Origin of the sequence: Streptomyces sp. NPDC050636 (assembly GCF_040654775.1) — a bacterium.
In the GTDB taxonomy this organism is placed as follows: Bacteria; Actinomycetota; Actinomycetes; order Streptomycetales; family Streptomycetaceae; genus Streptomyces.
Genome location: NZ_JBFAIP010000001.1, coordinates 224,795 through 338,107 on the forward strand (window position 1 = coordinate 224,795; position 113,313 = coordinate 338,107).

The 113,313-nt window shown below is 70.5% G+C and carries 104 protein-coding genes and 3 pseudogenes (2 of these 107 only partly in view); 36 read left to right on the top strand and 71 right to left on the bottom strand.

Annotated elements, in window-relative coordinates:
- A protein-coding gene (locus AB0I10_RS01095; protein ID WP_363150161.1) for a TIGR03619 family F420-dependent LLM class oxidoreductase crosses the window boundary here: on the bottom strand, positions 1–541 show its 5' portion. 284 nt of this gene lie to the left of the window's left edge; only the first 541 of its 825 coding nucleotides appear in the window; it begins with the start codon at positions 539–541; the stop codon falls past the left edge of the window.
- Positions 542–815: 274 nt separating this feature from the next.
- On the opposite strand from AB0I10_RS01095, the gene AB0I10_RS01100 reads away from it, so the two are divergent.
- Entirely contained in the window at positions 816–2,378 is a 1,563-nt protein-coding gene (locus AB0I10_RS01100) for a CehA/McbA family metallohydrolase (RefSeq protein WP_363150162.1), read from the top strand.
- 72 nt (positions 2,379–2,450) lie between these two features.
- On the opposite strand, the gene AB0I10_RS01105 is transcribed toward AB0I10_RS01100, so the two are convergent.
- Positions 2,451–2,588, bottom strand: a complete 138-nt coding sequence (locus AB0I10_RS01105) for a hypothetical protein (RefSeq protein ID WP_363150163.1) — start codon at positions 2,586–2,588, stop codon at positions 2,451–2,453.
- A 211-nt stretch (positions 2,589–2,799) separates the two neighbouring features.
- Here AB0I10_RS01105 and AB0I10_RS01110 point away from each other — a divergent pair, with 211 nt between their 5' ends.
- A complete protein-coding gene (locus AB0I10_RS01110) occupies positions 2,800–3,705 on the top strand; it encodes a zinc-binding dehydrogenase (RefSeq protein ID WP_363150164.1) in 906 nt (301 codons plus the stop codon).
- A 274-nt stretch (positions 3,706–3,979) separates the two neighbouring features.
- Here the strand turns inward: AB0I10_RS01110 and AB0I10_RS01115 are convergent, their stop codons facing one another.
- The 6 genes from AB0I10_RS01115 to AB0I10_RS01140 form a co-directional block, all read right to left on the bottom strand.
- Complete coding sequence (locus AB0I10_RS01115) at positions 3,980–5,452, bottom strand: aldehyde dehydrogenase family protein (RefSeq protein WP_363150165.1); 1,473 nt, start codon at positions 5,450–5,452, stop codon at positions 3,980–3,982.
- Positions 5,453–5,614: 162 nt separating this feature from the next.
- On the bottom strand, positions 5,615–7,354 hold the full coding sequence (locus AB0I10_RS01120; RefSeq protein ID WP_363150166.1) for a D-aminoacylase: 1,740 nt from the start codon (positions 7,352–7,354) through the stop codon (positions 5,615–5,617).
- A gap of 131 nt (positions 7,355–7,485) precedes the next feature.
- Positions 7,486–8,643, bottom strand: a complete 1,158-nt coding sequence (locus AB0I10_RS01125) for an LLM class flavin-dependent oxidoreductase (RefSeq protein WP_363150167.1) — start codon at positions 8,641–8,643, stop codon at positions 7,486–7,488.
- A gap of 173 nt (positions 8,644–8,816) precedes the next feature.
- Complete coding sequence (locus AB0I10_RS01130) at positions 8,817–9,614, bottom strand: glucose 1-dehydrogenase (protein ID WP_363150168.1); 798 nt, start codon at positions 9,612–9,614, stop codon at positions 8,817–8,819.
- A gap of 48 nt (positions 9,615–9,662) precedes the next feature.
- Positions 9,663–10,571, bottom strand: a complete 909-nt coding sequence (locus AB0I10_RS01135) for an LLM class F420-dependent oxidoreductase (RefSeq protein ID WP_363150409.1) — start codon at positions 10,569–10,571, stop codon at positions 9,663–9,665.
- 176 nt (positions 10,572–10,747) lie between these two features.
- Positions 10,748–11,986: an amidohydrolase family protein gene (locus AB0I10_RS01140; protein ID WP_363150169.1), complete on the bottom strand. Its 1,239-nt coding sequence runs from the start codon at positions 11,984–11,986 to the stop codon at positions 10,748–10,750.
- A 339-nt stretch (positions 11,987–12,325) separates the two neighbouring features.
- Here AB0I10_RS01140 and AB0I10_RS01145 point away from each other — a divergent pair, with 339 nt between their 5' ends.
- The 5 genes from AB0I10_RS01145 to AB0I10_RS01165 all read left to right on the top strand — a co-directional run bounded on the left by AB0I10_RS01145 (position 12,326) and on the right by AB0I10_RS01165 (position 19,100).
- Positions 12,326–15,271 (top strand): BTAD domain-containing putative transcriptional regulator, encoded by a 2,946-nt coding sequence (locus AB0I10_RS01145; RefSeq protein ID WP_363150170.1) that lies wholly within the window; start codon positions 12,326–12,328, stop codon positions 15,269–15,271.
- Between the two features lie 369 nt (positions 15,272–15,640).
- On the top strand, positions 15,641–15,952 hold the full coding sequence (locus AB0I10_RS01150; RefSeq protein ID WP_363150171.1) for a laminin G: 312 nt from the start codon (positions 15,641–15,643) through the stop codon (positions 15,950–15,952).
- 420 nt (positions 15,953–16,372) lie between these two features.
- On the top strand, positions 16,373–16,579 hold the full coding sequence (locus tag AB0I10_RS01155; protein ID WP_363150172.1) for a hypothetical protein: 207 nt from the start codon (positions 16,373–16,375) through the stop codon (positions 16,577–16,579).
- 170 nt (positions 16,580–16,749) lie between these two features.
- A complete protein-coding gene (locus tag AB0I10_RS01160) occupies positions 16,750–18,327 on the top strand; it encodes an AMP-binding protein (protein ID WP_363150173.1) in 1,578 nt (525 codons plus the stop codon).
- Between the two features lie 176 nt (positions 18,328–18,503).
- The gene (locus tag AB0I10_RS01165; protein ID WP_363150174.1) at positions 18,504–19,100 is read left to right on the top strand and encodes a TIGR03086 family metal-binding protein; all 597 of its coding nucleotides are present in this window, start codon (positions 18,504–18,506) and stop codon (positions 19,098–19,100) included.
- Positions 19,101–19,577: 477 nt separating this feature from the next.
- Here AB0I10_RS01165 and AB0I10_RS01170 read toward each other — a convergent pair whose 3' ends face one another.
- Positions 19,578–21,215, bottom strand: coding sequence for a FadD3 family acyl-CoA ligase (locus AB0I10_RS01170; protein WP_363150175.1), 1,638 nt, complete (start codon positions 21,213–21,215; stop codon positions 19,578–19,580).
- Between the two features lie 105 nt (positions 21,216–21,320).
- Here AB0I10_RS01170 and AB0I10_RS01175 point away from each other — a divergent pair, with 105 nt between their 5' ends.
- The 3 genes from AB0I10_RS01175 to AB0I10_RS01185 are packed head-to-tail and all read left to right on the top strand — an operon-like array spanning position 21,321 to position 23,773.
- Positions 21,321–22,472 carry a lipid-transfer protein gene (locus AB0I10_RS01175; RefSeq protein WP_363150176.1) on the top strand — a complete coding sequence of 384 codons (1,152 nt, stop codon included), beginning with the start codon at positions 21,321–21,323 and terminating at the stop codon, positions 22,470–22,472.
- Between the two features lie 36 nt (positions 22,473–22,508).
- The gene (locus AB0I10_RS01180) at positions 22,509–22,991 is read left to right on the top strand and encodes an OB-fold domain-containing protein (protein ID WP_363150410.1); all 483 of its coding nucleotides are present in this window, start codon (positions 22,509–22,511) and stop codon (positions 22,989–22,991) included.
- Positions 22,988–23,773, top strand: a complete 786-nt coding sequence (locus AB0I10_RS01185; protein ID WP_363150177.1) for an enoyl-CoA hydratase/isomerase family protein — start codon at positions 22,988–22,990, stop codon at positions 23,771–23,773. Before AB0I10_RS01180 ends, AB0I10_RS01185 begins: the two co-directional genes overlap by 4 nt.
- Positions 23,774–23,844: 71 nt before the next feature.
- Here AB0I10_RS01185 and AB0I10_RS01190 read toward each other — a convergent pair whose 3' ends face one another.
- Positions 23,845–24,387 (bottom strand): hypothetical protein, encoded by a 543-nt coding sequence (locus tag AB0I10_RS01190; protein ID WP_363150178.1) that lies wholly within the window; start codon positions 24,385–24,387, stop codon positions 23,845–23,847.
- A 198-nt stretch (positions 24,388–24,585) separates the two neighbouring features.
- On the opposite strand from AB0I10_RS01190, the gene AB0I10_RS01195 reads away from it, so the two are divergent.
- A complete protein-coding gene (locus AB0I10_RS01195; protein WP_363150179.1) occupies positions 24,586–25,275 on the top strand; it encodes a hypothetical protein in 690 nt (229 codons plus the stop codon).
- A 34-nt stretch (positions 25,276–25,309) separates the two neighbouring features.
- Here the strand turns inward: AB0I10_RS01195 and AB0I10_RS01200 are convergent, their stop codons facing one another.
- Entirely contained in the window at positions 25,310–28,012 is a 2,703-nt protein-coding gene (locus tag AB0I10_RS01200) for a PQQ-binding-like beta-propeller repeat protein (RefSeq protein WP_363150180.1), read from the bottom strand.
- Between the two features lie 906 nt (positions 28,013–28,918).
- Between AB0I10_RS01200 and AB0I10_RS01205 the strand changes: the two genes are divergently transcribed.
- Positions 28,919–29,566: a TetR family transcriptional regulator gene (locus AB0I10_RS01205; protein WP_363150181.1), complete on the top strand. Its 648-nt coding sequence runs from the start codon at positions 28,919–28,921 to the stop codon at positions 29,564–29,566.
- Positions 29,567–29,603: 37 nt separating this feature from the next.
- Here the strand turns inward: AB0I10_RS01205 and AB0I10_RS01210 are convergent, their stop codons facing one another.
- The 3 genes from AB0I10_RS01210 to AB0I10_RS01220 all read right to left on the bottom strand — a co-directional run bounded on the left by AB0I10_RS01210 (position 29,604) and on the right by AB0I10_RS01220 (position 32,724).
- Positions 29,604–30,887 carry a transposase gene (locus AB0I10_RS01210; protein WP_363150182.1) on the bottom strand — a complete coding sequence of 428 codons (1,284 nt, stop codon included), beginning with the start codon at positions 30,885–30,887 and terminating at the stop codon, positions 29,604–29,606.
- Between the two features lie 119 nt (positions 30,888–31,006).
- Positions 31,007–31,483 carry a nitroreductase family deazaflavin-dependent oxidoreductase gene (locus AB0I10_RS01215; protein WP_363150183.1) on the bottom strand — a complete coding sequence of 159 codons (477 nt, stop codon included), beginning with the start codon at positions 31,481–31,483 and terminating at the stop codon, positions 31,007–31,009.
- Positions 31,483–32,724 carry an acyl-CoA dehydrogenase family protein gene (locus AB0I10_RS01220; protein WP_363150184.1) on the bottom strand — a complete coding sequence of 414 codons (1,242 nt, stop codon included), beginning with the start codon at positions 32,722–32,724 and terminating at the stop codon, positions 31,483–31,485. The genes AB0I10_RS01215 and AB0I10_RS01220 overlap by 1 nt, the downstream gene beginning before the upstream one ends.
- A 217-nt stretch (positions 32,725–32,941) precedes the next feature.
- On the opposite strand from AB0I10_RS01220, the gene AB0I10_RS01225 reads away from it, so the two are divergent.
- From AB0I10_RS01225 to AB0I10_RS01235, 3 genes and pseudogenes are all read left to right on the top strand, one after another.
- Positions 32,942–34,126, top strand: a complete 1,185-nt coding sequence (locus AB0I10_RS01225; protein WP_363150185.1) for an acetyl-CoA acetyltransferase — start codon at positions 32,942–32,944, stop codon at positions 34,124–34,126.
- A gap of 159 nt (positions 34,127–34,285) precedes the next feature.
- Positions 34,286–34,912 (top strand): NAD(P)-binding domain-containing protein, encoded by a 627-nt coding sequence (locus AB0I10_RS01230; RefSeq protein WP_363150186.1) that lies wholly within the window; start codon positions 34,286–34,288, stop codon positions 34,910–34,912.
- An 8-nt stretch (positions 34,913–34,920) separates the two neighbouring features.
- Positions 34,921–35,265 (top strand): annotated as a pseudogene (locus tag AB0I10_RS01235) (transposase); the annotation flags it as partial.
- A 53-nt stretch (positions 35,266–35,318) separates the two neighbouring features.
- Here the strand turns inward: AB0I10_RS01235 and AB0I10_RS01240 are convergent.
- Positions 35,319–36,104: a VOC family protein gene (locus AB0I10_RS01240; protein ID WP_363150187.1), complete on the bottom strand. Its 786-nt coding sequence runs from the start codon at positions 36,102–36,104 to the stop codon at positions 35,319–35,321.
- Between the two features lie 360 nt (positions 36,105–36,464).
- Here AB0I10_RS01240 and AB0I10_RS01245 point away from each other — a divergent pair, with 360 nt between their 5' ends.
- Both AB0I10_RS01245 and AB0I10_RS01250 read left to right on the top strand, forming a co-directional pair.
- Positions 36,465–37,817, top strand: a complete 1,353-nt coding sequence (locus AB0I10_RS01245) for an FAD-dependent monooxygenase (protein WP_363150188.1) — start codon at positions 36,465–36,467, stop codon at positions 37,815–37,817.
- A gap of 1 nt (position 37,818) precedes the next feature.
- Positions 37,819–38,655: a pyridoxal 5'-phosphate synthase gene (locus AB0I10_RS01250; protein WP_363150189.1), complete on the top strand. Its 837-nt coding sequence runs from the start codon at positions 37,819–37,821 to the stop codon at positions 38,653–38,655.
- Between the two features lie 34 nt (positions 38,656–38,689).
- Here AB0I10_RS01250 and AB0I10_RS01255 read toward each other — a convergent pair whose 3' ends face one another.
- From AB0I10_RS01255 to AB0I10_RS01265, 3 genes are read right to left on the bottom strand one after another with little or no spacing between them, the layout of a single operon-like run.
- Positions 38,690–39,178: a GNAT family N-acetyltransferase gene (locus AB0I10_RS01255; protein ID WP_363150190.1), complete on the bottom strand. Its 489-nt coding sequence runs from the start codon at positions 39,176–39,178 to the stop codon at positions 38,690–38,692.
- A gap of 41 nt (positions 39,179–39,219) precedes the next feature.
- Entirely contained in the window at positions 39,220–39,735 is a 516-nt protein-coding gene (locus tag AB0I10_RS01260; RefSeq protein WP_363150191.1) for an OB-fold domain-containing protein, read from the bottom strand.
- A complete protein-coding gene (locus tag AB0I10_RS01265; protein WP_363150426.1) occupies positions 39,735–39,899 on the bottom strand; it encodes a hypothetical protein in 165 nt (54 codons plus the stop codon). Before AB0I10_RS01265 ends, AB0I10_RS01260 begins: the two co-directional genes overlap by 1 nt.
- 289 nt (positions 39,900–40,188) lie before the next feature.
- Between AB0I10_RS01265 and AB0I10_RS01270 the strand changes: the two genes are divergently transcribed.
- Both AB0I10_RS01270 and AB0I10_RS01275 read left to right on the top strand, forming a co-directional pair.
- Positions 40,189–42,423, top strand: coding sequence for an acetate--CoA ligase family protein (locus AB0I10_RS01270; RefSeq protein ID WP_363150192.1), 2,235 nt, complete (start codon positions 40,189–40,191; stop codon positions 42,421–42,423).
- A 145-nt stretch (positions 42,424–42,568) separates the two neighbouring features.
- Positions 42,569–43,462, top strand: coding sequence for an enoyl-CoA hydratase-related protein (locus AB0I10_RS01275; protein WP_363150193.1), 894 nt, complete (start codon positions 42,569–42,571; stop codon positions 43,460–43,462).
- Here AB0I10_RS01275 and AB0I10_RS01280 read toward each other — a convergent pair.
- The 3 genes from AB0I10_RS01280 to AB0I10_RS01290 form a co-directional block, all read right to left on the bottom strand.
- Positions 43,447–43,776 (bottom strand): hypothetical protein, encoded by a 330-nt coding sequence (locus tag AB0I10_RS01280; RefSeq protein ID WP_363150194.1) that lies wholly within the window; start codon positions 43,774–43,776, stop codon positions 43,447–43,449. The genes AB0I10_RS01275 and AB0I10_RS01280 overlap by 16 nt on opposite strands.
- Positions 43,777–43,906: 130 nt before the next feature.
- A complete protein-coding gene (locus tag AB0I10_RS01285) occupies positions 43,907–44,575 on the bottom strand; it encodes a hypothetical protein (protein ID WP_363150195.1) in 669 nt (222 codons plus the stop codon).
- A complete protein-coding gene (locus AB0I10_RS01290) occupies positions 44,572–45,162 on the bottom strand; it encodes an RNA polymerase sigma factor (protein WP_363150196.1) in 591 nt (196 codons plus the stop codon). The genes AB0I10_RS01285 and AB0I10_RS01290 overlap by 4 nt, the downstream gene beginning before the upstream one ends.
- Before the next feature lie 233 nt (positions 45,163–45,395).
- Here AB0I10_RS01290 and AB0I10_RS01295 point away from each other — a divergent pair, with 233 nt between their 5' ends.
- Complete coding sequence (locus AB0I10_RS01295; protein WP_363150411.1) at positions 45,396–46,043, top strand: flavin reductase family protein; 648 nt, start codon at positions 45,396–45,398, stop codon at positions 46,041–46,043.
- A gap of 41 nt (positions 46,044–46,084) precedes the next feature.
- On the opposite strand, the gene AB0I10_RS01300 is transcribed toward AB0I10_RS01295, so the two are convergent.
- The 4 genes from AB0I10_RS01300 to AB0I10_RS01315 all read right to left on the bottom strand — a co-directional run bounded on the left by AB0I10_RS01300 (position 46,085) and on the right by AB0I10_RS01315 (position 50,941).
- Positions 46,085–47,380, bottom strand: a complete 1,296-nt coding sequence (locus tag AB0I10_RS01300) for an MFS transporter (protein WP_363150412.1) — start codon at positions 47,378–47,380, stop codon at positions 46,085–46,087.
- Positions 47,381–47,615: 235 nt separating this feature from the next.
- A complete protein-coding gene (locus AB0I10_RS01305; protein WP_363150197.1) occupies positions 47,616–48,704 on the bottom strand; it encodes a Zn-dependent alcohol dehydrogenase in 1,089 nt (362 codons plus the stop codon).
- Between the two features lie 20 nt (positions 48,705–48,724).
- Positions 48,725–49,915 (bottom strand): acyl-CoA dehydrogenase family protein, encoded by a 1,191-nt coding sequence (locus AB0I10_RS01310; protein WP_363150198.1) that lies wholly within the window; start codon positions 49,913–49,915, stop codon positions 48,725–48,727.
- Between the two features lie 105 nt (positions 49,916–50,020).
- Positions 50,021–50,941 carry an SDR family oxidoreductase gene (locus tag AB0I10_RS01315; protein ID WP_363150199.1) on the bottom strand — a complete coding sequence of 307 codons (921 nt, stop codon included), beginning with the start codon at positions 50,939–50,941 and terminating at the stop codon, positions 50,021–50,023.
- 82 nt (positions 50,942–51,023) lie between these two features.
- Here AB0I10_RS01315 and AB0I10_RS01320 point away from each other — a divergent pair, with 82 nt between their 5' ends.
- A complete protein-coding gene (locus AB0I10_RS01320; protein WP_363150200.1) occupies positions 51,024–51,950 on the top strand; it encodes a cyclase family protein in 927 nt (308 codons plus the stop codon).
- A 211-nt stretch (positions 51,951–52,161) separates the two neighbouring features.
- Here the strand turns inward: AB0I10_RS01320 and AB0I10_RS01325 are convergent, their stop codons facing one another.
- The 3 genes from AB0I10_RS01325 to AB0I10_RS01335 form a co-directional block, all read right to left on the bottom strand.
- Positions 52,162–52,635, bottom strand: coding sequence for an ATP-binding protein (locus AB0I10_RS01325; protein ID WP_363150201.1), 474 nt, complete (start codon positions 52,633–52,635; stop codon positions 52,162–52,164).
- Between the two features lie 455 nt (positions 52,636–53,090).
- Entirely contained in the window at positions 53,091–54,050 is a 960-nt protein-coding gene (locus AB0I10_RS01330) for an acyl-CoA dehydrogenase family protein (protein WP_363150202.1), read from the bottom strand.
- Between the two features lie 7 nt (positions 54,051–54,057).
- On the bottom strand, positions 54,058–55,221 hold the full coding sequence (locus AB0I10_RS01335; protein WP_363150203.1) for an acyl-CoA dehydrogenase: 1,164 nt from the start codon (positions 55,219–55,221) through the stop codon (positions 54,058–54,060).
- A 292-nt stretch (positions 55,222–55,513) separates the two neighbouring features.
- Between AB0I10_RS01335 and AB0I10_RS01340 the strand changes: the two genes are divergently transcribed.
- The gene (locus AB0I10_RS01340) at positions 55,514–56,701 is read left to right on the top strand and encodes a winged helix DNA-binding domain-containing protein (RefSeq protein ID WP_363150204.1); all 1,188 of its coding nucleotides are present in this window, start codon (positions 55,514–55,516) and stop codon (positions 56,699–56,701) included.
- Between the two features lie 36 nt (positions 56,702–56,737).
- Here the strand turns inward: AB0I10_RS01340 and AB0I10_RS01345 are convergent, their stop codons facing one another.
- The 3 genes from AB0I10_RS01345 to AB0I10_RS01355 form a co-directional block, all read right to left on the bottom strand.
- On the bottom strand, positions 56,738–58,969 hold the full coding sequence (locus AB0I10_RS01345; RefSeq protein WP_363150205.1) for a hypothetical protein: 2,232 nt from the start codon (positions 58,967–58,969) through the stop codon (positions 56,738–56,740).
- Between the two features lie 213 nt (positions 58,970–59,182).
- Positions 59,183–61,246, bottom strand: a complete 2,064-nt coding sequence (locus tag AB0I10_RS01350; protein WP_363150206.1) for a serine/threonine-protein kinase — start codon at positions 61,244–61,246, stop codon at positions 59,183–59,185.
- A 285-nt stretch (positions 61,247–61,531) separates the two neighbouring features.
- The gene (locus tag AB0I10_RS01355; protein ID WP_363150207.1) at positions 61,532–63,238 is read right to left on the bottom strand and encodes a glycerol-3-phosphate dehydrogenase/oxidase; all 1,707 of its coding nucleotides are present in this window, start codon (positions 63,236–63,238) and stop codon (positions 61,532–61,534) included.
- 192 nt (positions 63,239–63,430) lie between these two features.
- Here AB0I10_RS01355 and AB0I10_RS01360 point away from each other — a divergent pair, with 192 nt between their 5' ends.
- Positions 63,431–64,678, top strand: coding sequence for a nucleotide sugar dehydrogenase (locus AB0I10_RS01360; RefSeq protein WP_363150208.1), 1,248 nt, complete (start codon positions 63,431–63,433; stop codon positions 64,676–64,678).
- 84 nt (positions 64,679–64,762) lie between these two features.
- On the opposite strand, the gene AB0I10_RS01365 is transcribed toward AB0I10_RS01360, so the two are convergent.
- From AB0I10_RS01365 to AB0I10_RS01380, 4 genes are all read right to left on the bottom strand, one after another.
- Entirely contained in the window at positions 64,763–65,878 is a 1,116-nt protein-coding gene (locus AB0I10_RS01365) for a GuaB3 family IMP dehydrogenase-related protein (protein WP_363150209.1), read from the bottom strand.
- Between the two features lie 113 nt (positions 65,879–65,991).
- The gene (gene guaB / locus AB0I10_RS01370) at positions 65,992–67,494 is read right to left on the bottom strand and encodes an IMP dehydrogenase (protein ID WP_363150210.1); all 1,503 of its coding nucleotides are present in this window, start codon (positions 67,492–67,494) and stop codon (positions 65,992–65,994) included.
- A 158-nt stretch (positions 67,495–67,652) separates the two neighbouring features.
- Positions 67,653–68,228, bottom strand: coding sequence for a sigma-70 family RNA polymerase sigma factor (locus tag AB0I10_RS01375; RefSeq protein ID WP_363150211.1), 576 nt, complete (start codon positions 68,226–68,228; stop codon positions 67,653–67,655).
- 359 nt (positions 68,229–68,587) lie between these two features.
- The gene (locus AB0I10_RS01380; protein ID WP_003948568.1) at positions 68,588–69,199 is read right to left on the bottom strand and encodes a response regulator transcription factor; all 612 of its coding nucleotides are present in this window, start codon (positions 69,197–69,199) and stop codon (positions 68,588–68,590) included.
- A 381-nt stretch (positions 69,200–69,580) separates the two neighbouring features.
- Here AB0I10_RS01380 and AB0I10_RS01385 point away from each other — a divergent pair, with 381 nt between their 5' ends.
- Positions 69,581–69,913, top strand: a complete 333-nt coding sequence (locus AB0I10_RS01385; protein ID WP_363150212.1) for a WhiB family transcriptional regulator — start codon at positions 69,581–69,583, stop codon at positions 69,911–69,913.
- Between the two features lie 138 nt (positions 69,914–70,051).
- Here AB0I10_RS01385 and AB0I10_RS01390 read toward each other — a convergent pair whose 3' ends face one another.
- Positions 70,052–70,987 (bottom strand): LysR family transcriptional regulator, encoded by a 936-nt coding sequence (locus tag AB0I10_RS01390; protein ID WP_363150213.1) that lies wholly within the window; start codon positions 70,985–70,987, stop codon positions 70,052–70,054.
- Positions 70,988–71,145: 158 nt separating this feature from the next.
- Between AB0I10_RS01390 and AB0I10_RS01395 the strand changes: the two genes are divergently transcribed.
- Positions 71,146–71,811 carry an MOSC domain-containing protein gene (locus AB0I10_RS01395; protein WP_363150214.1) on the top strand — a complete coding sequence of 222 codons (666 nt, stop codon included), beginning with the start codon at positions 71,146–71,148 and terminating at the stop codon, positions 71,809–71,811.
- A gap of 11 nt (positions 71,812–71,822) precedes the next feature.
- Positions 71,823–72,596, top strand: a complete 774-nt coding sequence (locus AB0I10_RS01400; protein ID WP_363150215.1) for an SDR family NAD(P)-dependent oxidoreductase — start codon at positions 71,823–71,825, stop codon at positions 72,594–72,596.
- Positions 72,597–72,667: 71 nt separating this feature from the next.
- Here AB0I10_RS01400 and AB0I10_RS01405 read toward each other — a convergent pair whose 3' ends face one another.
- Positions 72,668–74,632 (bottom strand): DUF2264 domain-containing protein, encoded by a 1,965-nt coding sequence (locus AB0I10_RS01405; protein WP_363150216.1) that lies wholly within the window; start codon positions 74,630–74,632, stop codon positions 72,668–72,670.
- A gap of 219 nt (positions 74,633–74,851) precedes the next feature.
- On the opposite strand from AB0I10_RS01405, the pseudogene AB0I10_RS01410 reads away from it, so the two are divergent.
- From AB0I10_RS01410 to AB0I10_RS01425, 4 genes and pseudogenes are all read left to right on the top strand, one after another.
- Positions 74,852–75,104: pseudogene (locus tag AB0I10_RS01410) on the top strand (hypothetical protein); the annotation flags it as partial.
- Between the two features lie 71 nt (positions 75,105–75,175).
- Positions 75,176–75,382, top strand: a pseudogene (locus AB0I10_RS01415) (carbohydrate ABC transporter permease); the annotation flags it as partial.
- Between the two features lie 73 nt (positions 75,383–75,455).
- Positions 75,456–76,514 (top strand): hydroxyacid dehydrogenase, encoded by a 1,059-nt coding sequence (locus tag AB0I10_RS01420; protein WP_363150217.1) that lies wholly within the window; start codon positions 75,456–75,458, stop codon positions 76,512–76,514.
- 62 nt (positions 76,515–76,576) lie between these two features.
- Entirely contained in the window at positions 76,577–77,269 is a 693-nt protein-coding gene (locus AB0I10_RS01425) for an ester cyclase (protein ID WP_363150218.1), read from the top strand.
- A 161-nt stretch (positions 77,270–77,430) separates the two neighbouring features.
- On the opposite strand, the gene groL is transcribed toward AB0I10_RS01425, so the two are convergent.
- Both groL and groES read right to left on the bottom strand, forming a co-directional pair.
- Positions 77,431–79,053 carry a chaperonin GroEL gene (groL, locus tag AB0I10_RS01430; RefSeq protein ID WP_363150413.1) on the bottom strand — a complete coding sequence of 541 codons (1,623 nt, stop codon included), beginning with the start codon at positions 79,051–79,053 and terminating at the stop codon, positions 77,431–77,433.
- Between the two features lie 170 nt (positions 79,054–79,223).
- Complete coding sequence (groES, locus tag AB0I10_RS01435) at positions 79,224–79,532, bottom strand: co-chaperone GroES (protein WP_010986397.1); 309 nt, start codon at positions 79,530–79,532, stop codon at positions 79,224–79,226.
- Between the two features lie 416 nt (positions 79,533–79,948).
- Here groES and AB0I10_RS01440 point away from each other — a divergent pair, with 416 nt between their 5' ends.
- Positions 79,949–81,310 (top strand): FtsW/RodA/SpoVE family cell cycle protein, encoded by a 1,362-nt coding sequence (locus AB0I10_RS01440; RefSeq protein ID WP_363150414.1) that lies wholly within the window; start codon positions 79,949–79,951, stop codon positions 81,308–81,310.
- Between the two features lie 495 nt (positions 81,311–81,805).
- Positions 81,806–83,023 (top strand): class I SAM-dependent methyltransferase, encoded by a 1,218-nt coding sequence (locus tag AB0I10_RS01445; protein WP_363150219.1) that lies wholly within the window; start codon positions 81,806–81,808, stop codon positions 83,021–83,023.
- A 9-nt stretch (positions 83,024–83,032) separates the two neighbouring features.
- On the opposite strand, the gene AB0I10_RS01450 is transcribed toward AB0I10_RS01445, so the two are convergent.
- From AB0I10_RS01450 to tsaB, 4 genes are all read right to left on the bottom strand, one after another.
- Positions 83,033–83,398, bottom strand: coding sequence for a hypothetical protein (locus AB0I10_RS01450; protein WP_363150220.1), 366 nt, complete (start codon positions 83,396–83,398; stop codon positions 83,033–83,035).
- Between the two features lie 83 nt (positions 83,399–83,481).
- Positions 83,482–84,612: a tRNA (adenosine(37)-N6)-threonylcarbamoyltransferase complex transferase subunit TsaD gene (gene tsaD / locus AB0I10_RS01455; protein WP_363150221.1), complete on the bottom strand. Its 1,131-nt coding sequence runs from the start codon at positions 84,610–84,612 to the stop codon at positions 83,482–83,484.
- Positions 84,613–84,617: 5 nt separating this feature from the next.
- Positions 84,618–85,091, bottom strand: a complete 474-nt coding sequence (gene rimI / locus AB0I10_RS01460; RefSeq protein ID WP_363150415.1) for a ribosomal protein S18-alanine N-acetyltransferase — start codon at positions 85,089–85,091, stop codon at positions 84,618–84,620.
- An 80-nt stretch (positions 85,092–85,171) separates the two neighbouring features.
- Positions 85,172–85,831, bottom strand: coding sequence for a tRNA (adenosine(37)-N6)-threonylcarbamoyltransferase complex dimerization subunit type 1 TsaB (tsaB, locus tag AB0I10_RS01465; protein WP_363150222.1), 660 nt, complete (start codon positions 85,829–85,831; stop codon positions 85,172–85,174).
- Between the two features lie 139 nt (positions 85,832–85,970).
- Between tsaB and AB0I10_RS01470 the strand changes: the two genes are divergently transcribed.
- On the top strand, positions 85,971–86,540 hold the full coding sequence (locus tag AB0I10_RS01470; RefSeq protein ID WP_363150223.1) for a hypothetical protein: 570 nt from the start codon (positions 85,971–85,973) through the stop codon (positions 86,538–86,540).
- Between the two features lie 45 nt (positions 86,541–86,585).
- Here AB0I10_RS01470 and AB0I10_RS01475 read toward each other — a convergent pair whose 3' ends face one another.
- The 9 genes from AB0I10_RS01475 to AB0I10_RS01515 all read right to left on the bottom strand — a co-directional run bounded on the left by AB0I10_RS01475 (position 86,586) and on the right by AB0I10_RS01515 (position 95,614).
- On the bottom strand, positions 86,586–86,828 hold the full coding sequence (locus tag AB0I10_RS01475; RefSeq protein ID WP_363150224.1) for a hypothetical protein: 243 nt from the start codon (positions 86,826–86,828) through the stop codon (positions 86,586–86,588).
- A 238-nt stretch (positions 86,829–87,066) separates the two neighbouring features.
- Complete coding sequence (gene tsaE, locus AB0I10_RS01480; protein WP_363150225.1) at positions 87,067–87,627, bottom strand: tRNA (adenosine(37)-N6)-threonylcarbamoyltransferase complex ATPase subunit type 1 TsaE; 561 nt, start codon at positions 87,625–87,627, stop codon at positions 87,067–87,069.
- Between the two features lie 144 nt (positions 87,628–87,771).
- The gene (locus tag AB0I10_RS01485; protein ID WP_363150226.1) at positions 87,772–89,082 is read right to left on the bottom strand and encodes an alpha/beta hydrolase; all 1,311 of its coding nucleotides are present in this window, start codon (positions 89,080–89,082) and stop codon (positions 87,772–87,774) included.
- The gene (gene alr, locus AB0I10_RS01490; protein ID WP_363150227.1) at positions 89,079–90,284 is read right to left on the bottom strand and encodes an alanine racemase; all 1,206 of its coding nucleotides are present in this window, start codon (positions 90,282–90,284) and stop codon (positions 89,079–89,081) included. Before alr ends, AB0I10_RS01485 begins: the two co-directional genes overlap by 4 nt.
- Before the next feature lie 80 nt (positions 90,285–90,364).
- Positions 90,365–91,261: a L,D-transpeptidase gene (locus AB0I10_RS01495; RefSeq protein ID WP_363150228.1), complete on the bottom strand. Its 897-nt coding sequence runs from the start codon at positions 91,259–91,261 to the stop codon at positions 90,365–90,367.
- A gap of 166 nt (positions 91,262–91,427) precedes the next feature.
- Entirely contained in the window at positions 91,428–92,864 is a 1,437-nt protein-coding gene (locus AB0I10_RS01500; protein ID WP_363150229.1) for an NAD(P)H-hydrate dehydratase, read from the bottom strand.
- 255 nt (positions 92,865–93,119) lie between these two features.
- The gene (locus tag AB0I10_RS01505; protein ID WP_363150230.1) at positions 93,120–93,488 is read right to left on the bottom strand and encodes a holo-ACP synthase; all 369 of its coding nucleotides are present in this window, start codon (positions 93,486–93,488) and stop codon (positions 93,120–93,122) included.
- Between the two features lie 4 nt (positions 93,489–93,492).
- Positions 93,493–95,340, bottom strand: a complete 1,848-nt coding sequence (glmS, locus tag AB0I10_RS01510; RefSeq protein ID WP_363150231.1) for a glutamine--fructose-6-phosphate transaminase (isomerizing) — start codon at positions 95,338–95,340, stop codon at positions 93,493–93,495.
- A gap of 37 nt (positions 95,341–95,377) precedes the next feature.
- On the bottom strand, positions 95,378–95,614 hold the full coding sequence (locus AB0I10_RS01515; RefSeq protein WP_363150232.1) for a hypothetical protein: 237 nt from the start codon (positions 95,612–95,614) through the stop codon (positions 95,378–95,380).
- 220 nt (positions 95,615–95,834) lie between these two features.
- Here AB0I10_RS01515 and coaA point away from each other — a divergent pair, with 220 nt between their 5' ends.
- Positions 95,835–96,824, top strand: coding sequence for a type I pantothenate kinase (gene coaA, locus AB0I10_RS01520; protein ID WP_363150233.1), 990 nt, complete (start codon positions 95,835–95,837; stop codon positions 96,822–96,824).
- A 13-nt stretch (positions 96,825–96,837) separates the two neighbouring features.
- Complete coding sequence (locus AB0I10_RS01525; protein WP_363150234.1) at positions 96,838–97,773, top strand: DUF389 domain-containing protein; 936 nt, start codon at positions 96,838–96,840, stop codon at positions 97,771–97,773.
- A 69-nt stretch (positions 97,774–97,842) separates the two neighbouring features.
- On the opposite strand, the gene glmM is transcribed toward AB0I10_RS01525, so the two are convergent.
- The 4 genes from glmM to AB0I10_RS01545 all read right to left on the bottom strand — a co-directional run bounded on the left by glmM (position 97,843) and on the right by AB0I10_RS01545 (position 102,374).
- Positions 97,843–99,201, bottom strand: coding sequence for a phosphoglucosamine mutase (gene glmM / locus AB0I10_RS01530; RefSeq protein ID WP_363150235.1), 1,359 nt, complete (start codon positions 99,199–99,201; stop codon positions 97,843–97,845).
- Positions 99,202–99,342: 141 nt separating this feature from the next.
- Entirely contained in the window at positions 99,343–99,861 is a 519-nt protein-coding gene (rpsI, locus tag AB0I10_RS01535; protein ID WP_363150236.1) for a 30S ribosomal protein S9, read from the bottom strand.
- Between the two features lie 43 nt (positions 99,862–99,904).
- The gene (rplM, locus tag AB0I10_RS01540) at positions 99,905–100,348 is read right to left on the bottom strand and encodes a 50S ribosomal protein L13 (protein WP_361318349.1); all 444 of its coding nucleotides are present in this window, start codon (positions 100,346–100,348) and stop codon (positions 99,905–99,907) included.
- A gap of 391 nt (positions 100,349–100,739) precedes the next feature.
- A complete protein-coding gene (locus AB0I10_RS01545) occupies positions 100,740–102,374 on the bottom strand; it encodes an ATP-binding cassette domain-containing protein (RefSeq protein WP_363150237.1) in 1,635 nt (544 codons plus the stop codon).
- A gap of 103 nt (positions 102,375–102,477) precedes the next feature.
- Here AB0I10_RS01545 and AB0I10_RS01550 point away from each other — a divergent pair, with 103 nt between their 5' ends.
- Positions 102,478–103,329, top strand: a complete 852-nt coding sequence (locus AB0I10_RS01550) for a hypothetical protein (protein ID WP_363150238.1) — start codon at positions 102,478–102,480, stop codon at positions 103,327–103,329.
- Positions 103,330–103,404: 75 nt separating this feature from the next.
- Here the strand turns inward: AB0I10_RS01550 and truA are convergent, their stop codons facing one another.
- The 15 genes from truA to rplR all read right to left on the bottom strand — a co-directional run.
- On the bottom strand, positions 103,405–104,271 hold the full coding sequence (gene truA, locus AB0I10_RS01555) for a tRNA pseudouridine(38-40) synthase TruA (protein WP_363150239.1): 867 nt from the start codon (positions 104,269–104,271) through the stop codon (positions 103,405–103,407).
- A 95-nt stretch (positions 104,272–104,366) separates the two neighbouring features.
- A complete protein-coding gene (gene rplQ / locus AB0I10_RS01560) occupies positions 104,367–104,858 on the bottom strand; it encodes a 50S ribosomal protein L17 (RefSeq protein WP_363150240.1) in 492 nt (163 codons plus the stop codon).
- A 263-nt stretch (positions 104,859–105,121) separates the two neighbouring features.
- Entirely contained in the window at positions 105,122–106,144 is a 1,023-nt protein-coding gene (locus AB0I10_RS01565) for a DNA-directed RNA polymerase subunit alpha (protein WP_003956430.1), read from the bottom strand.
- A 120-nt stretch (positions 106,145–106,264) separates the two neighbouring features.
- On the bottom strand, positions 106,265–106,891 hold the full coding sequence (rpsD, locus tag AB0I10_RS01570) for a 30S ribosomal protein S4 (protein WP_363150241.1): 627 nt from the start codon (positions 106,889–106,891) through the stop codon (positions 106,265–106,267).
- Between the two features lie 29 nt (positions 106,892–106,920).
- Complete coding sequence (gene rpsK, locus AB0I10_RS01575) at positions 106,921–107,325, bottom strand: 30S ribosomal protein S11 (protein ID WP_004571845.1); 405 nt, start codon at positions 107,323–107,325, stop codon at positions 106,921–106,923.
- Positions 107,326–107,389: 64 nt separating this feature from the next.
- A complete protein-coding gene (rpsM, locus tag AB0I10_RS01580) occupies positions 107,390–107,770 on the bottom strand; it encodes a 30S ribosomal protein S13 (RefSeq protein ID WP_006604894.1) in 381 nt (126 codons plus the stop codon).
- A gap of 197 nt (positions 107,771–107,967) precedes the next feature.
- Positions 107,968–108,081: a 50S ribosomal protein L36 gene (rpmJ, locus tag AB0I10_RS01585; protein ID WP_003956441.1), complete on the bottom strand. Its 114-nt coding sequence runs from the start codon at positions 108,079–108,081 to the stop codon at positions 107,968–107,970.
- A 60-nt stretch (positions 108,082–108,141) separates the two neighbouring features.
- The gene (gene infA, locus AB0I10_RS01590) at positions 108,142–108,363 is read right to left on the bottom strand and encodes a translation initiation factor IF-1 (protein ID WP_003956442.1); all 222 of its coding nucleotides are present in this window, start codon (positions 108,361–108,363) and stop codon (positions 108,142–108,144) included.
- 164 nt (positions 108,364–108,527) lie between these two features.
- Positions 108,528–109,364 carry a type I methionyl aminopeptidase gene (gene map / locus AB0I10_RS01595; RefSeq protein WP_363150242.1) on the bottom strand — a complete coding sequence of 279 codons (837 nt, stop codon included), beginning with the start codon at positions 109,362–109,364 and terminating at the stop codon, positions 108,528–108,530.
- Between the two features lie 105 nt (positions 109,365–109,469).
- Positions 109,470–110,126, bottom strand: a complete 657-nt coding sequence (locus AB0I10_RS01600) for an adenylate kinase (RefSeq protein ID WP_363150243.1) — start codon at positions 110,124–110,126, stop codon at positions 109,470–109,472.
- Positions 110,126–111,439 carry a preprotein translocase subunit SecY gene (gene secY / locus AB0I10_RS01605; protein ID WP_363150244.1) on the bottom strand — a complete coding sequence of 438 codons (1,314 nt, stop codon included), beginning with the start codon at positions 111,437–111,439 and terminating at the stop codon, positions 110,126–110,128. The genes AB0I10_RS01600 and secY overlap by 1 nt, the downstream gene beginning before the upstream one ends.
- A 225-nt stretch (positions 111,440–111,664) precedes the next feature.
- The gene (gene rplO, locus AB0I10_RS01610) at positions 111,665–112,120 is read right to left on the bottom strand and encodes a 50S ribosomal protein L15 (RefSeq protein WP_006604890.1); all 456 of its coding nucleotides are present in this window, start codon (positions 112,118–112,120) and stop codon (positions 111,665–111,667) included.
- Position 112,121: 1 nt separating this feature from the next.
- Complete coding sequence (rpmD, locus tag AB0I10_RS01615; protein WP_006604889.1) at positions 112,122–112,304, bottom strand: 50S ribosomal protein L30; 183 nt, start codon at positions 112,302–112,304, stop codon at positions 112,122–112,124.
- Complete coding sequence (gene rpsE / locus AB0I10_RS01620; RefSeq protein WP_006604888.1) at positions 112,304–112,906, bottom strand: 30S ribosomal protein S5; 603 nt, start codon at positions 112,904–112,906, stop codon at positions 112,304–112,306. The genes rpmD and rpsE overlap by 1 nt, the downstream gene beginning before the upstream one ends.
- 46 nt (positions 112,907–112,952) lie before the next feature.
- Positions 112,953–113,313: the 3' portion of a 50S ribosomal protein L18 gene (gene rplR / locus AB0I10_RS01625; protein WP_363150245.1), read on the bottom strand. 23 nt of this gene lie beyond the right edge of the window; only the last 361 of its 384 coding nucleotides appear in the window; its start codon lies off the right edge, out of view — the gene reads right to left on this strand; it ends in the stop codon at positions 112,953–112,955.

A 113,313-nucleotide genomic window follows, 5' to 3' on the forward strand; every position in this document is an offset into this window, starting at 1 on the left:
CGCCGATCAGGGTGCGCGGCGCGCCGTGCGCCGGCTTGGGGTACGCGAGGGACGCCCGTACCGACCCGAACTCGCCCTTGTACGCGGTCGGTTCCTCGGCCCACAGGGCCCGCATCAACGCGACCCGGTCACGCGTCAGCTCGCGCCGCGTCGACCATTCCACCCCGTGATCGGCGGCCTCTTCGACGTTCCAGCCGAAGCCGACGCCGAAGGTGAAGCGGCCGCCGGAGAGGTGGTCGAGCGTCGCGATCTGCTTGGCGAGGCCGACCGGGTCGTGCTGGGTGACAAGCGTGATGCCGGTGCCCAGGCCGAGCCGCTCAGTGACGGCGGCGGCCTGGCCGAGCGCCACGAACGGATCGAGGGTGCGGCCGTACTCGCGAGGCAGCGGCTCACCCATAGGGGCCGGGGTGTCACGGCTCGCCGGAATGTGCGTGTGCTCCGGGAGATAGAGCCCGTCGAATCCGCGTTGTTCCAGCTCACGCGCGAGCCGGACCGGCCGGATCGTCTCGTCTGTCAGGAAGATCGTGGTCGCGATCCGCATGCTGGAGCACCTCCGCGTCAGGCGTGTGGGTGACCGCATGTTGCCCTACCGCCCGACGGTTATCCACAGGCCTTTCCCTCCGTGTCACACCCGCGTACAACAGTTTTCACACGACGACATGCGGCGGCATGCGGCGACATCGAGGTGATGACGCGCCGATACACGCCGTTACGCGGAGACGCTCAGCGACACTCGACGACACGGCCATCCGACGCTGACGGCCAGGCTGACGGTGACGCTGACGGCACATCCATCCGACGCTTGGGGGGCAGGAATGGACCGACGCGACGTTCTGAGACTTTCGGCGGTTGCGGGCGCATCAGGCGCGCTTACGCTCAGAGCTGTGAGCTTCGCCGACGCGGCACCGGCAGCCGGAGGCTCCGGTCGGGACTCCGGTGGGGGCTCCGGCGGACGTTTCGCCGGAGACTCCGACGGACGAGAGCAGACCCGCAAGGTCACCGGCCATCTCCCCACGGGCGCACCGGACTTCGTCTACCTGCCGGTCGAAGTACCGCACGGCGTCCGGGAGATCGCCGTCTCCTACAGCTACGACAAACCTGCCGTCCCCCAGGGCGCCACCGGCAACGCCTGCGACATCGGCATCTTCGACGAGCGCGGCACGGAGCTCGGCGGCTCCGGTTTCCGCGGCTGGTCGGGCGGAGCGCGTACGGAGTTCTTCCTGCGCGCCGACGACGCCACCCCCGGCTACCTCCCGGGCCCCGTCAACGCCGGCACCTGGCACATCGCCCTCGGCCCGTACACCGTCGCACCACAGGGGCTGACCTACGAGGTCACCGTCACCCTCCGCTACGGCCCTCCGGGACACACCCCCGCACCCGTCCATCCTCCCGAGCGCGCCCGGGGCCGCGGCCGCGCCTGGTACCGCGGCGACAACCATCTGCACTCCATCTACTCCGACGGCAAGCGCACCCCCGCCGAAATCGCGGCGCTGGCCCGCGCCGCCGGGCTGGACTTCATCACCACCTCCGAGCACAACACCACTTCCGCGCACCGCGCCTGGGCGGGCCTGTGGGGCGATGACCTGCTCATTCTCACCGGCGAGGAGGTCACCACGCGCAATGGCCACGTGGTGGCGATGGGCACCGACCCCGGCGTCTTCATCGACTGGCGCTACCGTGCCCGCGACAACGCCTTCGGCAAGTACGCCCGTGCCATCCGGCGGGCCGGCGGCCTGGTCATCCCGGCCCATCCGCACGCCACCTGCATCGGCTGCAACTGGAAGTTCGGACTGAACGACGCCGATGCGGTGGAGGTCTGGAACGGCCCGTACACCCCCGATGACGAGGTCACCCTCGCCGAGTGGGACAACACCCTGGTCGCGCACACCCGCGGTGGCGCGGCCTGGCTGCCGGCCGTCGGTCACAGCGACGCCCACCGCGACCCGGACGTCGTCGGCCTCCCGCAGACCGTCGTCCTGGCCGAGGACCTCTCCCGACGCGCCATCCAGGACGGCATCCGGGCGGGCCGGGTCTGGATCGCCGAGTCGTCGAAGATCGACCTCGCCTTCACCGTCACCGGCGAACGCGGCGAACACGCGGGCATCGCCGAGCGCTTGGAGGTCGCCCGTACGTCGAAGGTCACGGCCCGGCTGAGGGTCTCCGGCGCCCCGGGCTGCACGGCCTCCTTCGTCACCGACCAGGGCACCCTGTACTCGACGCCGCTGCCGCCGTCCGGGGCGGGCACCGTCAGCTGGCAGACGACACCCGACTACGCCGCCTACATACGTGCCGAGGTCCGCCATCCCGCAGCCACGCCGGGCCTCCCGGGCCCGATGGCGGCGCTGACGAATCCGGTGTTCCTGGGCGCGCGGGACTGAGCGGCTTACGGAAGCTGAGCGGCTTACCGAGAGGGGCAGCGGGAGGCCCGTCCGGGACCGGTGGTCACAGGGTCACTCGTCGCAGGGGCCCGAGTCGGCCGCGCAGAGCCAGCCGTCCATGCCGCTTTCATCGGGGTGCTCCAGGGCCTCGTTCAAGGCCACAACACCGATCACCAGGCAGACGACCAACGCCACAGTGACGGCGGTCAACAACCAGAAGGCGATCCGCGCAGTGGTGCCCCAACCCCCGCCCGTCGGCGCCGTCGGCCCCCTCTCCACCCCAGCAACCTCAGCAACCCCAGCAGCCGTGTGACGCCCCTTCATAGCCAAGCCCCGTCCATCCATCCCCCGGAGACCGGAATAACCGGAGTGACCCACCGGTTAAGCCCGCAGAAGCACATTCCCTTGAGGAGGATTCCTGATGCGTGCCCTCGTTGTCGATCACTCCACGCCCGGCCGTCTCACCCTTGGCGACATCGCCGATCCGGTACCCGGACCCGATGAGGTTCTCGTCAAGATCACCGCGGTGTCCCTGAATTACGGTGAACTGCCCAAGTCCGACGACGTTGCCGAGGGCACCGTCCCGGGGTGGGACGCCGCCGGCGTGGTCGAGCGGGCCGCCGCCAACGGCCGTGGCCCCAAGCCCGGCGACCGCGTCGTCACCTGGGGCTGGGACGGCGGCTGGGCCGAGCGGCGCGCCGTCCATGTCGACGAACTCGCCGTACTGCCCGACGCGGTGGACTTCCCCACGGCCGCCGCCCTCCCCGTCGCCGGCCTGACGGCTCTGCGCGCGCTGCGTACGGCGGGCGTGCTGCCCGGACAGCGCGTCGCCATCACCGGTGCGTCGGGCGGCGTGGGGCGCTTCGCGGTCCAGCTCGCCCATCTGGCAGGTGCTGAGGTGTACGCCCTGGTCGGCAGCCAGGCCCGCGGTCAGGGGCTGGCGGCACTCGGCGCGGACCATGTTCTGACCAGCCCGGCCGATATCGACACCCCGGTTGATGTCGTGCTGGACAACGTCGGCGGCTCGCTGCTCGCCGAGCTGCTCGGCCACATCGCCCCGGACGGCAAGGTCATCTCCATCGGTGCCACCTCCGGCGAGCCGACCCCGATCGAGCCGTATCAGCTGGTCATCAACCGGCTGACCCTCATCGGTATCCAGGCCGGCGGCAACACTGGCGCCGACCTCGGCTACCTCGTCCGCCTCCTCGCCGAGGGCCGCCTCCAGTCGAGCGTGGACCGGGTGGCCGACTGGGAGAAGGCCGGCGAGACCGCCACCGCCCTGGTCAACCGCGAGATCCGTGGCAAGGCGGTCCTCACGATCGGCTGACCATGACGATCGGCTGCCCATAGCGATCGGCTGGCCGTAACGATCAGTTGGTCCGCACGATCGGCTGACCCGCCCGTAGCAATGCGGACCGCCGCCAGGAGACAACACTGCGACGGTCCGCATCGAGGCAACCCAGGCCAACAGACACAGGCAACAGACACAGGCAACGGGCGCAGGCCAACGACGGCAGGCCAGCACACCCAGGTCAACAGACACGCGTCAACAGACACAGGCCAACACGCCCACGCCAGCGGATCTGCCGTCGGCCAACCCCTCACCCCGGCCAGACAATCGCCTGCAACTCGCTGTACGCATGCAGCGCGTACGATCCCACATCACGCCCGACCCCGCTGCGCTTGAAGCCGCCGAACGGTGCCTCCATGTTCCGGCCGACCGTGTTGACGCCGACCCCGCCGGCCCGCAGCCGCCCCGCGACCCGGAAGGCGCGGGCCACATCACCGGACCAGACATAGTCCAGCAGTCCGTAGTCGCTGTCGTTGGCCAGCGCGATGCCCTCATCCTCGTCGTCGAAGGGGACGACCACGACCACCGGCCCGAAGATCTCCTCGCGCACCACCCGCATCTCGTTCGTGCAGTCCGCGAACAGCGTCGGCGCCACGTAGAAGCCGCGCTCCAGTTCCGGCCGCTCGCCCCCGGCGACCAGCCGCGCGCCTTCCTTCGCCGCCAGCTCGACGTACGACTCGATACGGTCCCGGTGCGCCGCGGAGATCACCGGACCGACGACCGTGCCCGGGTCCCTCGGATCCCCGACCGGCAGCTGAGCCGCGTACCGGGCGAGCCCGTCCACCAGCCGCTCGTAGATGCCGCGCTGCGCCAGCACCCGGGTCGGCGCGGTGCAGATCTGCCCGCTGTAGAAGGAGAAGGTGGTGCCGATCCCGGCCACCGCCCCCGCCAGATCCGCGTCGTCGAAGACCAGCGCCGCGCCCTTGCCGCCCAGCTCCATCAGCTGCCGCTTCATCCCGCGGCCGCACTCCTCGGCGATCTTCTGCCCGACGGCCGTGGAACCGGTGAAGCTGACCATGTCCACGCCGTTCGCCGCCACCGCGGCCTCACCGACCTCAGGCCGCGCGCCGGTCACGACATTGACCACCCCCGGCGGCACCCCGGCCTCGGCCAGCGCCTCGGCCATCCGGTACACCGACAGCGGATCCTGCGGCGCCGGTTTGACGACGACGGTATTGCCCATCGCCAGCGCCGGCGCGACCTTGCCCGCCGGGTTCGCCCAGGGGTTGTTGTACGAAGTGATACAGGTGACGACCCCCACCGGGCGGCGCACCGCGAGCGCCCCGAAAACGCCCGCCTTCCCCATCGGCCCCGCCTCGTTGACCTGCGGCGGCAGCCCGGTCTCCACCGGCTCCAGCGCGCCGCGCGCGTACCGCTTGAAGCGGGCGACGGACACCCCGACCTGCATACCGCGTGCGGTGCCGGTCGTCGCGCCGCTCTCCGCCTGCGCCAGCTCCGCGTACGGGACGAACTCGCGGCGCATCACCTCGGCCGCGCGGTCCAGGATGACGGAACGCTCCTCGGGCGCGGTGCGGGACCAGCCCTCGAACGCGTCGCGGGCCGCGCCCACCGCCGCCTCCACCTGCGCCCGGCTCGCCTCCGGGGCCCGCCCGACGACCCCCTCGGTCGCCGGGTTGATGACGTCGTAGTGGCCGCCGTCCGGCTCCACCCACTCCCCACCGATGAACAGCCGCTCTCCGCCCACCACTTCACCACCGCCCATGTGACCACCGGCCCACCTGACCACCGGCCCACCGAATCACCAGCCCACCTGACCGCCTGACTGCCTGACCGCCAGCCGCGTCGCGACCCGTCAGCTGACCACCAGCCGTATCGCGACCACTCAGCTGACCACCAGCCACCCCAGGCGCCACCTCTCCCCCGCTCACCTCGTACTCACCGTCTCCGTATCCCGCCCCGACCGCAGCACCGTCCCCGGCACCGCCCCCGTCACCACGTCCTCCCGGATCGTCTCCACCCCGTTGACCCGTACGCTCACGATCCCGATCGCCTTCGAGTCCAGCCGCGGACTGTCCCCCGGCAGGTCGTGCACCAACGTCGCCACCCCGGCGTCGATCCGCTCCGGATCGAAGAGCACCAGGTCGGCGTGGTAGCCCTCGGCGACCCGGCCGCGGTCCCGCAGCCCGAACAGCCGCGCCGGGTCGTCCGTCAGCATCTGCACGGCCCGCTCCAGCCCGACGAGCCTGCGGCCGCGCAGACAGTCCCCGATGAAGCGGGTGGTGTACGGCGCGCCGCACATCCGGTCCAGGTGCGCGCCCGCGTCCGAGCCGCCCAGCATGACGTCCTCGTGCTGCCAGGTCTCCTGGCGCAGCGCCCAGCTGTCCGGGTCGTTGTCGGTGGGCATCGGCCACAGGACCGTACGCAGTTCGTCTTCGGCGCAGATCTCGACCAGGCAGTGGAAGGCGTCCTGCCCGCGTTCGGCGGCGATGTCCCGGACCACCCGGCCCGAAAGCCCCGCATTCGCCGCGGAGTACGTATCCCCGATCACATACCGCTCGAAGTTCACCAGCCGCCGGAAGACCCCGGCCTCCTTGCTGTCCGCGCGCCGCAGCATCTCGGCCCGTACGTCCGCGTCGCGCAGCCTGGCGATCCGCTCGGGCACCGGCAGGCCGAGGATCTCGCCCCAGCCGGGGATGAGGTTCAGTGCGCAGAAGGTGCCCAGGGACATGTTCATGGGCGTGAGGATCGGCATGGTCAGCGCGACGATCCGGCCGCCGGCCTTACGTGCCCGCTCGCTGGGGATCAGCTGACGCGGTACCCGTTCCGGCACGGCCGCGTCGATCGTCAGCACATTCCAGTTCAGCGGGCGTCCAGCGGCAGCTGACATCTCCACGAACAGGTCGATCTCGTCGTCGTCGAACTGGTCAAGGCAGCCCGCGACGATGGCCTCCAGCTGGGTGCCCTCGTGCTCGGCGACCGCGCGGGAGAGCGCGAGCAGCTCGTCGGGACGCGCGTGCCGCGAGGCGACCGGCCGCCCGTCACCGTCCGAGTGGGTGGCGGACTGGGTCGTGGACAGCCCCCAAGCGCCGGCGTCCATCGCGTCGTGGAACAACCGCAGCATGTCCGCCAGCTGCCCCGGCGTAGGCTGCCCGCCGATCGCATCCGCGCCCATCACATATCGCCGCAGCGCACAATGCCCCACCATGAAACCGGCGTTGACCGCAATACGGCCTTCCAGCGCGTCCAGATACTCACCGAACGAGTGCCAGTTCCAGGGTGCGCCCTCTTCCAGGGCGACCAGCGACATCCCCTCGACCTTGCTCATCATCCGACGTGTGTAGTCGGCGTCCTCGGGCCGGTCGGGGTGCAGCGGGGCCAGGGTGAATCCGCAGTTGCCGCCCGCGACGGTGGTGACGCCATGGTTGAGCGACGGGGTGGCGTACGGGTCCCAGAACAGCTGGGCGTCGTAGTGCGTATGCGGGTCGACGAAGCCGGGGGCGAGGACGAGCCCCTGGGCATCCTCGCTGGTACGGGCCTCCTCGGCGGCAGTCCCCGGCTCGGTGATCACCGCGATCCGGCCGTCCCGTATGCCGACGTCGGCGACGTACGAAGGCGCGCCCGTGCCGTCCACGACGGTCGCGCCCTTGATCAGGTGGTCGAGCATGTGCGTGGGTCCCTTCTTCCCTGCGGCTGTACGGCTGGTCAGCTGGCCGGCTCCTCGACTCCTCGGCTGCGCAGCTGGTCAACTAATCGGCTGCTCGGCTGCCAAGCCCCAACCCAGATCACGGACTCAGATCACGACCCAGACCCAGACCCAGGCCCCGACCCAGACCCCGCCCCCTGCCGGAAGCGCGTAGTCCGATGCACCGGATCGGTGTCGATCTTCGGGATGACGTGCTCGCCGATCAGCTTGATCGAGTTGAGCGTGTCCTCGTAGCCCACGCCGATCGGCAGGCCGAAGGAGAGCTGGTCCGCGCCGGCCTGTTCCCAGCGCTTGCACTGCTGGAGCACCTCGTCCGGGTCTCCGCAGATCATCAGCTCCTCGGCGATCAGCAGCTCGATGATCTCCTCGGTGTACTCGGGCAGCAGCTCGGGCCACTCCGGTATGCCGTCGGGCCGGGGGAAGGTGTCGTGGTAGCGGAACAGCAGCGACTGCAGGTAGTTGAGCCCGCCGCCGACCGCGATCTCGACCGCCTTCTTGTGCGTCTCCGCGCAGATCGCCGTCGACGTCACCATCACGTTGTCGTTGACGAAGTCCCCGACCGCCTCCGCCTCCTTCACGGCCGTCTTGTACGACTCGACGACCCACTCCATGTCGGAGACCTTCTGCACGCTGAAGCCCAGTACGCCGAGCCCCTTCTTGCCGGCCATGGCGTACGAGGACGGCGAGCCGGCGGCGTACCACATCGCCGGGTGCGACTTCCCGTACGGCTTGGGCAGGACCTTGCGCGGCGGCAGCTCCCAGTGCTTGCCCTTGAAGCCGACGTACTCGTCCTGGAGCCACATCTTGGGGAATTCCGCGATGGTCTCTTCCCAGAGTTCCTTGGTGTGGTTCATATCGGTCACGCCCGGCATGAACCCGAGGATCTCGTGGCTGCCGGCGCCCCGCCCGGAGCCGAACTCGAACCGTCCGCCGGAGAGATGGTCGAGCATCGCGACCTTCTCGGCGACCTTCACCGGGTGGTTGACCGGGGCGAGCGGGTTGAAGATGCCGGAGCCCAGATGGATCCGTTCCGTCGCATGCGCGAGATAGCCCAGGTAGACATCATTGGCCGACAGGTGCGAGTACTCCTCCAGGAAGTGGTGCTCGGAGGCCCAGGCGTACTTGAAGCCGGACTTGTCCGCCTGGATGACGTACTCGGTCTCCTCCATCAGCGCGTGGTGCTCGGCCTCGGGGTCGGCCTCCGCCCGCGCGGCGGGCACATAGCCCTGCACAAAGAGCCCGAATTCCATGGGAGTTCACTCCTTCGGGGTGCCGGGGTCGCCCCCCGGGGAAGGTGTTTCTGGCGATCTGACGATCCGTCAGCTACCTGACCACGGCCGACTCTGGCACCGCCCGCACACATCGTCAATAGCTGACGATGAGTCAGACAACCCCGCCCCGCCCCACCCGTTCCCGTCCGCCCTCAGAAGACCGAAACCCCCGCCATCCACCCCCCGTCGATGACGAACGGCTGCCCCGTGATGTACGACGAGTCCTCGCACGAGAGGAAGAGAGCCAGCCTGGCGACCTCCTCGGGCTGCCCGATCCGCCCCATCGGGACGACCTTCCCGTAGAACTCGTCCAGCGCCGCGCCGCCCGCCTCGCCGCCCACCTTCGGCCCGCCGTCCGCGGCGACCTTGTCCGGGTTGGTCATCGGGGTGTCGACCGCCCCCGGACACATCGCATTGACCCGTATCCCCTTGCCCGCAAGCTCCATCGCCGCGACCCGCGTCATCCCGACGATCGCCGCCTTCGTTGCCGCGTACGAGGTCAGGAACGCCATCCCGGTCAGCGCCGTGTACGAGGCGGTGTTCACGATCGTCCCGCCGCCGGCCGCCACCAGCTCGGCCGTCACCGCCTTCATCCCCAGGAAGGCGCCGACCTGATTCACCTGCACCACCTGCTGGAACTCCTCCAGCGGCGTATTGACCAGCTCGTTGAACCGCAAGATCCCGGCGTTGTTGACCAGTCCGTCGACCTTCCCGAACGCCGACTTCGCGGTAGCGACCGCCCCTGACCAGTCGTCCTCCCGGCTTACATCCAGATGAACGAACCGGGCCCGCTCCTCCCCCAGCTCCTTGGCCAGCGCCTCCCCCGGCCCGTCCAGTACATCCCCGATCACGACTCGCGCCCCTTCAGCCACAAAGAGCCGCGCCTCCTGCTCACCCTGCCCGCGCGCCGCGCCCGTGACGATGACGACGCGCCCATCCAGCTTGCCCATGCCTGCCTCCCAGCCATTGAGATGCGGTTCCTTGAGATGCGGTCCGGCCTAATCGTTGAGCTGAGGCGCGACATCGGCCCCGAACGCCGCCATCTGATCGACGAGTTCGCCCCGGCTCCGGCTCCGGAACCGCACCTGGATCTGGTCCACCCCCATCGCCCGGTACTCCCGCAGCGACTCGGCGATGGCGTCCGCCTTGCCGGAGAGCGTTCGCCGCCCGACCGACCAACTGGGCTCGCCCACGTACAACGGCTCGGCGATCGTCCCCACGGTGATCGGCTCCACGATGCCGGCCGCCTCCCTCAGCCGCTTGAGCTTCGCGATCTGCGCGGGCAGCCGGTCGCGCGGATCGCCCTGCGGCAACCAGCCGTCCCCCCTGGTCGCAGCCCTGCGGACGGCAGCGGGCGAGGAGCCCCCCACCCAGACGGGGACACGCTCCTGAGCAGGCCGCGGCCGCTGCCCGAGCCCACTGAACCGGTACCGCTCGCCATGATGCTCCGGGTACTCCTCAACCCCGAGTGCGGCCTTCAGCGCGTCAACGGTCTCGTCGAGCACGGCCCCACGCCCCGGGAAGTCCGCCCCAAGAGCCTCGAACTCCTCCTCCACATGCCCCGCCCCGACCCCGAGGATCAGCCGCCCGCCGGAGAGGTGGTCGAGGGTGGCGTACTGCTTGGCGGAGACGAGCGGATGCCGCAGCCCGACGATGGCGACATGACTGAGCAGCCTCACCCGCTCGGTGACCCCGGCCAGATACGAGAGCGTGGCCACGGGGTCGTACCAGATCGTGCCCATCGCCTCCGCGAGCCGCCGGGGTATCGCCACGTGATCACAGCTCGCGATGTACGCGAACCCGGTGCGGTCCGCGACCCGGGCGATCTCGGCGAGGTCACCCGGCCCCGCATCCGCCTCCCACGCCTCCGCGAAGAGGCTGCTCTGCGACTGAACGGGCAGCTGCATCCCGTACACCAGCCGCCCCTGCGGCAAGATCTGCACCACGCCGGACTCCCCTATCTGACGATCCGTCATATAACGGTGAGCCGTCATCGTGATGCCTGACGGCACATCAGACAAGAGGCGCGGAAGCGTGGACGGCGGCGCGGCGGACGTCAGCCACCGGCTGCGACCGTGATCCGTTACGGTGCCCCTCTCCCCGCCGACGGCCCCCAAAGCCCATCCCTCGTAAGCCCCAGCAACTCAATCGCGTTCCCCCGGACGATCCGCTCCACGACCCCCGCCTCCAGGTGACCCATCTGGGATTCCCCGACCTCCCTCGATTTCGGCCAGGTCGAGTCCGAGTGCGGGTAGTCCGTCTCGTACAGGACATTGCCGACGCCGATCGCGTCCAGGTTCTTCAGACCGAAGGCGTCGTCGAAGAAGCAGCCGTAGACGTGCTCGGCGAAGAGTTCGGACGGCGGGCGGAGGACCTTGTCCGCTACGCCGCCCCAGCCCCGGTTCTCCTCCCAGACGACATCCGCCCGCTCCAGGACGTACGGGATCCAGCCGATCTGGCCTTCCGCGTACATGATCTTCAGGTTCGGGAAGCGGTCGAACTTGCCGCTCATCAGCCAGTCGACCATCGAGAAGCAGCAGTTGGCGAAGGTGATGGTGGAGCCGACGGCGGGCGGGGCGTCGGCGGAGGTCGACGGCATCTTCGAGGAGGAGCCGATGTGCATCGCCACGACCGTGCCCGTCTCGTCGCAGGCGCGCAGGAACGGGTCCCAGTAGTCGGTGTGGATGCTCGGCAGGCCAAGGTGTGGCGGGATTTCGCTGAAGCAGACCGCCCGTACGCCGCGGGCGGCGTTGCGCCGCACCTCCGCGGCGGCCAGTTCCGCGTCCCAGAGGGGGATGAGGGTGAGGGGGATCAGGCGGCCCTGTGCCTGCGCGCCGCACCACTCCTCCACCATCCAGTCGTTGTACGCGCGTACGCCCAGCAGGCCCAGTTCGCGGTCCTTGGCCTCGGTGAAGGTCTGGCCGCAGAAGCGGGGGAAGGTGGGGAAGCACAGGGCGGACTGGACGTGGTTGACGTCCATGTCGGACAGGCGGTCGGGGACGCTGTACGAGCCGGGGCGCATCTGCTCGTAGGTGATGCCTTCGAGCTTGATGTCGTCGCGGGAGTAGCCGACGGCCGTGTCGAGGCGGGTCAGCGGGCGGTGCAGGTCCTCGTAGACCCACCAGTCGGCTATCGGCCCGTCGTCACCCACATCGCCCATCTTCGGGGCGAACTTCCCGCCCACGAAGGTCATTTCCCTCACCGGCGCCCGGACGATGCGCGGGCCGGTTTCGCGGTACTTCGACGGGAGCCGGTCCCGCCAGACGTTGGGGGGTTCCACCGTGTGGTCGTCCACCGAGATGATCTTCGGGAAGCTCTCCATGACCGCTACGGTAGCGCTGATCTGACGATCCGTCAGTAATCTGTCGGCAACCTTGGCGGCAGCCGGAGGGCCGTTCACTGCGGGGTGCATCAGGGGGCGCATGGAGGCAATGAGAGTTAATTACCGGCCAAGGGGGCGCACGGAAGCGGACGCTCCGCGCCCCCTTGTGCACCGGCTCATCCGCCCCCCGATCAGCCGGGGAGGCTTTGTGCACGCACCCGACCCCTACTGACGTAAGGGGCTGCGACAAGGCAGACTGACCGTTGCACACGGTGAACCGACGTGAACGCAGTGCGCGATGCGAACAGCACAAACGGACAGCACAGGGCAGGGGGAGACATGGACGACGGTCCGGGGCAGGGGCGGGAGCAGCTCCGCTTCTCCGTGCTCGGCCCCGTGCGGGCTTGGCGCGGCGAAACGCCGCTGGCTGCGGGTTCGCCGCAGCAGCGGGCACTGCTCGCCGGACTGCTGTTGCGCGGCGGGCATACCGCCACCGCAGCCGAACTCGTCGACGCCCTATGGGGCGAGGAACCGCCGCACGCCGCGCTCGCCGCCCTGCGGACGTACGCCTCCCGGCTCCGCAAAGCGCTGGGCGACGACGCCGCCGTCCTGGTCAGCGAGTCCGGCGGCTACGCGATCCGGTCGGTGGACGGCCTGCCTCTGGATCTCGACCACGACCACGCCGAGCAGTACGCGGCCGAGGCCGAGAAGGCGAAGGCCGCCGGCGACCGGTGCCGCGCCCGCGAACTCCTCGACGCCGCGCTGGCGCTGTGGGACGGCGAGCCGCTGGCCGGCCTCGCCGGTCCGTACGCGGACACCCAGCGCACCCGCCTCGACGAGTGGCGGCTGTCCCTGATGGAGACCCGGCTCGAACTCGACCTGGAGGTGGGCTGCCATGCCGAGGCGGTGTCGGAACTGACCGCCCTCACCGCGGCCCACCCGCTGCGCGAACGGCTGCGCGAACTCCTGATGCTGGCCCTGTACCGCAGCGGGCGGCAGGCCGAGGCACTCGCCGTCTACGCCGACACCCGGCAGCTGCTCGATGACGAACTGGGTGTGGACCCTCGCGCGTCGCTGTCCGAACTCCATCAACGGATCCTGCAGGCGGACCCTGAGCTGGACGCGCCGGCCACGGCCCGGGACGGACAAGGCGGCTCCAGCGAGCCGGCCTTCGTACGCCCGCAGCAACTGCCCGCCACCGTCGCGGACTTCACGGGCCGCACCACCTTCGTGGCCGAACTGAGCGAGCAACTCGCCACCGCCGAGGGGCGCGTCATGGCCGTCTCCGCGCTGACCGGCATCGGCGGCGTGGGCAAGACCACGCTCGCCGTCCACGTCGCGCACGCCGCGCACAAGCACTTCCCCGACGGGCAGCTGTACGTCGACCTCCAGGGCGCGGGTCACTCCCCGTCCGATCCGGAAGCGGTCCTGGGCGCCTTTCTGCGCGCCCTGGGTACCCCCGACGCCTCGATCCCCAACGGTGTCGAGGAGCGCGCCGCGCTCTACCGCTCGTCCCTCGCGGGGCGCCGCATACTCGCCCTGCTCGACAACGCCCGCGACGCCGCCCAGGTCCGCCCGCTGCTGCCCGGCACAGAGGGCTGCGCCGCGCTGATCACCAGCCGCGCCCGCATGATCGATCTGGCCGGGGCGCACCTCGTCGACCTCGATGTCATGAGCCCCGACGAAGCCTTCACCCTCTTCACCCTCATCGTCGGCGAGGAACGGGTGAACGCCGAACGCGAGGCGTCGATGGACGTGGTCGGCGCCTGCGGGTTCCTCCCGCTGGCCATCCGCATCGCCGCCTCTCGGCTGGCCTCCCGCCGCACCTGGACGGTGTCCGTACTCGCCCGCAAACTCGCCGATGAGCGCCGCCGCCTGGACGAACTCCGGGCCGGCGATCTCGCCGTCAAGGCCACGTTCGAGCTGGGCTACGGCCAGCTCGAACCCCAGCAGGCGCGGGCCTTCCGGTTGCTGGGACTGGCCGACGGCCCGGACATCTCGCTGGCGGCGGCCGCCGCACTCCTCGACATGGACACCGACAGGGCCGAGAGCCTCCTCGAATCCCTCGTCGACACCTCGCTGCTGGAATCCGCGGCCCCCGGCCGCTACCGCTTCCACGACCTCGTACGCCTCTACGCCCGCTCCTGCGCGGAACGCGACGAGCAGCCGCCGGCGGAGCGCGACGCGGCACTGTCGCGCCTGCTGGACTTCTACCTGGCGACGGCCGCGCACATGTACACCCTGGAGCGTCCGGGTGACCGTCTCGTCGACCACATGGAGACCCCGAACTACCCCGGCCTGGTCTTCACGGACCGCTCGGAGGCGTTGAGCTGGCTGTTCAGCGAGACCAGGTGCCTGATCGCCTGCGCGCTGCAGAACACCGGGGAGGGCGCACTGCGGCGGGCCGTGGATCTGCTGCTGCTCACCAGGGACATGGCCGAGTCCGGTGCCAACAACCGGCAGTACGAACAGGCCAACCTCACCCTGCTCGCCGCCGCCCTGGAGGCCGACGACCAGCACGCGGCGGGGCGCGCGCACTGGCCGCTCGCGATCATCTACACCCAGCTGGGCAAGCTCAGCGAGGCCGATGAACACGCGAAGCTGGCCACCCTGCTGGGGCTCGCTGCCGGTGACTCGTTCTCCGCCGCCAACGGGCTCAACGACCGCGGCATCATCGCCAGCATCCAGCATCACCACGAGGAGGCGGAGGCCTATCTCAACCAGGCCCTCATCGCCTTCAGGGACAACGACAACAAGCAGTCCGAGGCGAGCGCGCTGTGCAACCTCTCCCGCGTCCACCTGGACACCGGGCGGGTGGACAGCGCGGTTGCTCTGGCCGAGAAGGCCGTGGCCCAGTACCAGGAAAGCGGCGCCTCACGCCGGATGGCCAACGGCCGCTACAACCTGGGCATGGCCCTCACACTGGCCAATCGGCTGGACGAGGCCACACAGCAACTGAGCGAGGCACTCATCGGTTTCCGCAACAGCCGGCAGCGGTTCTGGGAAGGCATGACGTACATCCGGCTGGCTGAGGTCGAACTGGCCGCCCGCCGGCCCGCGAAGGCCGCCAATTTCGCCGAGCAGGCACTCACCGCCCTCCGGGGCATCGGTGGAGACCGATGGCGCGCCAACGCCCTGACGACACTGGGCCATGCCCTGCGGCAAGTCGGGCACACCGGGCGGGCGAAGGTGTGCTGGCAGGAAGTCCTCTCCATCCACGAGCAGATGGGCCTGCCGATGGACAGCGAGGCACACAAACTGATCACGCCGGTCGCCGTCGCCTAATTCGGGGCGATGGCGCGGTCGGTCGCCGTCCGGGCCGGTTTCCGGGTCGCATCCGGGTTGGTAGCTGGGACTGCTTCTAGGGCTGTTTCTAGATCTGCTTCTGGGGCCGATTTCGGTGGACGTCCAGGTGAGCGTGCGTGTGCGCGCATGGTGAGCGTCTGGTCAAGGCCATAGGTCGCGGACGTTTATCGATCGTTCATCGCCAACCGCCAGTCTCTTACTCACCGAACCGTCGCCTCGGGGGGCAAGCGGCTCGGTGACCTGGCCCCACCGCTAAGGTGTTCGGCCCTGGTCCGCCCGTCCGGCGACCCACGGGGGAGTTGCCGGCCGGGTGGGCCGTTCAGCGCCCATACACAGGAGTTGACCACCGTGAGCAACGAGAACCAGGCACAAAAGCGCTCCGACAAGGACATCGTCAAGCCACTCGACAGTACGCGCCCTATCCAGCCGATGGACAGCACGCGCCCCATCCAGCCGATGGACAGCACCCGTCCCATCCAGCCGATGGACAGCACGCGCCCCATCCAGCCGATGGACAGCACCCGTCCCATCCAGCCCATGGACAGCACCCGCCCCATCGCCGACGGCGCGCTCACGCCGGACGAAGGCAGCCGTCCCGGTCCGGGCGAAGGCGCCCGCAAGGTGAAGGGCAAGCACGCTCGGGTCGCCGACCCCAAGTAGTAGGCGGTCGGCCGTAAGCGCCGGATGCAGAACCTCCCACTGAATCACGGGGATCCGGGGGGATCCACCGGGATGTCGGGGGATGCAGGGGGACCGGGAGGTTCTGAGGGGGATATCCGGATACCCGGGGGGGGGAAGTCCGGGGGGACTCGGGGGAGTTCGGGGGGACTCGGGGGATCTGGGGCCCGTCGGGACCGGTGTCGATGGCGACAAGGGGGGAGCCATCGAACCCGGTCCCTTCGGCATGCCGTTTGGCCGCCCTCCCCCCCATCAGCCATTCAGCCATTCAGTAGGCCGACATTGCCCAAAGCAACAGCAAATCGCCTCACAGGATGGCCATTTCAGGACACTCGGTCGAACATTTGCCCAATCAGCGGCTAGCTTTCTGCTGATAATCGACGCCCCTATCGAGGAGTTGGAATGAGCCGAACCAAGCGCACTCTCATGACGATTGCCATCGCAACCGCCGCCGCCGGCGCGGCGGCAGCGCCCGCCATGGCGGACAGCCACACACCGGGCCCGACCCCCGGCTTCAGCACCATGGACAGCCACACCCCGATATCCGGCGGCTTCATCACGCAGGACAGCCACACTCCGAACGCCCCGCGGAGCGCAGCCGCACGGTAAGCGGAAGTCCCACCCGCGTGGGGGCCGAGTCAGCGACTTGGCCCCCACGCGCATGCGCGGCCCCCAGCATCGGTCCACGGGCGCATTCGGCCATATCCCTATCCCTAGACCTGATGCACCGTCAGTTCTAGGCTTGCCGCTCCCGCTCGCTCGCAGCCAGGAGGCGCGCCGTGTTTGAGTCCGCTCGCATACAGACGCTCTGGGAACTGGTCGAGTACCGGGCGGAGGCCTCGCGCGGAGCACCGATGTTCTTCGACGGCGACGGGCGGACCGTGACCTTCGACGAGGTGCGGGACGAGGCGCTGCGGGTCGCGGCCGGATTCCGGGAGTTGGGGATCGGGGTCGGGACGCGGGTGGCGTGGCAGCTGCCGACGCGGATCGAGACGGTCATCGCGTCGATCGCACTGGCCCGGCTCGGCGCCGTACAGACGCCGGTCATTCATCTCCACCGGGAGCGCGAAGTCGGCTTCATCCTGGCCGAGTCGGCGGCCGAGTACGTTCTCGTACCGGGCATCTGGCGGGGGTTCGACTACTCCGCGATGGTCCGGAAGCTGGCCCGGGACGGGGTGCGGGTGATCTCGGTCGAGGGCGGGCTGCCGGTGGGTGATCCGGCCGTGGTGCCGGAGTTCGTGCCGGAGCGAGAGCGGGAGCAGGGGCGGGAGCCGAGACAGGGCCAGGACCGGCAGCGGGCCAGTTGGATCTACTACACATCGGGGACGACGTCCGCGCCCAAGGGCGTGGAGCATACGGACGCGACGCTGATCGCCGGTGGGGTAGGGCTGGCGACCGCGCTGGGGATGTCGGCGCAGGACGTCGGGTCGATCGCGTTTCCGTACGCACATATCGCGGGGCCCGACTATGTCATCGCGATGCTGGTGAGCGGGTTTCCGGCGGTGATCCTGGAGACGTTCACGGCGGCCGAAGCAGCGGATGCGTATGCACGCCGCGGGGTGACGATGGCCGGTGGTAGTACCGCCTTCTACCAGGCGTTTCTCGACGAGTCGCGGCGGCGGGCGGGCAGCGGCAGGCTGATTCCCTCGCTGCGGCTGCTGTCCGGTGGCGGGGCGCCGCTGCCGCCGGAGCTGTACGCGGCGGCCGGGCGGGAGCTGGAGTGCGCCATCGTGCACGGGTACGGGATGACGGAATGCCCGATGATCGCCATGGGGACGCCGTACGACAGTGACGAGCAGCTGTCGCGGACCGTCGGCAAGCCGGTGACGGGGGCGCGGGTCCGGATCACCCGGCCGGACGGGACAGAGGCCGGAACCGGGGAGTCCGGTGAGGTGACGCTCAAGGGCACCATGCTCTTCCGGGGGTACACCGACCCGGAGCTGACCGCCGGGGCCTTCGATGCCGACGGCTACTTCCGCACCGGTGACCTGGGGTATCTGCGGCCGGACGGGCATCTCGTCCTCACCGGGCGGCTCAAGGACATCATCATCCGCAAGGGCGAGAACATCTCGGCACAGGAGATCGAGGACCTGCTGCACACACATCCGGCGGTGGCGGAGGCGGCCGTGATCGGACTGCCGGACCGCGAGCGCGGCGAGCGGGTCTGCGCGGTGGTCACACTTGCCGATCCGGCGGCCCCGGCGCTCTCCCTGGCCGCCCTGACCAGCCATCTGCGGGCGGCCGGGCTGATGACGCAGAAGCTCCCGGAGCAGCTGGAGATCGCCGACGAGCTGCCGCGCGGCGGCCCGCTGAACAAGGTGCTGAAGACGGCGCTGCGGGAGCGGTACGCGGAGTAGCGGCGGATACCGCCGAGCGGGGTGGACGATGGGCGGCGTGGCGATGAGCCGCGTGGCGATGAGTTCCGGGCTGCGGAGGAGTCTTCACTGGGACGGAGGGTGCTGCCCGGCGGAGGGGCAGTGCCCGGCAGGGTCGGCCCCGTAGCGCCGCCCCGCAGGACGGAAGGAACCCTGACATGACCGAGATGATTGACTTCGCAGCGCAGACCCGGCTGGTGGCGCGGCTCGCGGAGCACACAGACGAGGCGCAGCTGGATGCGCCCACACCGTGCGAGAAGTACGCCGTACGCCACCTCCTAGGCCATCTCGTCGGGCTGAGCGGCGCCTTCCGGGACGCGGCGCGCAAGGAGCTCGGGCCGATGACCAGCACCGACCCCAGCGAAACGGTGCCCGATGTGGAGCCGGGCTGGCGCGCCGTGCTCAACCGGAACCTCGACGAGATGGCGGAGGCCTGGCGCGACCCGGACGCCTGGGAGGGCGAGACGCAGGCGGGCGGCATCCCCCTCCCCGGGGCCGTCGCGGGCCGGATCGCGCTGAACGAGCTCGTACTGCACGGCTGGGACCTGGCACGCGCCACGGGCCAGGAGTACGCGCCCGACGCGGCCGGCCTCGACGCCTCCTACGCGCTGCTCTCGTCGTGGGCCGGAGAAGAGGGGCGCGGGTCCCTGTTCGGGCCCGTGGTCCCGGTGCCGGAGGATGCGCCGCTTCTGGACCGGGTGGTGGCGCTCAGCGGGCGGCGGCCGAACTGGGCAGCGGCGGGGCGCGGCGAATGATCCAGGCCGACGGGGGTGTACGTCCGTTGCCGGTCCGCTGCGCCGGACGCTGCGCTTGGCGTGGGCCGACGAAGGGTGCCCGTACATTGCCGCGTGCGGCGTCGCGGGGCGCTGCGCTCGGCGTGGGCCGTACGTAGCCGGGTGCCGCGCCATTTCCGCCTGCGGTGCCGTCCGCTGCGCTCGGCGTGAGCCGACGAGGAGTGCTCGTACGCTTCGGAGTGCCGCGCCATTTTCGCCTGCGGTGCCGTTCGCTGCGCTCGGCGTGAGCCGACGAGGAGTGCTCGTACGCTTCGGAGTGCCGCGCCGTTTCGCCTGCGGTGCCGTTGCCGCTGCGCGGGGCGGTCGGGTGCGGTTCCGGGCCTCCGGACTTCGTCCTGCGGCCCGGCCCCTCCCGTGGGTGGGGGGTTGGGGAGGCCGGTGGGGGTGGGGGTTTCCTTCCCTCTTGGGGTGTGTGGGTGGGTAGGAAGCGGGCGCTGGTCACGCCCGTGTCGGGCCCGGGTTCCCCGTTCGCAGCCGGGTCTTGAGGACCTTGCCGCTGGCGTTGCGTGGGAGGCCGGTGACGAAGGTGACTTCCCGGGGGACCTTGTAGTTGGCCATTTCGCGGCGGGACCAGGCGATGAGGTCGTCGGCGGTGAGGGAGGAGCCGGCCCGCCGGACCGCATAGGCCTTGCCGACCTCGCCGAGGCGGGGGTCGGGTATGCCGATGACGGCGACATCGGCGATGTCCGGGTGACGGCCGAGGAGTTGCTCTATTTCGGCGGGGTAGGCGTTGAAGCCGCCGACGATGAACATGTCCTTGATGCGGTCGGTGATCCGGAGGTTGCCCGCCGCGTCGAGGACGCCGACGTCGCCGGTGCGCAGCCAGCCGTCGGCGGTGATCGCGCGGGCCGTACCGGCCGGGTCCTCGAAGTAGCCGGACATGACGTGGTAGCCACGGACCCGCACCTCACCCGGGTCGCCGGGTGCCATCGGGCGGTCCGCGGCGTCGACGACCTGGACCTCGGTGCCGGGGATGGCGCGGCCCGAGGTCGACGCAATGGCCTCAGGCGGGTCGCCGCGGCGGCACATCGTGACGATGCCGGAGCTCTCGGAAAGGCCGTATGCCGTGAGGACGGTGGATATTCTCAGCTCGCTGCGTAGGCGTTCGACCAGCTCCAGGGGGACGACGGCGGCGCCGGTGACCACGAGGCGCAAGGCGGAGAGGTCGTGCAGGGCGCGCGCGGGGTGGTCGAGGATCTGCTGGAGGAGGGTGGGCGGACCGGGGAGTACGGAGATCCGCTCGGCGGCGATGTTGGCGAGCGCGGTCTCCACGCTGAAGACCGGCTGGGGGATCATCGTCGCGCCGCGGAGGAGGCAGGCGATGATGCCGGCCTTGTAGCCGAAGGTGTGGAAGAACGGGTTGACGATGAGGTAGCGGTCGCCCTCCTGGAGGCCGGCCAGTTCGCTCCAGACGTCGTACGCACGCAGGGTCTGGGCGTGGCTGATCACGGCGCCCTTGGGATGGCCGGTAGTGCCGGAGGTGAAGATGATGTCCGAGGGGGCGTCGGGGCGGAGGGCGTCGGACCGGGCGCGGACCGTCTCCGCGGCCACCGCCTCACCGGTGGCCAGGAAGTCCTTCCAGGTGACGAAGTCGGCGGGGGCGTCGTCGGAGAGCACCACGACCTGTTCGAGGTGCGGCAGTCCGGGCAACGGGCCGTGGCCGGTGCCTTCCTGGGTGGCTCGGCGCAGTGAGGCGACGTAGGACGTGCCGAGGAAGGTGCCGGTGATGAAGAGGATCTTGGCGCGGGTGCGACGCAGGACATAGGCCGCCTCGGCGCCCTTGAACCGGGTGTTGACGGGGACCAGGACCGCGCCGGCCGTCACGGCGCCGAGGGCGGAGACGATCCAGTCGAGGGTGTTGGGCGCCCAGACGGCGATGCGGTCGCCGGGTGCGACGCCGGAGGCCACGCAGGCCGCCGCCGCTCGTTCGACCCGTTCGCCGAGCTCGGCGTACGACAGCCGGGTGCGGCCCTCGACCACGGCCTCCCTGGCGCCGTACCGCTCCGCGGCCGTACGCACCAGCCGGGGGATGGAGCCGTACTCCAGGTCCGCCCGTGTGTCCAGGTCACCGCGCATCGCACTGCCTCCCGTCAAAGAGCCGACCACTGCTAGCTGACTGTCCGTCAGATTAGCGGTAGCCTCCTCGGCTGTCAGCATTGACGGCCCACCATGGAGGTGGCGATGGGGGCGACCCTCAAGGACGCTACGGCGATAGCCGGCATCGGACAGACTCCTTTTGCCAAGCAACTCCCGGAATCGGAAAAGGCTTTGGCCTGTCGGGCGATCGTCGCTGCGCTCGATGACGCCGGTATCACGCCGTCGGAGGTGGATGCCTTCGCCTCGTACACGATGGAGGAGACCGACGAGGTCGAGATCGCCAAGGCCATCGGCGCCGGCGATGTCACCCACTTCTCCAAGGTCGGCTACGGAGGCGGCGGTTCCTGCGCGACGGTGGCCCATCTGGCCGCCGCCATCGCCACCGGGCAGGCGAACGTCGGGGTCGCCTGGCGCTCCCGCAAACGCGGCTCCGGGCCCCGGCCCTGGAAGAACACCCAGGTGCAGCTGCCCACGCCGGGACAGTGGACGCGGCCCTTCGGACTGCTGCGCCCCGCCGACGAGATCGGCATGCTGGCCCGCCGCTATATGCACGAATACGGCGCCACACGGGACCATCTCTTCAACGTCGCGCTCGCCTGTCGCAACCGCGCCAACCAGAACCCGGCCGCGATCATGTACGACCGTCCGCTGACCCGCGAGATGTATATGACCGCCCGCTGGATCAGCGAGCCGCTCTGCCTCTTCGACAACTGCCTGGAGACGGACGGGGCGCTGGCCTGTGTCGTGGTCTCCGCCGAGCGCGCCCGCGACTGCCGCCACAAGCCCGCCTACATCCACTCCGCGGCCCAGGGCCTGCCCGCCCAGCACCACGGCATGGTCAACTACTGGAACGACGACCCGCTCACCGGCCCCGCCTGGACCGCCGCCCGGCACCTGTGGAAGGGCGCCGACCTCGGACCGCAGGACATCGACGTGGCACAGATCTATGACGCGTTCACCCCCCTGATCCCCCTCTCCCTGGAGGGCTACGGCTTCTGCGGGCGCGGCGAGGGCGCGGCCTTCACCGAGGGCGGAGCTCTGGAGATCGGCGGCCGGCTGCCCCTCAACACCGGTGGCGGCGGCCTCTCGGAGGCGTACGTCCACGGCTTCAACCTCATCACCGAAGGCGTCAAGCAGCTGCGCGGCACCAGCACCGCGCAGGTCCCGGACGCCGCCACCTGCCTGGTCACCGCGGGCGAGGGCGTACCCACCTCGGCCCTGCTGCTGAGGAGTTGACGTGCGATGACCGACCGTGAATCCGCTCGTGGGTCCATGGAAGTAAGCGTGACACCCGCCACTGACAATCGGCCCGAGACCGTCACTGAGCTGCTGGTTCCCGTCCCCGACGAGGACGGCGCGGCGTTCTGGGCGTACGCGGCGAAGGGCGAACTCCGCATCCAGGCCTGCTCCGGCTGCGAAGAGCTGCGCTTCCCGCCGCGTCCCTGCTGCCCGCACTGCCAGACCTTCGACAGCCACTGGCAGCGGATGTCCGGCCGGGGCCGCATCTGGTCCTTCGTCGTACCGCACCCGCCGCTGCTGCCCGCGTACGCCGCCCAGTCGCCGTACAACGCGATCATCGTGGAGCTCGCCGAGGCCCCGCGTATCCGCCTCGTCGGCAACCTCGTCGCCTCGGCCGACGCCGGCCTGGACTCCGTCGACCCGGCGCGGCTGCGGATCGGTGCCCCGGTGAAGGTCGCGTTCCACACCATGCCCGGGGGCACGACCGTCCCCCGCTGGCTCCTGGAGCGGCCATGACGGTCCGCAGGGAGGTCGAGGACGGGGTCGCGCTGGTCACCCTCGACCGACCCGAGCGGCACAACGCCATCGACCTCGGCACCGCCGACGAACTCGCCGCCGTCTGGCGCGAGTTCCGCTTCGACGACACCGTACGGGCCGCGGTGGTCACCGGCGCCGGCGGCCGGGCCTTCTGCACCGGCATCGACCGCTCCGTGGACGTCCCGCAGCCCGCCTCCCCCTACTCCCTCGACGACCCGATGATCCGCATCGGCCCGAAGGCCAACGACCTCTGGAAGCCGGTCGTCGCCGCGGTGGACGGAATGGCCTGCGGCGGCGCCTTCTACCTCCTGGGCGAGGCCGAGTTCATCGTCGCCTCCGAGAACTCCACGTTCTTCGACCCGCACACCACCTACGGGATGGTCAGCGCCTACGAGGCCATCCACATGGCGCAGCGGATGCCCTTGGGGGAGGTCGCCAGGATGTCCCTGATGGGGACGGCGGAGCGACTGGGGGCGCCGCGCGCGTACGAGATCGGTCTGGTCTCCGAGCTGACCGCGCCCGGTGCCGCGACCGAGGCGGCGCTGCGCTGCGCGGCCGTGCTCGCCGCACAGCCGACGGAGGCGGTCCAAGGCACCGTACGGGCTCTCTGGGCCGCCAAGGAAGCGGCCAGGTCGCAGGCGCTGACGCACGCCCCGCAGCTGATCGCGCTGGGCAGTCTGCCGCCGGACCGCCAGGCGGAGCTGTTCGCCGCCCGGAAACGGGACGTCGGGCGAGCGCCGGAGGACATCAGGGTGCGGTGACCCGCGCGCTCCGGGGCGCCCCTGAAACAGCGCGACGCCTCACATACGCGACGCCTCACACACAGGACGCCTCACATACGGGACTTCTGCGCCTCGGAGATCTCGCAGGTGAACCAGAACCGCGCGAACGTGGACTGGTTGACGGTGTACTCGGCGGTGTACTCCTCGGTCTCGCCGGGCGACACGACGATGGACCGCTCGTGCTGCCCGTACATCGTGCCGTCGGCCGGCTTGTCCTTCATCCAGCGGACGTCCATGTCGTAGGAGTAGGAGTCGGACGTCGACGGGTTGGTGATGGAGACCGTGTACGTGAACTTGTGCAGCGTCTCCGAGAAGTCGCAGTTGCTGGCGTTGACGTCCGACCGGCCGTCCGGGTCGTAGGACTCCTCGGTCGGCGACGGTGACGGCGAGTACGTGTCCGACGGGTAGCCCGTCGGGTCGCCCAGGCTGTACGTGTCCGTGGGGCTCGGCAGGGGCGGTTTGGGGGCGCTGGGGAACGCGCAGCCACCGACCGTGGTGACCGTGGCCAGCGCCAGTCCGGCCGCGGCGAGCGCCCGGGTGCCCGTACGGGTGGTCATGCGGGTGCCGATGCCTGTGCGCATGCGCTGCTTCATTCGCCTGTCCATCCCCCGTGGAAACGTTCTGTGCCACACCGTTGACGCGTGCACGGCACCCTAGCAAGCCTGGGTGACAACCCGAATGCCGCCCAGGGTGGCGGACACCCACGGGGCGTGCTTGCCTCGCGGGCGCTGACCGTCAGGCGTAGCGTCGGTCACGGAGGACGTCAGACGACTCGAAGCGAGGCGACGCCTGTGGTGCGCAACGTAGTCGGATCCCTGATCGCCCTCGCTGGAGCGGCGGCCGCCGTCTGGAGCCCCTTCCGTCCCTGGTACGACGGCCGTCACGGGCGCGATGTCCGGATCGAGGACCTCTTCAACAACATCACCGACAACAAGGCCATGCTCTTCAGCTCCCTCTTCCTCCCCATGGCCTTTGCCGCCCTGGCGGCCCTGATCGGGGTCGCGCTGCGCTCGCGGTTGCTGGTCTCCCTCGCGGGCCTGGTGGTGCTCGGCTTCACCGTCTTGTGGATGGTCCGCCAGGGGCAGGGCGCGGGTGAGCTCACCGCCGGTACGCACGGTCTGGGCGTGGGCGCCGCCTGCGCGCTGGGCGGCGGGGCGCTGCTGTTGCTCGGCGCCCTGGTCATGTCGGGCCGGGGCCGCCTCGTACGCGATCGCCGGGACGACCGGCTCTACGACGACGGGTACGGGCACTTCGACGAGTACGAAGAGCCGGAGCCCACCAGGCCGGCCCCGCCCGAACCGTTCGACCCGGAGCACCCGGTGCCCCGGGAGTGGCAATCGGAGCCGTACGGGGGCTCGCACGCGCAGGGCCCGCCACAACAGCAGCAGCATCCGACGCGGCCGATGCACCGCCAACCCCCGGTGGAGTGGGGCAAGGAGCGACCGGCCCACCCCCAACAACCCCGGGACGACCGGGAGTAGCACTCACTCCCGGCTCACGGCATCGCCGGTCCCGTTACGGCCGCCGCGCCAGCCCCGTCCCCTTCGCCGCGTCCAGCGCGTACACACAACGGTCCTTGCTGCACGCGTAGACCACGCCGCCGACCGCCACCGGTGACCCGGTGATCTCGCCGCCGGTCGCCAGCTTCCAGCGCAGCTGCCCGCCCATCGCGTCCAGCGTGTACAGGCAGTGGTCGGCGGAGCCGAAGTGCACCCGGCCCTCCGCGACGACCGGTGCGCCCATCACCTCGGCGCCCGCCTGGAACCGCCAGCGCGGCGTGCCGGTCACCGCGTCCAGCGTGTAGAGCGCCTTGCCGCTGCCCAGATGGACCGCGCCATGCGCGACCAGCACCGGCTCGATGGACTGCCGCGCCTCGGTGGCGATCCGCCAGCGGTCGCGGCCGTCCGCCGGATCCAGTGCGTAGACCGTGCCGAGGTGGTCCGCCAGGTAGACCCCGCCGCCGGTGACGGCCGGGCCGGGGGCGAAAGCGGGCGGGCTGAGGAACACCGCGGGCGCCTCGAAGTGCCAGCGCACATCGCCGCGCGCGATATCGATGGCCAGCACCCGGGTACCGGCCACGACATAGACCACGCCGTCGGGCGCGGCCAGCAGCCGCATCGGCACCCCGCCGCAGGACGCCGCGTCGCCCACCGGATACGACCAGCGCTCGGCGCCGGTACGCGCCTCCAGCGCCTTCAGCCGCGCGTCGGCCCAGACGAACACCGTGCCGTCCTGCACCACGGGCGCGGCGTCGGGCGACTCGAAGTCGGTCTGGACACCGCCGATCTCCCACAGCAGTTCGCCGTTGGCGGCCTCCCACGCCTGGACGCCGCCGCCGCGCGTACTGGTGACGACGGTGCCGCGGTCGACGCTGAGGGCGTAGACCCAGCCCTCGGTGTTCAGCCGCCAGCGCTCGGTGCCGTCCACGGCGTCCAGGGCGTACAGGCTCGGACCGTCCGAGGCATGGATCCGGCCGTCCTCGACCGCCATCGCCCACGCGACATCGCGCGTCTTGAACCTGCGCCGGCCACTGGCCACATCCAGGGCGTGCACCTCGAACGACGTGACGTACAGCAGATCGTCGGCGACGACGGGGGTGCCCCACACATCGTTCGACATCCGGAACCGCCAGGGGCGCCAGCGGCCCGGTTCGGCGGCGGGCGGCTCGGGCGGCGCGTCATGCCGTGCCGCGCCGTGGCCGTCGCCCACCGGGGAGCCGTTGGCCGGCCCGCCCTGCTGCGGCACACCGGCCGCGGCGCCGCCTCCGGGCGGCCGTACCCAGTTCGTCGCGGCACCGGCCTGCCCGCGCGGCTGCGGGTCCCGGACGTCCCCGGCGCGCGGCCCTGGCCCTATCGGAGCGGGCGAGCCGGCCAGTCGTACGGGGCCGCCGGAGCCCTCCACGGGTGCGGACGGCGGGGCGGAGGCCAGCGCGGCGGCCGGGGACGGCGAGGAGACGGGCGGGGCCGCGGAGACCGGCGTCATCCGGGCCGTCGCGACGTCCGGGCCGAGCGACACCGCCTGCGGCATCGGCCCCGGGTTCGCGCCCCGGGGGTCGCCGCGGTGCGCACCGGGACCGGCGCCGACATGGCCGGGCCAGCCGGACTGCGCGGGGTCGGCGGCGCCCCTTGGTGCGCTCTCGGGCTGCGGAGGCGGCTGTACGGGCTGCGGCGCGGGCATCGGGGGCGCGGGTGGGGCCGGCGGTGCGGCGGGCGCCGGACGGCCCGCGCTGCGGCCGGACCCGGCGCGCTGGGTGTTCTTCGGGACGGTGGCGCGGCCGCCGCGCCGGCTCTCGATGAGCGCCACCGCGCCGGGCGGCAGCCAGGCCGAGGCCGTACCGCTGTCGTCGCTGCCGGAGCCGAAGAGATGCGGGGCGAGCTGTGACTGCAGATCGGCGGGGGACGGCCGGTGGGCCGCCTCCATCTGCATACAGGACTCCATCAGGGGACGCAGTTCGTCCGGCAGCCCTGCCAGGTCCGGGCCCTCGCGCAGCAGCATGAAGACCGTCTCGACGGGGTTGGCGCCGTGGAAGGGCGCATGCCCGGTGGCGGCGAAGACCAGCGTCGAGCCGAGGGAGAACACATCGCTGGCGCCGGTCACGCTGCGTGAGTCGCGGGCCTGCTCGGGCGACATGTAGGCCGGCGTGCCCACCGCCACGTTGGTCATCGTCAGCCGGGTGTTGGACACCCCGGAAGCGATACCGAAGTCGATCACCCGCGGGCCGTCCTCGACGACCAGGACGTTCGACGGCTTGAGGTCGCGGTGCACCAGGCCCGCGCCGTGGATGGACTGCAGCGCCTCGGCGATCCCGGCCGCCAGCCACCGCACCGCCTGGGCCGGCAGCGGCCCGCATTCATTGACTATTTCCTCAAGGGAGGGCGCGGGCACGTAGGCCGTCGCAAGCCACGGCACCGCCGCCCGCGGATCGGCGTCCACCACCGCGGCGGTGTAGAAGCCGCTGACCGCGCGGGCCGCCTCGACCTCGCGTGTGAAGCGGACCCGGAACAGCTGGTCCTCGGCGAGCTCCGTACGCACCGTCTTGATCGCCACGCGCCGGCCGGACGCCGAGCGCGCCAGATAGACCAGTCCCATGCCGCCGGCCCCGAGACGGCCGAGCACCTCGAACGGGCCGATCCGCCGGGGATCGTGCTGCGTCAGCTGCGTCAGCTGGTCCACCACTTGCCTGCCACCTCCCCGTGGGGCGTAAAAGAGACTCTCCATAGCCACGAGCCGCCGAGAGCCACTGCCCCGTGCAGCGCCTCACCGCCTGCGGCGAGGACTGTCAAAACGGCCGTACGAGTACTGATTCTTCCTGGCCGGGCCGACGGTTGCGAACCCGGGGCCTGCCCGTCGTGTCACGGATCACGCCGGGCAGTACGCACAGATGCCGTTACCTGGCGTAATGCACCCCCGTCTGACGTGCTCCGATGCGTCCGCCGACGGGCAGTCGCCGAGGGGTTACCGGCCAGTTGCTGCCTGTTCGCGGACGCCCGGTATCGCACGTATCGGATGCAGCGCAGGCATCTCACGTCGTGTACGCATCTCACGTACTGGACGCCCTGGCAGCGCTAAACCCGCGCCGCGCCCCGCCGCCACGGCCGGGCCGTCAGGCGTCCGTTCCCTACCCCTGTCGGTCATGCTGGTCATGCCATCCCCGCCATCGCCCGTCGCCTACCCATGCGCACACGGCATCCGCACCCGTACGCTCGCCCAATTCTGCGGTGCCGACGGCGATTTCGGCGTACGGACACCAGACATGGCGCCGTCATTGTCGGTCTCGTTGCCGGTGAAGACCGCGAACGGACCGCCGGGGTTCCGTTTTGGTCCGACGATGACACCGGGCCGGGGGCGATCACGGTACGCACTGGGGCGTTCGCGGCACTCAGAGGGGGCGCCCGCGTACCGACCGGCAGGGGGCGCGGTCCGCCACCCGCTTATCCACCAAAGTTGTCCACAGCCTGTTGATAAGACCATTCACCGGATCGGAGCAAACGGCGCTCCATCAATTCGGAGCCCTGCGCGAGGCCGCTACCAGCGCGATAACCGGGACCGAACGCCCCTAACTCCCGCATCCCCATTTGCAGGCAGCCAAATCGCGCTCCGATCACCCCTCGGTAAGCTGACGGCATGACAGGACAAGTGCGAACCGTCGACGGCAGAGTTGCCGGCCGCCGCGGACAGGCGACGCGGCAGAAGCTGCTCGACTGCCTCAGCGAAATGCTCAGTTCGTCCCCCTACCGGGACGTCAAAGTCATCGATGTGGCCCGAAAAGCGGGTACTTCACCCGCCACGTTCTATCAGTACTTCCCGGACGTGGAGGGCGCCGTCCTCGAAATCGCCGAGGAGATGGCCAAAGAAGGCGCAAATCTGACCGATCTCGTGGCCGGACGCTCCTGGGTGGGCAAGTCCGGCTGGCAGGCGGCGGAGGAGCTCGTCGACGGCTTTCTCTCCTTCTGGCGCAAGAACGACGCGATTCTGCGCGTCGTCGATCTGGGCGCCGCCGAGGGCGACAAGCGGTTCTACAAGATCCGCATGAAGATCCTCAACGCCGTCACCAACTCCCTTACGGACTCGATCCAGGAGCTCCAGAGCAAGAACAAGGTCGACAAGGACGTGAGCGCGGCCGCCATGGCCGGCTCGATCGTCGCCATGCTGGCGGCGGTCGCCGGGCACCAGAAGGGCTTCCAGAGCTGGGGCGTCAAGCAGACCGAGCTCAAGCCGAATCTGGCGCTGCTGGTGCACTTCGGCATCACGGGCAAGAAGCCGACGAAGTGACGAACCTCGCCCCTGTGAACGGGACGATTCCCTTTGGCTACCTGCGGGTGGCCAGTTGGGTTTCACGCGTCCGCCTCCCGCGCTGGGCGGGGACTCGCACCGCTGGGGTGCTGCGCGTGCTGTTGGTGACCGAGCCACCCGTCCGGCGGGCTCGGGCCTCGATCTCAAGCGAGGCATTGTGGTCGGCGTCGTCCTCGTGCCTGCAGTGGACACAGGAGAACAACCGACCGCATCCCTGACGGGATTCAGGATCGACCTTGCCGCAGGCTGCACAGGTCTGGGAGGTGTGGAACGCCGGCACCGCGACCAGCTTCGAGCCGTGCATACGGCACTTGTACTCAAGCTGCCGCCGCCGTTCGCCCGGAGCGTTGTCCAGTATCGACCGGTTGAGCCCGGCCTTCTGGCGGACCTTCGCACCTGGGTGCTCGACAGTGCCCTTCGCGCTCTTGGTCATGTTCTTCACGCGCAGGTCCTCGATGCCAACCATGCCGTGGCTTTTGGCAAGGTCGGTGGTCAGCTTGTGCGTGAAATCGGCACGGCGATTCGCCTGCCGGGTCTTGAGCCTGGCGATCTGGGTGATCGTCTTCCGCAGGCGGTTGCCGTACCGGCAGCCCGCGTGCTTCTTGGCGTAGGTGATCTGCCGGGCCTTGCGCTGTTCCAGGAACCGCAGCCGGACCTTCTCGCCCTTTGTCAGGGTGGGCGGCATACGGCGGGGCTCCGTCTCGGTGGAGACGTATGCCGACGCCGCCACGCCGAAGTCCACCCCGCAGGCAGGATTGCCGTTGGCAGCCTCGGGCTTGCGGCCGGTGTGCACGCCGAAGGAGACGTGCCAGCCGTTCCCGTCCCGGCTCACGGCAGCACTACGGATCGTGCCGCCGGTCGCGCGGGAGAGCCGGAACCTGACCCACCCAAGCTTCGGGAGCCGGACCTCGGCCCAGTGCCGGTTCAACTTCCGCACCGCGACCGCCTGACCAGGAAACGACACAGACAGCCGGTGGCCACGCTTCTTGAACGAGGGGAAACCGGCCGGGTGGTCCGGGTTCCAGAAGTTCGCATACGCAGCGTCCAGATGCCGCAGCACCTGCTGCGCGGACTGAGCGGGAAGATCAGCAACCCAGTTCAGTTCCTTACGAGCTTGGGTGAGATGCACGCCCTGACCAGCCAGGTTCAGTGTTTTCCCGCGCTGCTCGTAGGCGTAGATCCGCTGATGCAGAGCCATGTTCCACAAGGCCCGGCAGGTATGCCCCCACGCCGTCAGCCGAGCCCCAGCCTCGACCGTGGGATACAGCCGGTACCGACGACCCATATCAGCCTTCGGCATGCGGAACACACCACCTCAAATAGTGCGGAATCCAGCGATTATTCTATCGGCTCCGGTCGATCCAAGTAGCCTGGTCATGGCTGCAGTTAGCAGCTTTTCGAAGCGATGCCGGTGTGTCGCTAGGGCGTACGCCGCTCCAGCCGGAACAGCCGGATCTCCCGCTCCACCCGTTCCTGATACGCGGCGTACGGCGGCCAGAACTCCAGCGCCGCCCGCCATGCCCGCGCCCGCTCCTCGCCGGTGAGCAGCCGGGCCCGTACGGGAATATCCCGCCCCCGCCAACTGACCTCCGCCTCCGGGTGCTTGAGGAGGTTGCCGGTCCAGGCCGGATGCCCCGGCCGGCCGAAATTACTGCCGATCAGCAGCCAGCTGCCGCCGCCCTCCGGCATGCACGCCAGCGGCGTACGCCGCGGCCGCCCGCTCTTCGCGCCGGTCGCGGTCAGGATCACGCCGGGCAGCATCTGCGCGCTGAGCAGCACCTTCCCTCGGGTCAGACGATGTACGGCGCGGTCCAGGGCGGGAATGCAATGCGGCGCGATCCGCGCGAACGTACGGGTCGAGGAGACCTTCTGGAGCAGCCGCTCACCGCGTGGCATCAGGCGCCGACCGCCTCTCGTGTCGCGGCGGCGAACAACCCGGCCTCCTCCGCGGCCCGCGCCCGCAGCCGGTGCACGGGCCCCAGCAGCAGCTCGTCGCAGGCCGCGCGCTTGAAGTACAGATGCGCGTCGTGCTCCCAGGTGAACCCGATACCGCCGTGCAGTTGCACCGCCTCGGCCGCCACCGCGCGCAGCGTCTCCAGCGCCTGCGCGAGGGCAAGCGCGCCGACGCCCGGCTCGGCGCCGCGATGGAGGCCGGCCCCTCCGCCGCCCGCCGACCAGGCCGCGTAGTACGCCGCCGAGCGGGCCGCCTGCACCGTCACATACAGGTCGGCGAGCCGGTGCTGGACCGCTTGGAAGGAGCCGATGGGGCGGCCGAACTGCTCGCGCGCCTGGACGTATTCGACGGTGCGGGCCAGCGCCGCATCGGCCGCACCGACCGCCTCGGCGGCCAGTGCCGCGGCCGCCGACGCCCCGGTCGCGGCGAGCGCGGCCGCCACCGCCGCCTCGTCGCCGTCCGGCCCGCCGAGCAACTCGGCTGGCACGTCCCGCAGTTCGATACGCGCCTGCGGCCGGGTCTCGTCCATGGCGGTCTGCCGGATGCGGAGGAGGCCGGGAACGTCGGCCGCTACGCCACCCCGCACGAGAAAGAGCATCGTGCGGCTACGGGCGAACCCGCCGGTGTGCGCGGCCACCAGCAGCGCCCCGGCGGTGTGCCCGTCCAGGACCTGCCCGGCCTCCCCGTACAGCCTCCAGGACCCTTCGTACGGGCGCGCCTGTATCCCGCCGGCGCGGCCGCCGCCCGCCCAGTCGCCGTCGTTCGGCCCGGTCAGCGCCAGTGCGGTGGCCAGCTGCCCGCCCGGCACGGCGAGCGTCCCGGTGAGCTCGCCCGCGGCGATGGCCGGCAGCAGCTCGGCGCGCTGCCGCTCGGTGCCGAGCGCCAGGATGAGCGGCGCGGCGAGCGCGGCGGTGCCGATCAGCGGCGAGGGCAGCAGCACCCGGCCGGTCTCCTCACAGGCCAGAGCGAGCTCGGTGGGCCCACAGCCCACCCCTCCGTACACGGCGGGCAGCGCCAGGCCCGGCAGCCCGAGCTGCTGGGCGAGCTGCCGCCACAGCGCCTCGTCATGGCCCGACGGGGCGCGCACCGCCGCCTTGACCTCGTCCGGGCCGCAGCGTTTGTGCAGCAGTTCGCGCAGAGTGCGGCGGATCTCGTCCTGCTCCTCGGTGAACGCGGCATCCATCGGCGGGCTCCTCCCGGCCGTACGACAACGCCCATCTGGTCCCGACGGGCTCCGGCAGATCCGATCTGACGGGCCGTCATAGTAGGTACGGGCAGTGGACTTTCCTAGGGGAGCAGGCGACTTCTGCTTGCCCAGGGGGCGCGCCCGGCCCCGCCGACCCCCGCCCACCCTCGCCGGGCCCTGCCCGCCCAAGAGTATCTGATGTACCGTCAGATTCATGACTTCAGGGACCCTTTCCCGGAATCGCAAGGCCGCCGTCGCCGGAGTCGCCCTGTCCGACTGCGGCCGGGTGGACGGGGCCACCCCCTACGCCCTGCACGCCCAAGCCGCCCGCAGGGCGCTCGCCGACTCCGGACTGGACCGTTCGGTGATCGACGGCTTCGCCTCGGCCGGTCTCGGCACGCTCGCGCCGGTCGAGGTCGCCGAATACCTGGGCCTGCGCCCCACCTGGGTCGATTCGACCTCGGTCGGCGGCTCCACCTGGGAGGTGATGGCCGCACACGCCGCCGACGCGATCGCGGCGGGCCACGCCAACGCCGTCCTCCTCGTCTACGGATCCACCGCCCGAGCCGACATCAAGGCGAGGCGCCGCACCTCGAGCCTCTCCTTCGGCGCGCGTGGACCCCTTCAGTTCGAGGTCCCCTACGGCCATACCCTGATAGCCAAATACGCCATGGCGGCGCGCCGCCATATGCACCAATACGGCACCACACTGGAGCAGTTGGCTCAGATAGCCGTCCAGGCGCGCGCGAACGCGGCAGCCAACCCGGACGCCATGTACCGCGACCCGATCACCGTCGACGACGTCCTCTCCGGCCCGATGATCGCCGACCCGTTCACCAAGCTGCACTGCTGCATCCGCTCCGACGGCGGCTGCGCGGTCCTGCTCGTCGCCGAGGACTACGTCCCCGACCTCGCCAAACCGCCTGTCTGGATACTTGGTTCGGGCACCGCGGCCTCACACACCACCATGTCGGAGTGGGACGACTTCACCGTCTCGCCCGCGGCGGTCTCCGGCCGGCTCGCCTTCGAACGCGCCGGGGTCCGCCCGTCGGAGATCGATCTCGCCGAGCTCTACGACGCCTTCACGTACATGACCCTGGTGACACTGGAGGACCTGGGCTTCTGCGCGAAGGGCGAGGGCGGCGCATTCGTCGAGAAGGGGCGGCTGCTGCGGGACGGCGAGCTGCCGGTGAACACCGACGGCGGCGGCCTGGCCGCCTGCCACCCCGGCATGCGCGGCCTGTTTCTATTGGTCGAGGCCGTACGCCAGCTCCGCGGCGAGGCCGGTCCCGACCGCCAGGTCCGCAAATCCGACGGCCACCTCCCCCAACTCGCCGTCGCATCCGGCACGGGCGGCTGGTTCTGCTCGTCGGGGACGGTGGTGTTGGGGAGGGGGTGACGATGCCTCGGGAGCGGTCTCGGTGGAGGCGAATGCCGAGGGGGCGATGCCGACTTGTCGTAGCAAGGGGCGAGCGACTACAGAACTACGTCTTTGGTGCCGGTCCACCCGGACCCACGGTCCGATTCGCCGAGGCCCGACAACGACTAGCTTCACACCATGCGTATAGGACTACTTGGCACCGGCAACGTCGCCCGAGCACTGGCCCACGGCTGGAGCGCCGCAGGACACGACGTACTCCTCGGTTCACGCCGACCTAAGGACCGGACAGACCTCGGTCTCCCCGTGGCGGGCCTGAGCGAGACAGCCGCCCACGCAGAGGTACTGGTCAACGCCACGCCGGGGGCCGTCTCCGTGGAACTGCTGCACTCCATCGGGGCACCGGCGCTGGCCGGCACCCTACTGATCGATGTCGGGGTCGGCCTCTCCGACGACTTCACCGAGCTCTCGCACCCCAACAGCAGCCTGGGTGAACAGATCCAGGAAGCCTTCCCCCTGACCCCCGTCGTCAAGACGCTGTGCACCATGGACTCCACCGTGATGACCGCCCCGGACGGTCTCGACGGCCCGAGCACCGTCTTCCTCTCCGGTGACGACGCCGACGCCAAACGGACCACCGGCCGACTGCTCACCGACCTCGGCTGGCCCTCGTCGTCCCAGCTGGACATAGGTGGCATCACCACCGCACGCGGACAGGAGCACTTCGCCCTGCTCTTCATAGGCATCGCGGGCGGTCTGGGTGCCCACACGTTCAACATCAACGTGGTCACCCGTCCCTCTGCCTAGGTTCTGAGGCGATACGGGCGCCCCGCATCGGGCCGGGGCGGCCACGTGTGCGGCCCGGCCACGTCCTGGGCGACACGGGCTACAGCTCGAAGGCCATCCGCACCTGGCTGCGGCACCGCAACACCCCGCACACCACCCCGGAGAGGGCCGACCAGGCCCGGAACAGGCTCCGCCGCGGCAGCCGCGGCGGGCGTCCATCAGTGTTCGACAAGCAGCTCTACAAACGGCGCAAGGTCGTGGAACGCTGCTTCAACCGCTTGAAGCAGCGGCGCGGTATCGCCACTCGCTACGACAAGACCGCTGAGTCCTACCTGGCAGCCGTCACCCTCGCATCACTCCTGATGCGAGGGTGACTCTTTGACGACAACTCGTAGGGCCTTTCCGGCCCTGACCCATCGGACAGGCCCTAGCCGGCTGCCTCGCCGGCGGACGGCCGGGTGATGACGCCGAAGGCGGTGCCGAAGGGGTCGGTGATGTCGGCCATCCGACCGTACGGGGTATCCGTAGGGGTGCCGGCCGAGCCGCCCGCGGCGATGGCGCGGGCCACCAGGTCGTCCGTGCCCGCGACCTCGAACGTGGTCCGCCAGCGGGACGCCGGCGCCCCCGGGTCGCCGAAAACCCCGCCGATCTCATGGCCGTCCGGGCGGCGCAGGAAGGTGAAGTCGAAGCCCGGGAGGTCCTCGTTGCCGTCGAGCGTGAAGCCGAACACCTCGGCATAGAAGCGGCGGGCGGGCTCGGGATCCGGGGTGGCCAGGTCGTTACGGACCAGCGTGCAGGTCTCGTTGACCAGCTCGCAGCCCGGGAACGTACCCCCTTGCCAGAGGCTGAACCGGGCGCCTACGGGATCCTCGATGACGGCCATCCGGCCCAGACCGGCGACGTCCGCAGATGATTGGAGCAGCGTCCCGCCGGCATCGCCGACCCGCTTGGCCGTAACGTCGCAGTCGTCCGTCGCGAGGTACACATGCCACCAGGACTCGCCTTCGACGTCCGTGGCGAGGGCGGGCCGGAGCGCCGCCACCCGCCGCCCGCGCAGGAGGCACATCGTGAAGGGACCGCTCGCCGCCGACCACTCCTCGTATTCCCAGCCGAACAGCGCGCTGTAGAACGTCTTCGCGCGGTGGAGGTCGGGGACCCCGAGATCGATCCATGTGGGCGTTCCGAACGGCTGGTTGCCGCTGACTTCGCTCATCGCATGCTCCCTGGCGCCGAAGGCTCGTTGCCTGATGTACCCAGGCTAGGAAGGGTTGAGGACAGGTTGTGTCCTACTTGCTCACCGCGTCCTACTTGCTCACCGCGCCCCATGCGCTCGGCGCGTTCCATAGAAGCTTCCACACAAGCCTCTGCACAAGCTTCCGCAGAAGCTTCTATACAAGCGTCATAGACAAGCGTATATGACGCTTGTATAGTCGAGCTCGCGTGTCCGTCCAGGAGCACCACTGCCCCGAAGGGAACACCCATGCCCGGCACCGGCTCGAATCCCCGCACTTCCCGCACTTCCCGCACGTCCCGCACTCCCCACACGCCCCGCGCCTCCCACACGCCCCAGACCGTGCTGATATCCGGCGCGAGCATCGCCGGCCCCGCGCTCGCCTACTGGCTGCACCGTTACGGCTTCGCGGTGACGGTCGTTGAGCGCGCGCCCGAGCTGCGTACCGGCGGCTACAAGGTCGACATCCGGGGCGCGTCGATCGAGGTCATCGAGCGGATGGGGATTCTGGAGGACATCCAGCGCGCCAGTACGGATATGCAGACCGGCGCCTACGTGAACGGCGACGGCAAGCGGATCGCCACACTTCCCGCCGACATCTTCGGCGCCCGGGTCGGCCGCGACGACGAGATCATGCGCGGCGAACTGGCGCGCATCCTCTACGAACGCACCCGGGCCGACGTCGAGTACGTCTTCGGCGACTCGATCACGTCCGTCACGCCCATCACGTCCGCCACGCCCGGCTCCGAGCAAGGGGGCGAAGGAGGTGAAGGGGGCGACGACAGCGGGGCCCGCGACAGTGGCGTCGAGGTCACCTTCGAGCGAAGCGCGCCGCGCCGCTTCGACATTGTCGTCGGCGCGGACGGCCTGCATTCCACCGTACGGCGGCTGGCCTTCGGCCCGGAGGAGCGGTTCATACGCCACCTCGGCGCGTATATCTCGGCCTTCTCCATGCCGAATGAGCTCGGCCTGGACCGCGAGGAGTTGTACCACGCACTGCCGACCAAGCTGGTCTGCGCCTACAGCTCGGCCGGGGCCCCGGCGGCCAAGGCCTTTATGACCTTCCGCTCGCCACGGCTGACGTACGACCACCGGGACGGCGCGGCGCAACTGGCCCTGCTGAATGCCGCGTTCGCGGGCGATGGCACGGGGATTCCCCCGGCCGGCGGCTGGGGCCAGATCCCTCGGATGCTCGAAGCAGCCCGCGAGGCGACCGATTTCTACTTCGACGGACTGAACCTGATCGAGATGGACCGCTGGTCGCGCGGGCGGGTGGTGCTGCTCGGCGATGCTGCACACTGCTCCTCGCCGGCTTCGGGGCAGGGTACGGGGATGGCGCTGGTCGGCGCCTACGTCCTCGCCGGAGAGCTGGCCGCGGCCGGCGGTGACCCGGCGGTGGCCTTCGGCCGCTACGAGGAGGAGATGCGCGGCTATGTCGAGGTCAATCACCGGCAGGCGGAGAAGTTCGCCAAGGAGATGACCGCGGGGACCTGGGGTGCGATCCGGTTCCGGCATCTGATGATGCGGATCCTGCCGCACATGCCATGGAAGGACCTGGTCGCGAGGAAGATCACCGAGGGTGTGCAGCACGCCGCCAACGCGATCACGCTCAAGGACTATTCGGTGCCGTCGGCGACCCCGGCCGCCGCGGCAACCACGTCACCGGTCCCGGCGACCCCGTCGTACGCTGCCTGACATGGCCGATCTTCCCGCGCACCAGGACACCCCGGACGACAAGCAGGACGCCACCCCGGAGGGCACCCCGGACAGCAGCCCGGAGAGCAGCCCGGACGAGACCCCCGCCGTTGCCGCCGACCACACCGGCGTCGCCGACGGCCACACGTCCGACGCCGCCAACCGTCCCTCCGAAGGCGATGCCGCCCGCGCGTTCCACGACCTGCTGCGCGGGCTGCGGGTCTGGGAGAGCGAGCTGCCGCCGTTCGACCCGGTGAAGGCCCCGGCCGAGCCGCTGCCGCTGTTCCGCCAGTGGCTGCGGGAGGCCGCCGAGGCCGGTGTCCCCGAACCGCACACCATGACGCTGGCCACGGCGGACGCGGCCGGCGACCCGTCCGTACGGACCCTGATGCTGCACGACGCCGATGAGCGCGGCTGGCACTTCGCCTCACACCGCGGCAGCCGCAAGGGCCGGGAACTGGCCGCCCGACCGCGGGCGGCGCTCGGGTTCTACTGGGCCGCGGTCGGCCGCCAGGTCCGTATCCGCGGGACGGTGACCACGGCCGGGCCCAAGGAGAGCGCGGCCGACCTGCACCGCCGCTCCACGGGCGCGCTGGCGGCGGCACTGGTCGGACGACAGAGCGAGGTCCTGGGTTCTGTTGAGGAGCTGGCACGGGCGTCGGATGCGGCGTGGGAGCGGGCGCGGCGCGAGCCGGACGCACCCGTTCCGAGCTGGACGCTGTATGTGCTGCGCGCCGAGGAGGTCGAGTTCTTCCAGGGCGATGCGCGGAGGCAGCACGTACGCCTCAACTACCGTTATGTGGATGGCTGTTGGGAGCACGAACTGCTCTGGCCGTAACAGGGTCCCGTCTCCGTGGCCGGCGGCCTGCCCCTCACAGCTGCTGATACATGATGTGCAGCCCGACATAGCCCTTGGCGGGGTGCCGGAACCCCTCGGGGAGGGTGGTCATGATCTGGAAGCCGAGGGACTTCCAGAGCGCGACGGCAACGGTGTTGGTCTCCACGACCGCGTTGAACTGCATCGCACGGTAGCCCTCGACACGGGCCCAGGCCAGCACATGCTCGCCCAGCGCCCGTCCGACACCACGGCCGCCGTACCGCGGGTCGACCATGAAACTGGCGCTGGCGATATGCGAGGCGCCACCCATGTGGTTGGGGTTCATCTTGGCCGAACCCAGCACCGTCCCGGCCTCGTCGACGGCAACGACCGTACGGCCCGGTGGCTGGAGCATCCACGACTCCCGGCCCGCCGGCTCGTCCATGTCGCGCGGGTAGGTGTAGGTCTCGCCTGCCTCGACTATGGCATGGAAGAACGGCCAGATGGCGGGCCAGTCGGCCGCGGTCGCTTCTCGAATCAGCACCGCCACAGCATGCCCCGCACGGATACCGCCTGCCACCGGAATTACGCGGGCCGGAAGAGGGGAACCGCGAGCCCACCGCCCCCCGTCACGCCTTCGCCCCCTATCCCTCCCGTACCCCCTGCCCCTCTCGTCCCCCCTGTGCATTCGCCGTCCGCCCCGCCCTCCGTACGGAAGTGCACCATCAGCGGCATACCGATCCGCAGGTCGCCCTCCGGGCAGTCGGTAATCTCGGTCATCATCCGCGGCCCCTCGGAGAGGTCCACCACGGCCGCGACGTACGGCACCCGGCCGCCGAAGGGCGGGAGGTCGTTACGGTGCACGACGGACCAGGTGTAGAGGGTGGCGCGGCCGCAGGCCGGCTCCCACGCGACGTCCTCGCTCCAGCAGTACGGGCAGAACTCCCGCGGGTAGTGGTGGGCCGCACCGCATCCCTCGGCCCGGCAGCGGCGCAGCAGCAGTTGCCCCTCGGCCGCCGCGTCCCAATAGGGCCGGGTGAACGCGTCCACCTCCGGCAGATCGAAACGTGCCGCACTTCCGGCCGCCGCAGCCCCCGCCATCACCGGAACACCCCCGCCACCACGACATACGCCATCGCTTTGGGCCGGGGCCGGGCCCGTACGACCTCGTCGAAGCCGCTGCGCACAGCGCCCCAGTGGCGCTTGGCCGCCACGTCCGCCGCCCACGCGATGCCGGTGCCACGCTCGAACCAGATCGTCTGCATCCCGCACGCCCTCCCGCTGCCCGCCCATCCGAAGTATCTGACGGTAAGTCAGTTCAGTGGATGGATCCCGGGCGCGCAAGGGGCCGGGCGCAATCACCGCCGCACCCCAAGACAGGCCCACACCCGAGACAGGCCCGCACTCGCGACACCTCCGCGCTTCGCCGCCCAGCACCCCCGGAAGCTTTACCGTGCAGCCCCATTCCTGACATGGCGTCAGTTCAGTAATCTGACTATGCGTCAGGTAGTGCGTCAGGTAACGAGAGCCGTCACACAGGAGCGGGCGTCTGCGATGCTTGGATCGACTCATGGCACCCTCACCACTCACTCCGGGCCGGCCCGCGTCGTGGCCTGCGGGGAGCAGCCACCACTTGCCGTCCACGGCCTCAGCGAGCCGCATGGCGACAGCGTGGACCGGGATGTCAGCGGCCGTCCGCTGCACGCTCCGGTGCCCGACCTGGACCGCTTCTTCCGGCCCGAGTCCGTGGCCGTGATCGGCGCCTCGGACAGCGAAGGGCGCCCCAACACCGGCATCACGCGCCAGCTGGTCGCCTGGGCCGAGCGCGTCGGCGCCCGGCTCCATCCCGTCAATCCGGGGCGCGATCAGGTCTTCGGCCTGCCCTGCCACGCCGCCGTCGCCGACCTGCCGGAGCGGGTCGACCTCGCCGTCCTGCTGGTCGGCGACCCCGTACCTGTCATCGGGCAACTCGCTGAGGCCAAGGTGAGGTTCGCGGTCGCCTTCGCCTCCGGCTTCGCCGAGACCGGTGCGGCGGGCGCGGCCGCCCAGGCCCGGCTGGCCGACGCCGTCGAACGCGCCGGGCTGCGGTTGCTCGGCCCGAACACCAACCTCAACGCCTTCGAGAAGTTCCGCGACGACCTGGACGGCCCGGCCATCGCGCTGATCACCCAGTCCGGCCACCAGGGCCGTCCCGTCTTCACCCTCCAGGAACTGGGTATCCGCCTCTCCCACTGGGCGCCCACCGGCAACGAGGCCGACCTGGAGACCGCCGACTTCATCTCCTACTTCGCCTCCCGCCCCGAGGTCGGCGCCATCGCCGCGTACGTGGAAGGGCTCAAGGACGGGCGTGGGTTCCTGCTCGCCGCCGACCACGCCGCCCGTAACAAGGTGCCCGTCGTCGCCGTCAAGGTCGGCCGCACCGAGACCGGCGCCCGGATGGCCGCCTCGCACACCGGCAAGCTCACCGGCGCGGACCGTGTCGTGGACGCCGCGATGCGGCAGTTCGGCGTGATCCGGGTGGACGGGCTCGACGAGCTCCAGGACACCGCGGCGCTGCTGGCCCGCGCCAGGAAGCCCACCGCCGAGGGCGTCGCCGTCTACTCGATCTCCGGGGGCACCGGCGCCCACTTCTCCGACCTCGCGACCGCGGCGGGCCTGCGGCTGCCCACGCTCACGGACGCCAAGCAGTCCGAACTGCATCAGTGGATACCGGACTACCTCAATGTCGCCAACCCGATCGACAACGGCGGGCACCCGGTCGGCGACTGGCGCGGCCGCAAGATCATCGATGCGATCCTGGCCGACCCGTCCGTAGGGGTGCTGATCTGCCCCATCACCGGGCCCTTCCCGCCCATGAGCGACAAGCTCGCGCAGGATCTGGTGGACGCGGCGGAGCAGTCGGACAAGCTGGTGTGTGTGGTGTGGGGGTCGCCGGTCGGCACCGAGGACGCCTACCGCACCACCCTCCTCGGCTCCTCGCGCGTGGCGACCTTCCGCACCTTCGCCAACTGCATCACCGCCGTCCGCGCCTACCTCGAACACCACCGCTTCGCCGCCGGCTACCGCTCCCCCTTCGACGACGCCCCGCGCGTACCGTCCCCCTCCGCGCGCAAGGCACAGGGCCTGATGCGCCCGGGACAGCAGCTCAGCGAGCACGCGGCGAAGCAGCTGCTGCGGGCCTACGGCATCCGCGTCCCGCGCGAACAGCTGGTGACCAGCGCGGCGGCGGCCGTACGGGCGGCGAGCCTGGTCGGCTACCCGGTGGTCATGAAGGCCTCCGGGCCGCAGCTGGCCCACAAGACCGAACTCGGCCTGGTCAAGGTCGGCCTGACCTCCGCCAGCCAGGTCAGGGACGCCTACCGCGAACTCATCGACATCGCCCGCTACGAGGACGTCCCGCTGGACGGCGTACTGGTCTGCCAGATGATCGAGCGGGGGGTGGAAATGGTCGTGGGAGTCACCCACGACAGCCTCTTCGGGCCGACGGTGACGGTCGGGCTCGGCGGGGTGCTCGTGGAGGTCCTGCGGGACGTCGCTGTGGGCGTGCCCCCCTTCGGGGAGGACCAGGCGCGCGCGATGCTCGGTGAACTGCGCGGCCACGCCCTCCTGGACGGCGTACGCGGAGCGCCGCCCGCGGACACCGACGCACTCATCGAGGTCGTCCTGCGGGTGCAGCGGATGGCGCTCGAACTGGGCGGCGATCTGGCCGAGTTGGACATCAACCCGCTCGTGGTCCTGCCGCGCGGGGAGGGCGCCGTGGCCCTTGACGCGCTTGCCGTCTGTCATTGACCGTGCGGGCCGTACACACGGTGCGGGCTGCACGCGCGGCGCAGCCCGTACGCGTCGTAATCGGCCTGCGGATCGCCGCACGCGCCCCGACCACTCGCGCCCCTTCCCCACGCGCCCCGACCACACCCTCTGGAGCCACTCCCCCATGACGTCCTCCCCCGTATCCCCCGACACCCCCGGAAACTCGGCACCTTCCGCGGAAGCCACCGATCCCTCCGGCCCCGCCGCGTCAACTCCCGCCGCAGATCCCGTCGATTCATTGGTACTCCATGCCACTGACAACGGCGTCTCGTGGATCACGCTCAACCGGCCGGAGGCCATGAACGCCGTCACCCCCGACCAGCGCGAACGCATCATCGAGCGACTCACGGAAGCCTCCGCCGACCCGGACGTACGGGCCGTGGTGATCACCGCGACCGGCAAGGGCTTCTGCGCCGGCGCCGACCTGCGCGGACCGCCGTCGACGGGCGACCGGGTCGCCGGTGATGTGGCCCGGCTGATCCAGCGCGGCGCCCAGCGCCTCATCGCCGCGGTGCTGGACTGCGAGAAACCGGTGATCGCGGCCGTCAACGGCACCGCGGCCGGAATCGGCGCGCATCTCGCGTTCGCCTGCGATCTGGTGCTGGCCGCCGAATCGGCCCGGTTCATCGAGGTGTTCGTGCGCCGCGGACTGGTCCCGGACGGCGCCGGCGCCTACCTCCTGCCGCGGCTGATCGGCCCGCAGCGCGCCAAGGAGCTGATGTTCTTCGGTGACGCCGTACCGGCCGCCGAGGCCGAGCGGCTGGGACTGGTCAACCGGGTGGTTCCGGACGGCGAGTTGACGAAGACGGCCCGGGAGTGGGCCGAACGCCTGGCGACCGGCCCCACCCGTGCGCTGACTCTCACGAAACAGCTGGTCAACGCCTCACTCGACGGCGACCGGGCCACGTCCTTCGCCGCCGAGGCCACCGCCCAGGAGATCAATATGACGACCTCGGACGCACAGGAAGGCGTCGCCTCCTTCGTGGAGCGGCGCAGCCCGGCCTATCGGGGGCGGTAAGTGCCGGTCGGCACGGGCCGCTCGGCGCACCCCGTCCCGAAAGCGCCCCTGCCGAAGGCACCCGTGCCGAAAACGCTCCCCCCGAAGGCGCCGGTCCGGAATACCTCGGTCCGGACGGCGCCGGTGCCGACCGCGCTCGTCCCCACCGGGGGCGTCGCCACCGGCTTCCTCCCCACCGGAGGCGTCCCGGTGCCGCCCGCCTCCGGTGGCCTCGTCTCGGTGGGGCCGCCCGTGGCCGCGCCCGCCGCCCCCAGCAGCCCGGCCGCGAGGGCTCCCGCCCAGACGGCGCCCCTGACCCTGGCAGGTACCTTCATCGCCGACTCCCCGTCTCGTACGGCCGCTTCAGCGGATGCGCCAAGCGGATTCACACGGATTCGCGCGGATACGCACTCCACACACGGGCGACCGGCCCGCCCCGCATGACGCCAGGGATTGTGATCTGCATCACTTTACATCGGCGGGGCAAACCGGCACCTCCCGCGTATTACGGGTCCGCACCCCCGGCAGCCAACCCTCCACCCCCTGCTCACTGGTGACCAGATACCAGCGGGTGGAGGTGATGCCCTGTTCGTCGCGGACCAGCCGCCCGTCGGTGACCACACAGCGGGCGGCCACCACATCGCCGTGCCAGACCCGACCGGCGGAATTGCCTCGGGCTTCGTACTTCGCGTGCGGATCCTTGGCCAGCCGCAGCGCGCACTCCAGGAAGCGGCCCGTACGGCAGGCCGACTCGCTGTTGTAGACCTTGACCGGCACCGTCGGGGGCGGCCCGGCCGGCTTCACCTCGACCGGCCCCGGCCGCAGCAGCCACCACGCCCCCAGCGCCACCGCGGCCACCGCCGCCGCGACCGCGAGCGCGACGGCATACGGGCGCCGACTCGGCAGCGCGACCACGGAGGGCACCGGTTCGGCCCCGGACTCCTTGATGCGGCCCCACAGTCCCGCCGGCATCTCGATCTGCTCGTCCGCGAGCCGAAGCCGCTCGCGCAGCAGCGCCTCGACATCGCCCCCGGAACCGTCATCACGGCTGTCATCACGGCCGCCGCCATGGCTCGCGCCCGCGCCACCGCCCGCACCGCCGTCTCGTGACCCCGCGCCCACCGTGCCGCTCACCTCCCCGCCCGCCCGTGATCCGATTCAACGAGGTAGGCGCGCAGCCTGTCCAGCGCACGGGCACGATGCCGGGCCGCGGTGCCGCGGTGCACCTTCATGATCTTCGCGGCCTGGTCGATGGTGTAGCCGTCGAGGTCCACCAGGATGACGATCCCGGCCTGTCGGTGCGACAACCGCCCTAACAGGCGCACCGCTTCGAGCTCGGCGTGCCGCCGTTCCACCCCGCCGTCCCAGCCGCCGGATGCCACACCGGACCCCCCGGCGCCACCACCCGCCCCGCCGGAAGCAGCGTCCTCAACGCCCTCCATCGCATCGACCAGCACCTGCCGCCGGTCCTTCCGGTACGCGTCGCGGGCGACGTTCAGCACCGTGGTGAAGGCGTAGGCGTACGGCTCCGGGTGCGCGAGAAAGCGCTGCGGGCGGGCCGCGAGTTTGAGGTAGGCCTCATGCACCACATCCTCCGCGGACTGTCTCGATCCGGCCAGCATCACCGCGCGCCGGTAGAGCCGGGGCAACAGCCCGCAGAAGACCTCATCGAAGCTGGGTGACGTGGTGGATAAGGGCGTTGACGGTGTCGCATCGGCCATTTACCGGAACTCTCCCCCGTGCTTGGCTACGGCGCGGCCGAGGTGGAAGGTACCCGGGCGCGCTCCTGCCAATCAGGAATCGACCCTCCAATCTCCCGCGAATCACCCGCATCTGCCCCCGGAATTCCGGCAAACCACCCTTGCGGGTGGCGCCCACGCCAGCGGCCACCTGGCCACCCCTTCCCATCTGACACTCCATCAGATTCAATGGATCCATGATGGGACACGCGGGAATGGCGGCCACGGCCGTGCGGTATCTGCGCTCGGTCGGCGCGCCGACCACGGCCGCCACACCGGCCGCCGCCCCCTCCGTCTCCGCCGCCCCGCTGCCACGCCCCGCCCTACGAGCCGTACGCGAAGACGAGCGCGCCCCTCTGGACCCGGCCGAATTCCGTGCCGTCCTGGGACACTTCGCCAGCGGCGTCACCGTCATCACCGCGCCGGGCGATACGGGCCCGGCCGGCTTCGCCTGCCAGTCCTTCGCCTCGCTCTCCCTCGACCCGCCGCTGATCACCTTCATGGTGGCGCGTACATCGACCACCTGGCCGCGGATCGCCCGCGCCGGTGTCTTCTGCGTCAACATCCTCGGCGCGGGGCAGGGCGAGCTGTGCCGCGGCTTCGCGGTCAGCGGCGGCGACAAGTTCGCCGGCGTCTCGTACGTGGCGGCCCCGGCCACCGGTTCACCGCGGCTGGCGGACGTCCCCGCCTGGATCGACTGCACGATCCAGGCCGTGCACACCGGCGGCGACCACCTGATCGTGGTCGGCCGGGTCGATGCGCTCGGGACGGACGCGGACGCGGCGGAGGGCGGCCCGCTCCTCTTCCACCGGGGAGCCTTCGGCCACTTCAGCGGGGAGGTGACCAGGGCCTTCCGACCCTGACCCATCGGACAGGTCCTAGGCACGCCAGTCGCGGAGCAGGCCTATGACAGAGTCGGCAACCCCTCGCCCGCCGCCCTCCGCTGCCGTATCACCAAGGCCATCAGCGCAGCCAGCGCGCACAGCGCGCCCGAGGCGTACCAGACCGGGTCGTACGTGCCGAAGGCGTCCCGCGCCAGGCCGCCGAGGAAGGCGATCAGAGCGGCGCCCACCTGGTGGGCCGCCAGGACCCAGCCGAAGACGATCGCACTGTCCTCACCGTAGTACTCGCGGCACAGGGCGATGGTCGGCGGTACGGTCGCGACCCAGTCCAGCCCGTAGAAGACGATGAAGAAGACCATCGGCGGATGGACCGAGTCCGCGAGCAGCAGCGGCAGGAACATCAGCGACACGCCGCGCAGGCCGTAGTAGACGGCGAGCAGCCGGCGGGTGTCGAAGCGGTCGGTGAACCAGCCCGAGGCGATGGTGCCGACGATGTCGAAGACGCCGATCACCGCGAGCAGCGAGGCGGCCGCCGTCATCGGCATGCCGTGGTCGTGGGCGGCGGGTACAAAGTGGGTCTTGACCAGGCCGTTCGTCGTTGCACCGCAGATCGCGAAGGTACCGGCCAGCAGCCAGAACGGTCCCGTACGGGCCGCCGAGACCAGCGCCCGTATCGCGCGCCGGGCCGCGCCGGGCTGCGGCGGCGGCTTGGGCACGAACTCCGTCGCCCCGTACGGCGCGAGGCCGACGTCCGCCGGGTGGTCCCGTAGCAGCAGCCACACCAGCGGGACGACGGCGAGGGCGGCGAGCGCGACGGTCACGGCGGCCGGGCGCCAGTCGTGCCGGTCGACGATCCAGGAGAGCAGCGGCAGGAAGACGAGCTGCCCCGAGGCGCCGGCCGCGGTGAGGATGCCGGTGACCAGCCCGCGCCGCTCGGTGAACCAGCGGCCGGTGACCGTCGCGGCGAAGGCGAGCGCCATCGAGCCGCTGCCCAGCCCCACCAACACGCCCCATAGGAGGACGAGTTGCCAGCTGGTCGTCATGAAGACGGTCAGGCCGGCGCCGGTCGCGATCACCGTGAGGGCGGCGGCGACCACCCTCCGGATGCCGAAGCGGTCCATCAGTGCCGCGGCGAACGGCGCCGTCAGCCCGTAGAGGGCGAGGTTCACGGACACCGCGAAGCCGATGGTGGCGCGCGACCAGTGGAACTCGGCGTGCAGCGGGTCGATGAGCAGGCCGGGCAGGGAGGCGAAGCCGGCCGCGCCGATGATCGTGAGGAAGGTGACGGCGGCCACCGTCCAGGCACGGTGCGGGCGTCGGCGGCGGGGCGCGGGAGCGGAGGCGCTGTCGCCGGACACTTCCGGTCCGGCCTGGGCGGAAGCATGTACGGGCAGCTCGGGGGTCTGGGTCACCAGAGCAGCTTCGGGGAACAACCGGGGCGGAACGAGTGGCCGGAAGGCCAGGGTTCACCAGGATCGGGCCAGGGGGCGGGGAAGGAGGGGGAGGAAGGGGGCGGGGCACGTGCGCGGACAGGGCGCTGGCAGGCCCGTCAGCAGGTCCCTCCCGCCCCTCGCCCCTCCCCGGAGCCCGCCCTCAGCCAAGCGCAGCGGAAGGGCCGAACGTCAACACCCCCCGCGCCACCCGCCCATGGTGCGCATCGTCCGCCGCCTTCGCGAAGTCCTCGACCGGATACGTCTCGGTCACCAACTCGTCCAGCAGCAGGCGCCCTTCGCGGTACAGCCGGGCGTACAGCGCGATGTCCCGCTGCGGCCGCGACGACCCGTAACGGCAGCCCAGGATCGACTTGTCCAGGTACATCGACGACACCAGGAACGACGCCTCCGCGGTGGCCGGCGGCACGCCCAGGAGCACCGCCTGGCCGTGCCGGTCCAGCAGGTCGATCGCCTGCCGGATCAGCCGGGTGCTGCCCACACACTCGAAGGCGTGGTCGGCACCGGTCGGCAGGATCTCCTTCACCGCCGTGACGCTGTCCCCCACTGCCGACGCATCAACGAAATGTGTCGCCCCGAACTGTCGCGCCACCGCCTCCTTGGCGGGGTTGGCGTCCACCGCGACGATCGTCGACGCCCCGGCGATACGCGCGCCCTGGAGCACGTTGAGGCCGATCCCCCCGGTCCCGATCACCACGACCGAGTCCCCGCAGCCGACCCGTGCCCGGTTGAGCACGGCTCCCACGCCCGTCAGCACTCCGCACCCGATCAGCGCGGCCGATGTCAGCGGAATGTCCTCGGCGATCCTCACCGCCTGCACCGCCTTGACGACCGTACGCTCCGCGAACGCCGAGTTCGACGCGAAGCTGAACAGCTCCGTGCCGCCCCGCCGGAACGGCTTTCCCGGCATCCCGATCGCCTTCCGGCACATCGTCGGCCGCCCCCGGTCGCACTCCGCGCACGCCCCACAGTTCGCCAGCGTGGACAGCGCCACATGATCGCCGGGCGCCACATGACCGACGCCCGCCCCCACGGCCTCGACCACCCCCGCTCCCTCATGCCCCAGCACCACCGGCACCGGGAAGGGAATCGTCCCATCGACCACTGACAAATCGCTGTGGCACAACCCGGCGGCCCGGATCCCGACCAGCACCTCCCCCGGCCCCGGGTCCCGCACCTCCAGATCGTCCACGACCCGGGGCTGCTCACCGTCGAAAATGACGCCCTTCATGCCCGCTCCACTCTGGTCATTCACCGCTCCACTCTGGGCAGGCCGAGCACACGCTCGGCGATGATGGTGCGCTGGATCTCGTCCGAACCGCCGTATATGGTGTCGGCCCGGCTGAACAGGAACAGCCGCTGCAACGCGTCCAGTTCGTACGGTGCGTCAGCGGTCCAGTCGGCGGGGCCCAGCACGGCCGCGGCCCCGCGCACCCCCATCGCCAGCTCTCCGAGGCGCCGATGCCAGCCGCCCCACAGCAGCTTCGCCACACTGGGCGCACCCGCATCACCGGCCGCCCCCAAGGTCCGCAGCGCATTCCACCGCATGACCTTCAACTCGGCCCACTGCCTCACGAGTTGATCGCGCACCACCGGGTCCCGCACCGCCCCGCACCGCACCGCGGCCTCGACGACGTCCGCCAGCTCCGCCGCGAACCCGATCTGCTGGACGAGCGTCGACACCCCCCGCTCCCACGCGAGCAGGCCCATCGCCACCCGCCAGCCCGCGCCCTCCCCGCCCACCACATCCCGGGCCACCGCCCCGTCGAAGAACACCTCGTTGAACTCCGCCGTCCCCGACATCTGCCGGATCGGCCGCACCTCGATCCGCCCCGGCTGATCCATCGGCACCAGCAGAAACGAGAGCCCCCGGTGCCGCCGCTCGCCCGGGTCGGTCCGCGCCAGTACGAAGCACCAGTCGGCCTCCGCGGCCAGCGAGGTCCAGATCTTCTGCCCGCTGACCCGATACCCGGCCCCGTCCCGGACCGCGGCGGTTCGCAGCCCGGCCAGATCCGACCCGGCCTCCGGCTCGCTGTAGCCCTGGCACCACAGTTCCTCGCCCCGGGCGATACCCGGCAGAAACCGCCGCCGCTGCGCCTCGTCGCCGTACGCGATCAGGGTCGGCGCCAGCAAATTCTCGCCGATATGCCCCATCCGCCCCGGCGCCCTGGCCCGCGCATACTCCTCGGCCCACACGACCTGCTCGGTCAGCGTCGCCGAACGATTCCCGTACGCGCCGTGCGCACGGTCCCACCCGAGCCCGATCCACCCACCCGCGCCGAGCTCCCGCTCCCACGCCCGGCGTGCCTCGCCCCCCTCGTGCTCACTTCCAGGGCCACCGCGTCCCGCCAACTCGGCGTAGCGCCCTACGAGATGGCGGGACAGCCAGTCACGGACCTCGGCCCGGAACTCGTCATCCGCACTCCCCAACCCAAAGTCCACACCGACCTCCTGCACAAGCGGCCACCGACCTCCACCCCGCACCCGACAGCCCCGCGCGGCGGCAACAGGAAACAGCGGCACCGCACCGGCAACGTACGGAACCGCCTACTGGTTGGGCCGCGCCTTCGCCGCCGCAGCCTTCGCCATCGCGGACAGCTGCTCCAGCATCGGCATGGGGTCGGCGCCCACCGACCCCGACACCACGTCAGCGACCTTCTCCGGCGTCCACCCCCCATCGGCATAGGCGGAACGCAGTTCACGCGGCTGGGCCCACACCGCGATCTTCGGCCCCGCCACCGTGTAGACCTGCCCGGTGATCCCGGCCTCCCGGGCCCGCTCGCTCAGCAGATAGACGACGAACGCCGCCACGTCCTCCGGCTCCCCGATCTCCTTCAGCTCCATCGGCACATTTGCCGACATCCGCGTCCGCGCGACCGGCGCCACCGCATTGGCCGTCACCCCGTACTTGTGCAGCCCCAGCGCCGCGCTCCGCACCAACGAGATGATCCCGCCCTTCGCGGAGGCGTAGTTGGCCTGGGAAACGGACCCCTGATGGTTGCCGCTGGTGAACCCGATCAACGTCCCGGCACCCTGCCGCCGCATCACCGCGGCCGCCGCCCGGAAGACCGTGAACGTCCCCTTCAGATGAGTGGCGACCACCGGGTCCCACTCCTCCTCGGACATGTTGAAGAGCATTCGCTCCCGCAGAATCCCGGCCACACACACCACGCCGTCGATCCGCCCGTACTGCGCCAGCGCGGTGTCCACGATCCGCTGTCCACCCGCCATCGTCGACACGTCATCGGCAACGGCCGTCGCGGTACCGCCCGCCGCCTCGATCTCCTTCACCACCGATTCGGCGACCTCACTGCTCGGTTCACCACCCTCGATCGAGACGCCGTAGTCATTGACCACGACCCGCGCACCGTGCGCGGCGCAGGCGAGCGCGACAGCGCGCCCGATACCGCGCCCCGCCCCCGTGACGGCGACCACCTTGCCGGCCAAGAAGTTCCCCGCGTTCCCCATGCCGCGCCCCTTCCCACACTTTCTGACGGACCGTTAGATTTTTGAGCAGGCGCGCGTCAAACACAAGACCCCGGAGGCCCCCATGCCGCTGCCACCGCAGTTCCACGACATCGCCAAACGCGTGAACAACTGGGGGCGTTGGGGCGCGGACGACGAAATCGGCACCCTCAACCTGATCACCGACCAGGTCGTACGGGAGGCCGCCAGGTGCATCCGGAGCGGCCGCCGCATCCCGCTCGCGCTGCCGCTCCGGCAGGACGGCATACAGACGGGCCTGATCCCCGGCCGGGTCAACCCGCTGCACACGATGATCGCCATCAACCAGGAGATCTTCGGCCCCGGCACGGTCGCCACCTCGGACGACGCGGTCACCATGGGCCTCCAGGCCGCCACCCATTGGGACGGCCTCACCCACGTGTCGCACTCCGGGCGGCTCTACAACAACCGCCCCGCCGACAGCATCACCGCACACGGCGGCGCCACCAGCCTCGGCATCGAGAAGGCCACCCCGATCGCCTCCCGCGGTGTCCTGCTCGACGTGGCCCGCGCACACGGCACCGACCGGCTGCCCGGCGGACACGCCGTCACACCCGAAGACCTGGACGCCGCCGAGGAGTTGGCGGGGACGACGATCCGGGGCGGCGACATCGTCCTCGTCCGGACCGGACAGATGCAGCACTACCTGGCGGGCGACCGTCAGGCGTACGCGTTCCCGTCCCCGGGCCTTTCGCTGCGCACCCCGGAGTGGTTCCACGCCCGCGATGCCGCCGCAGTCGCCAACGACACCCTCACCTTTGAGATCTTCCCGCCGGAGATCGAGAACCTGTGGATGCCGGTGCACGCCCTCGATCTGGTCGAGATGGGCATGCTGCAGGGCCAGAACTGGAACCTGGAGGAACTGTCGACGGCCTGCGCGGCGGAGGGCCGCTGGACCTTCTTCCTCTCCGCGATGGCCGAACCGTTCGTCGGGGGGTCCGGCGCACCGGTGGCGCCCGTAGCCGTCCTCTGAGCCGGCCAGGTGGCGGTGCACGCTCATGCGCGCCCCGAGCACGGCACCGCGGACCGCCACCCGGCTCCAGGCCGCGACCCGCACTCGCCAAGGCTCCGGACCGGTTCCCCGGCTCCGCTACGAACCTCGGCGTCCCCTCACGGCGAATCGCTCCACACAAGGGTGATCAACAGGCAACGCCACGTCAACACCTGGTCTGGACTAATTCCGATTACGCCCGATTTGCCATCGTGCATTGGGGTTCATATGTACCCAGTTCGGCCCCCGCCGTCATCAGCACCGGCTGACCGCGGTCCACCTCGCACCAGATCCGCTTGCCGGCGCCTTCGCGCTGCCAGCCCCAGCGGTCCGCCAGTCCGTCGACCAGTTCCAGACCGCGGCCGTTGGTGTCCTCGCCGTCGGCGTGCCGCTGGCGCGGCGGGCGGGCACTGGCGTCCACCACCTCGACGCGTACGGTGCCCACGACGGCACCCGACCCGGAGAAGCACATCCGCAGCTCGGCCGCCGAGCCGGTGTGCACCACGGCATTGGTGACAAGCTCGGAGATCAGCAGGATCAGGGTCTCCGCCAGTGGCTCGTCGGCCCCTATGCCGGACCCCGCGAGCCGCGACCGGGCCCACCGTCGGGCCCGCCCCACCTCCGCGGGGTCGGGCCGCACCTCCAACTGCACTTGAAGCACCTGCACCGCTCACACCATCCGAACCGGCGGAAACATCGCCTCGCGCCTCCACGGAATCACGGTGCGTGACCCCGGCGAAGCACAGCATGGTTGACGTTCAGTCACCCCAACAAGCGCTTCGGGCATATTCCAGCGCAAGGGAGTATGCGTGCTGCATACTGTGCGACGCGCGTTGCGGGGAGTCGAACAAGGGGGGATTTCGGGCCCCCGCCCGAGGCGAGCGGCGCGCAGTCCGTACCCCGGAGCCGTCATACCGACGGCACCGCGACCGTTGCGCCACAGAACCACTCGCACCCAACGGAGCGTACCCGAGCGGAACGCCGACTCCCCCCTGTGACGAGTCACGCCTAGGACACAACCCGATATCGACAGACCGTGACCGGTTATGTGTGTGCCGTCTGGCATTTCGCACATGAGTTGCCAGAGTCTGACATCGCGGGTTCCGGGACGGTGCCGGGCGACTACAGCCCGCCACCTGACGCCACCAGGCCCGCGGCCAGCAGTTCTTCCGCCTCACCCGCCGTGCCCCAGCGTTCGGCCCGCAACCAGGCTCGCTTCAGATGCAGATGGACATCGGCTTCCCAGGTGAACCCCATGCCTCCGTGCACCTGCAGACAGTCACGGGCGTTGCGCACCGCGGCATGGTCCGCGAGCATTTTCGCGCCCGTCACCTCGCGCACACAGCCAGTAATCGATGCCGCGTACACAGCGCTTCTGGCGATCTCGGCCCGTACGAGCATCTGCGCGCACAGGTGCTTGATCGCCTGGAAGGAGCCGACGGGCGCGCCGAACTGTTCGCGCTCGCGGGCGTACGCAACCGCCATCTCGACCGTACGGGCCGCGCTGCCCAGCTGCTGGGCCGCGGTGAGCAGCGCGGCCTCGCGGTGCAGCCGGGGCACGTCCAGGGCCAGGGGCGCGGTACGCGGGACGTCCGTGACACGGGCGAGCGGGGTGAGCGGGTCGACGGAGGCAAAGGGGGCGTGCGGGACCCGGGCGGCCGCGCTCCCGTACGCCCCGCCGGCGCGCCCCTCCACCAAGATCAACTCATCGCAGTCGGCGGGGTGTTCCCAGAGCACCGGGTCGGCCGCCGCGTCGCACAGCCCGACGATCTTCTCGCCGGTCGCGACGCCGTCCACCACCCCGGCCAGCAGCTGGCAGGCGACCAGCGGTCCGGGCAGCAGCGCCCGGCCGGCCTCCTCGAAGACCAGCACCGCTTCCGGCAGGCCGAGCCCGACCCCGCCGGCCGCCTCCGGCAGCCGCAGCGCGAAGAACCCGGCCTCGCCCAGCTCGCGCCACAGCGCGCGGTCCAGCGCGGGATCGTCGACGGCCGCGCGCACCCGTTCCCGGCCGAACCGCCCTGCCAGCAGCCCCCGCGCCCCGTCCCTCAACACCCTTTGTTCATCGGTGAGTTGAAAATCCACCGTCCGGTCACCGCCCCTTCGGCAGGCCGAGGATCCGCTCGGCGACGATGTTCTGCTGGATCTGCGAGGTGCCGGCCGCGATCGTGTACGAGAGGGCGGACAGCCGGTCCGCGACCCATTCATGGTCCGCGTCCAGCGCGCCGGCGCCCAGTACCTCCGCCGCCGCGTCGTACAGCTCCTGCCGGGCATGCGAATAGCGCAGCTTGAAGACCGAGCCGCCGATGCCGGGCAGTCCGCCCGTCCGCTGGGCCTCGCTCACATTCCACTGCGTGAGCCGCCACAGCGCGGTGAACTCCGCGCCCAGCCGGCCGAGTCTGCGGCGTAGTACTGCGTCGTCCCAGCGGCCGTTGGCGCGGGCCGTGCGGGCGAGCGCGCCGAGCACCCGGCGGCAGGCCACCACCTCGCCGACGAAGGCCGTGCCGCGCTCGAAGGACAGGGTGACCATGGTGACCCGCCAGCCGTCGTTCTCCGCGCCCACCCGGTTGGCGACGGGCACGCGCACCTCGTCGAGGAACACCTCGGCGAACTCGGTGGACCCGGCGAGCGTCCGCAGCGGGCGCACGGTGACGCCGGGGGCGTCCATGGGCAGGGCGAGCCAGGTGATGCCTCGGTGTTTCGGGGCGGCGTCGCTGACGGGCGTGGTGCGCACGAGGAGTTCGCACCAGTCGGCGACCTCCGCGTGCGAGGTCCAGATCTTGGACCCGCTCACTACGTAGTCGTCGCCGTCCCGCCGCGCGCGCGTGCGCAGCGATGCCAGGTCCGATCCGGCGTCCGGCTCGCTGAAGCCCTGGCACCATACTTCGTCGCCGCGCAGCACCGGCGGCAGCCACCGCGCCCGCTGCTCCGCTGTGCCCTCGGCGGCGATGGTGGGGCCCGCGTGCAGCAGGCCGACGAAGCCGGCGCCGACGTAGGGGGCGCCCGCGGTCTCCGTCTCCTCCAGGAAGATCAGGTGCTGGGTGGGCGTGGCGCCCCGGCCGCCCGCGTCCACCGGCCAGTGCAGGCCCGCGTACCCGGCGTCGTACAGCATGCGCTGCCAGCCCATGTCGTACGCGCGTCGGGCGGGCCAGTCGAGCGGGTCCGGCCTGGGCGGCAGCTTGGGGAGGACCTCGGCGAGCCACTCGCGAAGGCGCGCCCGGAACTCCTCCTCTTCCTCCGTGTACGCGAGGTCCATCAGACCAGGCCCAGGCCGAAGGAATGCGTGGGCTCGATCACATGGCCGTCGACGCTGATGATGCGCGGTAGCTCCATCGGAATTCCCCTGTTCCTCTCGGACATGACCGCATGACCGCTGAATCTGATACATCGTCAGATTTCATCGGGTTAGAGGCTAGCCCCGGACTTCTGGACCGACAAGGCTCCGACGTGCCGAGAGGGCGGGGGCTGCTGGGGTGGGTACGCCACGGCGTGGACGACGCGAACGACAGCGGACACCCTCTGTCCCACATCCCGCCTACCCTCACCCCATGCCCCACTCCCGCCCCCACATCGGCACCCCCGCCCGCCGTGCCCGCCTAGGCCGGCGGCACCTCCTCGCGGCCGCGCATCGGGCGGCCTCCGCCGAGGAGGTCGCCGACGCGGTCGTGGGGCTGCATGCCACCGACGCCGCGACCGTTCATCTGGCTGCCTGTGCCCGGCTGGCCGTGCCGGACCCCGGCGACGTGGAGCGCGCGCTGTACGACGATGTCTCGCTGGTCCGGCTGCTCTGCATGCGCCGTACGCTCTTCGCGGTCGGCGCCGGGCTCGCGCCGGTCGTCGGCTCCTCGACCGCGCAGGCCATCGCCGCCAAGGAGCGGCGCGATATGACCAGGTGGGTGACCGGCGCCATCCCGGGCTGGGACGAGCGGCGGCTGGCCGAAGTGGAGACGAAGACCCTCACCGCGCTGGCCGCCCGCGGCGAGGCGACCGCGGCCGAACTCGCCGCCGATGTCCCCGACCTGCGCGACACGGCCGTGGTCTCCCCCGGCAAGCCGTACGAGGCCACGGTCGCCGTCTCCAGCCGGATTCTGCGGGTGCTGGCCGCCGAGGGGCGCATCCGGCGCGGCCGCCCGCGCGGCGGCTGGACCAGTAGTTCCTTCCGCTGGGCGCCGGGCACCGCGCTCGCCGACCTCGCCGCGCCGCCCGCCCCCGAGGCGCGCGCCGAACTCGCCCGCCGCTGGCTCGCGTCGTACGGCCCGGCGACCGTCGAGGACCTCAAGTGGTGGACGGGCTGGACGCTGACCGATACGCGGCGGGCGGTGGCCGCGATCGGCGCGGTCGAGGTGAGGCTGGAGGACGGCGTCGCCGGCCTGGCGCTGCCGGACGACCTCGAAGCGGTCGCCCCTCCCGAGCCCTGGGCCGCCCTGCTGCCCGGCCTCGACCCCACCGCGATGGGCTGGCGGGCCCGCGACTGGTACCTCGACCCGGACCACGTACCGCGGCTCTTCGACCGCAACGGCAACGTCGGGCCGACGGTGTGGTGGAACGGCCGGATCATCGGCGGCTGGGCGCAGCGCGCGAACGGCGAGATCGTCTGGCGGCTACTGACGGATGACGGCGGAGGCGAGGCCGCCGACGCGGTGACGGCGGAGGCGGCCCGGCTGGCGGAGTGGGTCGGCGATGTCCGTATCACGCCGCGCTTCCGGACTCCGCTGGAGCGGGAGCTGACCGCGTAGCGGCCGGAGCCTCTCCCAACTCCCTTTTTTTTGGGGTCAGTTGAGGCGGTAGGTGCGCGTCGCCTGGTCGTAGATACGGTCCACTTCGCCTCGGCCGTCGTCCGGCCCGATGACGACGACGAGGTGGTAGCGGCCGTTGTGGATCATCGCGAGGTTGCGCACGTACACCTCGCGGCCACTGCTGTCGCGCCAGGTGAAGGTGCCCTCCGCCATCGCCGTCTGACCGACGTCTATCCGGCGCAGTCCGGAGGCCGACGACCAGTTGGAGGAGCGGTACGGCGCCAGCTCGGCTTCCTTCTTCTGCTGGTAGGCCATCGGGTCCGCGCCGAAGCGGTCGGTCGTGTCGCGGCCGGGGACGATCACCAGCTCGTAGTCCCCGCCGAGGTAGCGGACCTGGCCGCGCTGGTTCTCGCCCCGCCGCTGCCAGCCCTCGCGGACCGCGACCCGGAAGCCCCCGGGGTCATTGCGTATCTGGAAGCCCTTGGCGAGGTCGGCGGGCGCGGTGGGCTGCGGCTCCCCGGTGGCGGCGGAGCTGCCGTCCTGGCCGTCGCCGTTGCTGCCGTCCTGACCTGCGTCCTGACCGGTGGAGGGCGCGGGACCGCCGCCGGGGTCCGTGCCCGCCGAGCCCGATGGCCCCGATGAACCCGACGTGCCTGTATGGGCGGCGCCGTTCTGACCGGTCTCGGAGCCCTCGCCGGACTTCGGCATGAACAGCATGGCGAAGGCGACCGCGCCCACCAGGAGGAGCAACACCAAGCCGAGCAGCAGCCGGCCGAGGTGCCGCGGCCCGCGTGCCTGCCGCGGTGCACGGGCGGGCCGCGGCCGTCGCAGCGCGGGCTCGTGGAGCGGCTTCGGCGGCCGGGGCGCCGGCTGCCGCAGCGGCTTCGGCTGCTTCGGGGGCCGCTGCCGAGGGGATGCGGGGGCGACCGGCGGCGCCCACGGGCCCGGCCGCTGGGCCATGGGCCGCGCCTGGGGATGGGGATGGCGTTCGCGGTGGGGCCGGCTCTTCCTGAGCCGGCCCCTGCGGACGAGTTCGCCGCGCCGCCGCAGGATCGGCAGCCGCCGCGGGTCCGCGCCCCGGCCCAGTGCCGGCATCGTCACCAGCCGGCTGCCGAGTTCCGGCTCGGGCGCCGTACGGATCAGCGTACGCAGCCGGTCGCGCAGGTCCTCGAAGTCCGGGCGGTCGGCGGGATCCTGGCGCAGCAGCGACTCGACGACGGGTCGCAGCGTCCCGCACTCGTCGGCGGAGTCGGGCGGCTGCGCGCACACCAGCCGCGCCAGTTCGACGGCGCTCTCCTCGGGATAGGGAGGACGGCCCCGCACGCTCCGGAACAGCAGCGCGCCGATCGCCCAGAGGTCGGTGGCCGGCCCGGCCGGCGCCGCCGGCTGCCCGTTCTCGTCCACCGGTCCGGCCTGCTCCGGCGCCCAGCGCTCGGTGACCGGTCCGATGACGTTCAGCCGCGCCTGCCGCGCACGCTCGGCGGCGAGACCGGCGGTGGGGCGGCCGTAGGTGGTGGTAGCGGAGGGGGGACGGGCTCCGCCCTTGGTGAGCACCACAGCCTTGGGAGCCGCGACTTCAAGGGCCTGAGCCACCTCAGCCTCAGCCCCCGCTTCAGCCTCTCCCGGCACCGGCTCGTACCCGCACAGCGCCTCCTGGGCCGCGCCCACCGCCAGACCGGTCAGGATCGCCCGGCCGTCGTCGCAGATCAGGACCGTACGGTCGGTGATGTTGCGGTGGATCCAGCCGTGCGCGTGCAGCGCGCGCAGCGCCGTGAGCACATCCGCGGCGATTTCCGCGGCACGGTGCGCGGAGAGGGGCTGCGCCGCGAGCAGCGCGGCCAGCGGGCGGGCCGCGACACGTTCGCCGACGATCCACAGGCTGCCGTCCTGCGCGAAGACGTCGAAGACCTGCTCCAGCAGGGGGTGATCGGGTAGCCCCGCGGCCGCCGTCGCGGCCTCCAACGCGCGCCGCACGGCGGGATCTCCGGGGCTCCGGTCCGCCACGCCCGTCGTCCACGAACCGCCGGCGCCACCGTGCGCCGCACCGGCCCGGCCGCCATCGGCAAGGCGCCCCCCGTCGACGAACTCCGCCTCCACGACCTCCGGCAGCGGCACCTGGCGGACCAGGACCTCCTGCCCGCTGTACGTGTCGAACGCACGGCTCTCGGTGAAGTCGTCGTCACCTGGGTTGTCACCCGTGCCGTCACCGGAAGGCCGCAGCGGCAGGCGGTAGCGCTCGGCGAGCACTCTCCCCGCGTACTCGTCCACGACGCCTCCCCGCAGCGCCTGTTGGCTGCCGTTCCTCCGGAGCCGGCCGTCCGAGCCCGCGCCTCCGGTCACTTCCGGTCGTATTTCCGCCGATTGCGGATGCGTACGGTCTTCGATGTCTCACGATACGTGCCCCGAGGGGAGGTTGCGCCCACGCGGCCCAACCCCCGCACGCCCGGAGGCGGATCGTTTCGGTCCGCCGGCGCGAACGTTTCAGTCCTTTATCGCGAACGTCTTGAACGCCGTATCGCGCAGCTCCCGGCACTCCTTGTCCGACCACTTGTCGGCCAGGCACGTGATCATGATGGCGTAGCCGTGCTCGTCATCGGCCCTGAAACCGCGGTCGAGTACGCGCACCTTCTCACCGCTCTGCGTACGCGTGAACGACCAGTCCGCGACGGTGGGATAGCCCCGCCACTTCACGGACTTGATGCCGATCAGGTGGTAGTCGTCGCTGGAACCGCGCACGTTCGGCTCCAGGCTGCGCCACGCGGCCGCGGCGTCGGTGCCGGGCTGGGCGTTGTAGTCGACCTGGACGCGCGGAAAGCCACCCGAGGCGCTGTATATGGCGCCGGACCCCTGGCCCGACGTGTCGGTCTGCCGGAAGCCCTTGGGCATCGCCATGGTGAAGTGGAACCGGCCGTTGGAGACCTTGCCGAAGCCGTCCGGCAGCTTCTTGTCGTCGACCGGGGTGGCGTTCGGCGTGGACGGGTCCGACGGGCCCGGTTCCGTCTCGTTCTTCCCGTCCCCCTTCGCCTGCTCCTCGCCCGTGCCGGCCGTTTCGCTCGCGTCGGCCCCGTCCTTCGAGGGCTTGCCGTGGCTCGCGGACGCCTTGTTGTCCGTACCGGACGCCTTGCCGCCCTTTTCCTCGTCCCCGCTCAGGGCGAGGGCCAGGATCGTGCCCAGGATCGCCAGTACCACGACCACGGCTCCGATGATGAGCGTGCGGCGCGGGACGACGTCGGTCACCGAGGCCCGTGGGACCGGCCGGTTCCCGTCGCCGGGTCTGGACTCGCTGCGGGAGGCGGCCGCGGCGGTGGCGGCGTTGCGTACGGACAGCAGGGCGCCGCGCATCCGCTCCTTGGCGGCCTCGGAGGCGAAACCGGGGCGGTTCGCCGGACGGTCCGGGCGGTCGGCGCTCTCAGCGCGGTCCGCGTCAGCGGGCGCGCCCGAGCCGCCCGATCGCGCGCCGTCCGATCCGGCCTTCGTCTGCGGACGTTCGGCCCGCTCCGGGGCGCTCGGTGCCGCGACCGCAGCGGCCGTGGCGACGGCACCCGCCGGCTTCGCCTTCACCTTGCGCTTCGGCGCCACCTTGGGCTTCGGCGCCGCCTTGGGCTTCGCCGGCTTGGCCAGGGACCGCTTCTCCGGCGCCGTCGGCAGCACCATCGCACGCGTCTCGTCCATGGCAGGCTCCGGGGCCTGCGGCCCGGTGTCCTCCGGTGCGTGCACGACGTCCAGCAGCAGCGCCCGCGCGCCCGCGTCGTCCAGCCGGCCCACCGGGTCCTTCACCAGCAGGCCGTAGATGACCTCTTCCAGCATGCCGGCGCTCTTCGGCGGCTCGACCGGCTCGGTCATCACCGCCGTCAGCGTCGCGATCGCCGAGCCCTTGTCGTACGGCGGTACGCCCTCGACGCAGGCGTACAGCAGGCCGCCCAGCGACCACATGTCGGCCGGCGGGCCGGGCTTCTGGCCGCGGGCCCGCTCCGGAGAGATGTAGGACGGCGCGCCGACGAGCATGCCGGTGGAGGTCACGGAGGGGTCGCCCTCGACCTGGGCGATGCCGAAGTCGGTGAGCACGACACGGCCGTCGTCCGACATCAGGACGTTGGACGGCTTCACATCGCGGTGCAGGATGCCCGCGGTGTGGGCGGCGCGCAGCACGTCCAGGACGGCGAGGCCGACCTCGGCGGCGCGGCGCGGGGTGAGCGGGCCGTCGTCGCGGACGACCTCGGCGAGCGAGCGGCCCTCGACGAGTTCCATCACGATCCACGGCCGGTCGTCCTCGTCGACCACGTCGTAGACCGTCACGGCGCCGTTGTTGCGGATCCGGGCGATCGCCTTGGCCTCGCGCAGCGTACGGGTGATCAGACGACGCTTCTCGTCCTCCTCGACCCCGCCGGGGAAGCGCAGTTCCTTGACCGCGACCGTACGGCCCAGGACCTCGTCGCGGGCCCGCCAGACCGTGCCCATGCCGCCCCGGCCGAGAACATCGGCGAGCCGGTACCGGCCGGCGAGCAGCCTGCCCTCCTTGCCGTCCATCTCGACCTCGTCGCCCACTGAATCCCCTCTGCAATCCAGCCGAGTTGGCAGCTTCGATTTCCCATCGATCACCAAACTGGCCCAACTCGGACAACCCACCCTGGCAGAGCCTTCATTCTCCCTCATCCGCGGCCATGGGGAAGGCCCGGGGCGTGCGGGACGGCGTTGCGGGCACCCGTCATGACGGCCCCGACGAACGGGAGTCCCGATGACGATGCGCTTGGCCTGGGCCGCGCCGGCCGGTGCCGCCCGCCCGGCGCCACCGCCGGCTGGTGGACGACGGGGCGCCGGGCGCCGCCTCGCCTACAGCGGCACGATGTCCGGCGCCCCCAGCCGCGCCGCATCCGCCGTCAGATCGTCCGGCTGCCGCTGCGATTCACGCTCCGCCTCGACCCGCTTCTGGTAGTGCGCGATCTCCTTCTCGATCTGGCCCTTGTCCCAGCCCAGCGCGGGTGCCATCAGCTCGGCCACCTCGCGGGCGCTGCGAGTGCCCCGGTCGAAGGTCTCGATCGAGATCCGGGTCCGGCGGGTCAGGACGTCGTCGAGGTGCCGGGCGCCCTCGTGGGTGCAGGCATAGACCGCCTCGGCCCGCAGATAGTCGTCGGCGGCCGCGAGCGGTTCGCCCAGTGAAGGATCGGCCACCACCAGCTCCAGCAGTTCCTCGGTCAGCGAGCCGTAGCGGTTCAAGAGGTGCTCGATACGGGCCACATGCAGCCCGGTGCGCGCCGCGATCCGAGCCCGCGCGTTCCACAACGCCTTGTAGCCCTCGGCCCCGACCAGCGGTACGTCTTCGGTCACACACTCCGCGACACGCTGGTCCAGCGCGTGCACCGCCTCGTCCACGGCGTCCTTGGCCATCACCCGGTACGTGGTGTATTTGCCGCCCGCGACGACGACCAGACCCGGCACCGGATGCGCGACGGTGTGCTCGCGCGACAGCTTGCTGGTGGCATCCGACTCCCCTGCCAGCAACGGGCGCAGCCCGGCGTAGACCCCCTCCACGTCGTCCCTGGTCAGCGGCACCGCGAGCACCGAATTCACATGCTCCAGCAGATAGTCGATATCGGCGCTGGAGGCTGCCGGATGCGCCTTGTCCAGATCCCAGCCGGTGTCCGTCGTCCCGACGATCCAGTGCCGCCCCCAAGGAATGACGAACAGCACGCTCTTCTCCGTACGCAGGATCAGGCCCGTCGTCGAATGAATCCGGTCCTTGGGCACGACCAGGTGAATGCCCTTCGAGGCGCGGACGTGGAACTGCCCGCGCTCGCCGATCAGCGCCTGGGTGTCATCGGTCCACACACCGGTGGCGTTGACGATCTGCTGGGCCCGGATCTCGTACTCGTCGCCCGTCTCGACGTCCTGCACGCGCGCGCCGACCACCCGTTCGCCCTCGCGCAGAAAACCCACCACCCGCGCCCGGTTGGCAACGTGCGCTCCGTACGCGGCGGCGGTGCGCACGATCGTCGCCACATAGCGCGCGTCATCCATCTGCGCGTCGTAGTACTGCAACGCACCGACCAGCGCGTCCTTCTTCAGGCAGGGCGCCACTTGCAGTGCGCGCTTGTGGGACAGATGCCGGTGCACGGGCAGCCCGCGGCCGTGCCCCGACGACACCGACATCCCGTCGTAGAGCGCGACGCCCGAGCCGGCGTACCAGCGCTCCCACCCCTTGTGCTGCAACGGGTAGAGGAACGGCACCGGCTTCACCAGATGCGGCGCCAGCCGCCCCAGCAGCAGCCCCCGCTCCTTCAACGCCTCACGCACCAGCGCGAAGTCCAGCATCTCCAGATACCGCAGTCCTCCGTGGATGAGCTTGCTCGACCGGCTCGACGTGCCCGAGGCCCAGTCGCGCGCCTCGACCAGCCCAGTGGCCAGCCCGCGGGTCACCGCGTCCAGTGCCGTACCGGCGCCGACGACCCCGCCGCCGACCACCAGAACGTCCAACTCCGGCTGCGCCATTCGGGCGAGCGCCTCGGTACGCTGCGCCGGTCCCAGTGTCGCTGTCTTCACCGCTGCCTCCCGCTGTGATCGGGGCCACACCTGCCGTCTGTCGATTCTGTCCGCGCTACGTGCCGGTATCCACCCTCCGCCCGGGACGGCAACACCCCGCCACCTTGATCCACCAATCCCCATTCTGGGTCAAATGTCCGCTTAGTCTACTTATGCGCCATCCGGAATCGCTCGGGAAGGACGGCAGCAGCCATGCCCGCAGACCTCGCCGTCATCGGACTCGGACACCTCGGCCTCCCGCTCGCCCAGGCCGCCACCGCCGCCGGCATCAGCACCATCGGCTACGACCCCGACCCACGCGCCGCCGCCCCCTCAGGCGCCGACGGGCCGCTGTCCGCCACCGAGATCCGCCGCCTGCTCGCCGCCGGCTTCCGCACCACCACCGACCCCGCCGCCCTCGGCAAGGTCCGTACGGCCGTCATCAGCGCGGCCACACCGCTAGGCGAGGACCGCGCCCTGGACCTGACCGCCATCGCCGACGCGGCGCGTGCGCTGGCCGCGCAGCTGCGCCCGCACACCACGGTCATCCTCGAATCGACGGCCTACCCGGGCACCACCGAGGAATTTCTGCGCCCCCTCCTCGAAGAGGGCTCGGGACTCACCGCCGGACGCGACTTCCACCTGGCCTGCTCCCCCAGCCGCCACGACCCCGGCAACCGCACCCACCGCTACGGCAACACACCCAAGGTCATCGGCGGCCTCACCCCCGCCTGCACGGAAGCGGCCGCCGCCTTCTACAGCCGGCTCACCGACAAGGTCGTACGCGCCCGCGGCCCCCGCGAGGCCGAGACCACCAAGCTCCTCGAAACCAACTTCCGCCACATCAACATCGCCCTGATGAACGAGATGGCGGTCTTCTGCCACGACATCGGCGTGGACCTCTGGGACGTCATCCGCTGCGCCGAGACCAAACCCTTCGGCTTCCAGGCCTTCCGCCCCGGCCCCGGCATGGGCGGCCACGCGGCCCCCATCGACCCCAACTACCTGTCCTACAAAGGCCGTTCACTGAGCTACCCGCTCCGCATGGTCGAGCTCGCCCAAGAGGTCAACGGCCGGATGCCGCGCTATGTCATCCAGCGCTGCGCCACGCTCCTCAACGAACACGGCAAGTCCGCCCGGGGCGCGCGCGTGCTCCTCCTCGGCGTCACCTACAAGCCGGACATCGGCGACCAAGAGGGCTCCCCCGCCCGCGAAATCGCCTCCCGCCTGATGGAACTGGGCGCGCACCTCACGTACCACGACCCCTTCGTCCCCCAGTGGCACGTCCTGGACCGCCCGGTCCCCCGCGCGGACTCCCTCTACGAGGCGGCGGCGGGGGCGGACCTGACGGTGTTGCTCCAGTCCCACCGCACGTACGACCTTCAGGGCTTGTCGGTCAAGGCACAACTGCTCCTCGACACGAGGGGGGCCACACCGACCGGGGTCGCACACCGGTTGTGAAAAAGGGCCGCCGGCTGCGCTCGACGCGCAACCCACGGCCCTTCCCCCCACCCGGCGGTGGGGGCAGCAACGTTCGACCAACGGCTACCGCCGAGGCGCCACCGTCACCTCGACCCGCTGGAACTCCTTCAGCTCCGAGTACCCGGTCGTCGCCATCGCACGTCGCAGCGCGCCGAAGAAGTTCATCGACCCGTCCGTCGTGGTCGAGGGACCGCACAGGATCTCCTCGGTCGTGCCGACCACACCGAGGTCCATCCGCTTGCCGCGCGGCACGTCCTCGTGCACCGCCTCCATGCCCCAGTGGTGCCCGCGCCCGGGCGCATCCGTCGCGCGCGCGAGGGGCGAGCCCATCATGACGGCATCCGCGCCGCAGGCGATCGCCTTCGGCAGGTCACCGGACCAGCCGACACCACCGTCGGCGATGACATGCACATACCGGCCGCCGGACTCGTCCATGTAGTCCCGGCGGGCCGCGGCGACATCCGCGACCGCGGTCGCCATCGGGACCTGGATGCCCAGGACGTTCCGCGTGGTGTGCGCGGCGCCACCGCCGAAACCGACCAGCACACCGGCCGCGCCGGTCCGCATCAGGTGCAGCGCCGCGGTGTACGTGGCGCAGCCGCCGACGATGACGGGCACGTCCAGCTCGTAGATGAACTGCTTCAGGTTCAGCGGCTCGGCGGCGCTGGAGACATGCTCGGCCGACACTGTCGTACCGCGGATCACGAAGATGTCCACGCCCGCGTCCACGACCGCCTTGGAGAACTGGGCGGTGCGCTGCGGCGACAGCGCGGCGGCGGTGACGACACCGGAGTCGCGCACCTCCTTGATCCGCTGCCCGATCAGCTCTTCCCTGATCGGCGCGGCATAGATCTCCTGCAGCCGCTTGGTGGCCGTGGCGCCGTCCAGCTCCGCGATCTCCGCGAGCAGCGGCTCCGGGTCCTCGTACCGGGTCCACAGGCCCTCAAGGTTGAGGACGCCCAGACCACCCAGCTCACCGATGCGGATGGCGGTCTGCGGGGAGACCACCGAGTCCATCGGAGCCGCCAGGAACGGCAGGTCGAAGCGGTAGGCGTCGATCTGCCAGGCGATCGAGACCTCCTTCGGGTCGCGGGTGCGGCGACTCGGTACGACGGCGATGTCGTCGAAGGCGTATGCCCGGCGGCCGCGCTTGCCGCGCCCGATCTCGATCTCAGTCACGTGTGTGGCCTTTCCTCTACGTCTGCGGTTCCAGTATCCCCGACACACCGGAGCCCGCGGCCGGGGTGCGGCCGCGGGCTCCACGGTAGGGCCGTGCTAGGGCGTGTCCAGGATCAGCGCCGCGTGTAGTTCGGCGCCTCGGTGATCATCTGGACGTCATGCGGGTGGCTCTCCTTGAGGCCCGCGGCGGTGATACGGACGAACCGGCCCTTGTCCTTGAGCTCCTGGATGTCCGCGGAGCCGACATAGCCCATGGAGGCGCGCAGGCCGCCGATGAGCTGGTGGGCGACCGAGGCGAGCGGGCCGCGGTAGGGCACCTGGCCCTCGATGCCCTCGGGGACCAGCTTGTCCTCGGAGAGGACGTTGTCCTGGAAGTAACGGTCCTTCGAGAAGGACCTGCCCTGGCCACGGGACTGCATCGCACCCAGCGAGCCCATGCCCCGGTACGACTTGAACTGCTTGCCGTTGATGAAGACCATCTCGCCCGGCGACTCCTCGCAGCCGGCCAGCAGCGAGCCCAGCATCACGGTGTCCGCGCCGGCCGCGATGGCCTTGGCGATGTCGCCGGAGAACTGCAGCCCGCCGTCGCCGATCAGCGGTACGCCCGCCGCGTGCGCGGCCTGCGCGGCCTCGTAGATCGCGGTGACCTGCGGCACGCCGACGCCGGCGACGACGCGGGTGGTGCAGATGGAGCCGGGGCCGACACCGACCTTGATGCCGTCCGCGCCCGCGTCGATCAGCGCCTGGGCGCCGTCACGGGTGGCGACATTGCCGCCGACGACATCGACGTTGATGTTGGACTTGACCTTGGCGATCATGTCGAGGATGCCGCGGCTGTGGCCGTGCGCGCTGTCCACGACGAGGAAGTCGGCACCGGCCTCGACCAGCGCCTGCGCCCGGTCGTACGCCGCGTCGCCGACGCCCACCGCGGCACCGACGACGAGCCGGCCCTCGGCGTCCTTGGCGGCGTTCGGGTACTTCTCCGCCTTGACGAAGTCCTTGACCGTGATCAGGCCCTTGAGCACACCCGCGTCATCGACCAGCGGAAGCTTCTCGATCTTGTGGCGGCGCAGCAGCTCGATGGCGTCCTCGCCGGAGATGCCGACCTTGCCGGTGACCAGCGGCATCGGCGTCATGACCTCGCGGACCTGCCGGCTGCGGTCCATCTCGAAGGCCATGTCGCGGTTGGTGACGATGCCCAGCAGCCGGCCCGCCGCGTCGGTGACCGGGACGCCGCTGATACGGAACTTGGCACACAGCGCGTCGGCCTCGGCGAGCGAGGCATCGGGGCGGACCGTGATCGGGTCGGTGACCATGCCGGACTCGGAGCGCTTGACCAGATCGACCTGATTGGCCTGGTCCTCGATGGAGAGATTGCGGTGCAGCACACCGGCGCCGCCCTGACGCGCCATGGCGATGGCCATCCGCGCCTCGGTGACCTTGTCCATCGCGGCGGACAGCAGCGGGATGTTGACCGTGACGTTCCGCGAGACCCGGGAGGCGGTGCTGACGGCGTTGGGCAGCACCTCCGACGCACCGGGCAGCAGCAGCACGTCGTCGTATGTCAGCCCGAGCATGGCGAATTTGGCGGGCATACCGTCGACGTTGTCACTCATGACACCTTCCCCAATGCTCTTGCCTCAGCGCGGACTCCCATGCTAACGGCCTGGAGGAGTGTCCCAACCCACGAGAGATGAGGGCCTCATCACTCGTGCATTTCTACGGTGACATCCCGCCATGCACGGGCGGTGCCAGCCGTCGGACCACCGCTCTGCTACTGCTCGGCGAGGGCCCGCAGCCGACTCAGCGCGCGATGCTGCGCAACCCGCACCGCGCCCGGTGACATTCCCAGCATCTGCCCGGTCTCCTCGGCTGTCAGCCCCACGGCGACCCGCAGCAGGACGAGCTCACGCTGGTTCTCCGGGAGATTCGCCAGCAGCTTCTTGGCCCACTCGGCGTCGCTGCTCAGCAGCGCCCGCTCCTCGGGGCCGAGGGAATCGTCCGGCTGCTCGGGCATCTCGTCGGACGGCACGGCGGTGCTGCCGGGACCGCGCATCGCGGCCCGCTGCAGATCGGCGACCTTGTGGCCGGCGATGGCGAAGACGAACGCCTCGAAGGGCTTTCCGGTGTCGCGGTAGCGCGGCAGCGCGCAGAGCACCGCGACGCAGACCTCCTGCGCCAGGTCCTCCACGAAGTGTCTGGCGTCGCCCGGCAGCCGGGAGAGCCGGGTGCGGCAGTAACGCAGGGCGAGGGGGTGCACATGGGCCAGCAGGTCGTGCGTGGCCTGTCGGTCCCCCTCTACGGCGCGTGTGACGAGATCACCGATCTCCTGGTTCCCGTCATCGCGCATCGGTCCATGGTGCCTTGGCGCCGAGCCGTCCGCGGCACCACCCCCGTCGTTGTGCACTGAACCGTTACGCGCCGTCGCCCTAGCACTCACGTCCCACGCCTCCCCCGTTCGGGTTGTACCCATACCGACCCCGAGCCCTCGCCGGTAGCTTGTATCCGTGCCGTACGGCACCGGGCAGGGCTTGTCCGTCATGAGGTCTCTTCTGGCCGAGTGAGAGCCCCGGCCTCCGCCGGGGAGGAGTCACACCTCAAGGATGCGGTATCGCGTGAGGTTTCGGCGCCGAGCGTCGACTCGGCGGGGTTACGACGTTCGCCACCCGGTCAGTGGGCCGGCGCCGTAACCCCGGTTACGCAGCAGCTTCAGCGGACCAGTCCCCAGCGGAATCCCAGCGCCACCGCGTGTGCGCGGTCGGAGGCGCCGAGCTTCTTGAAGAGCCGCCGGGCGTGCGTCTTGACGGTGTCCTCAGAGAGGAACAGCTCGCGACCGATCTCGGCGTTGGAGCGGCCGTGACTCATGCCCTCCAGAACCTGGATCTCGCGGGCGGTGAGCGTCGGCGCGGCGCCCATCTCGGCGGACCGCAGCCGGCGCGGGGCGAGCCTCCACGTCGGGTCGGCCAGCGCCTGGGTCACCGTCGCACGCAGTTCGGCGCGCGAGGCGTCCTTGTGCAGATAGCCGCGGGCACCGGCGGCGACCGCGAGCGCGACGCCGTCCAGGTCCTCGGCCACCGTGAGCATGATGATCCGGGCGCCGGGGTCGGCGGACAGCAGCCGACGCACGGTCTCGACACCGCCGAGTCCGGGCATCCGTACGTCCATCAGAATCAGGTCCGAGCGATCGGCCCCCCAGCGGCGGAGGACTTCCTCGCCGTTGGCCGCTGTCGTCACACGCTCGACGCCGGGCACGGTCGCAACCGCCCGTCGGAGCGCCTCTCGGGCAAGCGGGGAGTCGTCGCAGACGAGGACGGATGTCATGACCGCCCTCCGCAGCTGATGCGCGTCACCTTGAGCCTCCAGGCTGGTACGTATCGTCACCTGTGCGATTGACGGGCCTCGGACATGTGCCCGAGGACTACCTCTGCCAACCGCCTCCGCACACTCAACGACGGTCACTCGAAAGAGTTACGGCTTCGACGACCGACTTCGGCACGCTCCGTGAGGAGCCGGATACGCAGGCGGCGCACGGGTGCGACCGACCTCCGCGCGTGCACCCTATGCCCTATTTGGCCCTCTTTCTTCCATTTTCGAGGCGTCTGCGGCTAGATTCGCAATGAGTCATATTTACATCTACTTAGACAGTAGATGTACGGTCTTGAGCACCGAGCCCGAAACAGCATCGCTTCGAGGGGACAAGCAATGGCAGATTTCTCCCGCCTCCCGGGCCCGAACGCAGACCTCTGGGACTGGCAGCTGCTGGCCGCCTGCCGCGGTGTGGACAGCTCGCTCTTCTTCCATCCTGAGGGCGAGCGCGGAGCGGCCCGCAGCGCGCGTGAGACATCGGCGAAGGAGGTGTGCATGCGCTGCCCCGTACGGGCCGAATGCGCGGCGCATGCCCTGGCGGTCCGCGAGCCCTACGGGGTCTGGGGCGGACTGACCGAGGACGAACGCGAGGAACTGATGGGCCGGGCCCGCCACCGGCTGATCCCCGCGACCTCCCTCACCAGCCACGTCGGCGCCACCCACAGCTGACCGTCCGGAGCGGCTCGCCTCCGGCAAACCTCCCGCGTCGATCCGGCGACAGGCCGGACCCGCGCCGGGCCCGCTCGGGCCTGACCCGCCCCGCCTCCGCCGGCACAGCCGCCCCTGCGCGCGTAAGGGCTCCCGCCCTCAGTGCGTGCGCGCCCCCGCCCGCGAGCGGCCCGCCGCCTCCGCCAGCTGATCGAGCATCGCCTCGACGGCGGGTACCCGCGCCAGATCCGGCAGTGTGAGCGCGACGATCTCCCGGTGCACCGCCGGCTCCATCCGTACCGCCGTCGCCCCCTTGGGACGTACCGACTCCAGAGCGAGCTCGGGCAGCACGGCGACCCCCAGACCCGCGCCGACCAGGCCGATCACCGCCGGATAGTCGTCGGTGGCGAAGTCGATCCGCGGTGTGAAGCCGGCGCTCTCACAGACTTCGACGAGATGCGTGCGGCAGCGCGGGCAGCCCGCGATCCACGGCTCGTCGGCCAGTTCGGCGAAGCCCGCCGTACCGGCCTTCGCCAGCCGGTGGCCGTCCGGGACCAACCCGATCAGCCGGTCCGACAGGATCGGGCGGACCACGAGGTCGTCCCATTCGGCGGCGGCCGCCGGGTCCGCGCCGCGCACCTCGGGATAGCGGAAGGCCAGCGCGATCTCGCAGTCGCCGTTGCGCAGCATCTCGACCGAGCGCGGCGGCTCCGCCTCGACCAGCGAGACCCGGGTGCCGGGGTGCTTGGCGCGCATCCTCGCCAGGGTGGTCGGCACCAGCGTCGAGCTGCCGGACGGGAACGACACCAGCCGCACCCGGCCCGCCCGCAGACCCGCGATGGCGGCGACCTCCTCCTCGGCGGCGGTGAGCCCGGCCAGGATGCCGACGGCGTGCCGCACCAGCGCCTCGCCCGCCTGCGTCAGCCGCATCTCGCGGCCCGTACGGATCAGCAGCGGGGTGCCCGCGGACTGCTCCAGGGCCTTCATCTGCTGGCTGATGGCGGGCTGGGTGCAGCCCAGCTCACGCGCGGCGGCGGAGAAGGAGCCGGTCCTGGAGACGGCGCGCAGCACACGGAGATGACGGGCCTCGATCATGTTTCGAGCATAAGGGAATCTTGGGGTGATCGTGAAAGTTCGGAGCGATGCTTTGGTTTCGATGGCCGGTTTGTACCTCATGCGGCCTGTTTTGCCGTGTTCTAGCGTGGTTCCAGCGTGGTTCAGCGTGGGTCCGTGGAGCGCCGAGGGGACACCGTATGAAGCTGCTGACCGTGAATCTGGGGCGGCCCATGCCGTCCGAGCACGCCAACGCCGAGGGCGGCACGGGCATCGACAAACGGCCCGTGGACGGCCCGGTGGTGGTCGCCGCGCCCGGCCCCAAGGGCCTCGGGGGCAGCGGGCTGGCGGGCGACGCGCTGCTCGACATCCGCCATCACGGCGGTGATGACCAGGCCGTGTACGCCTACGCCCGCGAGGACCTGGACGCCTGGCAGCGGGAGCTGGGCCGCGAACTGGCCAACGGCGTCTTCGGTGAGAACCTCACCACCTCGGGCGTCGAGGTCAGCGACGCCCGCATCGGCGAGCGCTGGCGGGTCGGCCCGCGGCTGCTGTTGGAGGTGACCTCGCCCCGTATCCCGTGCCGGTTGTTCCAGTGGTGGGTCGGCGAGGACGACTGGATCAAGCAGTTCACGGCGGCGGCGGCGCCCGGGGCGTATCTGCGGGTGCTCGAACCGGGCGAGGTCCGCGCCGGGGACCCCGTAGAGCTGGTGCACCGCCCGGATCACGAGGTGAGCGTCGCGCTGACGTTCCGGGCCCTGACCACACAGCGTGAGCTGCTGCCGCGACTCCTGGAGGCGGGGGACGCGCTGCATCCGGAGGCACGGGCCAAGGCTGCCAACTACGGGAGGCGGCGCGGCCGATAGCGTTGACCGGTATGACGACTGCATTGATCACGGGAGCGACGGCGGGCATCGGGGCGGCGTTCGCCCGGCGGCTCGCGAGCGACGGCCACAGCGTGGTGCTGGTGGCACGCAATGAGAAGCGGCTGCGCGAGCAGGCCACCGAACTGCACGACCGACACGGCATCGAGGCGGAGGTGCTGAGCGCCGATCTGGCGACCGAGGACGGTATCGCCGTGGTCGAGGCGCGGCTCTCGGACTCCAAGCGTCCGGTGGATCTGCTGGTGAACAACGCGGGGTTCGGCAACAAGGGCGAGTACCTCGAAGTGCCGATGGCCGATGAGCTGACGATGCTGAAGGTGCACTGCGAGGCGGTGCTGAGGCTGACCAGCGCCGGGGTGCGCGGCATGCGGGACCGGCGGCGCGGCGCGGTGGTCAATGTCGCGTCGGTGGCGGCGTTCGTGCCGCGCGGCACATACGGGGCGAGCAAGGCGTGGGTGGTGCAGTTCACGCAGGGCGCGGCACGGGATCTGGCGGGCAGCGGGGTGCGCCTGATGGCGCTGTGCCCCGGATTCGTACGGACGGAGTTCCACCAGCGGGCCGGCATGGGGACGGACAACATCCCCGCGTGGATGTGGCTGGACGCCGACAAGTTGGTGGATGCGGCGATGAAGGACCTGGCGCGGGGGAAGTCGCTGTCCATTCCGGACCCGCGGTACAAGGCGTTGATGGGGGCGGTGAAGTTGGCTCCGCGTGGGGTGCTTGGGGGGCTGACGTCGCGTACGGGCCGGAAGTACGGACCTCGTTAACTCGCCGGCGCTCGGGACTCCCCGCGCTGTCAGGTGTGGCGCCGTTGTCGTTGGCGTCGTTGATGCCTCCGCTACGCGGTGCTGTCGGGTGCGGTGACGGGCCTGCGGACTTCGTCCGGCCCGTCCCCTCCCGTGGGCGGGTGGGGAAAGAGCAGATGGGTGCTGGTGCCGTCGTGCCAGGTGACGTGGATTTCGTGGGGCGTGACCGTTGCTGTCGCCTGTGTGTCGAGGGGCGCGGGTGACGGGTCCGCGGTGAGGGAGGCCAGGGCTACGAAGAGGGTGCCCTGAGGGGTGGATGTGGCGCCCTCCAGGACGGCGGTCCGGGTGTGGGGGCCGAACGGGGTGCTGCCGGTGGGTGCGCGGCGTGCGGTGTCGTAGCCGTGCACGGGGTGGAGTTGGGCGGTCGGGCCGTCGGGGGTGGTGGCCCAGCCGGTCTGGCGTACGGGGGTGCCGGGGGCGGCGCCGGTGACCAGGTGGGCGCGGAGTTCGGTGCGGCCGTGGACGAGGGTGGCGGACAGGACCTGGACGCCGGGGAGTTCGGTGCCGTCGGGGTGGTGCGGGGTATGGGTGGAAGAGGCCCAGTCGGGGCCGGCGGCATGTGGCGTGGCGGGGCCGCGGGTGGTGGGGCGACCGTCGATCAGCAGGGCGAAGTGGTTGTCGGGGAGGGGTGTGTGGTCGGGGAGGGCCGGCCATTCGGTGGGGGTTGTGGGGCCGGTGCGGGTTGAGTACGCGAAGCGGGCGTAATAGGGGTCCGTGGTGGTGAGGGCGGAGTTGCTGCCGTGGTTGTGCAGGCGGACGAGGCCGTCGGAAGCGGTGGATTGGACGAGTAGGCCGGTGCGCCCCAGGGGGAGGGTGGCGTTCGCGGTTTCGGCGGGGAGAGGCGCCTCGGGGGCGGTCCAGGCCGGGTGGTCGGCGGGCAGAAGCAGGCCGAGGAACCCTTTGGCGGCCCAGTAGGGGGAGGCCGGGCCCGAGTAGCTCTGGAGCATCGGCCCGTACGGGCCGTACCAGCCGAGCGGCAGCAGGCCGTCCTCGGTGACGGCACCGCGGTCGAAGAAGTGGCGCAGCGTCCCGGAGGCGAGACGGCGGGTGGCGCCCGGGGTGAGCGGGGTGTGACCGGTGAGCGCGCCGAGCCAGGGGGCGGCGGTGGCGGCGAAACGGTAGGTGAGGGAGCGGCCGAAGGGCATGGGGGCGCCGTTGGCGTCGAAGAGGCGGGTGTAGTGGTCGAGATGCGCCCGTAAGCGTGCGCCATGGGTGGCCAGGAGGGCGGCGTCGGCGCCGAGGTGGGCGTGCAGGACGGGGTAGAAGTGCAGGGCCCAGGCGTTGTAGTGGTCAAAGGCGCGGTTGTCGCCGTCGGTGTACCAGCCGTCGCCGCGGTACCAGTCCTCGATGCGGGCCAGTGCGCGGTCGATGGCGGTGCGGGCGTGCTCGGTTTCGATGTCCGCGTCGAGCAGGAAGCCGCCGACGGTGAGTCCGAAGAGCCACCAGTTGTTGTCGACGGGGGACGGGCCCAGGGCGGGCAGGAGCCAGTCGACGACGCGGGCGCGGACCCCGTCGTCGAGGGCGTCCCACAGCCAGCGGCGGGTCAGGCGCAGGCCGAGGGCGAGGGAGGCGGCTTCGACGTAGGCCTGGCGGACGGTGTCGATCCGAGGCCAGGAGTCGGGGCGTGAGGGCCTCAACTCGCAGTGGGAGGTGGGGTGTTCGGTGCCGGAGGCGAGGCCTTCCGCGTAGCGGTCGAGGTGGGCGTGCGGATCGTGGCCGTGGTTGCCGGCGACTCGGAGGGCGGCGAGCAGGAACGTACGGGCGAAGCCTTCGAGGCCGTCGGAACGGGTGCCGGAGGAGCTGGGGCGGGCGCCGGGGAGGGCGATCAGGCCGTGGCGCGGGGAGGCGTACGGGGCGGTGGCCCGCAGCAGGCCGTCGGCCGCCGCCTCCCAGTGGGCGCGGGTCCAGCCGGTGTACGGGCTGAGCCGACGGTCTTCGGGCGGGAGAGGGAAGGGGTGGGGGTGGGGGCGAGGGGCGGGAGTGGGGGGTGTGGTCATGGGCTTCCCCTGGGGGCGGTGGGTGGCCGGGTGACGCGGGAATCCTTCAGCCGCAGGCGATCGAACGTCAAGAGAGGGGAGATCGAAGGGACGATGAATTGGATTGAATGATCGATTGGTGTTGCGATCGATCGGGCCGGACCAGGCTCGGCCGCCATCCGGCCGCCCGGGGCCGCCACTTGCGAGGGGGAATGCCGCCGTGCGCGAGAGTGCAGTGCAACGCACGACCTCAAGGAGAAGCTGCTGCCGCAGGCCGTGGAACTGACCACGCTCGGCGGCAAGAACTGGGCGGTGCCCTTCGACGCAGCGCCGCAGACGTACTACTACCGCAAGGACTTCTTCGCGAAGCACAAGATCGAGGTGCCCAGGACCTGGGACGACTTCCCACCTGGGACGACTTCCCACCTGGGACGGGAAACCGGCCAGCGGCATGCTCGGCGGCTCCACCTGGGCGGTCACCAAGGACAGCGACTAGGCCGCGGCGGCGGTGCAGTTCGCGACCTGGATGTCCAGCTCGCCTCAGGGCATCAAGGCGTTCACGGCATGTGGAACAGCTTCTTCCTCCCCCCTGGTCATGCTCTCCGACCAGCGCCTCTGCCCGCTCAGCCTCGGTCTGTACGCGTGGAACAGCACACCCACGCCGAGCCGTCCCACTACCGTTGGACACCCCTCGTCGTCACCGGCCCCCTCCTCGCCGTCATCCCGCTGATCACCGCCTTCGTCGCCCTCCAGCGGCATTGGAAGGCCGGCTCGCCGCCGGCAGCGTCAAATGACGACGACCGCCGGGCGACCGCGAGCACCGCGAAGGAGCACCGGTACCACCATGCACCCGACCACTGACAATGCCCCCGGACCTGTGGATATCCCGTCCGCCCGGCCCACCCTGCTGCTGTCCATGGGCCCCGGCATCGCCGACCGGCTCCTCGACGCCCGCCACCACACCCGCCTCGCGGCCCTCACGCGCACCAACTCGCGTCTGGTCGCCCACGAGTTGGCCGACCCCACGCCCGAGGTGGCCGCCGCGCTCGCCGACGCCGAGGTGCTCCTCACCTGCTGGGGCGCCCCGCCCCTCACCGACCGGGTCCTGGCGGCGGCCCCCCGCCTGCGCGCCGTCGTCCACGCCGCCGGATCGGTCAAACACCACATCACCGACGCCTGTTGGCAACGCGGCATCGCCGTCACCTCAGCGGCCTCCGCCAACGCGCTGCCCGTCGCCGAATACACCCTCGCCGCGATCCTCTTCGCCAACAAGCGCGTTCTGCACGCCGCCCACCGCTACCGCATCCTGCGCGCCCCGCACGACTGGCATCGCGAACTGTCCGAGGCCGGCAACTACAGCCGCACCGTCGGCATCATCGGCGCCTCCCGCATCGGACGCCGCGTCATCGAACTCCTACGCCCCTTCGACCTGCGCATCCTTCTGCACGACCCCTACGTGGACGCCGCCGAGGCCGCCCGGCTGGGCGCGGCACCGGCCACCCTCGACACCCTCTGCGCCGACAGCGACATCGTCACCGTGCACGCCCCCCAGCTGCCCGCCACCCACCACCTGCTCGGCGCCCGCGAGCTGGCCCTGATGCCGGACGGCGCGACCCTCATCAACACCGCCCGAGGCTCCCTCGTCGACGAAACGGCCCTGCTCGCCGAGCTGCTGACCGGCCGTCTCAACGCGGTCCTGGACGTCACCGACCCCGAACTCCCGCCCCCCGACTCCCCGTTGTACGACCTCCCGAACGTCCTGCTCACCCCGCACATCGCCGGCTCCCTGGGCGGCGAACTCCACCGGATGGCCGACCGGGCGCTGGACGAGGTGGCGCGGTTCGCGTCCGGCCTGCCCTTCGCGGACCCCGTGCACCCGGGGGCGCAGAGTCACTCGGCGTGACCCCGTCAACATCTCAATTCACCACTAAACTGGACGCATCCCACCCCACCCAGGGAGGCGCCATGAAATTCGTACAGATAATCGATTACAAGACCGAACGGCCCGACGGCATGAACGAACTCATGGACAAGTGGGTCGAGCAGACCAAGGGCAAGCGGACCGCCACCCACAGCCTCGTCGGCAAGGACCGGTCCGACGCGTCGCACTTCGTCGAAATCGTGGAATTCCCTTCGCACGAAGAGGCGATGAAGAACTCCCACCTCCCGGAGACCGACCGGATCTTCCAGGAGATGGTGGCGCTCTGCGACGGGATGCCGTCCTTCACCGACCTGGACGTCGTCCGGGACGAACCGCTGAACACCGCAACCGCCCGCCGGTTCTTCCACGAAATCGCCGTCGGGGGCAACCTCGACGCCATCGACGAGGTGTTCGCGGCCGACTACCGGGACCACGACGTCCTCAAGGAGGAGGAGACCGTGATCGGGTCGGACGTCATGCGGAGCGACGTCACCGCATGGCGCGCCGCCTTCGACTTCACCTTCAACCTCGACTCCCAGGTCGCCCAGGGCGACGACGTCGTGACGCGGTGGACCTGGACCGGCACGCACAAGGGCGACTTCATGGGCATCCAGCCGACCGGCAAGGTGTGCACCATGACCGGGGTCACCACCTTCCGGTTCCACGACGGAAAGGTCCAGGAAGGCTGGTGGCACTACGACATCATGCGCCTGATGCGGCAGCTCGGCGCGCTCTGACCAGACCGTCAGGCCATCACGGCAGACATCGGGGCGCAGGCATCGGGGCATCGCCGTCTGCGGACACCGAACGGGAAGGCCCCTGCTCCCGTCGCTCACGAGCGGGAACAGGGGCCTTTCTACCGACTACCGCCGGCTGTCAGCCGTTGCGCGGCTGCCCGTCAGTGCGCGTGGCCGTGACCGTGACCGGCCTCGGGCTCCTCCTCCGCCGGCTTCTCGACGACCAGGGTCTCGGTCGTCAGGAGCAGGGAGGCGATGGAGGCGGCGTTCTCCAGGGCGGAGCGGGTGACCTTGACCGGGTCGATGACACCGGCCTTGACCAGGTCGCCGTACTCGCCGGTCGCGGCGTTGAAGCCGTTGCCCTTGTCCTGCTCGGCGACCTTCGCGGTGATGACGTAGCCCTCAAGGCCGGCGTTCTCCGCGATCCAGCGCAGCGGCTCGACGGCGGCGCGGCGGACGACGGCGACACCGGTGGCCTCGTCGCCCTCCTTGCCGAGGTTGCCCTCCAGCACCTTCACGGCGTGCACCAGAGCGGAGCCACCACCGGAGACGATGCCCTCCTCGACCGCGGCGCGGGTCGCGGAGATGGCGTCCTCCAGACGGTGCTTCTTCTCCTTGAGCTCGACCTCGGTGGCCGCACCCACGCGGATCACGCAGACGCCGCCGGCGAGCTTGGCCAGGCGCTCCTGGAGCTTCTCGCGGTCCCAGTCCGAGTCGGTGGACTCGATCTCGGCCTTGATCTGGTTGACCCGGCCGACGACGTCCTCGGAGTTGCCGCCACCGTCGACGATGGTGGTGTCGTCCTTGGTGACGGTCACGCGGCGGGCGCTGCCGAGCACCTCAAGACCGGCCTGGTCGAGCTTGAGGCCGACCTCCTCGGCGATGACGGTGGCACCGGTGAGGGTGGCCATGTCGCCGAGCATCGCCTTGCGGCGGTCGCCGAAGCCGGGGGCCTTGACGGCCACGGCGTTGAACGTGCCACGGATCTTGTTGACGACCAGGGTCGACAGGGCCTCGCCCTCGACGTCCTCGGCGATGATCAGCAGCGGCTTGGAGGCACCGGCCTGGATGACCTTCTCCAGCAGCGGCAGCAGGTCCTGGATCGAGGCGATCTTGCCCTGGTGGATCAGGATGTACGGGTCGTCGAGGACGGCCTCCATACGCTCCTGGTCGGTGACCATGTAGGGCGACAGGTAGCCCTTGTCGAAGGCCATGCCCTCGGTGAAGTCCAGCTCCAGACCGAAGGTGTTGGACTCCTCGACGGTGATGACACCGTCCTTGCCGACCTTGTCCATCGCCTCGGCGATGAGCTCGCCGACCTGCTTGTCCTGCGCGGACAGGGCGGCCACGGCGGCGATGTCGGACTTGTCGTCGATCGGGCGGGCGGTCGCGAGGAGCTCGTCGGACACGGCCTTGACCGCGGCGTCGATGCCCTTCTTCAGGGCGGCCGGGGAGGCGCCCGCGGCGACGTTGCGCAGGCCCTCGCGGACCAGCGCCTGGGCCAGCACGGTGGCGGTGGTGGTGCCGTCACCCGCGATGTCGTTGGTCTTGGTCGCCACCTCCTTCACGAGCTGGGCGCCCAGGTTCTCGTACGGGTCCTCGACCTCCACCTCGCGGGCGATGGTGACACCGTCGTTGGTGATGGTCGGGGCGCCGAACTTCTTGTCGATGACGACATTGCGGCCCTTGGGGCCGATGGTCACCTTGACCGTGTCGGCAAGCTTGTTGACGCCGCGTTCGAGGGCGCGACGGGCGTCCTCGTCGAACTTCAGGATCTTCGCCATGGGTTGCTTCAAGTCCTCTCGTTGCGATCCTCGGCCACGCACCGGCGACCGCTATCGCTCAAAACGAACTGCGCCCCTGCCCCGGGTTGTTTAGACGCGGGAACCAGGGGCGCAGATCAAGGCAATACTGGGGTGCTGTACAAGTCCGGGGAGTGACCCCCGGACCCCGGCTACTTCTCGACGATCGCGAGAACGTCGCGAGCCGAGAGGACGAGGTACTCCTCGCCGTTGTACTTCACCTCGGTGCCGCCGTACTTGCTGTAGAGCACGACGTCGCCGACGGTGACGTCGAGCGGAAGACGGTTGCCGTCCTCGAAGCGGCCCGGGCCCACGGCCAGGACGACGCCCTCCTGGGGCTTCTCCTTGGCAGTGTCCGGAATGACCAGGCCCGAGGCCGTGGTCTGCTCGGCGTCGAGCGGCTGGACCACGATGCGGTCCTCAAGCGGCTTGATGGCAACCTTGGAGCTGGCGGTCGTCACGATCCGACCTCCCCCTTCGGAGATCTCACGGGGTTAACTGTCTGAGGTGGCGACCAGGTGGATCCGTCGTCGCGGGTGCCGGACCTGCCCGTCGCTGTGTGTCTGGCACTCCCCAGCGGAGAGTGCCAACGCCGAGACTATGACGCGGTTAGCACTCGGTCAAGCGGAGTGCCAGCGCGGCGAGGTGTACGTATGGCGCCCACGCCCCACCCCGTGCCAAATCGGACACACCTTCCGCTTCCGTCGCAACCGTCCCACCTGCTGCCTCGTCTACCTCCCCGACTGCCGAGCCGATGTCCGGACCGCCTCATATACGCGCCCGCGGCTCCGACGACCGATGGCGGAGGAATCCCGTGCGTGGACTGACGAGCGCTTCCCAGGTGGCCGGGGAGCCGGAGCGCGAAGCCGAGCGCACCATGACGTTCGCCGCGCTCGCCCAGGCGCCGAACCGCCGCCGGACCGAGGCATGGCTGCTCGCCCTCGTCGTCGTGATCGCCGTCTTCGGCTACCTCTACACAGGGCTGTCGCTCACCGGACGACTGCCGGACGGCCTGGCCCGCTTCGCCGGCAGCATGTTCCTCGTGGCGCTGGTGCCGCACCTGGTCGTCCGCCGCTTCGCGCCGCGCGCCGATCCACTGATCCTGCCGCTGGCCACCCTGCTGACCGGCATCGGCCTGGTGCTGCTGCACCGCCTGGACATCACCTACGCGGCGACACCACGGCTGAAGACGGCGCCGGCCGCCTCCGGCCAACTGGTGTGGACCGTCATCGGGGTGACGGTCTGCATCGCCGTACTGATCCTGCTCAAGGACCACCGCCTGATCCAGCGTTACATCTATCTGACGATGACCGTCGCGCTGGTGATGCTGATGGCGCCGGCGTTCTTCCCCGGCGACACCTTCGGCGCCAAGCGCTGGATCTTCATCGGCCCGCTGTCGCTGCAGCCCGGCGAATTCGTCAAAATCGCGATCGCGGTCTTCTTCGCGGGCTATCTGACGGTCAACCGCGACGCGCTGGCACTGACCGGCCGCCGCTTCATGGGCATCCAGCTGCCACCGGGACGCCAGCTCGCGCCGATCTTCACGATCTGGGCGATCAGCCTTCTGGTGCTGGTCTTCGAGCGCGATCTGGGCACCTCGCTGATCTTCTTCGGGGTGTTCGTGATCATGCTGTACATGGCCACCGAGCGCACCAGCTGGGTGCTCTGCGGGCTGGCCATGGCCACCGTCGGCGCGGTCACCGTCGGCTCCATCGAACCGCACGTCAAGGGCCGGATCGAGGCCTGGCAGAACCCGATGGCGGCCTTCACGCCCGAGGGCGAGGCGGCGGGCCTGTCCAACCAGCTGGGGCACGCGCTGTTCAGCTTCGGCAGCGGCGGCATCGGCGGCACCGGCCTGGGCCAGGGCCACCCGGAACTGATCGGCTTCGCCGGCAACAGCGACTTCATCCTCACCACGGTCGGCGAGGAACTGGGCCTGGCCGGGATGATGGCCGTCCTGCTGCTGTACGCGCTGCTCGCCCAGCGCGGCTTCCGCGTGGGGCTCACCGCCCGCGACCCGTTCGGCAAACTGCTGGCCGTCGGGCTCTCCGGTGCGCTGCTCCTCCAGGTCTTCGTCGTCACCGGCGGCGTCACCGGCCTGATCCCGCTCACCGGCAAGGCCCTGCCGTTCCTCGCCAAGGGCGGCTCGTCGCTGGTCGCGAACTGGGTGATGGTGGCGCTGTTGCTGCGCATCAGCGACGCGGCGCGACGCCGGCAGGAGCCGGTTCGCTGCGCTTAGCTTGGGCCGGCTTGGTTGCTCGCCGTTTTCGGCTGTCCGGCCGTGGGGGTTTCTCGCCGTGGCGCCTGCGGCGGGCCGATCCGCTGCGCTTTGCCTGAGCCGCGTTTTTGACCGCCCCACCGCTGTGCTTGCGGCGGGGCTGTTGCCGCTGCGCGGGGCTGTCGGGTGCGGTTCCGGACCTCCGGACTCCGTCCTGCGGTCCGGCCCCTCCCGTTGAGTGTGGGGAAGACCGGTGGGGGTGCACGTAATCGATCACGCGCGCCCAGTGGACGAGTCGCGTGGGAACTGGACACTCAACGTCCGCCCCCACTCAGCCTTTCCACCCACCCACGGGAGGGGACAGCCCGCAGGACGAAGTCCGGAGGGCTGTCACCGCACCCGAAAAACCACGCACGCCGCAGGCGCAACGGCGAGACACCCCCACGGCGGGACAGCCAGAAACGGCCTGGGCAAAGCGCAGCGAACCGGCGAGCAACCAAGCCGGCCCAGGGAACAATGGTGCAGGTGACCGACCTCAACACCTTCGCCGCGCTGCTCGCCCCGGAGGGGCAAACACTCCTCGACGCGCTGCGCGACTACGACCCCGCCGACGAGCTGGCGACAGCCACCCGCCTGCGCCGCGACCACGACGCGCCCCTCGTGTCGGCGGCCCTCACGCAGGCCCGTCTGCGCACGCGGGCCGCGGCGAAGTTCGGGGCGGACGCGCGGCGGATGTACTTCACGCCCAACGGCGTCGAGCAGTCCACCCGCGCGTCGGTCGCCGCGCACCGCGCCGCCCGGCTCGCCGCGCTGGGCGTCCGTACGCTGGCGGACCTCTGCTCCGGGATCGGCGGCGACGCCCTCGCGCTGGCCCGCGCCGGGATTTCCGTACTCGCCGTCGACCGCGATCCGCTGGCCTGCGCCGCGGCGCGGGCGAACGCCGAGGCGCTGGGCCTGGCGGAGCTGATCGAGGTGCGCTGCGCGGATGTCACGGAGGTGGACACCGCCGGATATGACGCGGTGTTCGTCGACCCGGCACGCCGGAGCAAGGTGAGGGGCGGCCGGATCTTCGATCCGGAGGCGTATTCGCCGCCGCTGTCGTGGGCCGTCGAGGCGGCCCGTACGGCTCCGTACGCGGCGCTGAAGATCGCGCCCGGTGTGCCGCACGAGGCGCTGCCCGACGACGCCGAGACGGAGTGGATCTCCGACGGCGGCGAGGTGAAGGAGGCCGTGCTGTGGTTCGCGAAATCCCGTGGCGACGCACCGCTTCCGGCCCCCGGCGCGCGCCGCGCCACCCTCCTCCCCGGCGGTGACTCGCTGCTCGGCGCGGGCCTGCCCGACCCCGAGCCGGGGCCGGTCGGTGCGTGGCTGTACGAGCCGGACGGCGCCGTCATCCGGGCCCATCTCGTCGCGGATGTCGCCCGACAGGTCGGCGGGCGGCTGATCGATCCAACGATCGCGTACATCACCGCGGACCGGCTGACGGAGACCGCGTACGCCACCGCTTACGCGATCACGGACGTGCTGCCGTTCAACGTCAAGAAGTTGAAGGCGCTGCTGCGCGAACGCGAGGTCGGCATCGCGGTGATCAAGAAGCGCGGCTCGCCGGTCGAACCGGAGGAGCTGCGCAAGAAGCTGAAGCTCGGCGGCGGCCCGCACTCCTGCACGATCTTCCTCACCCGGGTCGCCGGCGCCCCCACGATGCTGCTGGGGCATCCGGCCGCCGGCGCATGAACCGGACGCTCACGCCAGGTCGGTGAGGTCCTCGGCGTAGATCTGGGAGAGCGGCTGCGGGCCGACGTACTGCTGGCAGGTGCACTGGCCGGCCTCGTACTGCATCGGCTTGTGGTCCGCGTCCCAGGCCACCGCCACCTCGACCCGCTCATGGCACTTGCCGCGCTTGTCGTGCTTGGCGAGGTGGTGGGTGCAGCCGCACACCGGCTCCGGCGGCTTGTGCGCGGCGGCCAGCTCCTGCCGCTCCTGGCGAGCGGTCTCCAAACGCTCCATCTTGCGCTCGTGCCGGGTGCGCAGGGCGTCGCGGGCGATGTCGGCGACCTTGGCGAAGCCGCCCGCCATGAAGAAGATGAAGACCCACCAGAACCAGTCCACGGCCTGCCCCTCCCCGCACGCACACCACAGCTCCCGCCCAGAGTAAGACGTACCGACGGGCCCGCGGGAGGCGGCAGCGGTCCTCAGGAGTAGAGGTTCTCCTTGCTCACCTCGTGGACATGGTCATGGCCGTGGTGGTGGGCGGAACCGGCCGCGGCTGCCTCTCCGGGGACGTGCGTCTCGGTGACCGGCAGGGACGAGTCCGCGGACAGGTCCCAATCGGAGGCCGGCCGGTTGCGGGCCACCATCTCCGCACCCAGGGCCGCCACCATCGCCCCGTTGTCGGTGCACAGTTTGGGCCGCGGCACCCGCAGCGTGATGCCCGCGTCCTCGCAGCGGCGCTCGGCCATCGCCCGCAGCCGGGAGTTGGCGGCGACCCCGCCGCCGATCATCAGATGGTCCACTCCCTGGTCCTTGCAGGCACGGACGGCCTTACGGGTCAGCACATCCACCACGGCCTCCTGGAAGGACGCCGAGACATCCGCCACCGGAACGTCCTCACCGGCCGCCCGCTTGGCCTCGATCCAGCGCGCGACCGCGGTCTTCAGGCCGGAGAAGGAGAAGTCGTAGACGGGGTCGCGGGGGCCGGTCAGACCGCGCGGGAAGCGGATCGCGTCCGGGTTGCCCTCGCGTGCGTAGCGGTCGATGACCGGGCCGCCCGGGAAGCCGAGTTGCAGTACCCGGGCGATCTTGTCGAACGCCTCGCCCGCCGCGTCGTCGATCGTCGAGCCCAGCGGCCGTACGTCGGAGGTGATGTCCGGCGCCAGCAGGAGGGACGAGTGGCCGCCGCTGACCAGTAGGGCCATCGTCGGCTCGGGCAGCGCGCCGTGCTCCAGCTGGTCGACGCAGATGTGCGAGGCGAGGTGGTTGACGCCGTAGAGCGGCTTGCCGAGGGCGTACGCGTACGCCTTGGCGGCCGAGACGCCGACCAGCAGTGCGCCCGCCAGCCCGGGGCCGGCGGTGACCGCGATGCCGTCCAGGTCGCTCGCCGCGACGCCGGCGTCCTTCAGCGCGCGCCGGATGGTGGGGACCATCGCCTCCAGGTGTGCCCGCGAGGCGACCTCGGGGACCACTCCGCCGAAGCGCGCGTGCTCGTCGACGCTGGATGCGACCGCGTCGGCGAGGAGGGTGCGGCCTTGGACGATGCCGACGCCGGTCTCGTCGCATGAGGTCTCGATGCCAAGGACGAGCGGTCCGCCGCGTGCGTCAGCCATGGTTTTCACGTTCCTTGTACGGAGGGTGCTTCGGAGGAGGTCTCGGTGGTGCGCCGCATCACGAGGGCGTCGACATTGCCGGGCTGGTAGTAGCCGCGCCGGAAGCCGATGGGCTCGAAGCCGAAGCGCTCGTAGAGGCGTTGCGCACGGGTGTTGTCGACCCGCACCTCCAGCAGCACCTCGCGGCACTCGAAGTCGGTTGCGGCGCTGAGGAGTTCGGACAGCAGCCGGGCGCCGAGGCCGGTGCCCCACTGGTCGCGGGCGGTGGCGATGGTCTGGATGTCTCCGGTGCCGTCGATGGCGGCCAGCCCGCCGTAGCCCACCGTCCGGCCGGCCAGTTCGGCGACGAGATAGCGGCGGGTGGCGAACGGTCCGCGCGCATACGCCAGCTCCGACCAGAACATGCCGGGCGACCAGGCGTCCTCGGGGAAGAGATCGCGTTCCAGCTCCAGCACCGGGGCTATGTCCCACCAGCGCATCTCGCGCAGCACAGGGGCGCCGCCGCGCGGCCGCGTCGTCGAGGGGCGGTGGTCGGGCCACGGGCGGGCGGTACCGGGGCTCACTTGGGAGTGACCACCTTGTAGTTGGCCGGCACCTGCGCGTCCGGGCGGCGCAGATACAGCGGCCGGTCGGGCAGGAACTCCTCGCCGGCCGCGAGCTTCTCGGCGGCCAGCGAGGCGAGCGCGGCCGCGGACTGGTGCTCGGGCGCCTCGCGCCGTACGCCCGTGAAGACCGCGTCGTACAGCAGCGCACCGGCGCCCACCGCGGGGACGCCGGCCACCTGGTCGGCGATGTCCGCGGGGCGGTCGACGGCCGGTTCGGTCAGCCGGGTCCTGGCGTCCGCGTAGCGCGCCCAGTAGACCTCTTTGCGGCGGGCGTCCGTCGCCACTACGAAGGGCTCGTCCAGGCCCGCGGCGTACGCGAGGCCGTCCAGCGAGCACAGGCCGTGGACGGGAACGTCCAGCACGGCCCCGAACGTCGCCGCGGTGACCAGGCCGACCCGCAGGCCGGTGTACGGGCCGGGGCCGACTCCGACCACGATGTCGCTGACCGCGTCGAGCTTCAGGCCGGCCTCGGCCAGCACCCGGTCGACGGCGGGCAGCAGCAGCTCGCCGTGTCGGCGCGCGTCCACCTCGCGGGACTCGGCAAGGACGCGGGAACCGTCATGCAGTGCGACGGTGACGGCAGGGGTGGCGGTGTCAAGAGCTAGCAGCAGCACGTCCTTAAGCCTACGGCGCCGCAGATGGTCCCCGTTCCGGTGCTACCGTCCCCCGTATACCAAGCAGTCAGGCAGCCAGGCGGCCGGGCGCGGGGCCTCCCGCCGGCGGCCGGGGAGCGTACGGAAAGGTGGCACAGCGGTGCCCGCTAAGAGCAGCACGATCGTCACCGCTCTCACCGCGGCCGCCCTGGTCGCGGTCGGCGTGCTCGGCTACCAGGCCTCGGCGTCCGCACCGGACACGCTCGCCCCGGCCCGTCAGGACGGCAGTCACGGCAGCACAGCGCCCAAGAGCCCCGCGCAGGGGAAGAAGGACAAAACACCCCGGCCCGTCGCGGTCCCCGCGGGGTCTGGCGAGGGCCGGCGGGTGGTCTACTCCCTGGGTGCCAAGCGGGTCTGGCTGGTCGGCGCGGACGGCACGGCGATCCGTACGTACGGGGTCGCGCCCAGCACCGTCAGCCCGCCGGCGGGGGCATACGCGGTCGTCTCTCGTTCGGTGAGCGTCACCGGCTCGGACGGCATCGCGATCGAGCATGTCGTGCGGTTCGCGAGCGTCGACGGCGTGGTGATCGGTTTCAGCGCGGCGGTCGACGGCTCCACACCGAACCCGGACGCGTCGAAGAAGACCGGCGGTATCCGTGAGTCGCGGGACGACGGCAAGGCGATGTGGGAGTTCGCGCTGCGCGGCGTGAAGGTCGTCGTCGTTTCCTGACCGGACCCTGGTCCCAGGACCCTGCGACACCTTCGCCCCTACGGGTTACGCGGCGTCGCGCCCCTCGGTGGACGCGGCGGCCGCCGCTCCGGTCTCGGCCGGCTTGGCCGCACGGGCTTCCTCGGGGGCGTCGGGGGGTGTGGAGACGGCACTGGCCGCGGCACACGCCGCCAGCAGTTCGTTCATGGTCGGCGGCTGCTCGCGCGCATCGCGCTCGGCGCGCCGGGCCGCGGCGACGGGGGTGCCCCCGCGCCCTTCAGACGTGGGGGAGGGCTGGTGGGCCGACATGGACGCCTCCCGGGCTCCTGGGGCAAGCGACAGAAGTTAGGCTGACCTAACTGGGTCTCTGCACCCCATGTCACCACGCCTGGCGCCACACGCGCAACATCATACCGACACCTTGTCGGAAACTACGGGCCGGACGGCCGGAACCGGGGCGCCACGGGGTGTCGTCGGACTCCCTCCAGGGCCTTTCGGACCCTGATCCACAGACCGACCCCAGGGCTGCGACCTGCTGTCCGTGCGGTCAGCAGGTCGCGAGGGCGGGCAGTCCGGCATCCGCCCACCGCGGGCCGCGACCGATGACCGTCACCTCGCGTACGTCGTCCGGGGCGCGCTCCAGCCCACCCTCCGGGCCGCTCTCCAGGACGCCGTCCGGGCCGCCCGGCGCGTCGCCTCCCACCGCCCGGCCGATGACGACATGCAGCCGGTCCTCGGACAGCTCCTCGACCTTGCCGTCGCCCCACTCCACGACCACCACCGACTCCGGCAGCGAGACGTCGAGGTCCAGGTCCTCCATCTCGTCGAGGCCGCCGCCGAGGCGGTACGCGTCTACGTGCACCAGCGCCGGGCCGCCGGTCAGCGAGGGGTGCACCCGGGCGATGACGAAGGTCGGTGAGGTGACGGCGCCACGCACACCCAGGCCCGCGCCCAGGCCCCGGGCCAGCGTCGTCTTGCCCGCGCCCAGCTCACCGGTGAGCAGCACCAGGTCGCCGGGGCGCAGCAGTGCGGCCAGTCTGCGGCCCAACTCCTGCATCTGATCGGGAGTCTTGACGGTTACCTGTGCAGTCGCAGCCGTGGTGCTCATGCCGAAACCTCGCTTCGCTCGGCCCTGCATTCGCACGGCGCGCACCTCTCAACGACTCGCTCGCTGGGCTCGCTCATGCCGCAAATGGTACGGCCCGGACGGGCCTCGGGTCCCGGACCTCGGGGCGGTGGAAACGGCCTGCCCTCAGGCCCGGGCCGTCCGGGAACTGCGCGCCGCCGCGCTCGCCCGTTCCACCAGCGACACCAGCTGCTCATTGACCAGTTCCGGCTGCTCCAGCATCACCAGATGACCGGCGCCTGGGACGCACAACAGCTCGGCGTTGGGCAGCAGCTCGGCGATCGTCTGACTGTGGTCGGCGGGGGTGATCAGGTCCTTCTCCCCCGCCAGCACCAGCGCCGGCACCTTGTCGTAGGCCACCAGCGCATCGGTTTTGTCATGCACCGCGAACGCCGGGTAGAACTCGGCGACCACATCGATCGGGGTCGCCTCGATCAGCCGCTCGGCGAACCGCGCGACGCCGGGGTCCACGTCCTTGGGCGTGCCGAACGAGTACCGCTTGATGATCCCCGCGAACAGATCGGCGGTGGCCCGCCGCCCGCGCTCGACGATCTCGCTCTGTGCGCCCAGTGCCTTGAGCACACCCGGCGCGAGGCGGTGGAACGCCTTCACGCCCAGCGACGGCAGCCCGAACGCGACCTCGCTCAACCGGCCCGCCGAGGTGCCGATGAGGGCCACCCCGACCACCCGTTCCGCCACGAAATCGGGGAACTGGTCGGCCAGCGCCATCACCGTCATCCCGCCCATGGAGTGCCCGACCAGCACGATCGGGCCCTCGGGGACGGCGGCGTCCAGCACCGCCTTCAGATCCCGGCCCAGCAGATCGATGGTGACCGGTTCGGTGCCGTCGATCTGGCCGTGGCCGCGCGCCGACCGGCCGTGGCTGCGCTGGTCCCAGTGGACGGTGCGCACCGTGCCGCGCAGTGCCGCGCGCTGGAAGTGCCAGGAGTCCTGGCTGAGGCAGTAGCCATGGCTGAAGACGACCGTGGGGGCCGTGGAGCGCCGCCCCAGCACCGCCAGCAGCCGCTTACGGAAGCCGCTCTGGGCCTCCTGGACGGCGCGGGCGGCCTTGTCGGCCTTGCTCCCCCTGGCCTGGTCGCCCTTGCCCGCCCGCGCGCCCTTCTCCGGCCTGCCCGGCACACCGCCGGGCTCGTCCACCTCGTAGTAGAGCTCGGTGCCGTCCTCCGCGACCGCCACGCCCGGCGTGCCGCGCAGCGTGCCGTACGGTCCCGCCGCGTCCAGCGCCAGCCGCGCCTTGCGGCGCATCCCGCGGCCGACGGTCAGCCGCTCTATCGCCACACCGGCCGCCGCACCCGCCGCGACCACACCGATCGCGGCGCCCGCGATGCCCGCGTGCCGCCCGGCCTTGGCCCAGTTGCCGGCCACGTCGGCCGCCGCCTCCACCGCCTGCGCGGCGGCCTCCTTGCCCTCCGTCATGCCGTACCCCCCGTGAGCGCCGTGTCCCCGTCCGCGTCGGCCCCGTCGGCCTGGTGGATCTCCATTTCACTGTCCACGTAGACGCGCGGCACCCGGGTTCCGATGCGTGTGACGATTTCGTACCCGATGGTTCCGGCCGCCCTGGCCCAGTCCTCCGCGGTCGGCTCGCCGCGGTCGCCGGGGCCGAAAAGCACCGCCGGATCACCCGCGTGCGCGGTGTCACCGCCGAGATCGACCACGAACTGGTCCATCGCGACCCGTCCCGCGATCGTCCGCCACTTGCCGGCGACCAGCACCGGGCCGCTGCCGGAGGCGTGCCGCGGGATGCCGTCGGCGTAGCCGAGCGGGACCAGCGCGAGGGTGGTGTCGCCGGGCGTCGTGTAGGTGTGCCCGTAGGAGACGCCATGGCCGCCCGGGGCGCGTTTGACGGACGCCAGCGAGGCTTCCAGCGTCATCGCGGGCCGCAGCCCGAGCTCCTGGGACGTGCCGACCTCGGGGGCGGGCGAGATGCCGTAGATGCCGATACCGGCGCGTACCAGGTCGTAATGGGCCTCGGGGAGGGTGAGCAGCGCCGGGGTGTTGGCGATATGCCGCACCTCGGGGCGGAGCCCGGCCGCCTCGGAGAGGGCCAGCGCATCCTCGAAGGCGGCCAGCTGGGCCGCGATGGAGGGGTGTCCGGGCTCGTCGGCGCAGGCGAAGTGCGACCAGATGCCGGTGACCTTGATCGTGCCCTCGGCCTCGGCGGCCGCGGCGGCGGCGATCAGTTCCGGCCAGTGGGCGGGCTGGCAGCCGTTTCGGCCGAGGCCGGTGTCGGCCTTGAGCTGGACGCGGGCGGCGCGGCCGAACCCCCGCGCCGCCGCGGTCACCTCGTGCAACGACCACAATCCGCTCACCGAGACATCGATGTTCAGCTCGATCGCCCGGTGCCAGGGGCCGCCGGGCGTCCACAGCCAGCACATCAGCCGGCCCGTGTCGCCGGCCTCGCGCAGCGCGAAGGCCTCCTCGGGAAGCGCCGTGCCCAGCCAGGTCGCGCCGGCCTCGCGGGCGGCCTGCGCGCAGCGCACCGCACCGTGTCCGTAGCCGTCGGACTTGACCACGGCCATCAGCTCTGCCCGGGGTGCGCGGGCCCGCAGCGCACGCACATTGGCTCGCACGGCGGCGAGGTCAATGGCGGCACGGGCGCGCTTCGCTGTCTCGTTCATCCCCCTCAGTGTCTCAGGCGGCGCCGCGACACCCCGGGGGGACGGGCTGTACGGCACCGTGCCGCTCACGGACGCCGGCCTCACACACCGGTCTTTCGGCCCCAGACGTGGACGATGTCGCGGTTCCTCAGCACCTGCCACAGCTTCTCGCCGTCCGCGAACTTGACATTGACGCAGCCGTGCGAGCCGGGCAGTTTGTACAGGTCGCCGTAGACGCCGTGCACCGCCTCACCGCGGTCGAAGAACTGGGCGAACGGCATCGGCGAGTGGTAGAGCGACGAGGTGTGGTTCAGGTTCCGGTAGTAGATGCGGTACGTGCCGGTACGGGTCTCCCTGGTCGCCCGGCCGGAACGGATCGACACCGGGCGGAAGATCACCTTCCCGCCCTGCTGCACCCACATGAGCTGCCGCGACAGATCGACGCAGGCGACCCGCTCGGGACGGTTCGGGCAGTGCCCGGCCCGGTTCGGGTCCTGCTGGGCCTCCAGCAACCGCAGCACGGCACCGGTGACCGGCCCCGCGAAGCCGGTGGCCGGCTCGATGTGCTGCGCCTCCTGGAATCTGCGGATCGCCTCGCAGTCCCCGGCGGACTGCCTGCCGTCCACCGGCTGCCTCAAGTAGCGCTCGGCCTGCCTCTGATGGGGGCCGGTGGACGGACTGCAGGACGGCGGCCCATCGTTCCCGCCGTCGCCGTCGCGCTGCACCTCGGACCGCGGTACGTACTCGACATGCCACTCCGGCTCGGCTGGCCGCGGTGGCTTCGACTTCTCGGCCGTACGCTCCTTCCGGTCCGGCGTCCCGCGCTGCTCTCCCACGTACGGGGTGTCCGGGATGCCGCGGACCAGATCGGACTCGGCGACCGCGTCTCCGGAGACCGCGTCCGGGGCGGGTGTCCGCGCGGTGGCCGGCGCGGGCCCGCCGACGAGGGTGAGCAGCGATGCAGCGCCGACCAGCAGCGCCGGGAAGGTGCGTTTCATGCCACCACCATCCCGTGACCGCCCGACCGCACCGCCAATCGGACGACAGGTTCGCCCTGGTGTCGCGCGGCGTTCCCTCACTGGGCGTAACGCCGGGCCCAATGCCGACGGTAACGCCGGGAAGCCCAGGGCGTGTTACGGCGTTGTGGAACGAAGGGGCTCCCGGTCAGTCCAGCACGTCCCGCCACGCCGCCCCCAGTTCCTCTGCCACCTCCGACGCCAGGATGGGCGCGCCCTGCGGTCCGGCCACGCGGCGGGCCGCCAGGCCGTGCAGATACGCGCCGACGGACGCCGCGTCACGGGCCGGCAGCCCGGTGGCGAGCAGCGAGCCCGTAAGCCCCGAGAGCACATCGCCACTGCCTGCGGTCGCCAGCCAGCTGGTCCCGGTGGGGTTGACCCGTACGGGCCCGGCGGCGTCCGCGATCAGCGTCGTCGAGCCCTTGAGCAGCACCGTGGCGCCGTATTGCGCGGCCAGCGCCCGCACGGACCGCAGCCGGGCCGCCTCGATCTCCCCGCGGCCGTGGCCGAGCAGCGCGGCGGCCTCGCCGGCGTGCGGGGTCAGCAGGGTGGCTGCGGTCCGCGCGTGGACCTGCTGCGGCGTCAGAAAGCGGAGCCCGTCGGCGTCCACGAGCACCGGCACATCCGCGGCCAGCACGTCCTCCAGCACATCCGCCGACGCGTCCGGGTCATCGCCGAGGCCGGGCCCGATCACCCACGCCTGGACGCGGCCCGCCTTGTCCGGCGGCCCGGCATGCACCAGCGTCTCCGGAAAACGCGCCAGCACGGCGTCCGCAGCCGGGCCGACATACCGTACGGCCCCCGCGCCGCCGCGCAGCGCGCCCGCCACCGCCAGCACGGCCGCGCCCGGATAGCGCGCGGAACCGGCCACCACGCCCACCACACCGCGCCGGTACTTGTCGCTCTCGGCCGCCGGCCGCGGCAGCAGGTCCGCCACGTCCGCGTGCTGCAGCGCTTCCACGTCTGCCTCCTCGGGCAGCGTGAGGCCGATGTCCACGAGCCGCAGCGCGCCCGCCCGCTCCCGTGCCGGATCGATCAGCAGCCCCGGCTTGTACGCCCCGAACGTCACCGTCGCATCGGCCCATACGGCGTCCCCGCCGACCTCGCCGGTGTCCGCATCCACGCCGCTCGGCAGATCGACGGCCACCACGAGCGCCGACTCCCGTGCCGCGTGGACGAGTTGGGCCGCCTCGGGGCGCAGTCCGCCGCGGCCACCGATCCCCACGATCCCGTCCACGATCAGATCGGCCCAGGCGATGTCCCGCAGTGGATCGGCCGACACCCGCCCGCCGGCCGTCCGCAGCGCGGCGAGACCGCCCTGGTGCGCCCGCTCGGGCGACAGCAGTACGGCGACGACCCCGGCGCCCCTGCGGGCCAGCCGGGCGCCCGCGTACAGCGCGTCCCCGCCGTTGTCGCCGCTGCCCACCAGCAGCGCCACCCGGGCGCCGGACACCCGGCGCAGCAACTCCCCGCAGGCGACGGCCAGTCCGGCCGCCGCCCGCCGCATCAGCGTCCCCTCGGGCAACCGGGCCATGAGCTCCCGCTCGGCGGCCCGCACGGTCTCCACGCTGTAGGCAGTCCTCATGGCGCCAGTCTCACACTCCAGCACCCCACCCGCGGTGAGCGGAACCAACACGGCGCCGCACCCGGCAACGGACGACACCGCGCCGCAGGCCTAGGGTCTGTCCGATGGGTCAGGGTCGGAAAGGCCGCGGCGTCTGGTGCGGTGCATCGCAAGGCGCCGGAGCGGCCCGATAGCGGAGCTATTGGGACGTTTCGGCAACGCCGCGAGGTGCCGTGCCAGACGCCGCGGGCCCGGCCATGACCCATCGGACAGGCCCTAAGCCTCCGCGATCACCACCGCCGACGCGATCCCCGCGTCATGGCTGAGCGACACATGCCACGACTGCACCCCCAGCTGCGCCGCCCGTGCCGCGACCGTGCCGCGGACCCGCAGGCGCGGCTGGCCGCTGTCCTCGACGTACACCTCGGCGTCGGTCCAGTGCAGGCCGCCCGGCGCTCCGAGCGCCTTGGCGATGGCCTCCTTGGCGGCGAACCGGGCCGCCAGCGAGGCGATACCGCGGCGCTCGCCGCTCGGCAGCAGCAGTTCCGACTCGATGAACAGCCGCTGCGCCAGCTCCGGCGTCCGTTCCAGCGCCGCCTCGAACCGGTCGATCTCGGCGACGTCGATACCCACCCCAATGATCATTTGCTCACTCCACCGTCACCGACTTGGCGAGATTACGCGGCTGGTCGACCTCGTTGCCCCGGGCGGTCGCCAGCTCGCATGCGAAGACCTGGAGCGGCACCGTGGACACCAACGGCTGAAGCAGCACCGGGGTACGGGGAATCCGTACGAGGTGGTCCGCGTACGGCACCACCGCCTCGTCGCCCTCCTCCGCGATCACGATCGTGCGCGCGCCACGGGCCCGGATCTCCTGGATGTTCGACACGATCTTGTCGTGGAGTACGGATCGCCCGCGCGGCGACGGCACGACCACCACCACCGGCACGTCGTCCTCGATCAGCGCGATCGGCCCGTGCTTGAGCTCACCGGCCGCGAAGCCCTCCGCGTGCATGTACGCGAGTTCCTTCAGCTTCAGCGCGCCCTCCAGCGCCACCGGGTAGCCGACATGCCTCCCCAGGAACAGCACGGTGTTCTTGTCGGCGAGCCCGCGCGCCAGCTCCCGTACCGGCTCCATCGTGCCCAGCACCTGCTCGACCTGGGTGCCGATGGCCGCCAGCTCCTTCACCACGGCGCGCACCTCGTCACCCCACTTGGTGCCCCGCACCTGCCCGAGATAGAGCGCGACCAGGTAGCAGGCCACCAGCTGGGTGAGGAACGCCTTCGTCGACGCCACCGCGACCTCCGGCCCGGCGTGCGTGTAGAGCACGGCGTCCGACTCCCGCGGAATGGTCGAACCGTTCGTATTGCAGATGGCGAGCACCTTCGCGCCCTGCTCACGGGCGTGCCGCAGCGCCATCAGGGTGTCCATGGTCTCGCCGGACTGACTGATGGCGATCACCAGCGTCCGCCGGTCCATGATCGGGTCGCGGTAGCGGAACTCGCTGGCCAGCTCCGTCTCACAGGGGATCCGCGTCCAGTGCTCGATCGCGTACTTGGCGATCATGCCCGCGTGGTACGCCGTCCCGCACGCCACGATGACGACCTTGTCGACCTCGCGCAGCACCTCGGACGGGATCCGCACCTCGTCCAGCGAGAGCTCCCCGGACGCGTCGATCCGCCCCAGCAGCGTGTCCGCGACGGCCTTCGGCTGCTCGGCGATCTCCTTGAGCATGAAGTAGTCGTAGCCGTCCTTCTCGGCCGCCGACGCGTCCCAGTCGACGTGGTACGCCCGCACCTGGGCGGGCGCCCCGTCGAAGTCGGTGACCGTCACACCGTCCCGGCGCAGCTCCACGACCTGGTCCTGGCCCAGCTCGATGGCCTCCCGGGTGTGCGCGATGAACGCCGCCACATCCGAGGCCAGGAACGCCTCGTCCTCACCGATGCCCACCACCAGCGGCGAGTTGCGGCGCGCACCGACGACCAGGTCCGGTGCGTCGGCGTGCACCGCGACCAGCGTGAACGCGCCCTCCAGCCGACGGCACACCTGGCGCATCGCCTCCGGCAGCTCACCGCACGACGAGTACGCCTCGGCCAGCAGATGGGCGACGACCTCGGTGTCCGTCTCGGACGCCAACTCATGGCCCCGGTCCGTGAGTTCGGCGCGCAGCGCGGCGAAGTTCTCGATGATGCCGTTGTGGACGACGGAGACCCGGCCGGCGTTGTCCAGGTGTGGATGGGCGTTGGCGTCGGTGGGTCCGCCGTGCGTGGCCCACCGGGTGTGCCCGATACCGGTCGAGCCGGTCGGCAGCGGACGGTCCGCCAGCTCCTTCTCCAGGTTGGCGAGTTTGCCCGCCTTCTTGGCCGAGGCCAGCCCGCCGTCGGCCAGCACGGCGACGCCCGCCGAGTCATAGCCGCGGTACTCCAACCGCTTCAGCCCGGCCAGAACGACGTCAAGAGCGGGCTGCACGCCCACATATCCCACGATTCCGCACATGGGTGCAGCCTACGACGGGCGCCCGCCCTGACCGCCGTTACCGTCGTTCTATCCGGTCCAGCGCCGCCCGCACCGTCTCCAGGAACTCCTCGTCCTCATCCGCGTCCGCACCGGGCCGGCTGCCCCGCTCGTAGTGCTCCAGGAAGTCGGCGAGGTCCTCCCCGAGGTCTTCGTCGGGTAGCTCCTCGGTAAGTTCGGCATGCACCCGCGCCACGAATCCGTCCGGCGCTGCGTCCGTCCCCCGGCCCTTGTCGCGGGCCCGCGGTCGCAGCATTCCTAACAGGCGTGCTCGCACGCCCACCCCCTAAATACGTCCTGCGGCCCGCACTCGGCACGCCGCCCCCGCCACCGACCGTACCGGCCTCAATCCGCCGGGTACAGGCAATTCGGGCCAACAACCGGCGCCTGTGTGCGGGCCCCTCGGTACGGACATGTGCCGGACCCCACACGGCCCCCGAGATGAACCGCCCGGCGGGCCTGCGCACAATGGGCGCGTGCCCCTGACGACAGAGCCGCAGCAACGACGCCGCGCCGACAGCTCCCCGTACGTCGACCTGACACGCGAGCAGTGGAGCGCGCTGCGCGAGAAGACCCCGCTGCCGCTGACCGCCGAAGAGGTCGAACGGCTGCGCGGCCTGGGCGATGTCATCGACCTCGACGAGGTACGGGACGTCTACCTCCCGCTGTCCCGGCTGCTCAACCTCTACGTCGGCGCCTCCAGCAGTCTGCGCGGGGCGCTGAACACCTTCCTCGGCGACGCGGGCGGGGGCCAGGGCGCCCAGCCCGGCACCCCGTTCGTCATAGGCGTCGCGGGCAGCGTCGCGGTCGGCAAGTCCACCACCGCCCGGCTGCTCCAGGCGCTGCTGGCGCGCTGGCCCGAGCATCCGCGCGTCGAGCTGGTCACCACCGACGGGTTCCTGTTCCCCAACGCCGAGCTGCACCGGCGCGGCCTGATGTCCCGTAAGGGCTTCCCCGAGTCCTACGACCGCCGGGCGCTGACCCGCTTCGTGGCCGATGTGAAGTCGGGAAAGGCCGAGGTCACCGCGCCCGTCTACTCCCACCTGATCTACGACATCGTGCCCGGCGAACGGCTGACCGTGCACCGCCCGGACATCCTGATCGTCGAGGGCCTCAACGTCCTGCAGCCGGCCCTGCCCGGCAAGGACGGCCGTACCCGGCTGGGCCTCGCCGACTTCTTCGACTTCTCCGTCTACGTCGACGCGCGCACCGAGGACATCGAGAAGTGGTACCTGGGCCGGTTCCGCAAGCTGCGCGAGACCGCCTTCCAGAACCCGTTCTCGTACTTCCGCAAGTACACCCAGGTCTCCGAGGACGAGGCGCTGGACTATGCCCGGATGATCTGGCGCACCGTCAACAAGCCCAACCTCCAGCAGAATGTCGCCCCGACCCGCGGCCGCGCGAACCTGGTGCTGCGCAAGGGGCCGGACCACAAGGTCCAGCGGCTGTCGCTGCGCAAGCTCTAGGGAGTACGAACCCATGCTGCATCTGCGTCTGATCGTCCCGGAGGACCGTACGGAGGACGTTCTGCGCCTGCTGGAGACCACCGTCGGCACCACCCACCTGGCGGTCATGGCCGGCGCCGCCCGCGATCCGCAGGGCGATGTGGTGTTGTGCGATGTCGCCCGGGAGGCCGGTGACGGGCTGCTGACCCGGCTGCGTGCGCTGGGCCTGGACAAGCACGGGTCGATCGCGGTCGAGAACATCGATCTGTCGCTGTCCGCGCGCGCCGACCGGGCGGAGGAGGACGCGCCCGGCGAGGGCGCCGACGCGGTGCTGTGGGAGTCGCTGACCGACGCCACCCACGAGGAGTCCACGCTCTCCGTCACCTTCCTGGCGTTCCTGACGGTCGCAACGATGATCGCGGCCTGTGGTGTGGTCCTCGACAACGCGATCCTGATCGTGGGCGCGATGGCGGTCGGGCCGGAGTTCGGCCCGGTGGCCGGCATCTGCACGGCGCTGGTGCAGCGCGCACCCCGGCTGGCCTGGCGCTCCACGCAGGCGCTGGTCGTCGGCTTCGCGGTGGCGATGGCGCTGACCGTCGGCTTCAGCCTCTTCATGGACGCGGTCGGCCTCTTCCACGTCGACGCGCTGCAGGCCAAGCGGCCGAACACCAACTTCATCTACCGGCCCGACGCGTTCTCCTTCGTCGTCGCCGTCCTCGCCGGCATCGCCGGAGTGCTCTCGCTGACGTCCGCGAAATCCGGTGCCCTGGTCGGCGTGGCGATCTCCGTGACCACCGTCCCCGCCGCCGCCAACGCCGCGGTCGCCTTCGGCTACACGGAATACGTTCAGGCCTGGCGCTCCATGGAGCAGCTGCTGCTGAACCTCGTCGGGATCATCGTCGCCGGTGTCCTCACCCTGGTCGTCCAGAAGGTCCTGTGGGCCCGGCAGCGCGCACGGGCGGGCGCGTAACGGCCGAACGCGAACGGGCGGGCGCGTGGCCGCAGCCACGCACCCGCCCGACGGCGTCTTCCCGGTGGTTTAGCCCAGGGCGGACTTCACCGCATCCGCGAGCCGCTCGGCGACCGCCCGCGCCTGCTCGATGTCCGAGGCCTCGACCATCACCCGTACGAGCGGCTCGGTGCCGGACGGACGGAGCAGCACCCGGCCGGTGGCGCCGAGCTCCTGCTCCGCCTCGGCGACCGCAGCGGTCAGCGTGGGCGCGCTGGCGACCCGCGACTTGTCGACGTCGGGGACGTTGATGAGGACCTGCGGCAGCCGCTCCATGACGCCCACCAGGTCGGCCAGGGACCGTCCGGTCGCGGCGACCCGGGCGGCCAGCATCAGACCGGTCAGCGTGCCGTCGCCGGTCGTGGCATGGTCCAGCACGATGACGTGCCCGGACTGCTCGCCGCCCAGCGCGAAGCCGTGCGCCTTCATCTCCTCCAGGACATAGCGGTCGCCGACCGCGGTCTCGACGAACTCGATGCCCTCGCGCTCCATGGCCAGCTTGAAGCCCAGGTTGGACATGACGGTGGCGACGACGGTGTTCTTGCGCAGCGCACCGGCCTCACGCATACCGAGGGCGAGGACGGCCAGGATCTGGTCGCCGTCGATCTCGTTGCCGTCGCGGTCCACGGCCAGGCAGCGGTCCGCGTCACCGTCGTGCGCGACACCCAGGTCGGCGCCGTGCTCGACGACGGCCTCGCGCAGCAGCCGCAGATGGGTGGAGCCGCAGCCGTCGTTGATGTTGAGGCCGTCGGGTTCGGTGCCGATGGTGATGATGTCGGCGCCGGCCCGGGCGAACGCCTCGGGCGAGACCCGCGACGCCGCGCCGTGCGCACCATCGATGACGATCTTCAGCCCGTCAAGGCGGTTGGGCAGCACACCGACCAGATGGGCGACGTAGTTGTCGAAGCCCTCGTCGTAGACGGTGACCCGGCCCACGCCGTCGCCGGTCGGCCGCTCCCACGGCTCGCCGGAGCTGTGGGACCGGTAGGTCTGCTCGATCCGGTCCTCCAGCTCGTCGGCGAGCTTGTGGCCGCCGCGGGCGAAGAACTTGATGCCGTTGTCGGGCATCGGGTTGTGGCTGGCGGAGAGCATCACGCCGAGGTCGGCGCCGAGCGCGCCGGTCAGATACGCGACCGCGGGGGTCGGCAGTACGCCCACCCGCAGTACGTCCACACCCGCACTGGCCAGCCCCGCGACGACCGCGGCTTCCAGGAACTCCCCTGACGCACGTGGATCACGGCCGACCACCGCGACCGGACGATGGCCTTCAAACGTGCCTGCCTCGGCCAGCACGTGTGCCGCCGCGACCGACAGACCGAGCGCGAGCTCCGCCGTCAGATCCGCATTGGCGACACCGCGCACACCGTCCGTGCCGAAGAGTCGTCCCACTGGTGTCCTCCGAGTAGATGAGCTTGGACCAGAGATTTAAGTCCAGGTATACGCCCCTGGTCCTGGATAGCCGAACGCCCCGGCAGCACGGAACGTGCCACCGGGGCGTTCGCCAAGAGCTGCAGAGTGCAGCGCGCGGGATTAGCGCTTGCTGTACTGCGGCGCCTTACGGGCCTTCTTGAGACCGGCCTTCTTGCGCTCGACCGCACGGTCGTCACGCTTGAGGAACCCGGCCTTCTTCAGCGCGCCGCGGTTGTTGTCCACGTCCGCCTCGTTCAGCGCACGGGCAACACCCAGACGCAGCGCACCGGCCTGGCCGGAGATGCCGCCGCCGGAGATGCGGGCGATGACGTCGTAGCGGTTGTCGAGCTCGAGCACCTTGAAGGGCTCGTTGACTTCCTGCTGGTGCACCTTGTTGGGGAAGTAGCCCTCAAGGGTGCGACCGTTGATCTTCCACTGGCCGGTGCCCGGAACGATCCGGACGCGGGCGATGGCGTTCTTGCGGCGGCCCAGGCCGGCCGCCGGCTGCGGCTCGCCGAAGCGGGACGCGAGGGACTCGGAGGTGTACTCGCCCTCCAGCGGAACCTCGGTCTCGGTGGTGTATTCCTCGACGGACGTCTCGTCTTCGATGACGGGGGTCTCGGGAGTGGTCTCGGCCACGATGCTCCTCAGATTCTTTTCGTCTTAGGGGGTGTGGCCGGACTTACTGCGCGACCTGGGTGATCTCGAACGGGACCGGCTGCTGAGCAGCGTGCGGGTGCTCGGCACCCGCGTAGACCTTCAGCTTCGAGAGCATCTGACGGCCCAGGGTGTTCTTGGGGAGCATGCCCTTGATGGCCTTCTCGACGGCCTTCTCGGGGTTCTTGTCGAGCAGCTCGTCGTAACGGACGGAGCGCAGACCACCCGGGAAGCCGGAGTGGCGGTAGGCCATCTTCTGGGTGCGCTTGTTGCCGGACAGGTGCACCTTGTCGGCGTTGACGATGATGACGAAGTCACCCGTGTCAACGTGAGGGGCGTAAACCGGCTTGTGCTTGCCCCGCAGGAGGGACGCGGCCTGAGAGGCCAGACGGCCCAGGACAACGTCCTGCGCGTCAATGATGTGCCACTGGCGCTGGACATCGCCGGGCTTGGGGCTGAACGTACGCACGTCTTAGCCTTCGCTGTCTTGTGAATGGGTCCTGTACTGGTCACCACGGTCGATCACACCAGCACTGGCAGCACTACGGGTGACGCAACCCGATCGTCTGCCGCTGGTCATCGGCCCGGTGGACCGGCGTAAGGGCCCCTCACGTGAGATAGAGCAAGCCAATACGCATAACGAACTGGCAGAATACCGGTCCGGCCCCGGCGGGGTCAAAACGCCTCCCGAACCGGCGTACGACCCCGGCCCGACTCCCCCCAGGGACAGCGCCCCGCCTACCGCTCCCGCTCCCAATTCCCAACGCCCCCCTCGCACCGCTCGGCCCTGGCGGGCCTCCCGGGCTTCGGGAGGCTGCGCCGGACTCCGTCCGTCGGCCCCGGGCCGAGGGCCGCCCCGCCTACCGCTCCCGCTCCACCCGCCGCTCATCCCAGACGGGCTCCGGCGTCTCCCGCACCCGTCCATCCGACCCGAACACCAGGTACCGATCGAACGACCGCGCAAACCACCGGTCGTGCGTCACCGCCACAACCGTCCCCTGATACGCCTCCAGCCCCTCCTGCAACGCCTCCGCCGACTCCAGGTCCAAGTTGTCGGTCGGCTCGTCCAGCAGCAGGGCCGTGGAACCGGACAGCTCCAGCAGCAGGATCTGGAAGCGGGCCTGCTGGCCGCCGGAGAGCCTCTCGAAGCGCTGCTCGGCCTGTTTCTCCAGCTCGTAGCGGCGCAGCGCCGACATCGCCTGGCCCTTGTTCTTGGCGTGCTCGGTCCACAGGATGTCGAGCAGAGTGCGGCCCATCAGCTCGGGGTGGGCATGGGTCTGCGCAAAGTGGCCGGGGACGACGCGCGCGCCCAGCTTCCAGGTGCCGGTGTGCGGCACGGGGTTCTCCCCGTCCCCGGCCAGCAGGCGAAGGAAGTGCGACTTGCCGGAGCCGTTGGAACCGAGGACCGCGACCCGCTCGCCGTAGAAGATCTCCAGCGAGAAGGGCTTCATCAGGCCGGTGAGCTCCAGATCCTCGCAGGTCACCGCCCTGACACCGGTCCGCCCTCCATGCAGCCGCATCGTGATGTCCTGCTCGCGCGGCGGCTCCGGCGGCGGGCCGGCCTCCTCGAACTTCCGCAGCCGGGTCTGCGCCGCGGCATAGCGAGAGGCCAGCTCATGGCTGATCGACGCCGCCTGCCGCAGCGACAGCACCAGCTTCTTGAGCTGGGCGTGCTTCTCGTCCCAGCGCCGCCGCAGCTCCTCGAAGCGCGCGAAGCGCTCCTTGCGCGCCTCGTGGTACGTATCGAAGCCACCGCCGTGCACCCATACGTCGGAGCCCGCCGGCCCCGGCTCGACACTGACGATCTTCTCCGCGGAGCGGGCCAGCAGCTCCCGGTCGTGCGAGACGAACAGCACCGTCTTGCGGGTCTCCCGCAGCTGCTGCTCCAGCCACCGCTTCCCCGGGACGTCGAGATAGTTGTCCGGCTCGTCCAGCAGCAGCACCTCGTCCGTGCCCCGCAGCAGCGACTCCAGCACCAGACGCTTCTGCTCACCGCCGGAGAGTGTGCGCGCCAGCCGCCACTGCGCCTTCTCGTACGGCATCCCCAGCGCCGCCATGGTGCACATGTCCCAGACCGTCTCGGCCTCGTACCCGCGCGCCTCGGCCCAGTCGCTGAGCGCCTGCGCGTACGCCATCTGCGCGGCTTCATCGTCATCAGCGGCCGTCATGACCGCCAGCTCGGCGGCGTCCACCGCCGCGGCCGTCTCCCGGATCCGTGGCTGCGCGACGGAGACCAGCAGGTCACGCACCGTCCGCTCATCCCGTACGGAGCCGACGAACTGCGGCATCACGCCCAGGCCCCCGCTGACCGTCACCGCCCCGCCGTGCGGCTGGAGCTCCCCCGCGATCAGCCGCAGCAGTGTCGTCTTCCCCGCGCCGTTGGCTCCCACCAACGCGACCGAGGCTCCCTCCCCCACCCGGAAGGACACATCTCCCAGCAGGACCCTCCCGTCCGGCAGGTAGTACTCCAGATGTCCGGCCTCAAGATGTCCCATGGGCTGGATTGTCACGGCACGCCGCGTATTCCACCAATCGGTTTACGAACAAGCCACCGGACAGCCGCTTCCGCCTCCCCCGTGGGTCGTTAGGATGCGCGGCATGAGCTTTGGGCAAGGTGGGCCGTTCGACGGCCCCGGGGGATCTGGGACCCCTGACTGGGACGCGCTGGCGCAGGAGAGCGAAGCGGCTTCCCGCCGCAAACGCTGGATGTTGATCGGCGGCGGCGCACTCGCCGCGGTCGCGGTGGCCGGCATCGTCACCGCAGCCGTGGTCACCAGCGGCAGCGGCTCAGGGGGCGGCACTGCCACCGCATCGCCCACCGCGCCCGACGCGACCCAGGCGCCGGACGACAAGCCGTCGTTCCCCGACGTCTCGGTGCCGCCCCCGCCGAACCCGCAGGACTACATCTCCGACCCCAAGAAGGACAAGGCGCCGCTCACCCCCGCCACGCTCTTCCCCGACAAGAGCATGGTCATCGGCGAGCGCGCCTACCCGCGCACCAACACGTCCGCCACCAAGGACTGCACGGCCGCCGCCCAGGGCGCCCTCGGCTCCCTGCTCTCCCACAACGGCTGCTCGCAGCTGCTGCGCGCCACGTACTCCAAGGGCGGCGTCTCGGTCACCGTCGGTATCGCCGTCTTCGACTCCCCGGCCAAGGCCGCCAAGGTCCGCGACCAGTACAAGGGCAACCTCACCCCGCTCTCCGGCGGCGGCGTCCCCGCGACCTTCTGCGTCGGCACGGGGTGCGTGACCACCGCCAATGCCGCCGGCCGCTACGCCTACTTCACGATCGCCGGTAACGACGACGGCAAGCGCGTCGAGAGCACCAAGTCCAAGGCGGGGCAGATCGGCCGGGACGGCGGCTTCTACGCCTTCAACCGCATCAACCAGCGCGGCAAGGACCAGGCAGCGAAGGCCGCCGCGGCCCAGACCCAGCAGCCGCAGTCCTGAGCGCCTGCCGCTGAGCCGTACGGGCGCCGCCCCTCCAGGCGGCGCCACCGCGGCCGGGCGTCCGGAGCCACCGCCTCAGCAGCAGCCGGCGCCCGGCAGAGTGCGCTTGTTACGGGCCTCCCGGTTGCGCGCCATCAGCAGGTCATCGGCCGGATAGCCGACTTCCTCCAGCGTCAGCCCGTGCGGCCGCACCACATGCACCGCCGAGTCCCGCACACCGGCCGCCAGCACCTTTCCGGCCCACTCCACCGGCCGGTGCCCGTCCCCGATGAACAGCATCGCGCCCACCAGCGACCGCACCATGTTGTGGCAGAACGCATCCGCCTTCACGGTCGCGGTGATGATCCCGGCCCCTGGTTCCCCTTCGGGGGCTCGCTCCCAGCTCAGCTCCTGCAGCGTACGGATCGTCGTCGCACCCTCCCGCCGCTTGCAGTACGCCGCGAAGTCATGCTCCCCCAGCAGCGCCCGCGAGGCCGCGTTCATCGCCTCGACGTCCAGCTCCCAGTCGTGCCACAGCACATGGCCGCGCAGCAGCGGGTCCACGCCACCGGGGTGATCCGTCACCCGGTACGCGTACCGCCGCCAGATCGCCGAGAACCGCGCGTTGAAGCCGTACGGCGCCTCCGTGACCCGCCACACCCGCACGTCCTTCGGCAGCCGCCCGGCCAGCCGCCGCAGCAGCCTGTCCGCGTGCTCGGTCCACACCGCCTCCGGCAGGTCCACATGCGCCACCTGGCCCCGGGCGTGCACCCCGGCGTCCGTCCGTCCCGCGACGGTGAGCTCATACGTCTCGTCCGACCGGGTCACCGTCCGCAGCGCGTTCTCCAACTCGGCCTGGACAGTGCGCCGTTCACGCTGCTTGGCCCAGCCCGAGAAATCCTTCCCGTCATAGGAAAGATCCAGCCGCACCCGTACGTACCCGGGCTCCACCTCATCGCTCACGCGCTGATCCTCTCAAAGCAAACAAACGGAACGGGTCCGCTCCCCGAGGGGAACGGACCCGTTCACGCAGCAGAAAGCCTGCGGAGCACCTGAAATCAGGCGTCCTTCGACTCCTCGGCCGGCGCCTCGGTGGCCTCGGCCTCAACGGCCTCGTCCTTCTTCAGCGCGTCTTCCTTGACCGCACGCTTGGTGGCGGCCTCGGCCTCACCGGTGGCCTCCTGGGCCACGGTCAGCGCCTCCACCAGCTCGATGACAGCCATGGGAGCGTTGTCGCCACGACGGTTACCGATCTTGGTGATACGGGTGTAGCCACCCGGGCGGTTCTCGAACCGCGGAGCGATCTCGGTGAAGAGCGTGTGGACGACGCTCTTGTCGGAGATCAGCTGCATGACCTGACGGCGGTTGTGAAGGTCGCCCTTCTTCGCCTTGGTCACCAGGCGCTCCGCGTACGGACGCAGACGACGGGCCTTGGCCTCGGTCGTCGTGATGCGGCCGTGCTCGAAGAGCGAGGTGGCCAGGTTGCGCAGCATCAGACGCTCGTGCGCTGCGCTGCCGCCCATACGGGCACCCTTGGCGGGCTTCGGCATGGTGTTTCTCCTTCATCGCTGCACCGGCCGTATCAGGTACCGGTGTCAGTTCCCACGAGGCGGCCGCCCCGCGGAAGATCACTGCATTCTCCGGGGGATAACCCCCGGCCCCCAGCCGGAAACCCAAGCCGGTGGTCAGCACGGCTGGGGCCCGGGAATCGCTCCCGGACCCCAGCCGGACAAGCTCAGTACTGCTCGGTCTCCACGCTGCGTGCATCCGGGGGACGACCCCCGGACCCCCAGCCGGAGACACGAGCCGCAGCTCAGTACTGCTCGGTCTCCACGAAACCGGCGTCCGCGTCGTCGTCGGCGCCAAAGGCGTCGGCGGCGGCGGTCGGGTCGAATCCGGGCGGGCTGTCCTTGAGGGCCAGGCCCATGCCGGCCAGCTTCGCCTTGACCTCGTCGATCGACTTCGCACCGAAGTTACGGATGTCGAGCAGGTCCGCCTCAGAGCGGGCCACCAGCTCGCCCACCGAGTGGATGCCCTCGCGCTTGAGGCAGTTGTACGACCGAACGGTGAGCTCCAGCTCCTCGATCGGCAGCGCCAGGTCGGCGGCCAGGGCGGCGTCCGTGGGCGACGGGCCCATGTCGATGCCCTCGGCGTCGATGTTGAGCTCACGCGCCAGACCGAACAGCTCGACCAGGGTCTTACCGGCCGACGCCATAGCGTCACGCGGACGCATGGCCTGCTTGGTCTCGACGTCGACGATCAGCTTGTCGAAGTCGGTGCGCTGCTCGACACGGGTCGCCTCGACCTTGTACGTGACCTTGAGCACCGGCGAGTAGATGGAGTCGACCGGGATACGGCCGATCTCCTGGCCCACCTGCTTGTTCTGGACGGCGGAGACATAGCCGCGACCGCGCTCGACGGTCAGCTCCATCTCCAGCTTGCCCTTGCCGTTGAGCGTGGCGAGGACCAGGTCCGGGTTGTGCACCTCGACACCGGCCGGCGGCGCGATGTCAGCAGCGGTGACCAGGCCGGGACCCTGCTTGCGCAGGTACATCACGACCGGCTCGTCGTGCTCCGAGGAGACGACCAGCTGCTTGATGTTGAGGATGAGGTCGGTGACGTCCTCCTTGACGCCCGGCACGGTGGTGAACTCGTGCAGGACACCGTCGATACGGATGGACGTGACCGCCGCACCCGGGATCGAGGAGAGGAGCGTACGACGCAGAGAGTTGCCGAGGGTGTAGCCGAAGCCCGGCTCCAGCGGCTCGATCACGAACCGGGAGCGGTATTCGTCGACGACCTCTTCGGTCAGAGAGGGACGCTGAGCGATCAGCATGGTGTTTGATCCTTCAGTCGTGGACGCCCGCTATTTGACGCCCGCTGTACTGACAAGGGTACGGGCGGTACGGCGCCAGAGGCCCCGTACCGCCCACACTCGTCAGCTCTTGCTCAGCTCTTACTTGGAGTAGAGCTCAACGATCAGCTGCTCCTGCACCTGGGTGTCGATCACCTGGCGCTCGGGCATGCTGTGCACGAGGATCCGGAGGTTCGAGGGGATCGCTTCCAGCCAGGCCGGAACGGTCTTCTCGCCGGCCTCCGCCTGAGCCACCTGGAAGGGGGTCAGGTTCTTGGAGGCCGCACGGATCTCGATGATGTCGTTCACAGCCACACGAGCCGACGGAATGTCGTTCTTGCGGCCGTTCACAGTGACGTGTCCGTGACGGACCAGCTGACGGGCGTGGTCGCGGGACTTGGCGAAGCCGGCCCGGTAGACCACGTTGTCGAGACGAGTCTCAAGGATGCGCAGAAGGTTCTCACCGGTCTTGCCGGTCTTCTGGTTCGCTTCCTTGTAGTAGTTCACGAACTGCTTCTCAAGGACACCGTAGATACGGCTGCACTTCTGCTTCTCACGAAGCTGGAGCAGGTACTCGCTGTCCTTGGTGCGCCCGCGTCCGTGCTCACCCGGGGGGTAAGGACGAATCTCGATCGGGCACTTTGCGCTCTCACACTTGCTGCCCTTAAGGAACAGCTTCTGCTTCTCCCGACGGCAACGCTTGCAGTCGGCCCCGGTGTAACGCGCCATGTTGTGTTGTCTCCTACTTCAGCAGCTGGTCAGACGCGGCGGCGCTTGGGCGGGCGGCATCCGTTGTGCGGGGTCGGGGTGACGTCCTGGATCGAACCCACCTCAAGGCCGGTGGCCTGGAGGGAGCGGATCGCGGTCTCACGGCCGGAGCCGGGACCCTTGACGAAGACGTCGACCTTGCGCATGCCGTGCTCCTGCGCGCGGCGGGCGGCCGACTCGGCGGCCATCTGCGCGGCGAAGGGGGTGGACTTGCGCGAGCCCTTGAAGCCGACGTGGCCGGCAGAGGCCCAAGAGATCACGTTGCCCGTGGGGTCGGTGATCGAAACGATGGTGTTGTTGAACGTGCTCTTGATGTGAGCGTGCCCGTGGGCAACGTTCTTCTTCTCCTTGCGGCGCACCTTCTTGGCGCCGGCCGTACGGCCCTTCGGAGGCATGAATTTCTCCCGTGGAGGTGGTCGGTCCTACAGCGAAGACCGCTGATGAGCGTCCTGCTGAGGACTACTTCTTGCCCGGCTTCTTCTTGCCGGCGATCGCGCGACGCGGACCCTTGCGGGTACGGGCGTTCGTGCTGGTGCGCTGACCGTGCACCGGCAGACCGCGACGGTGACGCAGACCCTGGTAGCAGCCGATCTCTACCTTGCGGCGGATGTCGGCCTGGATCTCGCGACGGAGGTCACCCTCGGTCTTGAGGTTGTTGTCGACGTACTCGCGGATCTTGACGAGGTCTTCCTCGGCCAGGTCGCGGACCCGGGTGTCCGGGTTCACGCCGGTGGCGGCGAGGGTCTGCTGAGACAGCGTCCGCCCGATACCGAAGACGTAGGTGAGGGCGACCTCCACACGCTTTTCGCGCGGGAGATCAACGCCTGCGAGGCGTGCCATTGATGTGGCTCCTGATGGCTATTCGGAGGTCTTCCGCAGCACCGTTCCCGTAAGACTCTGAAGAATTACGAGCCGGGTCCCCGGCCTCCGAGCCGGGGGTGTCGTCCCCACGCGAGAGATGCGGGGGTCGGGTGACTGCGTATGTACGTATTTGCTTGCGTCGCGCGAACTGCGAAGTTGCAGGTGGTCGGCGTGCGTCAGCCCTGGCGCTGCTTGTGGCGCAGGTTGTCGCAGATGACCATGACCCGGCCGTGACGGCGGATCACCTTGCACTTGTCGCAGATCTTCTTGACGCTCGGCTTGACCTTCATGGGATGTGAGGTTCTCCGGGTCAGTGCCGTCACCCCACGGGAGCGGGGCGCCGACAAGATCTACTTGTAGCGGTAGACGATCCGGCCACGCGTCAGGTCGTACGGGGAAAGCTCCACCACGACCCGGTCATCCGGGAGAATACGGATGTAGTGCATCCGCATCTTGCCGCTGATGTGCGCGAGGACCTTGTGACCGTTCTGGAGCTCCACCTTGAACATGGCGTTCGGGAGGGACTCGATCACGGTGCCCTCGATTTCGATGGCACCTTGCTTCTTGGCCACGCTTCGCCCTTCGAATCGGCTACCTTGATCAGCTCCGTGCGTCGTGACATTCAGAGAATGCCGCCCGACTTGCAGGCATACGGATGCACGAGAGCCGACGCGTCAGTCTACGCCAGCGCCCAGGAAAAGACGAATCCAGGAGTATTGCCCACCCGGAGTGATCCTTACGCCAGGGGGTCCGGCGCGGCGGTGATCCCCAGCTGCGCGAGCCTCGCCTTACCGCCGTCCGGCGCGGTCAGCACCAGCGGGCCGTCCTCGGTCACCGCGACCGAGTGCTCCCAGTGCGAGGACCAGCTGCCGTCGTTGGTCTTGACCGTCCACTCGTCGTCGAGGACGTGCGTCTTGTGCGTACCGAGATTGATCATCGGCTCGATCGCGATGCAGAATCCGGGCACCAGCTTGGGCCCACGTCCCCGCCTGCGCTCGACGTAGTTCAGCACATGCGGCTCCATGTGCATCTGCGAGCCGATGCCATGGCCGCCGTACTCCTCGACGATGCCGTACTTGCCGCTGGACGGCCGCGGCTGCCGCCGGATGAAGCCCTCGATCGCCTTGGAGACGTCCACCAGGCGGTTGCCCTTCGCGACGGCCGCGATGCCCGCCCACAGGGACTCCTCGGTGACCCGGTTGAGCTCGGTCACCTCCGCAGAGTGACCGGACCCGATGAGGGCGGTGTACGCCGCGTCGCCGTGCCAGCCGTCGATGATCGCGCCGCAGTCGACGGAGATCAGGTCACCGTCCTGAAGGATCGTGTCCGCGTCGGGGATGCCATGCACCACGACGTCGTTCACCGAGGTGCAGATCGTCGCGGGAAATCCGCCGTAGCCGAGGAAGTTCGACTTCGCGCCGTGCTCGGCCAGCACCTTGCGTGCCACGTCGTCCAGATCCTTGGTCGAGGCGCCCGGCACCGCGGCCTCGCGGGTCGCCGCGTGGATGGCGGCGACCACCAGCCCCGCCTCGCGCATCTTGGCGATCTGCTCAGGGGTCTTGATCTCGACCATTGCGGCGCCTTCCACCTTCGGTGATTCTGCTTACTGTGGCTTTCAACAGTACGGCCGCGATGCCCTTCCGGGCACCGCGGCCGTACTGAGTGGAACTCGTCGCGGTTAGCTCTCGCCGCGACCCAGCGCGTTCATCGCCCGCTGGGTGACCTCTTCGACCTTGCCGAGGGCCGGGATCGTGACGACCAGATCCTGGGCCTTGTAGTAGTCGATGATCGGCTCGGTCTCCGAGTGGTAGACCTCCAGGCGCTTGCGCACCGTGTCCTCGTGGTCGTCGTCACGCTGGTAGAGCTCGCCACCGCAGGTGTCGCAGACGCCCTCGGCGGCCGGCTTCTTGTACTCGACGTGGAAGACATGCGCCGAGTTGCTGCGGCAGATCCGCCGGCCGGCGATCCGCTTGACGACCTCGTCCTCGGGGACCTCCAGGTCGAGCACGGCGTCCAGCACGATGCCCTTGGCCTTGAGGTAGACGTCCAGCGCCTCGGCCTGCTTCAGGTTCCGCGGGAACCCGTCCAGCAGGAAGCCACCGGTCGCGTCCGGCTGCTCCAGACGGTCCTCGGCCATGCCGATCGTGACCTCGTCCGGCACCAGGTTTCCGGCGTCCATGTAGGACTTGGCCTGCACACCCAGGGGCGTGCCCTGACTGATGTTGGCGCGGAAGAGGTCGCCCGTGGAGATGTGCGGGATCTCCAGGTTCTGGGCAAGGTACGCAGCCTGCGTACCCTTGCCGGCCCCCGGAGGTCCGACGAGGACGATTCGCATCAGCGGAGGAACCCTTCGTAGTTGCGCTGCTGGAGCTGGCTCTCGATCTGCTTCACGGTCTCCAGACCCACACCCACGATGATCAGGATGCTCGTCCCGCCGAACGGGAAGTTCTGGTTCGCATTGAAAAGCACCAACGCCACTGTTGGTACGAGCGCGATCAGCCCCAGATACAGCGAGCCCGGCCACGTGATCCGGTTGAGCACGTAGCTGAGGTACTCGGCCGTCGGGCGACCAGCCCGGATACCCGGGATGAAGCCACCATACTTCTTCATGTTGTCGGCAACTTCTTCGGGGTTGAAGGAGATGGCGACGTAGAAAAAGGCGAAGAAGACGATCAGCAGGAAGTACGTAACGATGTAAACTGGGTGATTCCCCTTGGTGAAGTTGGTGGCGATCCAGTTCGCCCATTCCGCTTTCGACCCGCTGAACTGTGCGATGAGGGCTGGAATGTAGAGCAGTGATGACGCGAAGATGACGGGAATCACACCCGCCTGATTCACCTTGAGCGGGATGTACGTGGACGTACCGCCATACGACCGGCGGCCGATCATCCGCTTCGCGTACTGCACCGGAATGCGCCGCTGAGCCTGCTCGACGAAGACCACCAGGGCGACCATCGCCAGACCCACCGCGATGACCGCGAAGAACTCGATCCAGCCGTCGGCCAGCTTGCCGGTGAGCTTGATCTGCCACAGCGCGCCCGGGAAACCGGCGGCGATCGAGATGAACATCAGCATCGACATGCCGTTGCCGATACCGCGGTCGGTCACCATCTCGCCAAGCCACATGATCAGGGCCGTACCGGCGGTCATCGTGATGACCATCGTGATGGTGGTGAAGATCGAGTCGTTGGGCACGATCTCCCTGGCAACCTGACAGTTCTGGAAGAGCGCACCGCTACGGGCGGTGGCCACCAGGCCGGTGCCCTGCAGAATGGCGAGCGCCACGGTCAGATAGCGGGTGTACTGGGTAATCTTCGCCTGGCCGGACTGCCCCTCCTTCTTGAGGGCCTCCAGCCGCGGAATCACCACGGTCAGCAGCTGGAGGATGATGCTCGCCGTGATGTACGGCATGATCCCCAGCGCGAAGATCGTGATCTGGAGCAGCGCACCACCGCTGAACATGTTCACCAGGGCGAACAACCCGCTGTTGCCGCCAGCCTGTTTCATACAGGTCTGGACGTTCGCGTAGTTCACCCCGGGGACCGGGATCTGTGCTCCGATCCGGTAGAGCACGATGATGCCCAATGTGAACAGCAGCTTCTTGCGCAGGTCGGGCGTCTTGAACGCTCGGGCGAACGCGGTGAGCACGGTGCCTCCTGCGCCTCCCGCCTCAGGCGAGAGGTGACGGTCTTGAGGATCGACGAATACTTAGTGGCCAAACACCGCACAGAATCTGCCCGTGCGGCGCGAGTCCGGGGCAAGCCCGGAAAAAACAACAGTGCAGGCCACCTTACCGGCGACCGTACCCCCTTGGAACGACCAACCGGGGATGCCCCAATCAATGGGCATCCCCGGTCAGTTGAACCAACGAACTCAGATGAGCTCGGTGACGGTGCCGCCGGCAGCGGCGATCTTCTCCTTGGCGGAGCCGGAAACGGCGTCAACCGAAACCTGCAGCGCCACGGAGACCTCGCCCTGGCCCAGGACCTTGACGAGCTCGTTCTTGCGCACCGCGCCCTTGGCAACCAGATCGGCCACCGTGACCTCGCCACCCTGCGGGTAGAGCTCGGCCAGCTTGGCCAGGTTCACGACCTGGAACTGCTTGTGGGCGGGGTTCTTGAAGCCCTTCAGCTTCGGGAGGCGCATGTGGAGGGGCATCTGCCCGCCCTCGAAGCGCTCCGGAACCTGGTAACGGGCCTTGGTGCCCTTGGTACCACGACCAGCGGTCTTACCCTTGGACGCCTCACCACGACCGACACGGGTCTTGGCGGTCTTGGCGCCCGGGGCAGGACGGAGGTTGTGGACCTTCAGCGGGTTGTTCTCCGCCATGTCAGTCGACCTCCTCAACCGTCACGAGGTGGCGGACGGTGTGCACCATGCCGCGGAACTCGGGGCGGTCCTCCTTGACAACCACGTCGTTGAGCCGCTTGAGGCCCAGCGAACGAAGGGTGTCGCGGTGGTTCTGCTTGCTACCGATGTAGGACTTCGTCTGCGTGATCTTGAGGTGCGCCATTACGCGGTCACCCCGGCACGCGCCCGCAGCAGAGCGGCGGGAGCAACGTCCTCCAGCGGCAGGCCACGACGGGCCGCGATCTCCTCGGGGCGCTGAAGGCCCTGAAGCGCGGTCACCGTGGCGTGCACGATGTTGATCGGGTTCGACGAACCGAGCGACTTGCTCAGCACGTCGTGGATGCCCGCGCACTCCAGGACGGCACGCACGGGACCACCGGCGATCACACCGGTACCGGGGGAAGCCGGCTTGAGCAGGACAACGCCCGCAGCCTTCTCGCCCTGGATGGGGTGCGGGATGGTGCCCTGGATACGGGGGACCTTGAAGAAGTTCTTCTTGGCCTCTTCCACGCCCTTGGCGATGGCAGCCGGAACTTCCTTGGCCTTGCCGTAACCGACACCTACGGTGCCGTCACCGTCGCCCACCACGACCAGCGCGGTGAAGCTGAAACGGCGACCACCCTTGACAACCTTGGCGACGCGGTTGATCGCGACAACGCGCTCAACGTACGCGGTCTTCTCGGCGGCAGCGCCACCGTCGCGACCCTTCCGGTCCCGCCGCTCGCCGCCACCGGCACCGCTTCCGCGGCGCTGGGGTCCAGCCATTGGATTTACCTCTCTCTGTTACGTCCGCTAGCTACGGAACCGGGGCTTAGAACTTCAGCCCGGCTTCGCGGGCGGCGTCGGCCAGAGCGGCAATCCGCCCTGCGTACTGCTTGCCACCACGGTCGAACACGACGGCCTCGACGCCGGCGGCCTTGGCACGCTCGGCGACCAGGGAACCGACCTGCTTCGCGAGGGCGGTCTTGTCGCCTTCACCACCACGGATCGACGCGTCCAGGGTCGACGCCGACGCGAGCGTGTGGCCCGCGATGTCGTCGATGACCTGAGCGGTGATGCCGCGGTTGGACCGCGTCACGACCAGACGCGGACGCTCCGCGGTACCCGAGATCCGCTTACGGATGCGGATGTGGCGCCGCTTCGCGGCGGCACGCTTGTAAGCGTCGCCCTTG

Bases quoted from the DNA above. Each gene is read 5' to 3' on its own strand.
- AB0I10_RS01100 (WP_363150162.1), top strand. From the start codon at position 816: ATGGACCGACGCGACGTTCTGAGACTTTCGGCGGTTGCGGGCGCATCA.
- AB0I10_RS01110 (WP_363150164.1), top strand. From the start codon at position 2,800: ATGCGTGCCCTCGTTGTCGATCACTCCACGCCCGGCCGTCTCACCCTT.
- AB0I10_RS01115 (WP_363150165.1), bottom strand. From the start codon at position 5,452: ATGGGCGGTGGTGAAGTGGTGGGCGGAGAGCGGCTGTTCATCGGTGGG.
- AB0I10_RS01120 (WP_363150166.1), bottom strand. From the start codon at position 7,354: ATGCTCGACCACCTGATCAAGGGCGCGACCGTCGTGGACGGCACGGGC.
- AB0I10_RS01125 (WP_363150167.1), bottom strand. From the start codon at position 8,643: ATGGAATTCGGGCTCTTTGTGCAGGGCTATGTGCCCGCCGCGCGGGCG.
- AB0I10_RS01130 (WP_363150168.1), bottom strand. From the start codon at position 9,614: ATGGGCAAGCTGGATGGGCGCGTCGTCATCGTCACGGGCGCGGCGCGC.
- AB0I10_RS01135 (WP_363150409.1), bottom strand. From the start codon at position 10,571: ATGCAGCTGCCCGTTCAGTCGCAGAGCAGCCTCTTCGCGGAGGCGTGG.
- AB0I10_RS01140 (WP_363150169.1), bottom strand. From the start codon at position 11,986: ATGGAGAGCTTCCCGAAGATCATCTCGGTGGACGACCACACGGTGGAA.
- AB0I10_RS01145 (WP_363150170.1), top strand. From the start codon at position 12,326: ATGGACGACGGTCCGGGGCAGGGGCGGGAGCAGCTCCGCTTCTCCGTG.
- AB0I10_RS01155 (WP_363150172.1), top strand. From the start codon at position 16,373: ATGAGCCGAACCAAGCGCACTCTCATGACGATTGCCATCGCAACCGCC.
- AB0I10_RS01165 (WP_363150174.1), top strand. From the start codon at position 18,504: ATGACCGAGATGATTGACTTCGCAGCGCAGACCCGGCTGGTGGCGCGG.
- AB0I10_RS01170 (WP_363150175.1), bottom strand. From the start codon at position 21,215: ATGCGCGGTGACCTGGACACACGGGCGGACCTGGAGTACGGCTCCATC.
- AB0I10_RS01175 (WP_363150176.1), top strand. From the start codon at position 21,321: ATGGGGGCGACCCTCAAGGACGCTACGGCGATAGCCGGCATCGGACAG.
- AB0I10_RS01180 (WP_363150410.1), top strand. From the start codon at position 22,509: ATGGAAGTAAGCGTGACACCCGCCACTGACAATCGGCCCGAGACCGTC.
- AB0I10_RS01185 (WP_363150177.1), top strand. From the start codon at position 22,988: ATGACGGTCCGCAGGGAGGTCGAGGACGGGGTCGCGCTGGTCACCCTC.
- AB0I10_RS01190 (WP_363150178.1), bottom strand. From the start codon at position 24,387: ATGAAGCAGCGCATGCGCACAGGCATCGGCACCCGCATGACCACCCGT.
- AB0I10_RS01200 (WP_363150180.1), bottom strand. From the start codon at position 28,012: ATGGAGAGTCTCTTTTACGCCCCACGGGGAGGTGGCAGGCAAGTGGTG.
- AB0I10_RS01205 (WP_363150181.1), top strand. From the start codon at position 28,919: ATGACAGGACAAGTGCGAACCGTCGACGGCAGAGTTGCCGGCCGCCGC.
- AB0I10_RS01210 (WP_363150182.1), bottom strand. From the start codon at position 30,887: ATGCCGAAGGCTGATATGGGTCGTCGGTACCGGCTGTATCCCACGGTC.
- AB0I10_RS01215 (WP_363150183.1), bottom strand. From the start codon at position 31,483: ATGCCACGCGGTGAGCGGCTGCTCCAGAAGGTCTCCTCGACCCGTACG.
- AB0I10_RS01220 (WP_363150184.1), bottom strand. From the start codon at position 32,724: ATGGATGCCGCGTTCACCGAGGAGCAGGACGAGATCCGCCGCACTCTG.
- AB0I10_RS01225 (WP_363150185.1), top strand. From the start codon at position 32,942: ATGACTTCAGGGACCCTTTCCCGGAATCGCAAGGCCGCCGTCGCCGGA.
- AB0I10_RS01230 (WP_363150186.1), top strand. From the start codon at position 34,286: ATGCGTATAGGACTACTTGGCACCGGCAACGTCGCCCGAGCACTGGCC.
- AB0I10_RS01240 (WP_363150187.1), bottom strand. From the start codon at position 36,104: ATGAGCGAAGTCAGCGGCAACCAGCCGTTCGGAACGCCCACATGGATC.
- AB0I10_RS01250 (WP_363150189.1), top strand. From the start codon at position 37,819: ATGGCCGATCTTCCCGCGCACCAGGACACCCCGGACGACAAGCAGGAC.
- AB0I10_RS01260 (WP_363150191.1), bottom strand. From the start codon at position 39,735: ATGGCGGGGGCTGCGGCGGCCGGAAGTGCGGCACGTTTCGATCTGCCG.
- AB0I10_RS01265 (WP_363150426.1), bottom strand. From the start codon at position 39,899: ATGCAGACGATCTGGTTCGAGCGTGGCACCGGCATCGCGTGGGCGGCG.
- AB0I10_RS01270 (WP_363150192.1), top strand. From the start codon at position 40,189: ATGCTTGGATCGACTCATGGCACCCTCACCACTCACTCCGGGCCGGCC.
- AB0I10_RS01275 (WP_363150193.1), top strand. From the start codon at position 42,569: ATGACGTCCTCCCCCGTATCCCCCGACACCCCCGGAAACTCGGCACCT.
- AB0I10_RS01280 (WP_363150194.1), bottom strand. From the start codon at position 43,776: ATGAAGGTACCTGCCAGGGTCAGGGGCGCCGTCTGGGCGGGAGCCCTC.
- AB0I10_RS01290 (WP_363150196.1), bottom strand. From the start codon at position 45,162: ATGGCCGATGCGACACCGTCAACGCCCTTATCCACCACGTCACCCAGC.
- AB0I10_RS01295 (WP_363150411.1), top strand. From the start codon at position 45,396: ATGGCGGCCACGGCCGTGCGGTATCTGCGCTCGGTCGGCGCGCCGACC.
- AB0I10_RS01305 (WP_363150197.1), bottom strand. From the start codon at position 48,704: ATGAAGGGCGTCATTTTCGACGGTGAGCAGCCCCGGGTCGTGGACGAT.
- AB0I10_RS01315 (WP_363150199.1), bottom strand. From the start codon at position 50,941: ATGGGGAACGCGGGGAACTTCTTGGCCGGCAAGGTGGTCGCCGTCACG.
- AB0I10_RS01320 (WP_363150200.1), top strand. From the start codon at position 51,024: ATGCCGCTGCCACCGCAGTTCCACGACATCGCCAAACGCGTGAACAAC.
- AB0I10_RS01335 (WP_363150203.1), bottom strand. From the start codon at position 55,221: ATGGACCTCGCGTACACGGAGGAAGAGGAGGAGTTCCGGGCGCGCCTT.
- AB0I10_RS01340 (WP_363150204.1), top strand. From the start codon at position 55,514: ATGCCCCACTCCCGCCCCCACATCGGCACCCCCGCCCGCCGTGCCCGC.
- AB0I10_RS01360 (WP_363150208.1), top strand. From the start codon at position 63,431: ATGCCCGCAGACCTCGCCGTCATCGGACTCGGACACCTCGGCCTCCCG.
- guaB (WP_363150210.1), bottom strand. From the start codon at position 67,494: ATGAGTGACAACGTCGACGGTATGCCCGCCAAATTCGCCATGCTCGGG.
- AB0I10_RS01375 (WP_363150211.1), bottom strand. From the start codon at position 68,228: ATGCGCGATGACGGGAACCAGGAGATCGGTGATCTCGTCACACGCGCC.
- AB0I10_RS01380 (WP_003948568.1), bottom strand. From the start codon at position 69,199: ATGACATCCGTCCTCGTCTGCGACGACTCCCCGCTTGCCCGAGAGGCG.
- AB0I10_RS01385 (WP_363150212.1), top strand. From the start codon at position 69,581: ATGGCAGATTTCTCCCGCCTCCCGGGCCCGAACGCAGACCTCTGGGAC.
- AB0I10_RS01390 (WP_363150213.1), bottom strand. From the start codon at position 70,987: ATGATCGAGGCCCGTCATCTCCGTGTGCTGCGCGCCGTCTCCAGGACC.
- AB0I10_RS01395 (WP_363150214.1), top strand. From the start codon at position 71,146: ATGAAGCTGCTGACCGTGAATCTGGGGCGGCCCATGCCGTCCGAGCAC.
- AB0I10_RS01400 (WP_363150215.1), top strand. From the start codon at position 71,823: ATGACGACTGCATTGATCACGGGAGCGACGGCGGGCATCGGGGCGGCG.
- AB0I10_RS01405 (WP_363150216.1), bottom strand. From the start codon at position 74,632: ATGACCACACCCCCCACTCCCGCCCCTCGCCCCCACCCCCACCCCTTC.
- AB0I10_RS01420 (WP_363150217.1), top strand. From the start codon at position 75,456: ATGCACCCGACCACTGACAATGCCCCCGGACCTGTGGATATCCCGTCC.
- AB0I10_RS01425 (WP_363150218.1), top strand. From the start codon at position 76,577: ATGAAATTCGTACAGATAATCGATTACAAGACCGAACGGCCCGACGGC.
- groL (WP_363150413.1), bottom strand. From the start codon at position 79,053: ATGGCGAAGATCCTGAAGTTCGACGAGGACGCCCGTCGCGCCCTCGAA.
- AB0I10_RS01440 (WP_363150414.1), top strand. From the start codon at position 79,949: ATGACGTTCGCCGCGCTCGCCCAGGCGCCGAACCGCCGCCGGACCGAG.
- AB0I10_RS01445 (WP_363150219.1), top strand. From the start codon at position 81,806: ATGGTGCAGGTGACCGACCTCAACACCTTCGCCGCGCTGCTCGCCCCG.
- tsaD (WP_363150221.1), bottom strand. From the start codon at position 84,612: ATGGCTGACGCACGCGGCGGACCGCTCGTCCTTGGCATCGAGACCTCA.
- rimI (WP_363150415.1), bottom strand. From the start codon at position 85,091: ATGCGCTGGTGGGACATAGCCCCGGTGCTGGAGCTGGAACGCGATCTC.
- AB0I10_RS01475 (WP_363150224.1), bottom strand. From the start codon at position 86,828: ATGTCGGCCCACCAGCCCTCCCCCACGTCTGAAGGGCGCGGGGGCACC.
- tsaE (WP_363150225.1), bottom strand. From the start codon at position 87,627: ATGAGCACCACGGCTGCGACTGCACAGGTAACCGTCAAGACTCCCGAT.
- AB0I10_RS01485 (WP_363150226.1), bottom strand. From the start codon at position 89,082: ATGACGGAGGGCAAGGAGGCCGCCGCGCAGGCGGTGGAGGCGGCGGCC.
- alr (WP_363150227.1), bottom strand. From the start codon at position 90,284: ATGAACGAGACAGCGAAGCGCGCCCGTGCCGCCATTGACCTCGCCGCC.
- AB0I10_RS01495 (WP_363150228.1), bottom strand. From the start codon at position 91,261: ATGAAACGCACCTTCCCGGCGCTGCTGGTCGGCGCTGCATCGCTGCTC.
- AB0I10_RS01500 (WP_363150229.1), bottom strand. From the start codon at position 92,864: ATGAGGACTGCCTACAGCGTGGAGACCGTGCGGGCCGCCGAGCGGGAG.
- AB0I10_RS01505 (WP_363150230.1), bottom strand. From the start codon at position 93,488: ATGATCATTGGGGTGGGTATCGACGTCGCCGAGATCGACCGGTTCGAG.
- glmS (WP_363150231.1), bottom strand. From the start codon at position 95,340: ATGTGCGGAATCGTGGGATATGTGGGCGTGCAGCCCGCTCTTGACGTC.
- AB0I10_RS01515 (WP_363150232.1), bottom strand. From the start codon at position 95,614: ATGCTGCGACCGCGGGCCCGCGACAAGGGCCGGGGGACGGACGCAGCG.
- AB0I10_RS01525 (WP_363150234.1), top strand. From the start codon at position 96,838: ATGCTGCATCTGCGTCTGATCGTCCCGGAGGACCGTACGGAGGACGTT.
- AB0I10_RS01545 (WP_363150237.1), bottom strand. From the start codon at position 102,374: ATGGGACATCTTGAGGCCGGACATCTGGAGTACTACCTGCCGGACGGG.
- AB0I10_RS01550 (WP_363150238.1), top strand. From the start codon at position 102,478: ATGAGCTTTGGGCAAGGTGGGCCGTTCGACGGCCCCGGGGGATCTGGG.
- rplQ (WP_363150240.1), bottom strand. From the start codon at position 104,858: ATGCCGAAGCCCGCCAAGGGTGCCCGTATGGGCGGCAGCGCAGCGCAC.
- AB0I10_RS01565 (WP_003956430.1), bottom strand. From the start codon at position 106,144: ATGCTGATCGCTCAGCGTCCCTCTCTGACCGAAGAGGTCGTCGACGAA.
- rpsD (WP_363150241.1), bottom strand. From the start codon at position 106,891: ATGGCGCGTTACACCGGGGCCGACTGCAAGCGTTGCCGTCGGGAGAAG.
- rpsK (WP_004571845.1), bottom strand. From the start codon at position 107,325: ATGCCTCCGAAGGGCCGTACGGCCGGCGCCAAGAAGGTGCGCCGCAAG.
- rpsM (WP_006604894.1), bottom strand. From the start codon at position 107,770: ATGGCACGCCTCGCAGGCGTTGATCTCCCGCGCGAAAAGCGTGTGGAG.
- rpmJ (WP_003956441.1), bottom strand. From the start codon at position 108,081: ATGAAGGTCAAGCCGAGCGTCAAGAAGATCTGCGACAAGTGCAAGGTG.
- map (WP_363150242.1), bottom strand. From the start codon at position 109,364: ATGGTCGAGATCAAGACCCCTGAGCAGATCGCCAAGATGCGCGAGGCG.
- AB0I10_RS01600 (WP_363150243.1), bottom strand. From the start codon at position 110,126: ATGCGAATCGTCCTCGTCGGACCTCCGGGGGCCGGCAAGGGTACGCAG.
- rplO (WP_006604890.1), bottom strand. From the start codon at position 112,120: ATGGCGGAGAACAACCCGCTGAAGGTCCACAACCTCCGTCCTGCCCCG.
- rpmD (WP_006604889.1), bottom strand. From the start codon at position 112,304: ATGGCGCACCTCAAGATCACGCAGACGAAGTCCTACATCGGTAGCAAG.
- rpsE (WP_006604888.1), bottom strand. From the start codon at position 112,906: ATGGCTGGACCCCAGCGCCGCGGAAGCGGTGCCGGTGGCGGCGAGCGG.